Source organism: Streptomyces sp. NBC_00154, from assembly GCF_026342835.1.
Taxonomy (GTDB): domain Bacteria; phylum Actinomycetota; class Actinomycetes; order Streptomycetales; family Streptomycetaceae; genus Streptomyces.
Genome location: NZ_JAPEMI010000002.1, coordinates 967,523 through 1,082,865 on the forward strand (window position 1 = coordinate 967,523; position 115,343 = coordinate 1,082,865).

Below are 115,343 nucleotides of genomic sequence, written 5' to 3' on the forward strand. Positions count from 1 at the left end.
CGCCGGCGGGCCATTCGGCCAGCAGCCAGCACTCCGGCAGCTCCGGGCCGTCGGTGGCCTGCCGGACCTCACGTCCGGCGGGCCGGATGCGCAAGGCCACGAAGCGGGAGTAGATGCGCTTGAAGCCGGAGCGGCCGGTGCCGGGCCGGGAGCCTTCCCGCCACTGCACCCCTCGTGCGGCCTTCCGCCCCGCCGCGATGACCAACTCCTTGACCGACCGCGGCTTGTCGGGATACTTGGCCACCGGCGGGCGTCCGGTCCCGGAGTACGGCTCGGCCACCGGCACCGCGTCGCCGGGCTGGGCCGACAGCGTGCTGGAGATTCCCACCACGTAGTTCAGGTCGCGGGCCTGCACCCCGTGCCGGAACGCGGCGGCGTCGCCGTATCCGGCATCAGCGATGACCAGCGGCACCTCGATGCCCCACGAGCGGGTCTCATCGAGCATGTCCAGAGCCAGCTGCCACTTCTCCACGTGCCCGACATCCTCGGGGATCTGGCAGACGGCACGCCGGGCGGCCTTGTCCGGATCGGCCTTTGGCGAGTGGGGGTCCCATGTCTCGGGCAGGAACAGCCGCCAGTTGACCGCCGCCGAAGCATGATCCGAGGCAAGGTGCAGCGAGACGCCGACCTGGCAATTGGTGACTTTGCCCGCCGTGCCGGTGTACTGCCGCGACACACACGCCGAAGCGGTCCCGTCCTTCAGGAACCCCGTGTCGTCGAAAATAAGCGCGGACGGCCGGATCGCCGCTTCCATTCTCCAGGCCACCCTGGCCCGCACATGCGCCGGATCCCAGGGACTGGTGGTCACGAAATTGGCCAGCGCCTGCCGATTCCCGTCCTCACCCAGCCGGGCCGCCATCGGCTCGACCGACTTGCGCCGCCCGTCGGTCAGCAGCCCCCGCAGGTAGACCTGCCCCCACCGACGCTGATCCTTCCGCGCGAACGGCTCGAACACCTCCGCCGCGAACGCCTCCAACTCACCACGCACCACAGCAATCTCGTCCGGAGTCACACACTCCCAACGCCGCACCGGGCCAGAAGGACACGCACCACCGCAGCCGACCTGACCAAGCACTACTAGTACTGCAACGGTGTTTGCCGTGACTGGTGGCCAGCTTCGTCGTTGGTCTGGTTATGGGTGGGGACCTTGCTGATGTCAGGTTGTGGGCCGGGGAACTGAGTGCCGTGCACGAGCGGTTGGTGCACCGGTTCAACCGGCAGGAACCGCGGGATTCGGCGCTCGCGTATATGCGAGGACTGATTGCTCCGCTGGAGCGGAAGAACGGCTGGACGCTCGCGGAAGAAGCCGGGCACACAGGCCCTGACCGCATTCACCGGTTACTGAACCGGATCGAGTGGGAGGCGGACGAGGTTCTGGACGACGTGCGCGACTACGTCGTGGAACATCTCGGAGATCAGGACGCTGTCCTGATCGTGGATGACACCGGCTTCCTCAAGAAGGGGACCCGCTCGGCCGGCGTGCAACGGCAGTACTCCGGCACCGCCGGACGCACCGAGAACAGCCAGATCGGCGTCTTCCTCGCCTACGCCACCGCCCGCGGACGCACGCTGATCGACCGCCGCTTGTATCTGCCCACGTCCTGGACCGACGACCGTGAACGGTGCCGGCAAGCCGGCATCGACGACAGTGTCGCCTTCGAGACGAAGGTGGCCATGGCCAAGGCGATGGTCCGCCGGGCGATCAGCGACAAGATCCCGTTCGGATGGGTGACGGCGGACGCCGGGTACGGCTACAGCAAGGGCTGGCGCTCTGAGCTGGAACAGGCCGATGTCTTCCACGTCATGGCCACCACCCGGCACGACACCGTCGTCACCCGCTGGGCCATGGACCATCCCGTTCATGACCTGTTCCCCGGCCTGCCACGGCAGAAGTGGAAACGCCGTTCGTGCGGCGCGGGCGCACACGGCCCGCGGGTCTATGACTGGGCTCGCGTCGAGGTTCGGCCCTGGCATCGCGAAGACCGCCGGCACTGGGTCATCGCCCGCCGCAGTGTCAGCCGACCCGAGGAGATCTCCTACTACATCGCCTATTGTCCCGCCGGGACCACGCTGGACCAACTGATCTCAATTGCAGGCAGCCGGTGGGCTGTTGAGGAATGCTTCCAGACCGCGAAGCAGGAGTGCGGCCTGGACGACTACCAAGTCCGCCGCTATCCCGGCTGGCATCGCCACGTGACGCTATCCATGGCCGTCCATGCCTGCCTGACTGTCCTGCGGGCCCGCGAACTCGATACGGAGAAAGCAGAAACGGATCCTCCCAGCTCATCCACCTCAGCCTCGCCGAGATCAGACGCCTGATCACTCGCCTCACCCACCGGCAGCCCCCGCCTGTCGACCACATCCTGCACTGGTCGACATGGCGACGCAGACGACAACACCAAGCCCGCGCCAGCCACCACAAACGACGCGGACACAGCCCATAACACCTGCCCACCAGTCAGAACAAACACCGTTGCAGTACTAGGACGAGGAGATCGAGCAGCATCTGGGCAGTGACGATCAGGTGGCCGGCTTCGCTGGTCGCGGTGATATCGCCGAAACCGACCGTGGTGAACGTCGACACCGCGAAGTAGAGCGTGTCGGTGCGAGTGAGCCCGGATCCACCGGCTTGATTTCGGAGTGATCGTTTCGGGTGGTTCGGGGGTGGTCCGAGGTTGAGCTGCGGATTCGGGTATGGGGTGCCCGCTGGTCTGCCCAGCTCTTCCACATGCTCGGAGATCTCAGGCCCTTGCGGGCGGGTGGTCAGGGCTTCTCGACGGCGGGTGGTGGCGCGTGCGCGAGGTCGAAGAACTGGGTGAAGTCGTCCCGCCAGAGCCAGCGTTCGGGCAGATGGAGAGTGAGGCGGCGGGCCGAACGTGCCAGCCGAGCAGGCACGTTGATCAGGTGGTCGCGGATCGTGCCGGTGGTCGCCTTGGCGTGAAAGGCGGACGCCAGGGTGCCGGCGGCGCGGGTCAGGTTGTGCGCGAGGGCGGCCAGGGCGAGCCAGGCCGCGTTCGCCTGGAAGTGCCCCGAGGGGGCGTGCGCGAACGGGCCGTTCTTCACATCCGCGATCACCTGTTCCACGACAGCGTGACGCCTGTGATCACGCTCGGCATCGGCCAGGGAGAGCGGGGAGTTGGTGAACGCGCCGTGATAGCGCCAGGTGTCGAAAAGCGTGTCCTGCCCCTCGGGGATCGCCCCGGGGTTGAGGCGCTTGACGCGGCGCACGATCAGGCGTGCGGTGACCTGCTGTTTCTTCGGCTTGGAGGTGAAGGCGGTGTAGGTGGTCTCGGCTATCTCCGCGTCCGAGATCCAGCACTGCCCCTCTTCGTCCCACACCGCCTTGGGATACTTGATCGCTTTCCATGCAGCTTCGTTGATGCCCGCGATCGCGGCCTTGATCGAGGCGTTCATCCGCACCGTGACGGAGAATCGGGCATCCAGGGCCCGGCAGGCGTTGATGACGTCGGCGCCGTAGAACGCGGAGTCGGCCCGCACGATGAGCAGTCCGGTAGCGCCGCTGGCGCGGGCCGTGCGGATGGTCTCGGCGACGAACGCGGCGGCCCCGCGTGCGGAGTTGGTCGGGCCCTTGCGCAGGCGGGTGGCGGCGATCACGGGGGCGGACAGGGGTGTGGAGACGATCCCGAGCAGCGCGTTGAGGCCCTTGACCTTGCTGTATCCGTAACCCGCCCCCTGCTTGGCGTAGCCGTAGGTGCGGCGGATCGTGTCATCGATGTCCACATAGGCGACCGATTCGGCGCCGGACAGCAGCCCGGTGTGCGCGGCCAGTTCGGGCAGGAACCTCCGTGCCACCGCGTGCAGTTGCTTCACGTGCCCGTGAGTGAAGGAACGCAGGAACGAGCCCAGCGTGGACGGCGCCCGCACCCCGGCGAACAGGCGCGGCAGAGCGCCGTGCCGCAACCGGTCCATGTCATCGATGCTGTCCGCGCCCGCGACCATGCCGCCCACCAGCGACATCAGCTTCGCCGCGGGGAAGGCACCCGTGCCGTCCTTCGAGACCGGCAATCGGACGTGTTCGCTGGCCAGAGCGGGCAGTCCGCACCGCTCGGCCAGGCGCACCAACGGTTCCAGCCCGCCGTACCCGACCAGATTCGGATCATCGAACCGTGCAGAGACCTTCGCGGCGGCATGGGAAGATTCCATCTCGGAAGTGCCTTGTCGATCGTGCCTGATGTGGTCCTAGAGAAACCCCATCATCGCAGGTCACAACAATGCCGGTGAGTTAGCGCGTCGGTGCAGGTCAGACACTTGATAGTGCGGGGTTTGGTTGGGAATATCCCCTGGTGACGTTGCGTGATCCGTCACTTCTGGTGACGTGTCGGCGGAGGCCGGGACACGGCAACGGAGTTCCCGGTAGGACAGAAGATCGACCAAGATCCGACTGTCCGCGAGGGAACTCCGTTGGGTACTCAGTGTGCCATCGTCCGCATGTCGTCTGCCATCACCGAGGGCAGCCAGGCCCCGTTGAACAGGCTGGTGACCCCCACGGACCGGCGCTTTGGCGAGCACGTCCGTCTCGGCGTGTTGACCGAGGAGATCAGCCCTGAACTGGTTGACGAGGTCGTGGAGTTGACCGGCTGCGGCGAGCGTCGCCGCCGGCTGTTGCCCGCCCGGGCGGTGGTCTACTTCATCCTGGCGTTGTGCCTGTTCAGCAGCTCCGACAGTGCCGGGCCGCCGGGATACCGGTCGGTCCTGCGCACGTTGACGGAGAAGCTGCGGCATCTGCCAGGCCTGTGTGTGCAGCGCTTGCCCACCAGCTCGGCCCTGACACGGGCCCGGCAGCGGCTGGGCGACAAGCCGCTGCAGGCGCTGTTCGAGCGGCGGTGCGGCACGCTGGCCACGACCGTCACTCCGGGCGCGTTCGCCTTCGGGCTGCGGCTGGTCGCCTGGGACGGCACCGCGCTGGATGTCCCCGACACCCCGGCAAACGCTGCTGAGTTCGGTTTCACCGGCAAGGGTGGTGTCAACCAGAGCGGACACCCACAGGTCCGCCTGATGGCCCTGACCGAATGCGGCACCCACGCCCTGGTCGACGCGGCCTTCGACGCCGTGGCCAGGTTCAGCGAGCACAAGCTCGCCCGCCGGCTGCTGGCCTCCCTGCGAGGGGACATGCTGCTGCTGGCCGACCGCAACTTCGCCGGATACCAGCTGTGGGGCCTGGCCCGCGCCACCGGCGCCCACCTGGCCTGGCGGATCAAGAAGAACCTGGTCTTCGTGCCGCTGCGGGTGCTGTCCGACGGGTCCTACCTGTCCATCATGCGCACGCCCGCGGAGAACATCCGCCACGGTCAGGCCCGCGCGGCCGGACGCACCCTGACCGAGCCGCCCCGGGGACACCTGGTACGGATCATCGAGTACACCGTGACCATCCACCCACAGGCCGGCCCACCCCGCACCGAGACGTTCCGGCTGGTCACCAGCCTGCTGGACCACCGCCTCGCCCCGGCCCACCAGCTGGCGAGGGCATATCACCAGCGGTGGGAGATCGAAAACGGATTCGCGGAACTCAAGAACCGCCTGCGCGGCGCCGGATTCATCCTGCGCTCCAAGGCGCCCGAGCTGATCTACCAGGAGATCTACGCCCTTCTCACCGTCTACCAGGCACTATGCGCACTGCAGACGCGCGCGGCAGAACACGGCGGGACCGATCCTGACCGGATCTCCTTCACCGTCACGGTGCAGCTCGCCCGGCTGGCCGTCGCCGCCCAGGCCGCAGCCGACGTCACCACACTGGCCGCCGCCCGCCGCGAAGCCACCACAGAGCTCTTGGCCGCCCTCCTGCCGCCCCGGCGCAACCGGCAGTGCCAGCGCATCAAGAAGCCGTCCAAGAACACCTTCGAGGTCAGAAAACGGGACCAGACCCGCACTCCCAGTAACGTCCGCTACACACTCAAAGTCACCAAGCACCCCACCTGACCTGCACCGACGCGCTAACTCACCGGCATTGCAGGTCACAAGGCACTTTCTCGTTTCCGCGAGAGTCATCCACAGACATCCAGCCGGTGGATCCGGGGTGAGGGGGTGAGAACTGAAGTGCGCCGGATTATTTTGGGCGAGGATGAAGTAGGCCGCGGCAAACAGCAGCAGGAACAGCGGTGTGGTGACCGAGAGTGCCTCGACCGCCCGGACAGCGGGGTAGTCGGCACGGGTGATCGAACGGACCTGCCAGGCCACGACTCCGGCAAGGACCAGCAGCGCGACGGACAACGACGCTGGGACCGGCACCGACAACTCCTCGAGTAGCTGCAGCGGGGCGAGGTAGTACAACGCGACCAGGCCGAGCGAGGTGGCCAGGATGCGTACGAGCGCCAACAAGGTCAGCCGTCGCCGCTGTGCCGGGGCCAGGGAGCGGAGTGGTTTCGGGATGCGCATATAGCGGCCTCCGGTTCACACGGTCGTGTCCTCGGAGCGGTGCGAAAGCTCGACGAGGTAGGTGCCGATGAGCGGATATTACGCGGCGTCCGTGAGCGTGTCGTTGATCTCGGCGGCGATTCGCCTGATCGACGTCGGGGGTTCGGGCAGGGATCGGCGGACGTCTTGGAGGCAGCGGAGGCCGGCAGGAGAGGGGTCATGGCGAAGTCGCGCCGGCCGCGAGGCCCGGTCGAGGACGGCCCCAGACCAGGCTGGCGCAGGTGGGCTCGCTGGGGATGCGGTCGATGACATTGGCCCGGCGGCGGGTCTAGCCGAAGGTCCGCTCGATGAAGTTGCTGCGCGCAGCTGAGCCCGGTGGATGTCTGCCCCGGCGTCCATCCATGGCCTGCCGGACTCCGTGGAGGCGGGCATGCCAGATTCGTGCCAGACAGAACGAGCTGTCTGCCACGGTCGATCGGGGCGCGTCGGGGCTCAGACACGCGCCGACGAGCTCAGCGCCGTTGTGCACCGCTTGACCAGCTCAAACGAGTGCGTGACCGATGCCAGGCTTACAAAGCAGATGTCGCCGGTTCGAAACCGTCCGCACCCACCAGTACAAATGCCCCCAACCGATCACGATTGGAGGCCTTTGATATCTACTCTTGACGTCAACCGGAGCGGTCACTCATAACCGGGACGCCGCTTCAGCATGCGGTCCAGGTGTGGAGGGGGTCAACAAGATCACGGCCCGGGGCATCGTCGCCCTGGTGTTCCGTCGCCATGCCGAGGGCGGCCAGCAGCAGCCTTCCGAAGAGTCCGCCGCAGTCGAGTGGCTGTCAGAGAAGGGGTACACCGTGGCTGCGGTCGGCTCCGCGGCTTTACGCAGGAACGTTGGCGCGAGCCTCGAAGATCATGGCCCCAACGTCGTGCCTTACCGGGCAGGTCCACAGACTGCCCAACGCACCGGAGGCTTACGGGCCGTGATCACTCGCGCCAAAGCAGCTCCAGCCCAAAGCCGCTACGCTGACCTTCTCCCTGTTGCACGTCTGTGATCGGACCCTACCCCCACGCGTGGGTAAGTCTGTCAGGAAGTCAGGATGGAGATGCCGTCTCCGAGCAGTTTCAACCCGATCACGAAGAACAGAAGCGCCATCACGGCGACATTGTGGTGGGCTGCCCAGTCTTTCCAATTGCCGAGCGTGCTTTTGGCGTGCTCGCCTCCGAGCAGGAAGACTCCCAGCGGGGCCAGCAGGCCGAGGGTGGCGATCAGGACGAAGATCGCCAGCGATGCGATCTGCTGCCCGACCGGCAGCCCGGCTGAGCCGATCGCAGCGCCCGCGGCGATGGTCAGCGGGGCGTTCTTGGCGTTGAGCGCGGACAAGGCCAGTCCGAGCCCCAAGACCTTTACCGGCGTGAGGCGGTCGATCGCGCCCATCCACTTCGGTAGCTGGGCTTGCGAGGGATCCTTCGGACGCCGGTGCCATTGCCGGGCGCCGAAGAGGACGAGGAACACGCCCAGAGCGAGCTTGAGAGCTCCCACCCAGGTGGCCGGATGATTGTGGGCGGAGGCACCTGCGGGAGAAGCGATCACCAGCATCACCGCGCCGAGTGCCGAGAGTCCCAGGATCCAGCCGACGGTGAACAGAAGTCCGTTGAGACGTCCCCGAGGCGTGGCAAGCATGAGGATGATTGCGATGATGGAGATCGGGCTGATCGCGACGCCAGCCGCAAAACCCAGCACGTCACCGAGAACGTTGCCCATGGTTACCTCCGGGTGCGTGGGTCAGGGCGGCGATCGAGTTGAGTGGGGCCAGCGACACTGGTGACCCAACCGCCTGGGCGGGCAGCCTTGGGAGTGTCGTGGACATGCACGGTACCTGCCGGGGAGCCGTGGGCCGGGGCGCAACCTTCCCCGAAGTGGTCCTTGTGCACGGTGAACTCCTCGGCGGTCAGCACCCGACCGGTACCCTTCCCAGATGTTTCAGACTGCCGAGCGCTTCGTTGCTCAAACCCGCTTACGGTGCGACGGGTTGTTACGCGGTCAACTGCTGCGTTCACGGCCACGCGGAAACCGCTGCCCGAGAAACCTGACGACCACGTAGCCTTCAATTCCATCTTCCTGCACCTTTCCGGATCTGTCCTCGGGGGCCTCTCATGACGCTAGGACTCTGGCCTCGGCCCGCTCGCACGCCGGCGTTGTGTCTTCCCGGAATTGGACAGCAAGCCAGCACCCGAGGATGCCTACTCGGGAAGGACCTGTTCAACTCCGGCTCGACCCATGACCGCACGCCACCGCGTCGGCGGGGAGAGCGCAGGATTGATCTGTGCCATGTCGTTGACGACTGGAACACCCCCGGGTTGCGCTTGGCGTCCTCGTTGGCCTTCGGAACACCCTCGCGTCGACTGGGAGGACGCTTACACGGGGTGCAAAGTCCCGGCCCAGCTGGCGGCGGACCTGGCGCTGCTGACCGGCCACCGCTGCGACCTGATCGCCGACCGCGTCCGCCTGCTCAACCGGCTCCGCGACATGCTCACCGGGAGCTTCCCTGAAGCTTCCCCTTGATGTTGGACACCTGGGGACTGGGACGGGCGGTTTCCATCAGTGGTTGCGAATCACCTGGTAAATGGGCCTGTGAGCCGTCCTAGCATGTCCTAGCATAGCTTCGACGGGAGTCTTGTCGCCCAGACGAGGCGGGACCGGTGGTTGAGTTGGTGTGCGACCCTTTGCAGGTCCTGCTCGGTGTGAACGGACAGGTCTGTGCCCTTGGGAAAGCACTGACGGAGCAGTCCGTTTGTGTTTTCGTTCGTGTCGCGCTGCCATGGCGAGTGCGGGTCGCAGAAGTAGATCCGAAAGCCTGCGAGGGCCTCGATGTCCTCATGCAGTGTCAGTTTGCGTCCCTGATCACAGGTGAGGGTCTTTCGCAGCTGGGCAGGGATGCGGGCGGTCTGCGTGGCGATCGCGTTGCGGACCTGAGGCGCTTGCCACCCGTCCGGCAAGTGGATGAGCTGGACGTAGCGGGTGGACCGCTCGACGAGAGCGCCGATCGCCGAGCCTTGGCCGCGCCCAATAATGAGGTCGCCCTCCCTGACCAGGGGTTTTGCGGTCGTTGACCTTGACGGGCCGCTGATGGATCAGCTTCATGTTCTTGATTTTGTTCAGGGTAGGGACGCCGCGGCGTTGGCGTTGGCGTTGGCGTCGCGTCCGTCCGGTGCGGAGCTTGCCCGTCCGGCGGCCGAGGTAGCCGGCGAACAAGGCCCGGCAGACCGTCTCCGGACAGACTCGCATCGTCGGCTCGGCGGTGTATTCGCGGGCCAGGTGTCGGGGTATCTGGTGGGTGGCCACTTCTCGGTGAGCTTTTCACGCACGAGGGTGCGCAAGGGCTCGCTGTTGCGGATTCCTCGTCCTTGGGGCGCTGCCTGCGCAGGGCAGCTGAAGGCGAGTCCGCCATCGGTGGGTCAGCACGGTCAGGTCAGTTGGCCGCGTCGAGCAGTTGCTGGAACGCCTTGTTGACGCGTAGTGCCTTTTGGATGTCTGTGATGGTTGCGTCGGGGGCGGCGCGGAGGTAATTGCACGCTGTGGCCTGGTGGGCGATGACGAAATCCTTGAGGCTGGGATCCTTGATGCCCGGGTAGTCCTCGGTGTGTTGCAGGATGGCGTCGAAAACGTCGGGGATCAGCGCGCCGAAGTCGTCGATGTAGGCGTCCCAGTCGCCGTCGAAGTTGCTGGCGAACAGGAGGCGGGTGTCGTCGTCGAAGAGCACCCACCGTAGGTCGTGGAGGGTGCCGATTCGGTCGGCCAGGACCCTCATCTTCTGGTGGTCTATCCCTTGGAAGTAGTCGCGGATTTGCTGTGCGTGGCCGGGCTTGACGTTGAAGAAGAGGGTGAACTCGCTGGTTTTGCCTTCCTTCAGGCCGGGGCGGCTGGGGGTCTGCGCGTTCGCGGTCATGTCGGGAATCCCTTCTCGGACTCAGGAGTGTTGGGCGCTGCCACGGATGGAATCGGCGGTTCGGCCCGCAGGCGTGGCTCAGGTACCACATTCGGCAATCCAGTTCAGGCCTCGGATGCCGGGCATGAAGAGGTACTCGCCTCCTTTGGTCACGGCGAAGCGGGGCAGCTGCTGGAGCCGGCGGCGGACCGGTCGCTTGGGAATCGTGAAGGTGCCCGTACCGTCATTGCTCCCCATGATCGGGTCCTTCTCGTTGCCGAGGCCGACGAAATCTCCGTCATTGGCCCACCGTGATTTGAGGAACTCGAACTGCCGGACGAGGTCGGTTCCCATGAAGATGAACACGATGCCGCGCTCGACGCCGTCATCCTCAAGCTCTCCCTCGGGAAGCATGGGGCCGTACGTGGTGCCCCGGCGCAGCGCTCGGTGCAGTTTCACGTCCACCAGGGAGTCGGCCAGGGCGTCGCGCGGGTTCATCCGCCGGATGTGGGAGCCGAGCGGACAGCGCAGGCCGGCCGGATCCTGCTCGTGGTAGGTGAAGTCGTTGACGCGGTGCGGATCGGTGGCGATGGCCGGGTCGTCGTGGTCGGGAGCGAGTACCAGGGGTGCCCCGCTGCGCCAGCGGCCGACCATCTTGGCCGCGAGCAGTTCTTCTTCTTCGGGCGATGAGGCGTTGTCCTTCAGGTAGCGGCGGTACTCGGCGACCCGCAGGTGCAGTTTGCGGAAGGCCACGTAGGTGCCGTTGCGGCTCAGTACGTCGGGCTGGGGCATGGGCGTGAGCCGTCCCAACTCGTTGGCATAGCCCAGGAGGAACTCGCCGGCCTTGACGGTGGGGCCGAAGCCCGGCAGATAGCCGTAGTCACCGCCACCCATCCGCTGGGCGAGGCTGGCCGCGCCGGAGCCCTCAATGTCGGGCTCGCCGATGCCGTCCACGAAGCCCAGGTGTGTGCGCTTGGTCGGCAGCGCCGAGGCGTCCAGTCGGTAGATCACCGACACCCCGGGCAGGTCCCTGAGTGTCTCGCGGGCCGTTTCCAGCAGGGACTCCATCGCGGCGGCGTCCGGGGCAAACACGGAGACCGCGACATGGACGTCCGCGCTGCCCAGCGGGACGTCCCAGTGCTCGGGACTGCTGTCGCCGGAATCTCCGAGCTGTTCGGCGCGAGCTGCCATACCCTCGCGGAAGGCGTCCGGGAAACTGTCCAGCGATTCCTGCGGCACGCCGAGCGCCCGCAGCCCGGAGTAGCTCAGCGCGACGCTCAGCCACGCGCGATGGGGAGGGTCCCACCATTGGGTCGCCGAGGCGACGTGAGGTACCAGGCGGGCGAGCATCTGACGGCCGTCGGCGGGATCATCGATGCGCAGCAAGAAGTACGCGCCCGTGAAGGGCGTAGGACGCAGCCTGAGCAGAGTGCCCTGGATGTCGTCCAGCTCCAGCACCTGCTCCTCAGCCTGGCCTGCGCTTTCTGCCATGGTGTTCTGTCTCCGTGTCGTGGTGGACCGAACCGTGCCCGACGGCTACGGGGGAGAGTTCAGTGGGGAGGAACTGCCGTCTTCAGTGGCAGCACCTCGTCCGCGCTGCGCGGCTCGCGCCGTTCTTGCTGGTTGAGCCGGTGGCGCAGGAGCGAGGAGTGGCGGTAGACCTCCTTGCGGGCCCGCATGATGCTTCCCAGCGGCCGGTGCGCGTCCGTCACCCGCCAGGGCGTGAAGGACAGGGCGTCCATGCGCCGGAGGTTGTCCTCCCCTGAGATGTCCTGCTGGGGGAAGCGGAGCTTGGCCACCGTGACGTACGGGGACAGCTGCTCGGGCCACTCGACCGTGAGGTCCTCCACCGGCATCCGCTTCAGGTCGGCACACAGCTGTACCTGGATATCGAACGTGTAGGGCCTCGCGCGTAGCTCGGCCACCAGGGCCGGCCGGAAGACCTCTTCCGCCGAGGTGACGTCCATATGGCGCTCGACCACCGCGGCCGCGCAGCCGGGGTCGGGGGCGATGCGTACCTTGGCGATGTAGTCGCCGTGCCTGACAGCCCCCATCGTCGTGTAGGCCGACAGCAGCACGTTCACCAGGGGCCGCTGCGAGACGATCAGGAAGGTCAGGAATTCCTCCCACGCCCAGTCGTCCTCGCTGAGGGTTCCCTTTCCGGTCACATAGTCGCGGTAGAAGCGGTGCCTGCCGCGCATGCCGTCGGCGAAGTACTCGCCGGCCCTGAGGAACAGGTCCTGGATGAACAGGTAGTGCTGCACGGTGTTGCAGAAGAACACCGGCGCGTTGATGGTGTTGTAGTCGAACGTCCGGCTGTCGGGCTCGTCCTCCAGCAGTGTCGGACCCTCGATGTCGAACATCTTCAACGCCAGCCCTGTCGCACGTCCCAAACGCGCGTCGGCCCCTGCGTGGGGAGACCCGTTGGAGAACCGCACGAGCGCATCGTGCCTGCCCGGGGTGGCGTAGATGCCCTGGGCGTACTCCTCGGGCAGCCCGTCGAGAATCTCCACCTCCCCCCTCACCAGCCCGTACCCCTTGGCGTGCGCGTCGCGGACCGCCTGCCCGGTACCTCCGGTCGTCACCGACCCGGTGACGTACTCCTCCGTCTTGGCGATCACTTTCTGCACGTTCTCATCGAAGCCGGGCTCGTCGATCTCCACGTCCGGCGTGTAAGGGATGAACCGCACAGACATGACTCGACCGTCTCCATTCTTTTCGCCAGAGCACCTCGGGGCGCGCAGCGCTCTTGTGCAGTGCATGTGCTCGGGCTGGGGCGCCCGGCAGTCTGCTGCCGAAATGCCTCTCAGCACCGTTGGCACACGTCTAAGACTTCAGTCATGCGCCGAGTTCTGGGCGCCACGCCACGACCATCTGGCCGACCAACGTCCTTACGCGACGGAAGTCAACGCCCCCGTCCGCCAGGCAGCCGGACGTGATTCATCGTAGGCACGTCGGGAATGCAGGCGCGCGTTGAACACGGCCGTCGGCGGTCAAGAACCAAAATCACCCAGAACGCACAGCCTCAGCTGGGCATCACGAACATTCCCGCAGCTCCTCACGGCGCCGGTCATTCACTCGTTCGTCTCCAGCAACGCGCTTCGGGGGCGACGCCACCTGACGATGTACGTGAGGGCCAGGCCGGGTGCGCGGGCCGGTCACCTGGGCTCGCGATCAGACGTCCCTGACGGCGGCCCCGGGCCCCCGTCAGACCGAACTCTACGACCACGCGCGGAGGCCGCCTTGGGACACGCCGTCGGTGATGTGCTGGGCCTGGCAGCGGCTGTCGCGGTCAGCCCGCTTCCCATCGTGGCCATGATCCTCATCCTGGCCACGCCGAGCGGACGCCTCAACGGATCATTGTTCGCCCTCGGCTGGGTCCTGGGACTCGCGGCACTGGGCGCGATCATGCTGGCGATCGGCGGCCCGGCGGCGCCTCCGCACACAAGCAGCCGGCGACCTGGGTGGGCGGCCTCAAGCTCGCCCTGGGTGTGCTGCTGGTCCTCTTCGATCGCGGTGGACTGCTACGACAGGGCAGTATGCAGCCGTGGTCACTCCTTTCGTCAACATCCACGGGACGGCCGAGGGTGGCCCATACCGCTGTCCTTGCTGCGGCTTCATCACGCTCGGCGAGCGCCGCAACTACGAGGTCTGCTCCGCGTGCTTCTGGGAGGACGACGGGCAGGACGACCACGACGCGGATCGCGGGCCAAACGGCCGCCTGAGTCTCACCGAAGCTCGGCGGAACTTTCATGCCATGGGAGCCTGCGACGAGCGGTGCACCCAGTTCGTGCGCGCCCCTCGGCCGGACGAACACCCGCTGGCCTGACATCACAGATGAGCAGCCGGACGACCGCGCTCAGGCTGTCGGCAGATATTCGGCAGATATTCGGCAGATATTCGGCAGATATGGCGGGTCGAAGTGGGCCGGTGCGCTCTCGCCCGCGTCGCTGATCAGCTCCGCCCGAGCGGCCATGCCCTCGCAAAACGCCCGCGGAAAGCTGTCCAGCGACTCCTGGGACACCCCCCGGGCCCTCAGTCCCAGGTAGGTGAACGCTACAGCCGCCCAGGCATCCTGGCTCCGGTCCGCGCTGGGCAGACCACCCGCCGTCACCGAGAGCAGCCGCCGCCGCAACTGAGCACGCCCGGCATGGCGGTCATCGACGCGTCGACGAGCAGACCGTCGTCGTCCCCGGCACCGGCACCCTAGTAGACCGTCGCGGCTAATTTTTGGGATAGAGGTGGCGCAGTTTGATGCGTGCGTCGTGGGTGGTGAACTGCCAGTCGACCTGAACCGCCCCGGGTTCGGTAGGGACTCGATCATTTGAGAGGATCGAGTCATGGCACGTCCTTCCACCTACCCCCTTGAGCTGCGCAAACGGGCGGTCCGTATGGTCGCCGAGGTGCGTCCGGACTACGACACCGAATGGTCGGCAATGAAAGCGGTCGCCGCCAAGCTGGGGATCGGGACGACCGAGACGCTGCGCAAGTGGGTCCGGCAGGACCAGATCGACTCCGGTGACCGGCCGGGCGTGACGAGCGAGGAGTCGGCGGAACTGAAGCGGCTGAAGAAGGAGAACGCTGAACTCCGCCGCGCGAACGACATCCTGAAGGCGGCGGCGTCTTTCTTCGCGGCCGAGCTCGACCGGCCACACACGCACTCGTAACGTTCGTCGACGAGTTCAAGGACCGCTTCGGCGGCGTCGAGCCGATCTGCAGGACGCTCACCGAGTACGACTGCAAGATCGCCCCCTCCACGTATTACGCGGCGAAGAAGCGCCAGGCAGCACCCTCGGCCCGGCGGGTCCGCGACGCCGTCCTCAAGGAGCTGATCACCGAGGTCTACGAGACCAACTTCCGTGTCTACGGAGCCAGGAAGGTCTGGCGCGAGCTGCACCGCCAGGGTCACGAGGTGGCCCGGTGCACCGTCGAGCGCCTGATGCGTGAGCTCGGCATCACCGGCGCCGTCCGGGGCAAGAAAGTGATCACCACAATCCCGGACGGCTCCGTCGAGCGGGCGCCGGACCTGCTGGACCGCAAGTTCGTCGCGTCGGCGCCGAACCGCTGCTGGGTCGCCGACTTCACCTACGTCCAGACCTGGTCCGGGACCGTCTACGTCGCCTTCGTCGTCGACACGTTCTCACGGCGGATCACAGGCTGGTGTCGGCGTACGACCTAAGCTCCCCAGTCGCGTACGGACGAACGTCCCCAGCTATGTCGCGGGCAGGCGCACGTCTGGGGATCCTGGTTGAGATCGTTGGACCAGCCGGAGACACTCGCAGGATGAGTCACAGCGCATCGCCTGGGTCGGTTGAACGAGGTTGGGACGGGCCGTGGTTTCGGGTTCGCGCGGACGCCTTCGAGGCATCGTTCCTGCCCAGCTCAGGCGAGGACTTGGACCTGGTGTGCAACGTCGATCTCTTCGTGGACCTCAAGGACGGCTCCCGGTGGAGCGCGACCGTCTTCACGGTCGCAGAGGTCGAACGCTTGATGCAGACCTGGGCAGGAACCGACGAGGCTCTCGGCGGCCGCTACTTCTGGGTCTCGGACGGCCTGATCGTCCGGGATCCCGGCATCGACAACATGACCAAGGTGATCGCCGGACTGATCGAGAACGACGAGTTCTCCGAGATCTTCCAGCGACTCGACGGCGACTGACCAGGTCCCGGCCGAGTGTCACGACGTGGCCGGTCAGGCCACGTCTGTGTCGCGCTCGATGGCCTTGAGCCGGTTCTTGAGCCGGTAGCTTGGTCCGTTGATGGAGAGCACGTCGCAGTGATGCAGGAGCCGGTCGAGAATGGCGGTGGCGAGGACCTCGTCGCCGAACACCTGTCCCCATTCGCTGAAGGTCTTGTTCGAGGTCAGGATGATCGAGCCTTTCTCATACCGTTTTGAGATGACCTGGAAGACGAGATTTGCCTCTCCGCGTTCGAGGATCTCGTAGCCCACCTCGTCGACCACGAGGACGCCCGGCCGCAGGTAGGTGCCGAGCTTGTTGGCCAGACGGCCGGCTGCTTCGGCGGCTTTGAGGTTGCGGACCATGTCGTCGAGGCTGGTGAAGTAGACCGAGTAACCGGCCCGGCAGGCCGCGACCGCCAGAGCGACCGCGATGTGCGTCTTGCCCACCCCCGGCGGGCCCAGGAGAGCGGCGTTCGCCTTGGCCTCGACGAACGAGAGGGTGGCCAGGTCCTTGACCTTGCGCGGGTCGAGGTCGGGCTGGAACGAGAAGTCGTACTCATCAAGCGTCTTGTGGTGCGGCAGCCTGGAAAGCCGCAGGCCCTGGCGGAAGCGACGGTCGTCGCGGACGGCCAGTTCCTCGGAGAGGACGAGGTCGAGGAAGTCGAGGTAGCCCATCTTCGCCTCGTCCGCCCGGCGGGTGAACTCGTTGATGGTTTCCGCGAGGTGGGGCAGGCCGAGCTTGCCGGCCGTGGTGCGGATGCGGTTGCCGGTCAGCTCACTCAAGACGATTCCTTCGTCGCTCGATGGGTGGTGAAGGGACGGGTGCCGGTCAGCTCGTCATAGACCGACAACGGTCGGCGCCCGACCTCGATCCGGGTGGCCGCGGCCCGGTTCAGCAGGGCCTGCAACGGGCCGGTCTCCTCGCCCCGCGGCCGCTCTTGACGAGGCTTGACTGGAATGTCGCCGGTGGTGGTCCGGCGGCCCTTGCCGGTGGGCAGGCCGTCCCAGTGAGACTCGTCGACGACACGTGCACCGCGTCCGATGGCCCGCGGATGTGCCGCCAGCAGCGTGCTGCCATGGGCGTCGGCGAGGGTGGCATGCAGCATGACCTGGGATTTCGTGGCCCGGATCTCGACCAGCTGGCGAGCGCGGACTCGGTGAGCTGGCACGGAGTAGAGGTTGCCGTCGAAGGCGACCAAGCAGTCCTTGCCGACGTGCCGCAGCTGCCGCTCGGCCACCAGATACGGGGTCTGCGGCAGCGGTTTGAGAGCCGCGTGGTCTCTCGCCGCCCGCTCCGCGATGACCTCGCGGTGGGTCTTGTGGATCTGGGCCCGCCGCTGGGGCACCCAGGCGGTGAACGCGGCGTCCATCTCCTCGACGGAGGAGAACGACCGACCGGACAGAACATGGTCGCGGACGATCAGCACTTGTCGCTCGACCCGGCCTTTGCCCTGCGGCCGGTAGGCGGCCAGGACGTCGATGTCGAAGTCGTAGTGGCCGGCGAAGCCGACCGCTTCCGGATGCAGCGGGACCGCCTCGCCAGGAGCGACGTGGCGTCGGACGACCGTCTTGGTCCGGTCGTAGACGATCGTCATCGGTGCCCCGCCGAAGTGCGCGAAGGCCCGGCGGTGGCAGTCGAAGAAGGTCTGCAGGTCCTGGCTGGTGGTGAAGCAGCAGAACGGATCGCGGGAGTACGACAGCGTCATGTGGAAGGAGTAGACCTTCGGGATCCCCATATGGGCGAGGATCTTTCCCTCGTCGCCCCAGTCCACTTGGGCCTGGGCGCCCGGGATCACCTCGAACCGGCGGTGCATCCCCGCCAGTTCTTTGGGCGTGATCCCGAGTTCTTCGGCGATCCTCGGCCGGGCCGTCTGAACGTAGAGCTTGACCCGCTGATAGTTGCCGGTGAAGCCGTACTCCTGGGCCAGCCGCTCGTGGATGACTGCGGCCTTCATCAGGACCTCGGCCCGGAGCATCGAGTCGATCAGCGGCCCGAACTCGTCGATGACCCTTGCCCGCGACCGCCCGCTCGGCGACCGTCGTGGAGGCGTCGCCGGCCCCGGTGCCGAGAGGTACTTGCGGACCGTCTTGCGGTCCAGCCCGGTCTCCCTGGAGATCTCCGACAGGCTCATCGCCCCGGACTCCAACAAGCCCCGAAATCGCCGAAGCTCCAGCCAACGCTGCGGATCCAAGACCACTGCCAGCCTCCTCCGCCGTCCATATCGACCAAGCAGCAGAGTGCCGAGCGGCAGGTCTCACCGCATCAGCAACTGTCCCTTTTCATCCGTACGAGGCTGGGGACGTTCACGTGTACGCCGACAGCTGGTCAGCCTCGCGCTCCAAGGAGACCCAACTTGTCCTGGACGCACTGGAGATGGCGTTGTGGCAACGCGACCGCGAAGGCCGCCCACATCGGCCGGGCGAGCTGATCCACCACTCGGACGCCGGGTCCCAACTTGGACTCAACCGGTCGTCGCAACACCAGCTTCCTGGAGGGATAGTAGGTGCTCGTTGAGGGCCTCGGCCGGGGTCTTCCAGTCGAGGGTCTTGCGGGGTCTGTTGTTGAGGGTGGCGGCGACGGCCTGGAGCTCATCGGTGTCCCAGCGGGACAGGTCCGTGCCCTTGGGAAAGTACTGCCGCAGCAGGCCGTTCGTGTTCTCGTTAGTGCCGCGCTGCCAGGGACTGTGGGGGTCGGCGAAGTAGACCTGGAGGCCGGAGTCGATGCGGAGTTGGGCGTGCTGGGCCAGCTCCGTGCCGCGGTCCCAGGTGAGTGACCTGCGCAGGTGCTCGGGCAGGGTGGTGATGGTGGCGGTGATCGCGTCCCTGACGGCCTCGGCCCCGCGGCCGGCCAACGCCGGGCCGTTCTTGGTGCGTGGTTCGAGGCCGAAGCCCTCCATCCTGGGCAGGTGCAGCAGCATGGTGAACCGAGTGGTGCGCTCGACCAGGGTGCCGATCGCGGACCGGCCGGTGCCGATGATCAGATCGCCCTCCCAGTGGCCCGGGACAGCGCGGTCCGCTGCCTCCGCGGGCCGTTCGCTGATCAGCACGTCGGCGGTGACGTGCCCCCGGATGCTCTGCCTGGTGCGTTCCCGCGGGACGCGCAGTGACCGTCCGGTGCGCAAGCAGGCGACCAGCTCACGCTTGAGCGCTCCGCGTCCTTGCACGTAAAGGGCCTGGTAGATCGCCTCCGGGGAGATTCGCATGGACTCATCCTCGGGGAAGTCCACCCTGAGCCGCTGCGATATCTGCTCCGGGCTCCACGCCGTGACCCAGAGCCGGTCCTGGCGTCTGGGTTTGTTACGGCCTTTCCATGCAGGCACCTGCGGTCCCTTGACCGCCCCGCCGTCCACGGCGTCGACAACGCTCCCGGCAAGCCGGCCCTGAACGTACTTATGGAGGCGCTCGTTGGCCACCAGCTTTGCTGTCTTCGGCCGGCGGGCGCGCCGCTCCGCGTGCCACTGCGCCGACGAGGCCCGGTACTCCAGGTGGTAAGTGCGTGTGGACGCATTGCGCCGCAGTTCCCTCGAGATCGTCGAGGGAGAACGCCCCAGATGCCGTGCGATCTCACGGACACCGAGGTCCCGGGCACGCAGCAGAGCGATCTCCTCCCGTTCAGCGAAGGACAGATAGCGGCCCGAGGTGGCCGCCGTGAGGCAGGGATTCACTCCGCCAGCATGGCGAAACCACCGCGACCCCACAGCCGGGGACACCCCGATCACGCCGGCGGCGTCCACCGAGCTCAGACCTCGCGCGATCGCATGCCAGAACCGGACCCGGTCCTCACGCCAAGCAACGCCCGGCCGACCCGGCGAGGGCATCTGCCCGCGATACTCACGCGCCGCCCGCTGCCGATTACCCACACCCATCCGCAAACCTCCAGCTCACAGAGGTGTTGCGACGACCGATTGAATCCGCCCAATACACCAGTTTCCGGCTCGCTGAACACCTTGAAAGGGCCGAGGTCGCGGCCTCGATCGGATCGGTCGGCGACGCCTACGACTGTCATTCTCTTCGTACCGGATCCCGCAAGGATCGGGTAGTCCCGGCCGCGACGGTCTGACTCTTGCTTATGACTGACCCTACGGGTGTCCTGGCGTTGATCTGTCGACCGTCCGGCCGGGCGCGCAGCAAGCGCTGCCGCCGGGCGGACGTGACCTGATAGCGCCTCTGTGTGTCAAGCGGCTTGAGCGAGGTGGTTCCGTTGGTCGCGTTTCATGATCCGGTAGACCACGTTGGACAGGCGTCGTTTGAGGGCTCTGCGAGCCTCTGCGGGCGTCTTTCCTTCCGTGATTTTGCGCAGGTAGTAGGCCTGCCCGCGTCCGCCGTCGCGGATCTGGCAGATGGCGATGGTGTGCAGCACCGAGTTCAGCGCGCGGTTGCCGCCGGTGTTGAGCCGGTGGCGGACGTTGTTGCCGCTGGAGGCGTCCAGGGGCGCGCTGCCGGTGTAGCTGGCGAAGTGGTGCTCGGTGGGGAATCGTGTGGCGTCTCCGACATGGCCGATCACCTTGGCGGCCAGCACGGTGCCCAGGCCCGGCAGGGTGGTCAGCGTGGTGTGAGTCGCGGCGACAGCCTCACGCATCTCAGCCTCGTTGTCCTTGACCTGCCGGTCCAGGCGTCGAAGATCGGCCAGCAGATCACGGGCTATGTCCCGACGGCAGGAGTCGGTGGCTGTAATCGGCCGGATGCCCTTCATCACGGTGGCGGCTTTGTCGGCAGACAACCCGGTGGGTGCACCGCCGGGCACCAGATCTCGCAGGACAGCGTGCAGCCGGTTGAGGACCCGGGTGCGTTCGTGCACCAGGTCGTCGCGCCGCTCGGTCAGCAGCCGCAGGATAGTGGTCTGGTCTTCCTGTGCCACTGGCCGCAAGTCTGCCCTGAACAAGGCGACCTGAGCGACATGAAGGGCGTCCGCGGCGTCGGTCTTGCGGTCGCCACCAGTGGCCAGGAGCCGAGCCCGAGCCGACAACGTGGAGGGCACGTCGACCACGTTCTCGCCCGCGGCAGCCAGCTGCTGGGCAAGCGAACGCCCCAGTCCGCCGGCACCTTCGACGGCAAACCGGCGCTCAGGCCACTGCTCGCACCAGCGCATCAACTGACGAAAAGTCCCAGCGTTGACGACGAAACGGCGCTGGGCCACTTGGTGGCCCGCAGCGTCGACGGCAACAGCGGTGTGGGACGACTTGTGGGGATCGACACCGATCAGAATCACAGGATGCTGGCCTCGCACTCGATGAGATAGGGACGGGAGTGCGGCGGGCACCCTGACTTGAAGTCACTGCGTCACCTTCATGCCTCTGTCGAGCCACACCGCGCGGGTGCCGGTCAGCGGCGGCACGCTATCAGTGAGCCAGCCCGAGGGCGGCAAGGAGCACTGCGGGCCCGTGCCGACCGACACCCTGGACGCTACGGCTGCAGACCGAGCGTCTGGACTCGATTGAACAAGTCAGGAGCCTGGAGCCAACTCGTCAAAGCGTCCCCGTGACAGTCCTGTCCGTCCGACCGGCGACAGCGTGAACCCCACGTTAGCGGCGGGAGGGACCACAGTGAACGACAGTGAGCAGTCCAGGTCCGGGCATGTCGTGATCGGCGTCGACACGCACAAGCACGTGCACGTCGCGGCGGTGATGGACACGATCGGCGGGATCCTGGCCACCTTGACGATTCCCACCGACGCCGGTGGCTTCCAGCAACTGGCGGACTGGGCCGCCTCGTTCGGCACTGTGCTGGCATTCGGGATCGAGGGCACCGGCTCCTACGGCGCCACGCTGACCTCGTTTCTGCGAAGGGCGGGCCACAAGGTCGTCGAGGCTGGCCGCCCGGACCGGCGACTGCGACGCATGAATGGCAAGTCCGACACCCTGGATGCCGAGAATGCCGCCCGCGCGGTGCTGGCCGGGTTCGCAACCGCCACGCCGAAGACCGCCGACGGCGAGGCCGAGATGATCCGCCTGCTCAAGATTGCCCATGACCAGGCCGTTGAGCAGCGTGCAGCGGCAATGGTCACGATCAAGGCGATGCTCGTCCACGCCCCGGATGCCCTGCGCCGGGAGACTGCCGGCAAGACCCAGATCAGCCTGGCGCGGCAGCTGGCAGCCCTGCGTCCTCGCCATCTGGAAGGCCCCGAGGACGCGCTTCGTCACACCCTGCGGACGCTCGCCAAGCGGTGGCAGTACCTGGACGCCGAGGCCAAAGAGCTGACGAAGATGATCGGCGACCTGGTCCAGCGAGTCGCCCCGCAGTTGCTCGAGCCCTTCGGAATCGGCGTGGACACGGCCGCGGAGATCCTCGTCGTGACCGGAGACAACCCTGAGCGGATCAAGTCCGAGGCCGCTCTCGCCAAGCTCGCGGGCATCGCTCCCGTGCCCACCGGCTCCGGCATGACCAGCGGCCGGCATCGCATCAACCACGGCGGCCACCGCCAGCTGAACGCCGCGATCTACCGAACCGTCATCGTCCGAATGCGGTTCCACCAGCCGACGATCGACTACGTCGCCCGCCGCACCGCCGAGGGCAAGACGAAACGCGAGATCATCCGATGCCTCAAGCGCTACGTCATTCGCGAGGTCTACCACCTGCTCCGGCCCGCCCCACGGACGGCCTCCGCAGCGAGTTGACAACTATAGGAGCGTCAACGCGCTCATGGAGTCCACGATCGGGCTGTTCAAGACCGAACTGATCAAGCCCGGGCGCCCCTGGAAAACGCTCTCCCAGGTCGAACTGGCCACCGCCGAGTGGATCGACTGGTACTGCCACCGCCGGCTCCACGGTGAAATAGGGCACATCCCACCCGTTGAGTACGAGACCAACTACTACCTCACAACCACGAAACCCCAGGTCACAACCACAATCTGAGATCTCTACCGAACCCGGGGCGGTTCATGGGCCGTTATGACCTGGGCACCACGGTTACACCCGTCCAGTTCCACGCCCTGCCGATCACACCCCACGCCTTCCACGGCGACTGGAACTACACCCTGGCACCGCTTCCGCCGCGGCCTCCCGAGTTACCCCAAAACAAGCGACGGATCGATCCAGCCTTGACCGCGATGCTCACCGATCCGGCCCTGACCGGCATGTCACGGCCCACCTTCGACCACCTGGTCGCCATCTCGGAACCCTACTGGGATGCCCTGGCCGAGGCAGCCTTCCAGCGACGCTTCCACCGTCCACGCAGCTACCTACACCCACAAACCAGCAGCCTGGACCACTACCACCGTCTCCTGGCCGCCCTGTTGCGCCGCCGCAGAGCAGTCACCAGCACACTTCTGGCCCAACTGCTGAATGTCGGCCGCACCAACCTGTCCAACCAGTTCCAGGACGGCCACCGACTTCTGGACCTGCACCGCATCGTCGTCACTCCGCTGCCCGGAACACCGGCCCGCACACTCACGCAGCTCCGAGCCCGCCTACCCCTGCACGACGACCGCCCGACAGATCAACTCTGACAGTTATTCAGTCACAGGCCCCCAGCGCTCCGCAGTACTGGCGCGCGACCGCCACCGACATCCGGCCGTCCTTGGGGAACGACACATCATCGACCGCCCAGGCATCCGGGCCGATCTGCGGCACCATCCGCTCCGCAATCCGCCGCCGCACCGGCACCGGATCCCAGGTCGACTGGTTCACGAACTGCTGCAGGTTCTGCTCGTTGCCATCCGACAGCCGCTCCGCCATCGGCTGGATCGACTTACGCCGCCCGTCCAGCATCAGCCCCCGCAGATAGCAGTCACCCTTCGCCCGCTGATCCTTGCGCGGCACCGACGCGAACACGTCAGCCACGAATAACGCCAACTTCGCTCGAGCACGGTTCACTTCATGTGTGTCCACACCCCCAACATGCCCCCAAACAGGACCGCGAGACATACCTAACGGAGTCCTACTAGTGTCTCGTGATCCTGTTCATGTCAGTTCGAGTTGTTATTTACGAGTTTCTTCACGTTGGTCGCGACGAGTCGGACCTTCGCGAGGACCTCGCCGGCGGTCGCGGTCCAAGTGAACGGTTTCGCTGTCGTGTTCCAGGAGTTGATGTAGTCGCGGATCTGTTTGATCAGGACGTTGACGCTGGAGAACGTGCCGCGGCGGATGGACTGCCGGGTCAGGATTCCGAACCAGATCTCGATCTGGTTCAGCCACGAGGAGCCGACGGGAGTGAAATGGAAGTGGACGTGCGGGTTCTTGACCAGCCACTCCTTGACCTCCGGGGTGGTGTGCGTCGAGAGGTTGTCCAGGACGACATGGATGTCCTTCCCGGCGTGCGGTTTCACCGCCTTCTTCAAGAAGGCCAGGAAATCCTTGCCGTTCCGGGTCGGCCTGCACTCGCCGAGCACTTCACCAGTGGTGACGTTCAGGGCGGCGAACAGGTTCGTGGTGCCGTGCCGGACGTAGTCGGCGGTGCGCTTCTCGCTCGCCGCGAAGGCGACCGGCAGCACCGGCTGGGTCCGGTCCAGCGCCTGGATCTGCGTCTTCTCGTCGATCGAGAGGACTACCGCGCCGCCCGGCGGGGCCAGATACAGGCCGATCACGTCGGCCACCTTCTCCGCGAACGCGGGATCTTTGGAAATCTTGAAGGTGCCGGACCGGTGCGGCTTCAGGCCTTCCTCGCGCCAGACGCGCGCGATGTAGTGCCAGGACACGGTGATGTTCTCGGTTCGCTCCAGGTACTTCGCCAACTCCCGTGTGGACCAGTGCGAAAGCCCCGTGCCGTCCGGCGGCGTCATGCGCGTCAGCGCGATCACCCGGGACCGCACCCGCGCCGGTACCTGTTCCCGTGCGCCACCGGGACGCTCCCCTTCCAGCCCGGCCAGTCCGTGCTCGGCATAGCGGGTCTTCCAGCGGTCCACGGTCGGCAGTGACACCCCGAGCAGCTCGGCAATGTCCTTGCGCCGGCGCCCCTCGCTCGACCACAGCACGATCCGGCCCCGCGTAGCGATGTCCGCAGGAACGTCCCGGCTGTTCAACAACTCCCGCAACTCGGCGGCCCGTTCCACGGAGATCTCCACACCAAGAGACCCTGCCACACAAGATCAAGTAACGCTGGCGGAATCACGAAACACTAGGGCGAGTGGTGAGTTAAGGGATGCTCAACGAGGTGCAACCGGATCCGACGGCCTGGTCCCGTGTGCGGGCGTCATTCGTCGATTTCGCTGGTGACTGCGTGCAGGAGGAGTTCGAGGAAGTCCTGCTCGAGCTCCCCCGGTGGCAGCCGCTGCGGGTCGATGAAACTCTGCGCCAGCGCACCTTCGCGCATGGCGATGGCCATCCGGGCCAGCTGTTCGAGGTCTACCTTCGGGGTACGCCCCGCCTGATTGAGCAGGCGCGCCATCAGATCCGCAACGGTGGTTCGAACTCGTGCGTCGTGCTCCGCGAGAGCCCGCGCAGCTTCCGCATTGCGCATCGCGTAGAGAGTGAACTCGGTGGTCACCAAGTACCAATCGCGTTCGCCGGCGTCCACGTAGGCGAGTATGCGCGCGATCCGCTCGACGGACAGGTTGCCCCTCTCGATGTCGCCTGCCGCAGCGGCCACACGGTCGACGACACGCTGCGCATGAGCGTCGAAGAGCGCGAAAAAGAGCTCGTCGCGGTTCTTGAAGTTGGAGTAGAACGCGCCCCGGGAGTAACCCGCACGCCGACAGATGTCCTCAATGCTCGCACTGTGGAAGCCGAGCTCGGCAAACGCCTCCAAGGCCGCATCGCGCAATCGCGCGAGGGTCACCGGGCGGCGTTTCGTCGTCCCCTTGGGCATCCGGGTCTCCTCAGAGCTCTTGACAGCGATGCTGACGCACAGAAGCATACATCGATGTATCCGATGCAGTGATGTATCCGATTCGTTTCTGGCGCTCCTGGAGCGACCGCGACTTGGATTCCCCCGTCCATCTGGAGGACGCATGACCAGTACGCCACTCGAAACCCTGACTGCCGCGATGGGGCCGGTCCCGGCCGGAGTCGAAATGCCCTTGCCGCCGGCGTTCGACTCAGTGGAGGAAGAGCGCCGGTACCGCAAGGCTCAACTGGCCGCAGGGTTCAGGCTGTTCGGTGCCTTCGGCTTCTCGGAGGGTGTCGCCGGCCACATCACCGTGCGCGACCCGGAGAACCCTCAGTGGTTCTGGGTCAACCCCTTCGGGATGAGCTTCAACCAGATCAAGGCCTCCGACCTCATTCTGGTCGACCACGAGGGCAACGTCATCGAGGGCAAACGGCCGGTCAACCGAGCCGCGTTCGTCATCCACTCGCAGGTCCACAAAGCCCGCCCCGACGCCCTGGCCGCAGCCCACTCCCACTCGCTGCACGGCAAGGCCTTCGCGAGCCTGGGCATCCCGCTGGACCCGATCACTCAGGACGCCTGCGCCTTCTTCGAGGACCATGGCCTTTACAGCGATTTCCGCGGTGTGGTGAGCGAGGTCGAGGAGGGCAGGCGGATCGGCGAGGCTCTCGGCCCGAACAAGGCCGTCATCCTGCAGAACCACGGCTTGCTGACCGTCGGCGAGTCGGTGGCGGAGGCGGTGTGGTGGTTCATCACCATGGAGCGCTCCTGCCAGGCCCAGCTCCTCGCCATGGCCGCTGGAACGCCGAAGCTGATCGACCGAGCAACGGCACTCCAGACACGCGAACAGGTCGGCACCCACCTCGCCGGCTGGTTCCAGGCCCAACCCCTGTGGGACCAGATCACCGCAGCGCACCCCGACCTCTTCGACTAATGCCGGATCAGGCAATGTTTGCCCTGTTGTGATGTGACGCGCCGTCCGGGTGCTGTGCCGGGCGGCGTGTGACGGTCACCCTGTCCGGGTGGCGATACGAGTGCAGGTCCGTGAGATCGATGATGACGAGGGGCAGCGGCTTCTGCGGATCGTCCGCAGGGGCACCGGGTCGGTGGTGACCTGGCGGCGGGCCCAGATGGTGCTGCTGTCCGCGCAGGGCATGCCCGTGGCCAGGATCGCCGAGGTGTCGTTCACCAGCGACGACCGGGTCCGGGACGTGATCCATAACTTCAACACGGACGGCTTCGAGTCGCTGTACCCGAAGTACAAGGGCGGCCGGCCGAAGACGTTCACACTGCCTGAACGCCGCGAGATCAAGAAGATCGCCAAGTCCAGGCCCACCGAGCACGATCTGCCGTTCTCGACCTGGAGTCTGACCAAGCTGGCGGACTTCCTGGTCGCCGAGGGGGTGGTCGACGACATCAGCCACGAGGGCCTGCGCATCCTGCTCCGCGAGGAAGGCGTCTCCTTTCAACGCCTGAAGACCTGGAAGACCTCCCGCGATCCGGACTACGCGGCCAAGAAAGCGCGGGTCGAGCACCTGTACGCGATCGCCGACGGCGAGGTCATACCCGAGGACGGCGAACCCGAAGTCATCTTCTGCATGGACGAGTTCGGGCCGCTCAACCTGATGCCCCACCCGGGCCGGCAGTGGGCCGAGCGCGGCGGCAAGCACAAGAACCCAGATCGCGAACCGCGCCGACGGCGGCGAGCGACCTACAACCGCTACGGCGGGGTGCGACACCTGTTCGCCGCCCTGGATCTGGCCAAGGACAAGCTCTACGGCCACATCAAACCGGTCAAGCGGCGCACCCAGTTCCTGGAGTTTTGCCGCTACCTGCGGACGCTCTACCCGCGAGAGGTCCGGATCGCGATCATCAGTGACAACTTCTCCCCGCACCTGACCACGAAGAAGTGCCAGCGCGTCGGCACCTGGGCTGCGGCAAACAACGTCGAGATGGCCTACACCCCGACCAACAGCTCCTGGCTCAACCGCATCGAGGCCCAGTTCACGGCCCTGCGCTACTTCACCCTCGACGGCACGGACCACGCCGACCACAAGGAACAGGGCAGCATGATCCGCCGCTACATCATTTGGCGAAACCGCCACGCCGACGACCGACGCCTACGCGCCGTCGTCGACAGGGCAAACATTGCCTGATCCGGCACTAAGAAGCCGTATCTCAGCCGATCATGGAACGTGCGGGTCGAACAGGTTTCCCGCCGGGGTGATCTTCCCGTTGTGCGCGCATGAAGACAGGGCCTCTCGGTAGCTCGGGGATGCGAATCTAACCAAGCAATGCCGGGAGGCCCTGGTGTCGTTGTTGTACGCGTCCGAGCCCGTTCAGTTCAACTCGGCTGCTCCATCGTGTGATTGCCTCGCGCATGTGTACGGCAACACGGCCAACCGTCCCGACCGGGAACGCCGGTATCCGTCGGACATGACGGACGCGGAGTGGGCGGCCATCCGGCCGCTGCTGCCGGTGCCGGCCTGGCTCCAGGGCAGAGGCGGGCAGCCCGAGGGCTACTGCCACCGCCAGCTGCTGGACGCGATCCGCTACCTGGTCGCGGGCGGGATCTCCTGGCGGGCGATGCCCGCGGACTTCCCCGACTGGGGCCGCGTCTACGCCTTCTTCCGCCGCTGGCGCGAGCACGGGCTGATCGCCGAGTTCCACGACCGGCTACGCGGGAAGGTCCGTGAGCGCGAGGGCCGTGAGGCCGAGCCCACGGCGGGGATCATCGACGCGCAGTCGGTGCGCGCCGCCGCGACGGTGCCGGCCGCCTCACGCGGCTACGACGGCGGGAAGAAGGTGCCCGGGCGTAAGCGGCACATCGTGACCGACACGCTCGGTCTGCTCCTGGTCGTCGCGGTCACCGCCGCCAACATCGGCGACCGGGACGCCGCCGTGGGCCTGCTGAGGCGGCTGCGCCGCCTGCACCGCGACATCACCCTCGTGTGGGCCGACGGCGGTTACACCGGCTCCCTCGTCGGCTGGTGCCGTCAGAAACTCGCGCTGACCTTCGAGATCGTCAAGCGCACCGACGACATGGAGGGGTTCGTGGTGCTGCCCAGGCGCTGGGTGGCAGAGCGCACGTTCGCGTGGCTGATGCATTCGCGCCGGCTGGCCCGGGACTACGAGACGTTGCCGGCCAGCAGCGAGGCGATGATCCGGTGGTCGATGGTCACGCGGATGAGCCGGCGTCTGGCACGGCCACGGGCCGCCGACCGACGCTGAACGCCCCCGACGCCTCCAGCACCAGCCACCCGCGCTCCGCCAGACGCCGGGCCTTCGAGCGCACCCCCTCGACCTTCGCCGGCGTTGTCTCCAGGCCCAGCTCAACCGTGATCTCCCTGGCCTTCAGTGGCCCCTGGCCCGCGGGCTGCCGCTCGTCGAGCACGCCCAGAATCCGCTGGTAGTCCGGCGCCAGCACCGTCACCGGCAGTCCTTCGCGCCAAGGCGGCACGATCGAGCCCGGCACCGGCGCGGGCGAGGACACGGTTTCCGCCTTCGCCTCGGTCACGGCGGTGGTCTCGGCAGCCGAGGCCGCCAGGGCCTCTACCAGCTCCTCCCGCGCGATCACCCGCCGGTCCAGCTCGACCTCCGCGGCCTCCAACACCCCAGCCAGCCGCGCGACTTCCTCCCGCAGTCCTTCCACCCGCATTCGGGCTGCTGTCTCCCGCTCCTCCAGCATTCCCAGCACCGACGCCATCGTGCACCCCTCGATCACGGAGCCGAAACAAGACGCCGCATGCCTCCCTCATTCCGAGCTAGACCATGCCTGACCAGCGGAAATCAAGCAATCATGTTCGGTTGAGATACGGCTTCTGAGGCCAACTACCGGAGATCGCAAGCCGGAATCCGGAGAACACCAGGCCATTCGTCACACGCCTCGATTGCCATCGCCTCTGGGCGGGGTTTGCCAGGTGCATAAGCGGGCGGCGCGGAGGGGGAATCTCCAGGATTTCGCGGCGTTCTTTGGTTCGTGTGGATCACGAGTTCGCCGCAAAGTGAGGGGGCCCAGGGGAAGCGGGCTGGAACCATCCATGACGTACGACATCGCGGCCCCCGAACCCGCGGGCATGGTGGCTTCGCTCAGCTCCCTGGGGTACTCACTGCCAGCTGCTGTCGCGGACCTCGTGGACAACAGCATTCTTCGGTTGATGGGAGGATCTCGGCCAGGTGGACGGTGCGTACAGGGGAGTCCTGCCGGGACAGGCCACCGCCGATGTGCATCAGGCAGGAGTTGTCCCCGGCATACAGCGCTTCGGCACGGGTTCGCGCGACACACGCCGTTTTGTCCGCGAGCATCGCCGAGGACGTGTCCGCGTTCTTCAGCGCGAACGTCCCGCCGAAGCCGCAGCACGAGTCGGCCTCCGGCAGTTCGACCAGGTCGATGCCGCGCACGGCCCGCAGCAGTGTCAACGGACGGTCGCCGACTAGCAGCAACCGCAGCGAATGGCATGTCGGGTGATAGGTAACCTGGTGCGGGTAGTACGCGCCGACATCGGTGACGCCGAGTACATCCACGAGTAGCTCGGACAGCTCGTACACCTTGGGCGCGACCTGCTCGACCGCGGCGGCCAGAGCGGCGTCGCCGTTCGCGGCGGCCAGGGTCTGGTGGTGGTGCCGGACCATCGCGGCGCAGGATCCCGAGGGGCCACGGCGTCGTAGCCGGCGAAGACGTCGGCCAACCGCCGCACCATCGGCAGCGCCTCGCGGCGGTAGCCGGTGTTGAAGTGCATCTGCCCGCAGCACGTCTGGTCCCTCGGGAACTCGACGGTATGTCCGAGCCGCTCCAGGAGCGTGACCACGGCCCTGCCGGTCTGCGGGTACAGCGTGTCGTTGAGGCACGTCATGAACAAGGCGATGCACATGGTCATCCGCCTTCCAGGCGCTTGTGGGACTTGGTCATGCGCCGACCGTGTGGCCGGCCAGCGAGTCTGCGCCGGCGTAGCGAGCGGACGTGCCCAGCTCGTCGTTAATGCGCAGCAGTCGGTTCCATTTGGCGGTGCGTTCCGAGCGGGTCATCGAGCCGACCTTGAGTTGCCCGGTGCCCCAGCCGACGGCCAGATCGGCCAGCCAGCTGTCCTCGGTCTCGCCGGAGCGTGCCGACAGCACGGTGGCATAGCCGCTGGACTTGGCGAGGGTGACGACATTGCGGGCCGCGCTAAGGGTGCCGATCTGGTTCGGCTTGACCAGCACGCTGTTGCCGACGCCAGTGTCGATGCCGCGTCGTAGGCGGCTCGGGTTGGTGACGAAGAGGTCGTCGCCGACGAGCTGGATCTGCCCCAGGGCCTTGGTGGCCTCAGCCCAGCCGGCCCAGTCGTCTTCGGCGAGAAGGTCCTCGATCGACACGATCGGGAAGTCCCGGCACCAGGTCACGGCCTCGGCCACCAGTTCGCTGGATGTCAGCGAGCGGCCCTCGTTTTCGAGGCGGTAGGTCCCTGCCTCGGTCAGCAGTTCGCTGGCGGCGACGTCCATGGCGATCGCCATCTGTTCACCGGGGCGCAGCCCGACGCGCTCGATACCGGCGACAAGCAGTTCCAGGCCGACGGTCGTTGATGGCAGTGGCGGCCCGAAGCCGCCTTCGTCGGCGACCAGGGCATGCGGGATACGGCGTTCAGCCAGGACGCCGCCGACCTGATGGCGCACGTCCCACACCCAGGTCAGGGCCTGCTCGATGTCGACTGCGCCGACGGGAACGACCAGGAGGTCCTGCACGTCCAGTGCGCCGGCGGCGTGCGCCCCGCCGGAGAAGATGTTGACCATCGGCAGCGGCAGCAATGGTTCCCGGTCTCCGGTGCACCAGCGGTACAGCGGCAGTCCGGCCTGCGCCGCGCCGGCCGTCGCCGCCGCGATCGAGACCGCGAGCACGGCGTTGGCGCCCAGCCGGGCGAGACCTTCGCTGCCGTCACAGGCGCGCAGCGCGTCGTCGATCGCCTGCTGGTCGTGGGCGTCCAGACCCCGGACGGATTCCGCCAGCTCCTCGCGGACCGAACGGATCGCCGCTGACACCCCCCGGCCGCCGAACGCCGCTCCGCCGTCCCGGAGTTCGATCGCCTCGTGGGTTCCGGTCGATGCCCCGGACGGCACGATCGCCGCGCCGACGGCGCCGCCGCGCAGGCGGACCGAGCAGGAAACGGTTGGCGTGCCGCGCGAGTCGAAGGCGAGACCTGCGGTGACGTGATCGATCGTGAAGCGGTTCATGCCGCTACCACCTTCCTCAAGGCGGCCGAGCGTTCGGCCAGCAGTCGTTCGCCCAGCCACAGGACCTGATCCCGCCCGTCCTGGTCGAGGTACTCCGCCGGCGACTTGCCGACGACCCGCGCCAGCAGCAGGCACCCGAGCTGCCCGGCCAGGTGGTCTGCTGAGAAGGGCGCGGCGTGGTTGCCGTACGCGGCATGGAACTCTGACGCCGCTGAGCGCAGCGCGTCCGCGTGCGCGGGCAGGTGTATCGACTTCATCAGCAGATGGGTGAGCATGAACGCGACGTCGAAACTGGGATCGCCCAGATGGGCGACCTCGAAGTCCACCACCCAGAGCCCGGACGGTCCGACCAGAACGTTCTTCGGCGAGTAGTCGCCGTGGACCAGACAGAGCTTGTTCGCGGCCATCCCGGCAACGACGTCGTTCACGGCATCGGCCAGCGCGGGTAGTTGTTCGGCCACCGCCCGGTAGTACGGGCCCACTCGTAGCTGGTCGAACGCCTCCGGATCGTCCAGGGCGGTCAGCCGTTCGTCGGGAACCGTCAGCTCGACCTGCCACTTCGCGAGCAGCTCGCCCAGCGTCGCCGCCACCCGCGGATCGACCGACCCGGCGAGCAGGGCGGCCTTCCAATCGGTCCAGCCGTCGGGCGCGCGGTCGATGACGATGCAGAACTCGGATTCGTCGATGTCGACGACCGACGGCACGAACTCCCGCGTGATCGTTCGGACGAGTCGGAGCCCGCGGCCCTCGTTGAGGGTGCGCTGTTGCTTGGCCTTCCACTCCTCCGCGACCCGCAGTTGCGGCAGGGACTGCTTGACCACCCAGCGCCGGCCTGCGCAGTCCACGGCCAGAACGATGTTGGAGACGCCACCCGCCAACGTCCATGCCCGGACCGGGCCGTCGACGAGCCGGCGCGCGCGCAGGTAGTCCCCGACGGTCTCGACGCTCAGCATGCCTGCGCCGCAGGCAGGCCGAGGGCGTTGAACACACCCTGGAGGTATCCGATCGCGTGGGCGCGGCCCCGGGAGCAATAGGCCTCCGAGGACGTGTCACCCCACGTGTTCGGATCACCGATCATCGCCGGCACGTGGTCGTCGATCAGAAAGCCGTCGAAGCCGCGCTCGTGCAGTCGCCGGATCACCCGAGCCGGATCGAGGTTGCCCTCGCCGAGGAAGCACTCGGTGAATCGCGGCACCGTCCCGCGGACGTCGCGAAAGTGCACATAAGCGATGGCGTCGAGCGGAGCTAGCGCGTCGATAACCTCGTTGACGCTGTCCTCGCCGGCCATCTCCGACACCGTGCCGATGCAGAAGTTCAGCCCCCAGGCCGCGCTGCCCCCGGCGCGCCGGTGCGCCTCGATCAGCGCGGCGGGAGAGGTGAAGATGCGGGCCGAGCCACCCAGCGGCTCCTCGGTCGGCGGATCGTCCGGATGCAGGGCCAGCCGCATGCCGAGCGACTCCGCGGTCGGGAGTACGGCGTCCAGGAAGTACTGGTAGTTGTCCCACATCTGCGCGGCGGTGAGCTGCTCGAGCGGTTCGTCCGGTGTGAGTCGATAGGTGGCCAGCGCGTTGCCCGCCTCGATGCGGTCGAGGTCGAACGCGGTGACCGCGGCGTTGCCGCGGCCCTTCGCGGCCATGTCCGTGCGCCAGACGAAGGTGGTGAGGAAGTTGAAGCCGAGTAGGCGGATACCGACCCGGGCCATGTTGGTCATGGTCTTGAGATAGTTCTCGATCTGCTCGTCCCGGCCGGGCACTCCGCGCTGGATCTTGGTGAAGTGCGCTGCCGGGACGTTCTCCAGGCCCTCGATGATCAAGCCGTCCGCGTCGCAGCGCTCACGCAGGGCCTGCAGTTCGGCCAGGCTCCAGTACCCGTCGGTGCCCGCGAGGTTGGTCGGACAGTGCAGTTGGATCGTCGGCAGTCCGAGCTGATGGGCGAACGTCGCCACCTTCTCGTCGTACTCGTCGACGTGGCCAAGGCTGATGCGCATCGCCATGTCGCTCACGCCTCCTGTTCGGCGGACTGCAGGCGCTGACGTTGCGTGCTCAGACCTTCGATCTGCAGTTCCATGACGTCGCCGGGCCGAAGGTAGGGGAAGCGCCCGGACACTGCGACGCCCTCCGGCGTGCCGGTGTTGACCACGTCGCCGGGCTCGAGCACCGTGACCTGGCTCAGCTGCCAGATCAGGTGGGCCACGCTGAAGACCATGTCCGCGGTGGACGAGTCCTGACGGGCTTCGCCGTTGACGCTGCTGCGCAGCCCAAGTGCCTGCGGGTCCGGGATCTCATCGGCCGTCACCAGCCAGGGCCCGAGCGGGTTGAACGTCTCGCAGCTCTTGCCCTTGGACCACTGCCCGCCGCTGGTCTCCAGCTGGAAGGCGCGCTCGGACACGTCGTTGGAGATGCAGTACCCGCCGATGTACGACAACGCGTCGGCCGGAGATTCCAGGTAGCGGGCCCGGCGGCCGATGACGACGGCGAGTTCGACCTCCCAGTCGGCCTTGGCCGAACCCCGCGGCAGCAGGACGTCGTCGTTCGGTCCCACCACCGTGTTCGGTGCCTTGTAGAACATCACCGGGTGCTCCGGCGGCTCGGCGCCGGTCTCAGCCGCGTGCGTCGCGTAGTTCATGCCGATACAGAGCACGACTCCCGGTCGGGCGATCGGCGGGCCGATCCGCAGGCCGGTCACATCCACTTCCGGCAAGGTGCCCGCGGCAAGAGCGGCCTGGACGCGTTCGACACCGTCCGTGCGCCAGAACTCCTCGCCGATGTCGGAGACGACACCGGATATATCCAGGTACCGGGTTCCGTCCAGGACGACCGGGCGTTCCGCGCCGGGCGGCCCGACTCTGAGCAACTTCACTGACATGCCTTTCTGTTCGGGTCCAGGGGGACATGGGCGGCTCGACGCGGACTCAGCCGGCGACCAGTCCACCGTCGATGACCAATTCGGTGCCGGTGATGAAAGCCGCGGCATCGGAGGCGAGATAGAGCGCGGCCTGGGCGATCTCCTCCGATGTGCCCAAACGCCCCATCGGCTGACGGGCCACCAGGTGGGCGCGGGCCGCGACCGGATCCTCCGCCTGATCCAGCAACCGGCCGACCCACGGCGAGTCGACCGTTCCGGGACATATGCAGTTGCACCGCACCCCGGTTCCCGCGTACTGCATGGCGACCTGCTTCGTGAAGGCGACAACCGCACCCTTGCTCGCGCAGTACGAGGTCCGGTCCTTCAGCCCGACCAGGCCCGCGACCGACGCGGTGTTCACGATCGCGCCGTGACCCTGAGCGAGCATGTGCGGAAGGACGTACTTGGCGCAGAGAAAGACACCGCGGGCGTTGACGGCGAACACCCGGTCCCACTCCTCAGCGGTGCACGACACCGGGTCGGTCGTCGAACCGGTGCCGGCATTGCTGCACAGGATGTCGATCCGGCCGGACTCCTCGATCACCTGCCGGACGCCGGCGGCGATGGACTGCTCGTCGGTGACGTCCATGCTCAGCGCGACTGCGCCGGGCGGACAGCCGTCAGGGACCAGGTCCCCGGCGTAGACGCGGCCTCCCTCAGCGAGAAGCTGGCGCGCCATCTCGAAGCCGATTCCCGAGCCTGCGCCGGTGACCAGCGCGGTGCGTCCGTCGAATCTGTTCATCCGGGTTCCTCTTCGAGCGTGGGTGGGCGGTTGGGTCCGACTGCGTCATTCGGTGAAGTAGTCGGGGTGCTGCGCGAGCAGCTTCGGCGCCTGTTCCAGGACCCGGCGCGCGTGGGCGCGGACGGCGGCGCATCCGTCCGGGGTCCGGCCGTCGGCGAGCGCGTCGACGATCAGACGGTGCTCGTCGATCAGGTCCCGGGTCGTCGACGGATCGGGCAGGCTGAGCCGGCGGACCCGGTCGAGCTGCAGCTTCACCCGCTGCACGGCCTGCCAGGCGCCCGGGTGGCCGCCGATCCGGAAGATCTCGATGTGCAGCGCCTCGTCCAGGCGGAACCATTCGGCCAGGTCCCCGTCGGCGTGCGCTGCTTCCTGCTTCCCGAGAATCTCGCGCAGGACGGAGACGTCGCGGACGGGCAGAGCGCAGGCCTCCTCGAAGACGGCGACCTCCAACGTTTCCCGGACGAAGCGCGCCTCCTGGGCGTCCGACATCGCGATGCGGGCCACCCGGGTGCCGACCTGCGGAACGACCTGCACCAGGCCGGCGTCGACCAGCCGGGCGACGGCCTCGCGCACGGGAGTACGACTCACCTGCAACTGCTCGGCCAGATCGGTCTCCGACAGCGCCTCGCCGGGCAGCAGGCGCAAGTCGCGGATGGCCTCGGAAAGCTCGGTGAAGACGCGGTCCGATGTCCGTCCGGTACCGCGGAGCCGGTCCACCGGGGACAAACGAGGGGCGGGCATCGGTTCCTCCTGATCGCTGGAACCGATCACGGCTCCGGTTCGAAGCGCCGTTCAGGCCGTGGTACGAGGCGTCGGCGTGAAGCATCGTTGCATGCTTGTGGACTTGTATGCAAGCATGCAACGCATTGGAGCGAAGCAGAGGGGTTGGACACCATATGGCCGAGTTGGACGGCAAGGTGGCACTGGTCACCGGTGGGGCGAGCGGCATCGGCAAGGCCGCGGCGCGGCTGTTGGCCGAGCGCGGCGCCCGCGTCACGATCTGCGGTCTGGACCGGGCCGACACCGAGGAGGCCGCAGCGGACATCGGTCAGGGTGTGCGTGGGCAGGTTGCCGACGTGAGCGACGAAACGCAGGTCGAGGCGTTGCTCGCCGAGATCGTCGAGGGTGACGGGGGCCTCGACATCCTCGTGACCGCGGCCGGAATCCAGCGTTACGGCAGCGCAGTCGACACCACCGGCGCCGACTGGGACGAGGTGCTGCGGGTGAACCTGAAGGGGACCTTCCTGCCGGTCAAGTACGCGCTGCCGCACCTGCGGACGTGCCGCGGCTCGGTGGTGATCGTGTCCTCGGTGCAGGCGTTCGTCACCCAGACGTCGGTGGCCGCCTACACGGCGAGCAAAGGCGCGCTCAACGCCTTCGCCCGCTCCGTCGCCATCGACGAGGCCCAGTACGGTGTCCGGGCCAACACCGTCTGCCCAGGATCGGTCGACACCCCCATGTTGCGCATGGCGGCCCGCAGGTTCTCCGACGGAAGCGGTGCCGGCGAGCAGGGCCTGGTCGACGCCTGGGGCCGCACGCATCCGCTCGGGCGGGTAGCCCGCGCCGAGGAGGTCGCCGAGGCGATCGCCTTCCTGGCCGGCGACCGCGCCGGCTTCATCACCGGCGTCAGTCTCCCCGTGGACGGCGGGCTGCTCGCCGCGGTCGCCGTGGCGCTGCCCGAATGAGCGCCCTGAGCGGCGGGCGACCCGCCCGCATCCGGGTGACAGAATGCTGCCGAACCGGTGGCGATCTACTCGTCGGCGCTTCCATGGATTGGGGGTCGTCATGACGGTGGCCCCGCAGATCTCGGTCGCCGTAGCAGCGACCGCCCGGGTCGGAGAAGGACCGGTGTGGGACGCCGCAGCGAACCGCCTGCACTGGGTCGACATCCTGCGCGGTGCGATTCACACCAGCGACCTGACGACCGGGGCTACGACGTCACTTGCGACGCCGACGCTGCTGGGTGCGGCTGTGCCCCGGCTTGGCGGCGGCCTCGTCGCCGCTACCGCCGAAGGGTTCGCGGAGGTCGGCTCGGACGGGACGTTCGACACGCGGTGCCCGATCCTGTCACCAGGCCTGCGCATGAACGACGGGAAGTGCGATCCCCAGGGGCGGTTCTGGGCCGGGAGCACCGACATGGACTTCCGCCCCGGTGCGGGCGCCCTGCACGTCCTCGGTCCTGACTGGTCGACGCGCACCGCGCTGGACGGGCTGACCCTGCCCAACGGTCTGGGCTGGAGTCCGGACGGCACGACCTTCTATCTCATCGACACCATTCCCGCCCAGGTCTGGGCGTTCGCCTTCGACGGCGCCACCGGAGCGCTGAGCGAGCGGCGGCTTCTACGCCAGTTCGAGGCCGGTGTCGGCCTGCCGGACGGCATGTGTGTGGACGCGGATGGACGGCTGTGGATCGCCATGTGGGGTGGCGCGCGCGTGGTGTGTCTGTCACCTGACGGAAAGGCAGTTCGCAGCGTCGAGATGCCGGTCGCGCAACCGTCCTCCTGTGCCTTCGCCGGACCTCGGCTCGACCGGCTGGCGGTGACCTCCGCCCGGGAAGGTCTCGACCTGACAGCGCAAGCCCCCGACGGTTCGGTCTTCGTCGTGGACGGTCTGAGTGTCTGCGGCCTGCCAACCCGTCTGTTCGGAAGCTGAGAGATGACGATTCACGGCAAACCGGGTGCGGACACCGCGATCACGCTGCGCAGCGCAGAAATCGACGTCGTCCTGCTCCCGGCCAAGGGCGCCGACATCTACTCGTTCATCGACCGGGCAAGCGGTATCGATGTGCTCTTCAAGGCCCCATGGGGCTGGCGCGATCCGCGCTCACTGCCGGCCCTGGCCGACAGTCAGGCCGACTGGCTTGCACGGTATGCGGGCGGCTGGCAGACCCTGTTCCCCAACGCTGGGCCTGAGCGCACCGTCGACGGAGTCCGCCGCGGATTCCACGGCGAGGCGGCGGTCGTGCCGTGGACGGTGCTGGAGCAGGACGCCGCCCGCGTCCGGCTGGCGGTGAACCTGACGACCGTTCCGGTCCGACTGGAGCGTACGGTGACCGTAACCGGCCCCGATCTGAACGTCGTGGACAGCGCGCAGAACCTGTCGGCCGACCCGGTCGAGTACATGTGGGTGCAGCACCCGGCGTTCGGCGCGCCGTTCATCGACGGGCGCTGCCGGATCGACACGTCGGCGCGCACCCTGATCACCGATGCCGAGGCACCGGGAACCGTCCTGCCCGCCGACGCCGTCCTCGGCTTCCCCGACGCCGGAGGCGGGACCGACCTTCGGGCGGTACCGGCACCGACTGCTCCCCGCGAAATCTTCGCCGCACTCACCGATTTCACCGACGGCTGGTTCTCGATCACGAGTCCGTCCGCCGGCTTCGGTGTTCGGCTGGAATGGGACGTCGCCGTGTACCCGCATGCGTGGTTCTGGCAAGAATGCCATGCCAGCAAGGGATTTCCGTGGTTTCGCCGGGCATACGCGTTGGCCGTCGAGCCGGCCAACGCGCTGCCCGGAGCCGGGCCGGTCGGACGGTGGCGCCGCGGATCCGAGGCGACGCTGGCCGGTGGCGCGAGCGTCACCACTGGGCTGCGGCTGAGCCGCGTCCCGTTGGTGGCCTTCTGATAAGCCCGGGCGGCTACCGAAGCGCGGTCTTCATGCGGTCCAGCCCGCAGACGAGATGCTCGCGCATCGCGGTCGAGGCCGCCTCCGGGTCGCCTGCGGCGATCGCGGCCATGATCGCCCGATGCTCCAGCCAGGCCTGCTCGCCCGCGCCGTGCAGGCCGTACACGGTGTAGCGGCGCATGTGCAGCAGGGTCTGGGCCAGGTTGTTGACGACGACGCCGTTGCCGGCCTGCCGCGCGATGCTGCAGTGGAAGTCGACGTCGCGCTGGGCAAGGTCATCATCGTCGGGGGCCGTGGTGATGAGTCGCGTGATCTCGTTGCCGTCGCAGAGTGATTCCAACTCGGCGACGGCAGCGGCGTGCTGGTGCCGAGCCGCGCGCGCGGCGGTAGGCGGCTCGATGAGCAGCCGGTAGTCGTAGAGCTCTGCGATCGTACGGGAGTCGAGCAGCTGGGAGGCGGTGAAGCCCCGGTAGGGCTCCTTGGCCACCAGGCCGTCGGCCTCCAGACGGGCCAGGGCCTGCCGGACCGGGGTGTTCGAAACGTGCAGCTCCCGGGCGAGTTTGTCGAGGTTGAGACGGGACCCCGGAGCGATGCGCTGCGACATGAGCCCCTCCCGGAGGATCTCGTAGACCTCGTCGGCCAGCACACTGCGCTGGGGGCGTGGCAGCGACGGCCGGCTCACGGGTTCCGGAACATCCGATCCCGACAAATCTGGCATATCGGCTCCTCGGTAAGCATGATGGCCACCATTCCGGGCCGGATCATGTGCAGCGGATGGTGACCCTTGACTCTGGCGACGACGGATCGGACCGTAGCGGAATCATGCACGAAGTTTCCAGCAGCTTTCGAACAGGTGAACATCACCGCCCGCCTTGGAGGAGACCTTGAGAATCCGACGTGCATCCGCCCGCCCCTGGAGAGCCGCAATACCCGCCCTCCTCGCCTGTGTCGCCCTGACCGCCACCGCGTGTGGCTCGTCGTCGGGCAAGGAGGCCGCGGTGAAGGACGATCCGAACGCCACCGTGCTGGTGTGGACCGACTCGACGCGCCAGCCCGCGTTCCAGGCATTCCAGAAGGCCAACCCGAAGACGAAGGTGAAGATCAAGGTCGTTGACCCCGCGTCACTGCTGAGTAAGATCCAGCTCGCGAACCGGGTGGGCTCCGGTTGGCCGGACGTCATCTTCGACTCACTGCCCAGCGACGTCGCATCGCTGTCGAGCCCGCTGTTCAAGTACGCGCAGCCCCTGAACAGTCTGGTTCCGCGGGACGTGCAGAACAACTTCGCCACCCACAACGCCGCGTGCACCATCGACGGGAAGTTGTACTGCCTGCAGAACGACCTGGCGCAGGACGTGCTCTGGTACAACAAGCCGCTGATGGCCAAGTTCGGGTACCAGGTCCCAAAGACCTGGGATGAGTACCAGGCCCTCGGCGTGCGGGTCGCCAAGGAGCACCCCGGCTACATCATCGGTGCGGCCGGCGCGAGCACGGTGTACTACGACTACCTCTGGAGCAGCGGTTGCCCGCTCCAGTCGGTCGTCAGCAGCACCCAGGTGACGATCAACACGAAGGATCCGAAGTGCACACGGGTGGCGTCCCTGCTGGACCCGCTGCTGGCCAACGGATCTGTCTCCCGGCTCAGCCCGGTCGACCCGGCGACCTACAAGCTGGCGCAGTCCGGCAAGCTGCTGATGCAGCCCGCGGCGTCCTGGTTCGGCCAGTACGTCTTCAAGGCCAAGGCCAGCTACGGATTCCCGAACGGTGAGCTCGCCGCGGCGCCGATGCCGACCTGGGCCGGCGAGACCACGAACTTCTCCGGTGCCCAGGGCGGCGGGATCTACGTGGTGTCTTCCCACGCGAAAAACAAGACCGGCGCTGTCGCAGTCGCCCAGTGGGTGGCGACCAACAACACGTACCAGTCGACCGCGCCGACCTACCCGGCCTACATCCCCGCGGCTCAGGCTTGGCTGGCACAGTTGAAGGCCGATCCGTTCTACGCCAAGGACCCGTCCGCGGTGCTGCAGGCGGCCGCGGGCAAGATCAACCCGGCCGAAGGCCCGACGCGGTACCCGATCGAGGGGCCGGTCAACTCGACGGTGGTGGCCGCGATCACGGGTGGCCAGTCGATCGCCTCCGCGTTCCCCGCACTCCAGACCCAGCTGTCCGGTCTGGCGCAGACCGCGGGCTACCAGGTCGCGCCCTAGGCCCTAGACCCACGATTCGCCGGGACGGGTGACAACCCCGACGACAGTTGACAACGCGCGGCGGTGGGAGCGGCACGGCCCGTCTCCCACCGTTCGCCCAAGCGGATTCAGACGGAGGGCAGTCAGATGGTGCAAGTCAGGCGAGGCGCGGTACGGCGCACCGTGACCGGATGGTTCTTCGCCGCCCCGTACGCGGTTCTGCTCGCGGCCTTCGGACTCATTCCGACCGGATATGCGATCTACGAGTCGCTGCACACCGCGGCCCAGCCGTCGCAGCTGAGCTTCGGCAACTACTCGACGGTCTTCGAGGACTTCCGGTTCTGGCCGGCCGTCATCGACGTCGCGGTATTCATGGCCGTGTGGATTCCTGTGATGGTCGTCGGGACCCTGCTGCTGGCGCTGCTCCTGCACGAGAAGACCGGTCGCCTGAGCAGCGGCCTACGACTCGTCTACTTCCTGCCCGGCGCGGTCACCGGATCGGCGGCGGTCATGCTGTGGTACTTCATGCTCAGCCCGGAGGTGAGCCCGTTCGCGCCCGCGCTGCACGCCTTGGGCTGGCATACCAACAACGAGATGTTCACCCAGGGCCATCTGGCACTGATCTTCGCGCTCGTCGCGTTCGTCACCGGCGTCGGACAGTGGATCGTGATCATGTTCGGGGCCCTTCAGACGATCCCGCAGGAGATCCTGGAGGCCGCCCGCATGGACGGCGCGGGCGCGATTCGCTCCGCCGTGCAGATCAAGCTGCCGCTGGTAGGCAAGTACGTCGTCTACATGGTCATCCTGTCGTTCGCCTTCGCCCTGCAGATCTTCGTAGAGCCGCAGCTGATCTACTCGATCACGCATGCGGGGTCGTCGTGGTGGTCGCTGAACCAGCTCGGCTACACCTTCGCCTTCGAACAGGGTGACTTCGGTCAGGCGGCCACCGTGTCGGTCGTGCTGCTGGTCCTGTCCTCCCTGGCCGCGTTGCTGCTCGTGTTCCGTACCAGCTTCTTCCAGACCGAGGTCGACGCATGACGATGACATCTTTCAAGGGGACAGCCCCCGTCCGGGATGCCCGTGGACCAGCACCCGCCCGACGCCGACGGCAGACGGTCTCACCGTTGGCGGCACTGCGGCTCCTGATCCTGTTCGGCTTCGCGGCATTCTGTCTGATCCCGCTCGTATGGCTGGTTCTGGCGCCGACCAAGACCGACGATCAGCTGCTCAAGTCACCGATGTCGATCGGCTCCTTCAGTCGGATGGTGCTGGCCTGGAAGCACCTGGCTCGATACAACAACGGTGTCATGTACCACTGGATGCTCAATTCCGTGTACTACACGGTCATCCCGCTCGTCATCACCGTCACCGTGGCTCTGCTCGCCGCCTACGCACTGGCGACCATGCGCTTCCCCGGGCGGAAGCTGATCCTCACCATCACGCTGCTGGCGATGGTGCTTCCCGCCACAGCGGTCGTGCTGCCGCTGTTTCTGGAGATCAACGCCCTGCATCTGACCAACACCGCCGCGTCGGTGATCCTGCCATCGTCGTTCTTCCCGTTCGGCGTGTACCTCGCCTTCATCTTCTTCGCGACGTCGCTGCCGAAGGAACTGCTCGAGGCCGCGCGGATCGACGGCTGCTCCGAGCTGCGCATGTTCTTCCACGTGGCGCTGCCGCTCGCCAGACCGCTGATCGCGCTCCTGTCCTTCTTCAGCTTCGTTGCGAACTGGAGCAACTTCTTCCTGCCCTACGTGATGCTGTCCGACGACACCAAGTACAACCTGCCGGTCGGCCTCGGCTCGCTCATCGCCAGCACGCCCGCGCTGCAGCCCGGCGCCGGCGGCGCTGTCACCTTCCTGCCGATCACCTACCCCGAGGCGGCCATGGCAGGGCTCATCGTGGTGTTGCCGATCGCTGTGCTCTTCCTCTTCTTCCAGCGATTCCTGGTCCGCGGCATCCTCAGCGGCTCGACCAAGGGCTGACCCGGCCGACCCCTTCGACGCAGCACACAACCAGCATTCGCCCACGCCTTGGAGCAGCCTTCATGAAGATCACTTCCGTCGACGTGCGGCTTGTCGACGAACCCGCGGTGACGCCGAGCTTCCGCTGGCGTCGCGGGCTACCGGGCTCGGACGGGCCCCGGACCGGGGCCTGGCTGGTCATCGGTACCGACGAAGGGCTGCGAGGTTACGCCTACTGCCGGCGCGGGCTGATCCTCGCCGACCTGGTCGAGCGCCGCATCCGCGCCGAACTGGTGGGCACCGACCCGCTGCGGCGGGAGTGGCTCTGGCAGCGTATGTGGGAACTCGACCGCATCGAGGAGTTCCCGGTCTACATCCAGGGGCCCGTCGACGACGCACTGTGGGACCTGGCAGGCAAGGCCGCCGGACTTCCGGTGCACGAACTGATCGGCTCCTACCGCGACTCGATCCCGGCCTACGCCTCCACGGTCACCTTCGACAGCGTCGAAGAGTACCTCGACGTCGCCGACCAGTGCCTCGAGCTCGGATTCCCGGCCATCAAGCTACACGCCTGGGGTGACGCCCGCCGTGACGCCGAGCTGGCCGTCGCGCTGCGCGAGCACGTCGGCGAGGCGGTCCCGCTCATGTACGACGGTTCAGCGGGCTTCGACCTGACGGACGCGGTCTATCTCGGCCGGGCGCTCGGGGACGCGGGCTACCTCTGGTACGAGGAGCCGATGCGCGAGTTCAGCGTCACCGCCTACCGCGCGCTCGGCGAGCGGGTCGATGTGCCGCTGCTGGTGGCCGAGACCAGCGACGGAGCGCACATGAACACGGGAGACTTCATCGCCTCCGGATGCGCCTCCGCCGTGCGCACCGGCAGCGGACTGAAGGGTGGCATCACCGGGTCGCTGCGGATAGCCCACCTCGCCGAGTCCTACCTGCTGCGCGCCGAAGTACACGGCGGCGGCCTGCCCAACACCCACCTGTGCATGGCGATTCCCAACACGACCTACTACGAGTGCCTCGTCGATTCGAACCCCGTTCGCCGTGCCGCCGAGGTGGACTCCTCCGGACTCGTGCACGCGCCGGAGGGTCCCGGCATGGGCTATGAGCAGGTCTGGAACGGCGACGAGCCCTCCGCTGCTTCCGCGGAGCTGCCCCGTGACCGCTGAGCCGACGAAGCCGAAGGTGGGGACGACATGTCAGTAATCACCCACGCCCAGGCGTATCTCGTGGACCTTCCGGTCGAGACGCACAGGACCGATGCTTCGCAGTCGTTCCTCAAGCAGGAGACGATCTTCGTCGAGATCACCACCGCCGACGGCGGAACCGGGCGGGGATACTCCTACACGATCGGCACCGGCGGAACCGCCGTGCTCGCCATGCTCACCGACTACCTGCTTCCCCGCCTCATCGGACAGGATGCGGGCCGACCCGAGTCGATCTGGCGGAACCTGTACTTCGCGACGCGGGCCACCGCGATCGGCGCCGTTACCTCGCTCGCGCTCGCGGCGGTCGACGCGGCGGTGTGGGATGTCCGCTGCCGGAACGCGGGACTTCCGCTGTGGCAGCTGGCCGGCGGCGCCAAGGACCGCATCCCGCTGTACGACACCGAGGTCGGCTGGCTCCACCTGAGTGCCGATGAACTGGTCGAAGGCGCGAAAGCCGCGGTGCAGGCCGGACTGAGCGGCGTCAAGGTCAAGGTCGGCAAGCCGTCCCACGTGGAGGACGCCGAGCGACTGACCGCGATCCGCACCGCCCTCGGACCCGATGTGGACATCATGGTCGACGCGAACCAGTCCCTGACCGCCGCTGATGCGGTCCGGCTGGCCCGGGCTCTGGAACACCTCGACCTGCGTTGGCTCGAAGAACCGCTGCCGGCCGACGACGTCGCCGGGCACGAGGCGCTGTCCCGATCGACCTCGATCCCGATCGCGGTGGGGGAGTCCCTGTACTCGGCCGGCCAGTTCGCCGAGTACCTCAAGCGCGACGCCGCCTCGATCGTGCAGGTCGACGTGGCCCGCATCGGCGGCATCACACCCTGGCTGAAGGTCGCGCACCTGGCCGAGGCCCACAACGTGGCGGTGTGCCCGCACTTCCTGATGGAGCTGCACGTCAGCCTGTGCGCGGCTGTCCCCAACAGCCGCTACCTGGAGCACATTCCGCAGCTCCGCGCGATCACCAAGGCCGGCATCGAGATCGTGGACGGTCAGGCGCTCGCCCCGTCGAGCGTCGGCCTGGGGATCGACTGGGACCTCGACGCGATCGACGACCTGCGGACCGCCTGAGATGACGGCGGCGACCACCACACCCAGCACTACGGCGAGTTCACGGCTCGCGAGGAGGAGTTGAGCGGCATGCAGAGGTTCGCGGCGGTGATCCGCCTGCGTCCGGAGAAAGAGGCGGAGTACCGAGCCCTGCACGCGGAGGCGTGGCCGGGCGTGCTCGACGCCTTGCGCCGTGCCCACGTGGGCAACTACTCGATCTTTCTTCGCGACGGCCTGTTGTTCAGCTACCTCGAGTACCACGGCAACGACTACGAGTCCGACATGGCGGCCATCGTCGAGGACGAGACCAGCCGCCGCTGGTGGAAGCTCACCGACCCCTGCCAGCAGCCGGTCGACTCGGCGGCCGAGGGCGAGTGGTGGGCACCGGCCGAAGAAGTCTTCCATCTCGACTAAAGGGACGAGTACCGTGCGCATCGACGCCCATCATCACGTGTGGGATCTGGTCGTCCGCGACCAGCCCTGGACCGCGGGACTGCCGGTCCTGCGGAAGTCCTTCGACATGGAGGAGCTCCACCCGTTGCTCGACGCTCACGGCATCGACGCGACCTGCCTGGTGCAGACGGTGTGCGTTGCCGAGGAGACGCCCGAACTGCTTCTGCTCGCTGCGGCAGACCCCGCGATCTCTGGGGTCGTCGGCTGGACGGACCTCACCGCGGTCGATGCCGCCGACCGGCTCGCTGCTCTGCAAGCCGGTCCTGGTAGGGGCGCCCTGGTCGGCATCCGGCACCAGGTGCAGCAGGAGCCCGACCCGCGCTGGCTGTGCCGACCGGACGTGCGCCGGGGCCTGGAGGCTGTCGGCGCCGCAGGCCTGGCGTTCGACCTGCTGGTGACACCGCCCCAGCTCGCCGCGGCGGTCGAGACGGTCCGGGACCTGCCGGGCGTCAGATTCGTCCTCGATCACGGCGGCAAACCCGAAATCGCCGACGGCAGGGTCGAGCCCTGGCGCACCGCGATCGCGGAACTCGGCGCAGCGCCCAACGTCGCCGTCAAGCTCTCCGGCCTGACCACGGAGGCCGACCACGGATCGTGGACCGTCGACCAGTTGCGTCCGTACACTGAGACGCTGCTTGACTCCTTCGGCCCGGACCGGGTGATGTTCGGCTCGGACTGGCCGGTGTGCCTGCTGGCCGGGTCCTACGACACGACGATCGCCGCGGCCGAGGCCCTGACCGGCAAGCTCGACGAGGCCGAGCGCGCCCAGGTCTTCGGCGGCACCGCCGCCCACTGGTATGGGCTCGCGACATGAGGACCGCCCACCTGGGACGCACCCAGGTCACCGTCACCGCCCTCGGATTCGGTGCCGCGCCGATCGGCAATCTCTACCGCGCCACCGACGAGGCCACCGCCCGCGCGGCGGTCGACGCTGCCTGGGACCATGGTGTGCGGTACTTCGACACCGCCCCGCACTACGGTCTGGGCCTGTCCGAACTGCGGCTGGGGCGCGCCTTGGCCGAGCGCCCGCGCGACCAGTTCACCGTGTCGACGAAGATCGGCCGGGTCCTGGTGCCGAACCCGGCGCCCACCGGCTCGGACCTGGCCGCCGGCGGCTTCGCGGTGCCGGACGAGCTGACGCGGGTACACGACTACTCCCGGGACGGTGTGCGACGCAGCCTGGACGCCAGCCTGGAAAGGCTCGGGCTGGACCGTATCGACATAGTCTATGTTCACGATCCCGACGACCACATGGACGCCGCGATCCATCAGGCGATCCCCGCACTCGTTGAGCTTCGCGAGCAGGGCGTCATCGGCGCGATCGGCGCCGGGATGAACACCGTCGATCCGCTGCGCCGGTTCGTGGCGGAGTCCGACGTCGACGTCGTGATGGTGGCCGGCCGGTGGACGCTCCTCGACCGCTCCGCGGTACCGCTGCTCACCGAATGCAACCAGTGGGGAGTCAGCGTGGTCGCGGCCGCGCCGTTCAACTCAGGGCTGCTGGCACGCCCCTACCCACCCGACGACGCCTACTTCGACTACGGACCTGCTCCCGCCCCGGTCCTCGATCAGGCCAGAACACTAGCCCGCGTGTGCACCGAGCACGGCACCACGCTGCCGCACGCGGCGATGCGGTTTCCGCTGATCAGCCGTACTGTCGCGGCTGTCGTCGCGGGACCGCGCAGCGCTGAGCAGGCCGCGCAGAACGCCGCCTGGGTCGCCAAGGCGGTGCCGGCCACCCTCTGGCCGGCGTTGGAGGCCGCGCGGAGCGGGTGAACTGCCGTGCCCGACACGCGCCTCGACGATCAGTCAGGCGGAGGCGGGCAGGCAGGCCTCACGACCGGCACGTTTCACCACGATGGGAACACCATGAACTCGACCCCTTCGAGCGGCGTCAAAGAAGTCCTCATGCTGCACCACAGCCACCTCGATGTCGGCTACAGCCACCCGCAGCCGATCGTGTGGGAGATCCAGGGCGAGCACATCGACCAGGCGATCGACTGGCTGGAGCGGACGGCTGATCTCCCGGAAGGCGTGCGGCCGAAGTGGACGTGTGAGGCCACCGAGCCGGTGCGGCGCTGGCTGGCGAGGGCATCCGCCTCGAAGCGCAACCGCTTCGTGAAGCTCTGCAAGGAAGGCCGCATCGGCCTGGCCGCGTTGCGCTGGCACACCGCCGCGCTCATCGACCGGCCGGCGCTGCAGCGGCTGGTCGACGGGAAGAACGAGCTGGAGCAACTGATCGGCGCCCCGATCCGGGTGGCGTGCCAACACGACGTCAACGGCGTGCCGTGGCCGATGGCGGACGTGCTTCTCGACGCGGGTGTGGACCTGTTCGTCATGGCCATCAACATCCACTTCGGCCGACCTGTCGCGCTGAGGCCGGGCATGTTCCTGTGGGAGGCGCCGTCCGGCCGCTCGCTCCGAGTCTTCAACGGGCACCACTACACGATGTTCGACCAGAACATGCAGACCTGGCACGACTCCGTCGATCGGATGGCCGAGGGCTGGAGCGCGCTCTCCCGACGCCTGGACGCCATCGACTACAAACTGGACTTCGTCTATCTGACCAGTACCTGCGCGCCGGTCCTGTGGGACAACACTCCGCCCAACCCGTTCACCCCGGAGCTCCTGCAGCGCTGGAACGCCGCCGAGGCCGGCCCGCCCGTCCGGTACGTGACGTTCGACGACCTGCGCGAGCGGGCCCTGGCCCTCCCCGAGGCCGACCTGCCGACGCTGCGGGGCGACTGGACCGACTACTGGAGCTTCGGCTACGGCAGCACCCCGATCGCCACGGCACTCAACCAGCAGTCCAAGCCGCTGATTTCAGCCGCCGAGGCACTCGCCGTGGGCCGCGAGCACAGCACGCTGCAGCGCGCCCGGGACAACGTCGACATGTTCGACGAGCACACCTGGGGCTACTACATCACTCAGCCGGACCACCCCCAGGCGCGCACGACCGAGCTGCTGAAGCAGGCACACGCGCACGAGGGTCACGAACTGGCCGCGTTCGCGGTGATGGACGGACTGGAACGGCTTGCCCAGAACCCGGTCGCGGACACGGGCATCAAGGGCGTTCTGATCTGCAACCCGTCCCCCTATCCGGTGACGGTCCAGCCGCGACTGCCCGCCTCCTGGTTCAGCCAGACCGGCGTGCCGGTGGAACGCACCTACCGCACCGGCAGGCTGTTCTACGACTACCAGTCCTGGGGCCGCGACTACCCAGGAGCAGATCCGGTCGCCTTCGGCCCGCTCGAACTGGAACCCTTCGCGTGGCGCAGCATCCCACTGGCCGAGCTGCCCGCCCCGTCACCGACCCCGCTCGTCTCGCACACCATCGAGACGAGCCACGTCGAGCGTCGCGAACTGAACGTCCTGTCCGCCATGAGCCACCTGCGCGAGATCGGGCGCCTGGAGTCGCCGTTCCACATCCTTCGCTACGAGGTGGCGAACGGGCGCATCATCTCCCTCGTCGACCGCCGCCAGGATCGTGAACTGCTGGCGCCCGGAAAGGGCCTGGACTTCTTCGCCTTCGTCCGGGAGCGCCCCGACGCGTTGGTCGACGGCAGCCGCTACGCCCTCTACACGGCCGACCTGGAAGAGGAGAAGTTCGACAACGCCGGCTGGCAGGACTGGGAACCGATTCGCGAGCGGGCGACCCGCGTGACCGACTGTTCCGTCCGGGTCTCCGCCGGGCGGGTGACCTTGGAGCGCTCGGTGCAGGCTCCGGGAATGACCCACCTGGTCCAGCGGATCACGCTGCTCGAACACGACCCGGTCATCCATCTGGAGGCGGAGTTCGAGGTGGCGCAGGAGACGTCGCCGCAGGGGTTCTACCTCGCCTTCCCGCTCGCGATGAGCGCCGGCTGGGAGGCGATGTTCGACACCGCCGGCCAGCACGTGCACCTGGACGAGGACCAGCTGCCCGGCGCCTGCCGGAACTGGGTGACTGCGGAGTCCGTGGGCGCGATCTGGAACCAGGAAGGAGCCGTCGCCCTGCTCACGCCGGACGCGCCGATGATCCAGTTCGGCGACTTCCACTTCGGCCCGCCGCTCGACGCCGTTCCGCGAGACGACAACCCGCTGCTGCTCGCGTGGCCGGTCAACAACTACTGGGGCACCAACTTCCCGCAGGTCCAGCCCGGACGCACCACGCTGCGGTACGGATTCCTCTCGATGCCCGAGATGGACGAGGACGTGATCCGGCGCCACTCGGCGGGCATGCGCCTGTCCCCCTTGCTCTGGCCGATCACCCATGGTGGTCGCGACGCCGGCGAAGGAGTTCTTGCGAGCTGATCGGGCAGGACCGAGATCCGGTCGGGCTTGGGGGGCGAGCCGCGAGCCCGTGGTCTCGGGTTTTCGAACGTGAGTGCCGAGGAGAGTGCGCGGGTCTGCCCCATGCGCCGCGTGCTCTCCTCACCGGCCAAGGGCACAGCGACCCACCGGGCCAAAGTGAACTGCCCCACGGCGAGCGCGGCCGGGAGCTGGTCGGCACACGCGGTCCTGCTCCTGCGCCAGCCGCTGTGCTCGCGCAGGTCGATCCCGCAGCAGGTCTGCCGTGGCAGGTCTGCTTCTCCGACGCCTCGAGGTCCAGGGCCCACTCGTTCGGGTCGATGGGCACGACCCCCACGAGTTGCCGGCCTGGCTGACCACCACGTCCTTGAAGCGGTGCAAGCGCATCCGCTTCGCTGCCATCGACATGGCCACCGGCTACCACGCCGCACTCCCCAGTGCCGCGAACCACCGCAGTCGTCGACTACGCACAGCTCGCGACGACGATGCCCACCATCGCCCGACGCCACGCCACTGCCACGCTGCGCGGCCCACGCGGACGGGTCACCGACCCTGTGTGAAAGGCCAGACGCGGGCCCACGCGCAACCGCGATGACCTGACCGACCGGCAGTTCGTGAACAGATGGAACGGGCTGATGGACGCCGGGCGGGATCACCTCCCTGACCGCCTGGGTCGCGCGAGCGCCGGCCCGGACCGGCATCGCGGGGGCGTGTGAGGATTTCGGACAGTCCCCATCGCGACGGCCACCTGCGCTACATGCTCACGGAGAGCTGAGTTCGAGGTCCGCGCCACCGCGACGGCGGTGGCGCGGACCTCTACTGAACACGGCGGGCTTGGGGATATCCCTGGGATCAAGACGGTCCAGCAGTATGCGAGTCCGCTATCGAGGGAAGACCTGCACTTCGGCCAGGGACAGGTAGTTCGTACCGTTGAGTTGGATCATCAGGTACCGGCCTGACGCGTTGCCGAGGCTCAGCGTCGTGGGGGTACCGACCTGGCTGGTCTGGTGTGTGCTCCACACGCCGGGAACTGCCGCTTGCTGCGCCGGTGTGAGACTGGTGTCGAAGGGCGTGGGTGACACGAAGATCCAGTAGTCGCTGAGCCGGTCGGCGCAGCAGTCGGTTCGGCTGTAGATGTTGACAGCCGACAGTGTGTAGGACGCGCCAAGGTCAACCTGCCACCAGGCGTTGGGGTCGCTGTTGGTGTGGGTCACCGACCCGCCACCGTAGAAGTCACCGTTGGTGTTTCCGTCCACCGCGTGCGACGCCACGCCACCGTAGGCCGTTGAAGACTGGCTGGCGGGTTGCCCCTGCGCGATGTTGTGGTCGTAGTACACCTCGACCTCCTGAACGGACGGGCCGGGCGCACTGTCGGCGATGCTGAGCCGGATTTCGGTCGTGGTCACGGCTGAGAAGCGCTCCTGCGCGACGAGTCCGCCGTAGGAGTCGGCGACGGCGGTAACCCATGCCGAGCCGTTCCAGTAGTCGATCGTGAAGGTGTTGATGTGGGCAGTGCCCCACTGGGCCTCACGCAGGACGACTCGGTTCAGCGTCGTCGCTTGCGGAAACGTGATCGTGAGCCAGGCAGACGTGGTACCGGCGGGTGTGGCCCATCGCGTCGCGCCCGATCCGTCGACCGCTTTGCCTGCGGCGTAGCCACTGCTGTAGATGCTGCTCGCGGCCGCCGTCGCGCCGAGGGCGAGATTCGTGGTCGACGAGGTGCCGTGGAGGTAGGCGTACGCGGGTTCGAGTCCGGCCGCATTGATCACCGTCTGCGCGGCGGCCGGCCAAGCGCTGCCGACGACGGTGTCGTTGTTGGAGGCGTCGTAGGTGTTGATGCTCGAGCAGCAGGACTTGTTCGTCGTGTTGGCCCAGTTCCCGGTGATGACGTTGTTCTCGGCGGGCGGGTTGGTGAGGCTGCCGTGACCGCCGCCCTCGTTGACGAGCAGCCAACTGGCAACGCGGTCGACGACGTTGTTGCTCACGGTGTAGTGCTGAGTCCCGTTGTCGAGGTAGATCCCGCGCTGGCTTCCGTCGTCGGGTGAGTTGGCGTAGTAGTTGGACTGCTCGATCGAGTTCGGCTGGTCGCCGAGGGTGTAGACCGCTCCGCCGTCCTGTCCCGCGATCATGTAGTGGTGAACGTAGTTGCCCACGATCTGGTTGTTGGCGGCGATGGTGGGAGTGGTCTCCGGGTTGGTCTGGTAGTCACCGAGGCCCCCGTTGTCCAGATATCCCCAGCCCCAGCCAAGTGAGATGCCGTCGTAGGGCACGTTCGCGATCTCGTTGTGCAGGAGCTTCAGGGTGTCGGTGAAGCCGCCGAAGATACCGACACCGCTGATGAACTCGGTGGCGATGTCGTGTACGTAGTTGTCCTGAACGGTGATGTCGTGGATGCGGTCCGCGAAGTTCGTCGGCCTCTGGTCCTGGTGGGTGATGTCGCCGATCTGGATGCCGTTTGCCGACACGTCGTAAATCTGATTTCCTATCAGGGAGACATTGTTCGAACTCTTCTCGACGTTGATTCCCGCGCTTCCGAGTCTGGTGAAGGTGTCTTGTTGAAACACCACATTCGTGGCGTATGCGACGTCCACGGCCGCAGGAGTCTTCGTGAGGCCCGAATAGTTGTACGGTGACGCACCGGCACCGGTCTCGGTGAAGTCGGCCTGCTGCTCGACGAACCCGTCCGCCGTGTTCGGGAAGAGCCACGTCGCGTCGGCGAATGTGAGCCCGGAGAACTGCAGGTTCTGCACCGGTGCGCTTGTACCGGTGCCGGCCACCGTCAGAACCTGCTGGATCGCCGGCACCGTGACCTGCACCGCACCAGGGCCGGTGAGTGACTCTCCGCTGCGGGGCGTGTAGTACAGCGCCGGAGTCCCATCACCGGCGACGGCACCCGTCTTGTCGAGATACCACTCGCCGGGCTGGTTGAGAAGCTCGAAGGCGTTCTCGATGTAGTTGATCGTGTTGTTCGCGATCCCGGGGTTGTTGTGGGCGTTGTTCCAGCAGGGCTGCGCCATCGTGATCGTGTTTCCGCTGACGGACGCGACCGGACACCTGGTCTCGATGTATGACTGGTGATACACGAACTCGATGCTGCTCGGGTTCTTCCAGGTGCCGAGAGATGCCGCATCCGTGGTGGTGTAGCCGGTGCTCGTCATGGTGAATCCGGCAGGAAAATAGGCTCCACGGGCCCGGGTCGCGCGCCTGTTGTTGACGTAGATCTGGCGGGTGTCGGTGATACCCGCAGGCAATGCGGTTTTCCAGACGCCACTGGTGCCGACCTGAGCCCAGCCGGTCATGGGCTGGGCTCCGCTGAAGACCGGGCTGGCCCCGGGCGCCGCGCGCCAGATCACGTTGTGGCCGTTCAGTCCGGAGTCGGCCGGCCCGAAGCTCAGCGGCGCGGTCAACGGGTAGGCCCCGTCCTCCAGATCAACAGCGATGTCGCCGGTTGCTGTCGAGGTCAGGCTCCTGACCTGGGCTTGGGCCGTCGCCACGGAGCACGGCGCGGTGGATGAGCAGGAGCTTCCGCTGCCGGTCGGTGAGGCGTACAGGTCGGTTACGACGGCCGCGCGGGCCGGGCCGGCAAAGGCGAGGCAGATCGCGACAAGCACACCTGTCGTGATCGATCTCATGGCGAGGGTTGGCGAATGCAAGGGAACCTCCGAGGTTCGGACGTGTTAAGTCGGAACTCTTGACGCCGCTGGCCTCGGGGGCAACGAAGGCAAATGAAAGAACACGATTTCGGAGAAATCGGCTTTGATCGGGCGGTCCAGAACGGCCCGGACCGGGCTGATGCAGGAGGTCTCGCCGGGGAACCGTCCGATGCCCCTCACATTGCGTCGGGTCTCGCCGACGGTCCGCTCGATGACATGCCAGATCCTCTTATGGTGCTCGGCGGGGAATCGCAGGTAGGCGGTCAAGCCGACCCGGTCGGCCGCCGGCATAGCGGCGGCGCAGGTACCGGCCCAGGTGTCGATGAACGCGTCGATGCACCGGCGGACGGCTTGTGACCGGGTCGATATTCTTCAGGTCCTCGTCACCAGTGTCGAAGCAACGGCGAGGATCCTATGCTAATTGATGGAGCGTCGGACATCGAGGTCCGCAGTGCCGCCACGAGACCGGAAGGGGGCCCGGAGGGGGTCGGCTTCGGTTGTGGCTGCGGCCGCAGTTTACGGTAGCGGATCACTGCGGGCGGCTCAGCTCGGAGGCAGGGTCTGTTCCGCCCAGATGGTCTTACCGCGGGCGGTGAAGCCTCGATCCACCGAGTGACTCGCGTGCTGTGGATGAGCAATCAAGAAGAGGTGCCTGCTGACCTGCGATGATGGGAGTTCTGACGCTTCCAGCACGCACAATCAGCAAAGCACCTCGTAGATGCAAGTTTCCCATACTCCGGCAGCGGTCTCCGCTGCGTTCGATGACCCGAACCTGATCGCGTATGCCGGGCTGCTGCCGGTGCTGCGGCTGGCCGAGCGGTGCGGGCTGTCGCGGCTGGTGGCCGAGAAGGTGAAGCTGACCGGCGCGAGGAACGTGGCGGGGGCTGCGGCGGACGCCAAGGTCACCAGCATTGTGGGCGGCATGGCCGCGGGTGTGGACAGCATCGACGACCTTCACGTCCTGCGGCACGGGGCGATGCCGGCCGTGTTCGCAGGTGCCCGTGCCCCGTCCACACTGGGCACCTTCCTCCGCGCGTTCACCCACGGTCGTGCCCTTCAACTCCACGCTGTCCACCGCCGGTTCCTGGCCGCACTGGCCGCGCACACCCCCTTGCTGCCGGGCTCGGACGAGCTGGCGTTCATCGATGTCGACTCCACCCACAAGCGGGTCTACGGCCGGGCGAAACAGGGCGCCGAGTACGGCCGGTTCAAGGGCATCCGCACCCTGCACCCGCTACTCGCCACGATCTGCACCCCACAATCGAGGCCGGTGATCGCCGGCGTACGGATGCGACGCGGCAAGGCAGCAGACTCCCGAGGCGCCCCGAAATTCGTGAGCGAGGCCCTGGCCGCCGCCCGCGAGGCCGGCTGCACCGGGACCCGTATCCTGCGGGCCGACTCGCAGTTCTACAACGCCGGGGTGATCGCCGCATGCCGCCGGGCCGGCGCCCACTTTTCGATCACCACCGGGATGAACCCCTCCATCAAGCGGGCCGTTCTCGGCATCCCCAACGATGCCTGGCAGCACATCAGTTACCCGACCGCGGTGCCCGACCCCGAGACCGGTGAGCTCATCTCGGACGCCGAACTCGCCGAGATACCCCAATACACCGCGTTCGCGAGCCGCAAAAAGAGTGACCAGGTCACCGCCCGACTGATCGTGCGCCGGGTCCGTGACCTGGCCAAACCCGCCGTTGTGGGTGAGCAGGGCGAGCTATTTCCCGTCTGGCGCTACCACCCCTTCTTCACCGACCAGCCTGCCGCAACGCTGCAGGCCGAGCGGGAACACCGCCACCACGCCTTGGTCGAGCAGGTCATCGCGGACAGCAAAGCCGGAGCTCTGGCGCACCTGCCCTCCGGGAACTTCCACGCCAACGCGGCCTGGCTCACCCTGTGGGCGATGACCTACAACCTGCTGCGGGCCACCGGCTCCCTGACCTCCGCCTTCCACGCCAAAGCCACCACCGCCACTCTCCGCACCCACCTGGTCCAGGTTCCGGCCCGGATCGCCCGCTCCGCACGACGCATCACCCTGCACCTGCCACACAACTGGCCCTGGCAGCACGCCTGGACACACCTCTTCGACACCGTCCACGGCCCACCCGGCTGACACGAACAGCCCCTACCCGACCCGCCCGCCGCCAGGGCCCAATCGGAACCGAACCCGTGGAAAAGCTGGGCAGACCAGCGGCTACAACCTGCCCGTGCCCAACCGCCGACCTGAAACCGGCTCGCAACCGGTCACAAGATCACTCCCCAAACCACGTCGGTGGATCAAGGCTAAGCGCAATAACGTTCAGTTAAGCGCTTCTGAGTTATTGTTGGGGGATGCCGCGTTCTGGTTGGGTGAAGCCGTCTTCTGATGTCCGGTTGTCGGATTTGGTGTCTGTGGGGTTGCTGACGCGGGTGTTTCCCGCAGATGTGGTTGACGCGGTGATCGAGGAGGCGGGGCGTACTGAGCGGCGTCACCGGTCCTTGCCCGCGCGGGTGATGGCGTACTTCTCGATGGGGATGGCGCTGTATTCGGATGGCTCCTACGAGGATGTGTTCGCGCAGCTCACGGATGGGCTGTCGTGGGCGTCGGGGTGGTCGGAGTCGTTCACGCCGCCCTCGAAGTCGGCGATCTTCCAGGCCAGGGCTCGCCTGGGGTTCGAGCCGGTGCGGGATCTCTTCGTGCGGGTCGCGCGTCCGCTGGCGGGGCCGGACACGCCGGGGTCGTGGCTGGCCGGGCGTCGTCTGGTGGCGATTGACGGGACGTGCCTGGACGTGGCAGACACGGCAGCCAACGCAGAATTCTTCGGGCGGCCTGCTTCCAGTCGGGGGGAGCAGTCCGCGTTTCCGCAGGCCCGCCTGGTGGCATTGGCGGAATGCGGCACCCATGCCGTCTTCGACGCTGTCACCGGCCCGTGCAGCGTGTCGGAGATCGAGTTGTCCCGGCAGCTCGTCGGTCGGCTGGAGCTGGGCCAACTGGTCCTGGCTGACCGGGGCTTCTACGGGTTCCGTCTCTGGCAGCAGGCCGCCGCCACGGGCGCGGATCTGCTCTGGCGAGTGAAAGCGAACCTGCGGCCCCGGCATCTGGAAACACTGGCCGATGGGTCCTGGCTGGCCCGGATCGTCCCGACGTCGGGCACGAACCGGGCCACGACGGAGCCGCTCACAGTCAGAGTGATCGACTACACGGTCGATGACGGCCGGGACAACCCCGAGGAATACCGGCTGCTGACCACGATCCTCGACCCGGCCGAGGTTGGCGCCGAGGACCTCGCAGCCGTCTATGCCCAACGATGGGAGATCGAGACAACCTTCGACGAACTGAAGACCCATCAACGCGGGCCCCGCGCGGTACTGCGCTCGAAAGCCCCCGACCTTGTGCAGCAAGAAATCTGGGGACACCTGTGCTGCCACTACGCCATCCGCACCCTGATGGCCGACACCGCCGCGCACACCGGCCAGGACCCCGACAGAGTCTCCTTCGTCAAGGCCCTCCGCATCGCCCGCCGTTCAGTCGCGCAGGGCGCATTTTCCCCCTCCGGGCGCTGACACGGCCGACGCGACATGGTGTCACGCCATCCGATGGCTCACCCAACAGCTCAACCCGCCCCGCCGAAAACGCTCACACCCGCGAGTCGTCAAACGCAAGGTCCTGAAATGGGCTGCGAAACGCTCCCACCACGCACACTGGCCCCAGCCCAAACACGGCCCCCACATCACCATCCGAGTCCACTAACTGAACGGTATGACTCTGTTGGTGATCTTGTGGGGGTCAGGTGACGGCGGTGCAGAGGGCGTGGAAGTGGCTGGGTGCTCGCCGGGGGCGCGTAGGGTCGGCGATCCAGTCGGTGATGCGGGTGACGTTGCAGGCCAGGCCGGTCAGTACGTGCTGGACGTGCGTCTTGGGCAGGCCTCGGTAGCGTGTCCGGCGCAGGCCGCAGGTGCGGACGTTCTGGGAGAGGGTGGCTTCGATGCCGGCGCGGATCGCGTAGCGGCGCTGCCAGTCTTCGGTGCGCTGGTCGAGGCGGTTGCGCTGCTGGATCTCGTGCAGTTCGCGGGTGGGCAGCAGTGCGAGCGAGCGCGGACCACTGACCGCCTTGGTGCACTGGGGTCGGACGGGGCAGGCCAGGCAGGTGGCCTTGTCGAACTTGACCTGGATGTAGTTGTGGCCGCTGATGTGCAGGGGACGCCACTCGCGGCTGACGGTGCCCTGGGGGCAGGTGGCCTGGCAGCGGTCCCAGTCGATGGCGAAGGCGGCCTTGTCGAAGCCGGCCCCGCTTTTGGCCTGGTGGCTGTGGTCGGGCACGACCGGGCCGAGCAGGGTGATGCTGTGTACCCGGTGAGCGCGTTCAATCTGCGCGGGGCTGATGTAGGCGGCGTCGACGGCGTGCTCGGCCGGGATGAGGCCGACCTGGGCCAGATCGTCGTGGATCTGGGCGGTGAGTTCGCCGTCCTGGACCGGGGCGATCGTGGTGGCCACATGCACGACCACCTCCGGCAGGTCTGACGTGCACGTCTCGGTGAAGTGAGTGCGGTAGCCGGACCAGGCGGTGTCACGTTTGACGCAGTAGTGCGCGTCGGTGTCGTACGGGGAGTCGAACCGCAGCGATGCCGGAGGCAGCGCGTGTCCGTCGCGCCAGCGCAGCCGCCCGCGGGTATCCCAGACGTAGTGGTGCACCCAGACCTGGCGCAGGATTTCCACCTGCGCCAACGCCCGGAGCTGGGGAGGGGCGTCGGCCGCCCACGCGGCGGCCAGGACCTTGTGTCCGTCCCGGCCGAAGGTCTCGGCCAGCGCGGTGACCCCGGCCTTCCCGCCGGGCACCTTGCCGATCTCGATCTTGCGCCCGTAGCGCTTGTCCCACTCCGGCTCGACCAGCGGCAGCAGCCAGTCCGGGTCCGCCTGGGCGAGCTGCTCGAGGGCGGCCCGCAGGCTCTCGCCGACCAGCTCCAGCCGGCTGAGCGTGCGCACCGCCGCAAGCACATGGGTCGCATCCGTGCGTTGCCGACCGCCGGATTTAAGCAGCCCGGCCTCGGTCAGCCGATGCAGCATCACTCGCAGCAGCCGGTCGGCCGCGTCGTCCTGGGTCAGCCTGGCCCGGAACTCGCACAGCACCGAGTGGTCGAAGCCGGGATCGTTCAACTCCAGGCCCAGGGCGTACTTCCAGTCGATCCTGGTGCGGACCGCGTTCGCGGCCGCGCGGTCCGAGAGGTTCTCCGCGAACTGCAGCACCGACACCAGCGCCAACTGCCCAGGTGACAGTCCCGGACGACCGTCCTTCGGATACAGGTCAGCGAACTCGCCGTCCTCGAACACCACATCCAGCCGGTCCCGTATCAGCATCGCCGGCGTGCCCTTCGGACACGCCGCCCACGCCGTCACCATTGTCCGCGTCGGTATGCGCTGGAAACTCCTGGCCCGCAAGGACATCTCCGCCCCTCTCCCCGAAACCACCCCGCTCCACTCCAGCGAACCGCCGAACGGACGACCTGTCAGCACCCCACACAAGATCGCCAACAGAGTCACGGTATTGAGCTAAGCCTTGATCCACCGATCTGATGGCTGTGGATGACTCTTCGGGAAACAAGGAAGTGCCTTGTGACCTGCGATGATGGGAGTTCTTGAGGCTTCCAGCACGCACGATCGGCAAGGCACTTCCGAGATGCAAGTTTCCCATACTCCAGCGGCGGTCTCCGCTGCGTTCGATGACCCGAATCTGGTCGCGCTTGCCGGGCTGGTTCCGGTGATGCGGCTGGCCGAACGGTGTGGGCTGTCGGGCCTGGTGACGCAGAAGGTGGAGCTGAGCGGGACGACGAACGGCGCGGGTGCGTCGGCGGGCGCCAAGGTCAGCAGCATCGTGGCCGGCATGGCGGCGGGCGCGGACAGCATCGACGACCTCCACGTGCTGCGGCACGGCGCGATGCCCGCCCTGTTCCGAGGGGTTCGTGCGCCGTCCACGCTGGGCACGTTCCTTCGCGCGTTCACCCACGGTCACGCACTCCAACTCCACGCTGTCCACCGCAGGTTCCTCGGTCAACTGGCCGCGCACACCCCGCTGCTTCCCGGCGCCGATCAGATGGTGTTCATTGATGTCGACTCCACCCACAAGCGGGTCTACGGCCGGGCCAAGCAGGGCGCCGAGTACGGCCGGTTCAAGGGCATCCGCACCCTGCACCCCCTGCTTGCCACGATCTGCACCCCCACCTCCCGGCCGGTGATCGCAACAGTACGGATGCGCCGCGGCAAGGCAGCCGATTCCCGTGGGGCCCCGAAATTCGTCAGTGAGGCGCTGGCCACCGCCGTCGAGGCGGGCTGCACCGGCACCCGGATCCTGCGAGCGGACTCGCAGTTCTACAACGCCGGGGTGATCGCCGCCTGCCGCCGGGCCGGAGCCCACTTCTCGATCACCTGCGGGATGAACCCCTCCATCAAACGGGCCATCCACACCCTCCCCGACCAGGCCTGGCAGCAGATCACGTACCCGACCGCGGTGCCCGATCCCGCAACCGGTGAACTCATCTCGGACGCCGAAGTCGCCGAGATCCCCGCCTACACCGCGTTCGCCAGCCGCACAAAAGCAGAGCGGGTCACCGCGCGGCTGATCGTGCGCCGGGTCCGCGACCTGGCCAAACCCGCCGTTGTGGGTGAGCAGGGCGAGTTGTTTCCCGTCTGGCGCTACCACCCGTTCTTCACCGACCAGCCCGCACAGACCCTCCAGGCCGAACGCGAACACCGTCACCACGCGGTCATCGAGCAGGTCATCGCCGACAGCAAAGCCTCTGCCCTGGCCCACCTGCCCTCCGCACACTTCCACGCCAACGCCGCATGGCTCACCCTGTGGGCGATGACCTACAACCTGCTGCGGGCCACCGGCGCACAGGCCTCCGCCTTCCACGCCAGGGCCACCACCGCCACGATCCGCACCCACCTGGTCCACGTTCCGGCCCGGATCGCCCGCTCCGGCCGCCGCATCACCCTGCACCTACCGCACAACTGGCCCTGGCAGCACGCCTGGACACACCTGTTCTCCACCGCCCACGGACCGGCCGGCTGATACGAACAGCCCCTGCCCGCCCCGCCCGCAAGGGCCCGACCGGAACCGAACCGTGGAAATGCTGGGCAGACCAGCGGACACAAGCTGCCCTCACCCGGCCACCCGACCCGAAGCCGATCAAAAGACCACTCTCAAACCACCTCGGTGGATCAAGGCTAAGCGGTTGTGGTGATGTCGGGTGCGGTTCGGGTGTGAGGTGCAGCAGGGAGGCGCTGCCATGCCGAAGATCCTGCGTGTGGAACTGACGCCTGATCAGGATTGTGAAGTGTGTGAGCGTCTGCGGGCACGTGATCTCGGGCCGCACACCAGGCTGCGTCCGGACTGCATTCGGTTGATCGCGCGGGGTATGACCCTGCCCCAGGTCGCTGGCCTGCTCGAAATGCAACGACGTCTGTGCGTGGTGCGGCCCACCGCTTCGAAGACGGCGGTTTCGACGCCTTGGTCGATGCCTCACACCCGGGCCGCCCGCCCTCTATCACTCGCGAGGACCGCTAGTAGGGCTTGGTCAGGTTCGTATCGGTGTGGGTATGTTGCGGTGGCAGGTGGGGCAGGCACCGGTCCAGAGGGCGAGGAGTATCTGCAGCTCGCGGACGACCTGGTAGAGGCTCAGGCCGGCGCCGCGTCTTTTGGGGCCCGGGCCAGTCGTTGCAGGGTGCAGAAGGCGTGCGCGACGGAGACGAGGGTGACGTGGTGGTGCCAGCCGTTCCAGGTGCGGCCCTCGAAGTGGGCAAGTCCCAGGGCCTGTTTCATCTCCCGGTAGTCGTGTTCGATGCGCCAGCGGAGTTTGGCGAGCCGGACCAGCGTGGTCAGAGGCATGCCGGAGGGCAGGTCGGACAGCCAGAACTGCACCGGCTCGCTCTCACCGGCGGGCCATTCGGCCAGCAGCCAGCACTCCGGCAGTTCCGGGCCGTCGGTGGCCTGGCGGACCTCGCGTCCGGCAGGCCGGATGCGCAAGGCCACGAAGCGGGAGTACATCCGCTTGCGGCCCGAGCGGCCGGTGCCGGGCCGGGAGCCCTCCCGCCACTGCACCGGCCTGGCCGCCTTCCGGCCCGCCGCGATGACCAGCTCCTTCACCGGCCGCGGCTTGTCGGGATACTTCGCCACCGGCGGCCGTCCGGACCCCGAGTACGGCTCGGCCACCGGCACCGCGCCGGCGGGCTGGGCCGACAGCGTGGGGGAGATCCCCACCACGTAGTTCAGGCCGCGGGCCTGCAGTCCGTGCCGGAACGCGGCGGCATCGCCGTATCCGGCGTCCGCGACGGCCAGCGGCACCTCGATCCCCCAGGAGCGGGTCTCGTCGAGCATGTCCAGGGCCAGCTGCCACTTCTCCACATGCCCGACATCGTCCGGGATGCCGCAGGCGGCACGGCGGGCGACCTTGCCCGCATCGGCCTTCGGTGAGGCGGGATCCCATGTCCCGGGCAGGAACAGCCGCCAGTTGACCGCCGCCGAGGCGTGGTCGGACGCGAGGTGGAGTGAGACGCCGACCTGGCAGTTGGTGACCTTGCCCGCGGTGCCGGTGTACTGCCGCGACACACACGCCGAGGCGGTCCCGTCCTTCAAAAACCCGGTGTCGTCGAAGACCAGGGCCTCCGGCCCGATCGCCTCCTCCATCCGCCAGGCGAGCTGGGCCCGGATGTGCGCGGGGTCCCAGGGGCTGGTGGTGATGAAGTTGGCCAGTGCCTGACGATTGCCGTCCTCCCCGAGCCGGGCGGCCATCGGCTCGACCGACTTACGCTGCCCGTCGGTCAGCAGCCCCCGCAGATATACCTGCCCCCACCGGCGCTGATCCTTTCGCGCAAACGGCTCGAACACCTCCGCCGCGAACGTCTCCAACTCGCCACGCACCACAGCAATCTCGTCCGGAGTCACACACTCTCAACGCCACACCGGACCTGCAGGACACGCACCACCACAACCGACCTGACCAAGCCCTACTAGGCCCTGGCCGTGTTGCTGCACGAGTCCGCGCGCCAGGGCCGTACCTGGATCGCCGCGGCGCTGTGCGACTGGCTGGAGGCCGAGCGTGGGGTGAAGGGCGGTGCGGCGTGGCTGACCGAGGGTGTCAGTTCTCACCGACATCGGTCCCTGTGATCGACAAGTGCTGCCCAAGCTCGGCGACAAACGGTGTCGACTGTCAGTTACGAAGCCAACGGATGCCCGCGGCCGGACGATACGCCGGCCTTCGGCTGTGCCGTCAGGGCCGGGGTGTCCGTGGTCACAATGCTGGCCGCACCTTTTGGATCCGTGTACATGGTCGTCCTGCGTCCGCACTGAAACGGTGGTGCCCGCACCGGTGGCCGGAACGGAATCGCCGCCGACGCGCAGTAGAGAGAGGCGAGCGAGATGACCCGGTCATTCGGCGACTACCAGAACGAGATCTACGGTGACGGACTGCGCGGAGTGGTGCCGACACTGCCGATGACCTTCGCCGGCCTCGAGTCGAAGGCGCAAGCCGCGCTCTCCCCGTCCCTGTGGTCGTACGTGGCCGGCGGTGCCGGTGATGAGTACACCCAGCGTGCCAATGTCAGCGCCTTCGAGCAGTGGGGGCTGATCCCTCGGATGATGGTCGGAGCCGCGCGGCGCGACCTGTCGGTCGATCTGTTCGGGATGACACTGGCGAGCCCGCTGTTCATGGTGCCGGTGGGCGTCATCGGCCTGTGCTCACAGGACGCGCACGGCGACCTCGCCACCGCCCGGGCTGCCGCCCGCACCGGAGTGCCCATGGTCGCCTCCACCCTGACCGTCGACCCGATGGAGGCCGTGGCGAAGGAACTCGGCGACACCCCCGGCTTCTTCCAGCTGTACACGCCCACCGACCGGGACCTGGCGGAAAGCCTGGTCCACCGCGCCGAGGCCGCCGGGTTCAAGGGCATCGTGGTGACCCTCGACACCTGGGTCACCGGCTGGCGCCCCCGCGACCTCAGCACCAGCAACTTCCCCCAGCTGCGCGGCCACTGCCTGGCCAACTACACCTCCGACCCGGTCTTCCGCGCGCGCCTGGAGCGCTCTCCGGAGGAGGACATGGGCGCAGCGGTCGCCCACCTCATGGGGATCTACGGCAACCCGCTGACCTGGGACGACCTTCCCTGGCTGCGCTCCCTGACCGACCTGCCGCTGATCCTCAAGGGGATCTGCCACCCCGACGACGTGCGCCGGGCCAAGGACGGCGGCGTGAACGGCATCTACTGCTCCAACCACGGGGGCCGACAGGCCAACGGAGGCCTCGCCGCCCTCGACGCGCTGCCCGAGGTGGTGGACGCCGCCGACGGCCTGCCCGTGCTCTTCGACTCCGGTGTCCGCACCGGCGCCGACATCGTCAAGGCCCTCGCCCTCGGCGCCACCGCCGTGGGCGTCGGACGGCCCTACGCCTACGGCCTGGCCGCCGGCGGCACGGACGGCATCGTCCACGTACTGCGCGCGCTCCTCGCCGAGGCCGACCTGATCATGGCGGTCGACGGCTACCCCACCCTGGCCGACCTCACTCGCGAGGCCCTACGCCGACGGCCCTGAGCACGTCGCGCCTGTGGGTCGACGGCCGGCACGTCAAGGGCGAACGAACCGACGCGCACGGGCGGTTCTGGCGGTTCGACATCTCCTCCCTCCGGCCCGACACCCGCGACCGCATGCGCATCACGGACGCGCACGACAAGCCGCTGTGCGGATCGTGGCCGCTCAAGACGTTCCCGGCGCCGGACGCCACGCCAACGCAACCTACGGAACGCTGCGCTTCGGCTCCCTGCTCGAGGCCGTGCTCTACGACTGCCGGCGCTACCTGGACTCCAAGGGCACCCACGCCCGGGTCCTTCCGCAGTGGGTCGAGGACTGGATCGTCGCGCGGACACGAGCCGAGGACACCGCGCACTTCATGCACGTCCCCTCGCTGCCCTCGGCTACTCGGCGGGCAAGCTGGGCGACTGGTACCCGGACCTGCTGGACAACGCGACCGGCAAGCTGGTGCTCGGACGCGACAAGCCCGGCTGGCAGCCCGGGTGGTTCACCCAGCACCAGCGGCTGATCGAGGCCCTCGGTTCCCAGACCAGGCGTGCCCCGGTAGCCATCCAGGGAGACTTTCACGCAACGGCCGTGGGCAAGATCCTCCGCTCCGACGGCCTGACCCTGACCAACCCGTTGCACCTGGTGTCGACCGGCGCCCTGGGCACCGGTGACCTTGCCTTCCCGTCGGCCTTCCGGCACATCGAGTCCACACCGTCGGGGCTCGTGTAGACGGAGGAGTCGCTCAAGCCGGTCGAGAAGAATGGCTTCACCGTCATCGACGTGACGCCCGACGAGCTGACGTTCTCAGTGTTCACCTGGCGCCCGCCGCAGCCCGTCGAGGCCATCGACACGCACGATGGAGCCAGCGCTCGTGTACCGGGTACCCCGCCCGGCGTGACCCGCCGGGCGTCTCCACGCCCCTGGTCGGGCCGGTCCGCTTCACGGCGGGCGCTCTTGCCGCCGCCTGCTGTTCGTCCGCACCGCTTCGGTCGCGGAGGACCTGCACTATGTTGCGGAGAACCCGGCAGCACGCGCCCGTGAGGGCGAGTGGTCACGGCCGGCCAGTGCGCTGGTCAATGCCTTCGGCGTGGTCAAGGCGGTGGCGCGGAAGCGGGATACTGAGATCCGCGGCCTGCTGGACCGCGGGTTCGCCCGGATCAGCGAGGATGACCGGGCTACGGGCGCATGGGCGAACGACCGGAGACGCCGTTGGCACGGCGTACGCGATGGGGCCGTCGAGATCCGTCGAACGGCCTGGGCGCGTCCAGGCCGTTCGACGGAAGATTGGGTAGGGGTGATCGTCTCAGCTGCCGACCGGAGGAGCCATGGCCGCTGCGCGGCCAGGACGGGCGCGGTGCGATTTCATTCCCCGCACTTTGCCGCGCCCATCAGTTGCCGGGCTGGCCCCCGTCCGGTCCGGTCTGGTCTCGCGACCGCAGGGAGACGCAAAAGAAAGGGGCGTGCGGGCCGTTGTGGACGCACGCACCCTCTGCTTATGGCAGCGGCTATCAAGTGGACTGGTGCTCCTTCTCCAGCGTCTCCTTGAGGCGCTGGAGGGTGACCTTCATGGTCTGGCGGTTGTGGGTGGCCCGGTCGCGGATGCCGCTGACCCTGGGGCTGATGAAGTGCATGAACCAGCCGCGCTGGTCGATCCAGGTCTCGGTGACCTTGGTCGCCTGGCCGAAGTCGAGCGGCTCGAACCGGTAGGTCCAGATCGCGACGCGCAGCCCTACGCCACGGGCGAGGAAAGCGAACCGCTCGCCTGGCTCCGCTGCCATCACGGTGCACTGGGTCGACCAGGGGCGCTTGGCGGAGCGGTTGTGTCCGGTGAACTTCATCCCGGGCCAGACCTCCTGCAGGCCGTCGCCCTTGACGTCGGCGCCGGTGCATTCGGGGCTCCAGCGGCCCATGTCGGCCACGTTCGTCACCGCCGCGTACACGACGCTCGGTGGTACAGCGATCTCTATGGATTCGGAGACGCGCGTTTCCATCGGCAGCCCTTCTCGAAGACAATTTCGAGCCAACGACAAGGTTCCTCGCGCATCGCGCTCAGGGCAGTCATCGGCGGATTCAGTTACACCCCAGGGCCAGTGCGCCGACTGCCGTCAGAACGGCGGGAGCTTCGGCCACGGCGCATGCCGCACAGAGGACCGCGGAGGCGGTCAGGGGGAACGGCAGCATCGGTCATTGGTCGGCAGGTGCCGGCGCCGGGCGCGGGGCTGTTGTCGTACGCCATCCGGGCCGGCGCTGACGCCCTGGCATGGTGGCCGCACCTGACCGCGTGCGGTACAGTCGGCGGCCTGCATCTCGATCAGCGCGTGGAACCGCTCGGCAAAGGGAGTGAAGGTGCGCTTCGGCAGGGCCACGCACACCGTTGGTCTCCGCTGGCGTTTCGGTTCCGCTCGGTGCAACGTCTCAGCGGGAAGTGTCGGCCGCCGGGGCGGACTTGACGGCCGACGGCCTCGAGCTGCCGCGGGTGATCAACCAGCCGACAGCGGCGGTGCAAGGGAACATCGCCAATCCGTAGACCGCTGCGGGAACAGCGAGCGGGACGCTGTTCAGGACGCCGACGGCGATGGTGATGGCGAGGGCCGCGTTGTGCGCTCCGATCTCGAAGGCGGCCGCGACGGCTTGGCGGTGCTCCACCCCCATCGCTCGGGGCACGACGAAGCCGACTGTCAGACTGGCCAGGCAGAAGATCAGCGCCACCACGCCGACCGAGGTGAGGTAGCCGAGGACGTGGGCTCGCTCGTTGTACGTGGTGCCGAGGACGGCCAGGGCCAGCACCAGGGCCGAGGCGATCCGCACCGGACGGTCCATACGGTCGGCGAAGGCGGGGCGGGACCGACGCAGGATCATGCCGATCCCGACGGGAACCAGCACGATCACGAACACTTGGAGCATCTTGCCGAACTGCAGCGTGATCTGCCCCGCGCCGAGGTCGGGTGCGAAGTACGCCAGGGCGAAGTTGGTCACCAGCGGGACGGTCACCACGGCGATCACCGAGTTGATGGCGGTGAGCGTGATGTTGAGGGCGACGTCGCCGTGGAACAGGTGGCTGAACAGGTTGGCGACGGTGCCTCCCGGAGAAGCCGCGAGCAGCATCATTCCGACCGCCAGCACTGGGGGGAGGTCAAACGCCACGACCAGCCCGAAGCACAGTGCGGGCAGGACGAGCAGCTGCAGCGTGAGCGCCACCGCCACCGCGCGCGGCTGGCGGGCGGTGCGGGCGAAGTCGTCGACGGTCAAAGACAGTCCGAGGCCGAGCATGACGACCGCAAGGGCTGCCGGCAGGAAGACAGAGGCGATCACTGAGTCCATGGGTCACGGTTCCAGGTGGCGAGTCGGGAGGTGGTACACGAGGAAGACCCGGCCGGCCAGTCCGGGTCTTGTCGTACCCGCAACGGTGCCAGCGTCGACGTCACGTGCGCTCGTGCCTCAGTCCGAAACAGACACTGTCCATTGGCCGCTGGAACAACTCGCGGTGCGGATCAGATCGCGTCGGAAGGAGCACCGAAGAGCGAGACCCATCGCAGTGCGAGTTCGACTTGAGTCGAGCGCTGCGACAGCGGGTGCCCGAGCAACTCCTCGGCCCGGGCGATGCGGTAGCGCACCGTGTTCTTGTGCACGAACAGCTGCTCGGCCGTCGCCTCAATGCTCAAGGTTGTCAGGTATGCCAGGACGGTCTCGCGGAGCAGTGCGAGGTTCTTGTCGGCACCGCAGAGTGGACCGACCTCCCGGGCCACCATCCGTCGCATCAACGTTTCCTGTGCTGAAACGAGGATGAGCAACTCCTCCTCGTCAAAGCGCACCAGGGCTCGACCGTGTGCAGCCTTGAGGGCCAGGCTCTCGGCGGCACGGGCTTCCGCGTGGCTCGTTCGGAAACCCTGGATCCCCGGATCAGGCCGGCCGATCGCCGCCTGCATGCCGGCGTGCTGGAGTGCCGACGCGAGGCCGGCGAGCTGAGCGAGGTCGGGCTCGTGGGGCGTGGCTACCCAGCACCACAGGTCGCGGCTGCCGGCGACCATCGTCAGTGATCGTGAGGCGCCAAGCGCCTGGGCGACGGCATTCGCGATGTCCAGCATGGCCTCGGTCGTCGACGAGCCGGCCTCGGGCGCCCAGACGACGTAGGCCGTCTGCCAATGCGACAGGGGGTGGTCCAGTAGGCGCGTTGCGTCGTCCGCACTGGGCGGCGCGTCACCGAGCAGCGCTTCGATGGTCTCGGCGCGGCGTACGGCGGCGTCGTCGCGCAGTCGCCGACGTTCCTCGTAGTACGTCTCGATCAGGCTTTCCACGGCGTCGGCCATCCACTGCCCGCCGAGACCCCAAAGGAAGACGAGGATCTCGTCACGCGCGGGAGCGTCTTCGCTCGCCCCGTCGATGATCTCGGTGAGGAACTGGAAGACGCTCTGCTGGGAGACCCGGTACACCTTCAACAGGATCCCGAGGTCCAAGCCGCGCCGGGCCAGGGAACGGGCCAGGTCGGCGCCCTGGCCGGGCCGCACGAGGCGGTGGTCCTCTCTGAGGCTCTCGACGAACTCGCGCCACTCCGCGCGGGTGCTGCGGTGCAAGTCCTGGACGAGGATGGGATCGTTGGCGATCTCGGGGATCTGCTTGGTGATGACGGCGTCGACCCGCTCTGTGAAGGAGTCCACCAGGGCGTCCTGTGAGGCCATCTTGCCGAAGTCCTGCGCCCAGGCAGTCAACGCTTCCGACCGGTTCTCCGACAATTCGACGCCCCTGACTCTCGCTGTGACGGTGGGTGGCCACGCTTCTTGGGCGTCCGAACAATGCTGCACTCCACCGCTGCGATCTCGGCCGGCCTGCGCCTTGAAATGATCGATGAGCGCGTTGAACTCGCCGGTCGGCAAGAATTCCGCGTACTCAGCGTCCTCGAGCGCATGCGGCGTGTGTCCCGGTGCCCAATAGAAGGCCGGTCCCGCCTCGTAGACCTCGTCGACGGCCCTGGTACTCGACGCGACCCGCCCCTTTTGAATGTACCCCCGGTGAGGACACTGACAAAGATCGCCGGGCTGTCCGACCAGCGCTGAACCAAGGTCCGCCCCGGCCGGCAGTCGAACAAATGCCGACGTCATGGCGCCGCCGATCTCCTGTCATGCGGAATTCGATGCCGTCACTCTCGATCTCGATGGAAACAACTGCGCGGCGCGAATCAGCGTCTCGGCCTGAGGGCGGGCGGTCATCTGGCAGGACGCCGTCAGGTCTTCTCGATCATGTAAGCGTCAAAGATCACGCTCATTCATGACACTCCCTTGTCGAGCGGGAAGGTCTGCAGGGCGGACGATGCAGCGGAAGCCCAAGTGGCAGGTGGAGGTGTCGATCGGCTGGGGGAGTCGTGCGGAGGGTCGGTAGCGGCGGCAGTAGTTCGGCGCGCACAGGTGCGAGCCGCCCTTCATCACCTTGCGGGGAATGCGCAGCTGGTGCTGACCTGGTTCAATGCTGTTAGCCTCCTCGCCGCCGGCCGGGTTGACGCGCGGCCGTGGCGCGCCGCAGCAGGTCGGCGTGTTGGTCGCGAGGTGCCGGTGGTCGGCGTACCAGTCGGACGTCCACTCCCACACGTTGCCGATCATGTCGCGCAGTCCGTAGCCGTTGGCCGGGAACGCCCCGACCGGCGAGGTGCCGGTGTAGCCGTCCAGTTCCAGGTTCTCGTGCGGGAACTCGCCCTGCCAGGTGTTGGCCATGTACCGGCCACCCGGGTTGAGCTCGTCGCCCCAGGCGAACTCGCTGTCGGGCAGGCCGCCGCGCGCGGCGTACTCCCATTCGGCTTCGGTGGGGATCTGCTTGCCGGCCCACTGCGCGTAGGCGAGCGCATCCGGCCACGCCACATGGGTCACCGGATGATCAAGGCGGTCGCGCAGCGACGTCCCCGGACCCCCTGGGTGCCGCCAGTTCGCGCCGGGCACGTACGACCACCACTGGTACGGGTATCTCAGGTCCACCGGATGTGAAGGCGGCGTGAACGCCGCCGAAGCCGGTGCCAGCATGGCCGGGTCGGCGTTCGGATACATCGACAGGTCCGCGGGGCGTTCGGCGATCGTTTGGTATCCGGTGGCTTCGACGAAGGCTTGGAACCGGGCGTTGGTGACCGGATGCGGATCGATCCAGAAACCGTCGACGCTCACGGGGTGGGTCGGGGCCTCCTCGGGGTAGTGGTGGTCCGATCCCATGGTGAACCGGCCACCGGGAATCCACACCATGTCGTCGGTCTGCTGCTGCGGGGTGCGGCCTGGGGGAGTCGTGGTCGCGGTGGGCACTTCACTCATCGGTGTTACCTAGCTGTGCGGGGCCTGCGGAGTACGAGGATCGGGCCGCGCCTGACTTTTCTGCCAACGGCGGGCGGCGGTGTCGAGCTGCCGGGCTCAGCTGGCGATGGCGACGTGACCGTTCCTGCGGTCACATGCGGACCCTCTAGATGCATTACTTCGAGTTCCGTTAAAGTCCCATCCACGCCAGGAGTCGTCAAGACCCCGCAGGTCGCGGCAGCTATGATCCGCCACGGCTGCGTTGCACTCACCACCGAACTGGCAGCCGCCTTGCGGCCGTGACCTCCCCGCCGCCCGGCTCCCCATCGGACGGCGCACACCACACCACCCGTACCCGGGACATGAGCCCCTCGCTCGGCCCGCCTCGTCTGGCGGCACGCCGGGAGCCGCCGTGTCCCTGCTCACCCACCACCACGGTGCCGGAGCCCGGGACCACACGCCCGGACAGCCGGCGCCGTCGCCTCATCCACCCCCGGACAGGAGGGGCCCCGTGCCCTCGCAAGACGATCTCCCCCGTACCGCCCTGCCGATACCCGACCGGCCCCGGCCCGGGCTGACCACGTACGACGCCCGGGACCCGGAGACGTCGTTCGCGCCGATCACGCCGCTGCGGCCGCCGGCGGGCGCGCCGAACGTCCTGGTGATCCTGCTCGACGACGTGGGCTTCGGCGCCTCCAGCGTGTTCGGCGGCCCGATCGACACCCCCGCGGCGCAACGGCTGGCCGACGGTGGGCTGCGCTACAACCGGTTCCACACCACCGCGCTGTGCTCACCGACCCGTCAGGCGCTGCTGACCGGCCGCAATCACCACTCGGTCGGCATGGGCGCCATCACCGAGCTGGCCACCTCCGCGCCGGGATACAACACGATGCGGCCAAACTCCAAGGCGCCGCTGGCCGAGACGCTGCGGCTTAACGGCTACGCCACCGCGCAGTTCGGCAAGTGTCACGAGGTGCCGGTGTGGGAGACCAGCCCGGCCGGCCCGTTCGACCGCTGGCCGACCGGCAGCGGCTTCGAGTACTTCTACGGCTTCCTCGGCGGGGAGACCAACCAGTACTACCCGGCGCTGTACGAGGGCACCACCCCGGTGGAGCCGGAGCGCACCCCGGAAGAGGGCTACCACCTGACCGAGGATCTGGCCGACCGCAGCGTGGACTGGATCCGCCGCCAGCACGCGCTGCAGCCCGACCGGCCGCTCTTCCTGTACTTCGCGCCCGGCGCGACCCACGCCCCGCACCATGCCCCCAAGGAGTGGTGCGACCGGTACGCGGGCCGCTTCGACGCGGGCTGGGACGCGCTGCGTGAGGAGATCTTCGAGCGGCAGAAGCAGCTCGGTGTGGTTCCGGCCGATGCCGAGCTGACCGCGTTCAATGCGGAGATCCCGCACTGGGACGAGATGCCCGAGGACCTCAAGCCGGTGCTGACCCGTCAGATGGAGGTGTACGCCGGGTTCCTGGCCCACACCGACGCCCAGATCGGGCGCATGGTGCAGACCCTGGACGACCTGGAACTGCTCGATGACACGCTGATCTACTACATCATCGGCGACAACGGCGCCTCGGCCGAGGGCACCCACCACGGCAGCTTCAACGAGACGATCAACTTCAACGGCCTCAGTGCCCTGGAGTCGACGGAGTTCCTACGCGCCAAGGTGGACGAGTTCGGTACGCCCAGCGCCTACAACCACTACGCGGTGGGCTGGGCACATGCGATGTGCACGCCGTACCAGTGGACCAAGCAGGCGGCGTCGCACTGGGGCGGCACCCGCAACGGCACCATCGTGCACTGGCCCGCCGGCATCACCGCCCGCGGCGAGGTCCGCGACCAGTTCTCCCACGTCATCGACGTGGCGCCGACCGTTCTGGAGGCCGCCGGGCTGCCCGAGCCCACCACGGTGCACGGGGTCACCCAGGCCCCCATCGAAGGCGTGAGCATGGGCTACTCCTTCGGCGACGCAACTGCGCCCGAGCGGCGCCAGACGCAGTACTTCGAGATCACTGGAAACCGAGGCATCTACCACCGCGGCTGGACCGCGGTCACCAAGCACCGTACGCCGTGGGAGATGGTGGGAGCGAAGCTGGTGGCCTTCGACGACGACGTGTGGGAGCTGTATGGCCCCGACGACTGGACCCAGTCCCGCGACCTGGCAGCCGAGCAGCCCGAGATGCTCCACAAGCTGCAGCGGCTGTGGCTGATCGAGGCGACCAAGCACGGGGTGCTGCCGCTGGACGACCGGGCCGTCGAGCGTTTGGACCCCGACCTGGCGGGCCGGCCGCAGCTCGTCCGCGGCAACACCCAGGTGCTCTTCCCGGGCATGGGGCACCTCAACGAGAGCTCGGTCATCAACATCAAGAACAAGAGCCACGCCGTCACCGCGCAGATCGTGGTCCCGGAGGACCGCGCCGAGGGCGTCATCCTCTCTCAGGGCGGCATGGCCGGCGGCTGGAGCCTGTACGTCCTCGACGGCCGACTGCGCTACTGCTACAACCTGGTGGGTCTGAAGTACTTCTACGTCGGCTCGGACCACAAGCTCCCGGCCGGCGAGCACCAGGTGCGGATGGAGTTCGACTACGACGGCCCGGGCCTGGCCAAGGGCGGCACCGTCACGCTCCACGTCGACGGCGCCGAGGTGGGCCGCGGGCAGCTGCCGGTGACCCAGGCGATGGTGTTCTCCCTCGACGAGACGACTAACGTGGGCCGCGAGTCGGGCTCGCCGGTCACGCCGGAGTACCCGGCGCGCGGCAACGACTTCACCGGCGAGATCCGGTGGGTGCAGATCGATGTGGACGCCGCCGCGGACAACCCCGAGCACCTGATCCCGATCGAGGAGCGCTGGCGGATCGCCATGTCCCGGCAGTGACGGGCCGGCCGTGCGGTGCCGGTGGGCAGGCCAACCACGGCCGGCTCACAGGCACCGCACGGCCGCAGTCACGCCTCGCCTCGGGTTGCTCGGCGACCCCTGACGTCGGCAGGCGGCACGTAACGTCACGGCTTTGCTACTGCTGCGATGGTGTCCAGGATGACGGAAGTGATGAGTGCCGGGTCGTCACTCATGGGCATGTGCCCGCGGCCGGGCAGTGTCACGTGTTCGGCCTGGCGAATCCGCTCGCGGGCCAGGTCAGCCATGTCCAGGGGCAGGATGCGGTCGCGCTCGCTCCAGCCGATGGTGACCGGAACCGTGGGATTGGCGCGGCACTGGCAGTCGCGCCCGAACCTGGCGACCGCCCTGAAACCGGAGCCGTTGCGCAGGGCCAGGACGTCGGCCCATGTCCGCTCCGGGGACAGCTGTTCCGGCTTGTGCACGAGCATGCCCCGGCACCGCGTTGATCCAACGGCCAACGGTCCGGGCGGAATTTGGACTGACGTACGAGCGCAGGTCACGTCGGCGCTGGCACCGTTGCCGGCATGACGAAATCGGGAGCGCGTGAGCGCGAAGAGACCCCGATCGAGATTGAGAGTGAGAAGGAGCAGGCGATGGAGTCGAGCAGCATCACCCAGCCCACCACACCCGCGGAGGCGGCACGCTCCTTGTTCGAGCGGATCGGCCGCCACGAACTCGATAACGCCGAGCAGATGTGGAGCCCCGACGCCGTAGACACCTTCGTCGCGGTCGGAGAGTTTCGCGGCCTGGACGCGATCGTAGGCTTCTTCACCGAGCTCCTGGCCGCGTTCCCCGACATGGAGGTCGAGACCGAACGCATCCTGTCCGACGGCTCGTGGACCACGGTCCAGTGGCATGCCAGCGGGACCTTCACCGGGGCGCCTTTCCTCGGCATCGAAGCGACGGGCCGACGGTTTGAGGGGCTGCGGGCTGTCTCGGTCGCCGAGTGGGACGACCAGCTGCGCATCCGCCAGAACACGATCTACTGGGACGGCGCAGACTTCGCCCGGCAGCTCGGCATTCTCCCGCCTACGGAGTAGATAACCGCCTACGATCATGCCCAGACGCTGATCCGCACCGCACGGTAGTTCCAACGGCCAACGGGCCGGGCGGATTTTGGACTGACGAACGAGCGCGGGTTGCTTCGGCACTGGCACCGTTGGCCCGGCCCTGGGCGCTGAGCGCACTCGTGCTGCTCGTCCAGGCCGGGCTCACCGGCTGGCTGATACGCCGCGGAGTCAGCAGCCGCTGGGCGCGTGGCCGGGTCGGCGGCAGCCTGCTGCTGCTCGGTGCGGCCGCCTGCCTGGCCCTGCCCCTGGTGGACGGTGCCGGGGCGAAGACCGCGCTGCTGGTGGTCGGCTTCGGCCTGGGCGGATCGGTCGCGACCGTCGCGGTCACCACCGTCGCCGAGTTGGCCCCGCCGGCACGGCGCGGCGGCGCCCTGGGCACGATGAACGCCACGGTCACCACCGCGGGCCTGATCGCCCCGGCCGTCGTCGGACAGTTGGTCGACAGCCAGGGCGTGGCCGGCTACCAGACCGCCGTCCTGCTCTCCGGTGTCCTGCTGCTGGTGGGAGCGCTCGCGGCCTTCACCCTGATCGACCCGGCTCGCGACGCCGCTCGTCTGAACGCCTGATCCGCCGGTACTCGCCCGACCACCCCTGCTGCCCTAGTAGGGCTTGGTCAGGTTCGTATGGGGGTGGGTATGTTGTGGTGGCAGGTGGGGCAGGCGCCGGTCCATAGGGCGAGGCGTGTCTGGAGTTTGCGGAGGACCTGGTAGAGGCTCAGACCTGCGCTGTGTCTTTTGGGTGGTGTGCCAGTCGTTGCAGGATCGGCTCCACCGACTTGCGCCGCCCCTCCAGCAGCAGCCCACGCACATACACCTGCCCCCACCGCCGCTGATCCGCACGGAAGAACCCGTCGAACATCTCCGTCGTGAATGCCTCCAGGTCCTCCCGGACCCCGGCCATCTCCTCAGGTGTCACACCACCTCAACGACACTCACCAACAAGCAGACACGCCACCCACGAGTGAAGCTGACCAAACCCTACTAGGAGCGCACCTGTGACCGCCCCTGCCATAGACACCGAACTGCTGGACCAGGCCCTCGCCGAGCTGCGCGAAGGCGCCGCGTCGTGGACCACCACCCCGATCGCCGAACGGATCGCGCTGCTGGAGCGGTTGATGCCGCGGATCGTCGACAGCGCTGCAGACATGGCCGCAGCCGGCGCCCGCGCCAAGGGATACGGACCCGACTCCCCGTGGGCGGCCGAGGACTGGGCCGGCGCCCCGTGGGCGCTCGTCCAGAACGTCAGTGCCTGCCTGCATGTGCTGCGCCGGATCGCGGCGGGCAAGGATCCGGTCGAGGCCGGGGCAGTGCACGTGCGAGACGGCCGCACCCGGGTCGACGTCTTCCCCGCCACCGGCTGGGACACCCTGCTGCTCAACGGGTTCACCGCCCAGGTGTGGATGCGCTCAGGCATCACCGCGCAGCGGGTACGGGACCGGGCCGCCGGCGAGTACCGCGGCCGGCCCGGACGCCCGGCCGTCGCCCTGGTCCTGGGTGCGGGCAACGTCGCGGCCATCACCGCGCTCGACATCCTCCACAAGCTCTACGCCGAGGGCCAGGTCGTCGTCGCGAAGATGAACCCGGTCAACGCCTATCTCCGCCCGCACTTCGAGCACGTCTTCGCCGAGTTCGTCGCGCGCGGCTGGGTGCGCTTCATCGACGGCGGTGCGGCCGAGGGCGGCTACCTCGCCGCACACGAGGGCGTCGACGCCATCCACGTCACCGGCAGCGACCGCACCCACGACGCCATCGTGTGGGGGACCGACGAGCAGGCGGGCGAGCGCCGCCGCGACGACAAGCCGCTGATCGGCAAGCCGTTCAGCAGCGAGCTGGGCGGGGTCAGCCCCTGCATCGTTACCCCCGGCCCCTGGAGCGCGGCGGACTTCCGCTTCCAGGCCGAACACATCGTCACCAGCAAGATGAACAACTCCGGCCACAACTGCATCGCCAGCCAGATCCTGGTGGTGCCCCGGGCCTGGGACGGCACCGAGCGGCTGCTCGAGGAGATCCGGAAGGTGCTGCGCGAACTGCCGCCCCGCACCGACTACTACCCCGGCGCCGGCCGGCGTCTCGCCTCGGTGCTCGAGGCTCACCCGCAGGCCGAGACCCACGGCGACGGTGACTGCCGCATCCTGGTCCCCGACATCACCGACCACGACGACATGCTGATCACCGGCGAGGTCTTCGGCAGCGCCCTCGGAGTAGTACGACTCCCGGGCGACACCCCGGCCGAATTCCTGCGCCACGCCGTCGACTTCGCCAACGACGAACTCCCCGGCACCCTCGGCGCGACCCTCATCGTCCACCCCAGGACCGAGAAGACCCACCGCACCGCGGTCGAGGCAGCCGTCGCCGGGCTGCGCTACGGAACCCTCGGCGTCAACTGCTGGTCCGCGATCGGCTTCCTGCTCGGCTACACCCCCTGGGGCGCCCACCCAGGCCACACCCGCCAGGACATCGGCAGCGGCATCGGTTTCGTCCACAACGCCTTCATGCTCGAGGACATCGAGAAGACCGTGCTGCGCGCGCCCTTCGCCCCCACCCCGCGCGGTCTGTTCACCGGCTCCCCGTCGCTCTCCCCGCGCCCGCCGTACTTCGTCACCAACCGCACCGCCCGGACCACCATCGAACGCGTCACCCGCTTCACCGCCGCACCGGCGATCGCCAAACTCCCCGCCATCTTCGCCTCCGCACTGCGCGGCTGACCCCGCCCGCACCCCACCACCCCCAAACCGCCACCATCAGACGAGAGGCCGAAAGTGAACCTCGCCGACCTCCTCAGCCGCACCGCCACAGCGCACGGCCACCGCATCGCCGTCGAACTCGGCGACCACTCGCTCACCTACACCGAACTCGACACGCTCGCCGGCCGGGTGGCCGCACTGCTCGCCGAGCGCGGCGTCACCCCAGGCGACCGGGTCGGTCTGATGCTGCCCAACCTGCTGGAGTTCCCCGCCCTCTACTACGGCACGCTGCGAGCCGGCGCCGTCGTCGTCCCGATGAACCCGCTCCTCAAGGCACGCGAAGTCGCCCACTACCTGAACGACTCGGGCGCGGTGCTGCTGTTCGCCTTCGCTCCGGTCATGGAGGAGGCCAATGCCGGGGCCCAGGGAACTGCCGCCGACGTAGTGCCTGTCGGACCCGGCTCGCTCACCCAGCTGCTCGCCGCCCACCCGGTGCCCGCTCCCGAGCGGACCCGCGAGGAGCAGGACACCGCGGTCATCCTGTACACCTCCGGTACTACCGGAGTGCCGAAGGGCGCCGAGCTCACCCACGCCAACCTGGTCCGCAACGCCGAGATCATCACGCAGTCGCTGTTGCGGCTCAGCCCGGAGGACATCCTGCTGGGCTGCCTGCCGCTCTTCCACGCCTTCGGCCAGACCTGCGCCATGAACGCCGCCGTGACCGCCGGCGCCCGCCTCATCCTGATGCCCCGCTTCGACCCCGCCCTGGCCCTGCAGACCATCCAGCAGCGACAGGTCACCATCTTCCAGGGCGTGCCGACGATGTACGCGGCCATGCTCGCCGCAGACGCACAGCAGCCCGGCGCCTACGACGCCTCCTCTCTGCGGCTGTGCGCGTCCGGCGGCGCCTCGCTGCCCGTCGAGGTCCTGCACGCGTTCGAGGCCGCCTTCGGCTGTCCCGTACTGGAGGGTTTCGGCATGTCCGAGACCTCACCGGTCGCCTCCTTCAACCACCCTGACCGCCCGCGCAAGGCAGGCTCCATCGGCACCCCGATCGAGGGCGTCGAGCTGTGCCTGATCGACGAGAAGGACGGCGTCGGCGAACTCTGCGTCCGCGGCCACAACGTCATGAAGGGTTACTGGGGCCGCCCCGAGGCCACCGCGGACACCATCCTCGACGGCTGGCTGCGCACCGGCGACCTCGCCACCGTCGACGAGGACGGCTACTACTTCATCGTCGACCGCAAGAAGGACCTGGTCATCCGCGGCGGCTACAACGTCTACCCCCGCGAGATCGAGGAAGTCCTCTACGAGCATCCTGCAGTCGCCGAAGCCGCCGTGATCGGCATCCCCCACCCCACCCTCGGCGAGGAGATCGCCGCCGCCATCGCCCTGCGTCCCGGAGCCGAGGCCTCCACCGAAGACCTGCGGGAGTTCGTCAAGGAGCGGGTGGCCGCCTATAAGTACCCCCGTGAAGTCTGGATCCTCGATGCCCTCCCCAAGGGCGCCACCGGCAAGATCCTCAAACGCGAGATTCCCCGTGCAGTCCCTGAAGACGCCGGCCCCTGACGACGTCCGAAGCACGCACCGTGACGTGATACCGGCGCTTGGCGGGGTCCGTGCCGACGTTCGGGGTGGTGAAAGGGTTGCCACTGCCCGGGCTCGGGGCGATCCGTTGGTCGGCGAGCGAGTCGACGGGGGCCTGTTGGGGTGTAGGTCGTCGGCGAGGTGAACCGAGCGAAGGGGTAGGCACCTCGGATCGTGCTACGTCCTCCGGGGGACCGCCGGGAACGATCGGCATGCTGCACGACTACGTGCTGCCTGGCCAGCGCATCGTCGCCTGCCCCAACCAGGACGTCGTCCACGGATTCGGCCTACTCTCGGCAGCTGACGGCCCGTCGGTCATCCAGGTGCCCGACTTCGGCGACCGGTTGGGTCATCCAGCTCGTGAACCAGCGCACCGATTCGTTCGGACAGCTCGGCGCCATGAATAACACCGAACCCGGCCACTACCTGATCGCCCCCACGTCCTGGGACGGCGCCGTACCGGACGGGATCCGAGCGGTCCTGCGCTACGACACTGGCGTGGTCTGACAAGGGGGCGCCCGCCGTGCTGGTTCACGGCGGGCGCCCTACGTTTATCGAGCAGGCACTTCGTGAACGACCGCCCAGCTCCAGCGTGACCGGCGACTCGACGGCCAGGCCGTGTTGTGGAAATCGCGGGCGGTCAGCCACTTGGTGAGGTCGCTCCGGCGTCGGAGCACTGCCGGCCCATCGGCCCGGGTCAGCGGGGCTCGGGGGCGGCGATCTGGCGCTTGAGGATCTTGCCGGTGGGGCCCTTGGGAAGGGCGTCGACGAGCCGGACCTCGCGCGGGTACTTGTAGGGTGCAACCCGCTCACGGACGAACTCGCGCAGCTCGTCCGCGCCCGCCTCGGTGCCGGGGCGCAGGGCGACCACGGCGGCGACCTCCTCGCCGAGGGTGGCGTGCGGGACGCCGATCACCGCGGCCTCGGCGACGGCGGGGTGCTCGTACAGGACCTCCTCGATTTCCCGCGGGTAGACGTTGAAGCCGCCGCGGATGACGAGGTCCTTCTTGCGGTCGACGATGTAGTAGTAGCCGTTGGGCCGCACCTTGGGGGAAGGGTCGTCCGCGAGCCGGGCCCGCTGCGCGGGCTCGGCCCTGGTGCTCATCGCGAGCCGAACTCAGCGAGAACGTGCTGGCGGGCCTGCTGACCGGCGAAGGCCGCGACGCGGCGCTGCTGGACACCCTCCACGCGTGGTTCGCCGCCGATGGCTCGACCGCGGAGGCGGCACGACAACTCCACTGCCACCGCAACACAGTGCTGTACCGCATTGCCCGCATCGCCGAACTGACCGGCCGTGTTCCGACCCGGCCGGTGGATGCCGCGGAACTCCACGTGGCTTTGCGGGCGTTGCGGCTCGCCGGGAACGGCGGGTAGGCGTCGACGCTCGCCGGCCTTCTTCACGGCTTGGGCCGACTGCCGACCGCTGGTGAGGGGTCGCCCACGCTCTACGCCCGAGCCCTCAGCCGAGTCGTCACGGCTGCATCGCCGACCTCTTGTGCACGGGCACAATGACGGGCCGTTTTTTTGGCCGGCCGCCTATGGTTCCGGAGGCGTCGAGCCAGTGAGTATCTCGGGCAGCGAGCGCAACCGCCGGTTCGGACCGGTCCTGTTCGGTTCCGTCCCGTACGGTCCGGTCCGCCATGTGTTCCGCTCCGCGCGCACCGGAGCGTGCGAGTTCGTCGTTGAGAGGGAGGGTGATGGGAGTGCAGAGCAGCCCACAGAACCAGGAGTCCGACGCCGACTCTGGCAGGCTCAGCAGGCGGCGGTTCCTGGGATTCGTCGTGGCGGCCTCCACGCTGACCGTGGCCGCGCACCTCGGCGAGGCGGCCGCGGCCCCCGCGGAGGCGGCTGCGGCCACCACCGGGTTGGTCCCGTCTGCCCCAGGGCAGGCCGAGATCTACGACCTCAACGACATGCTGACCCATGCCGCTCTGCCCACCGCGAATCTGATCAGCATCACGATCGACTCCAACGGCACGGCGTCCCTGGCGCTGCCCCGGGCCGAGGTCGGCCAGGGCATCACCACATCCAGCGCGATACTGATCGCCGAGGAGCTCGACCTGCCGCTCGACAAGGTGAAGGTCACCCTCGCCGACGCGCGGCCCGAGCTCCTGTTCAACCAGCTCACCGGTGGCTCCAACACCACCATCTCGACCTTCACCCCGATCCGGGTGGCGGCCGCCGTCGCCCGTGGCCGGCTGCTGGAGGCCGCGGCCCTCGAACTGGGAGAGGCGATCGGCACCCTCACCGCGAAGGCGGGGGTCATCACCTCGGCGACCGGACGGAGTCTCACCTACGGTGAACTCGCCGAGAAGGCCGCCGCCGTGGCCACCAGCCAGGTCTCCGTCACGCTCAAGGACACCTCCGAGTTCACGGTCATCGGTACCGGCCGGCCCAGGATTGACGCGCTGGACGCGGTGACGGGCCGCAAGGCGTTCGCGATGGACGTGGAGGTGGCGGACGCGCTACCGACCATGGTGTGCCGCCCGCCGACGATCAACGGCACGGTCCGCTCCGTACGGAACATGGACACCGCTCGGGCCATGCCCGGAATCACCGATGTCGTACAGATCTCCACCGGCGTCGCCGTCCGGGGCCGCACCTTCGGGCAGTGCATCAACGCGGTCCGCGCCCTGGATGTCGACTGGGGTCCGGGCACCGCCGAAGGCGCTTCCGACGCCACGGTCATCGACGAGCTGCGACGTGCCGAACTGCCGTTGATCGTACCTCCGTTGCCGTTGCTCACCAAGGCCGTCGACGCGCGCTTCACCTTCCACTTCGCCAGCAACGGAGCCCTGGAGACCAACTGCGCCGTCGCCGACGTCCGCCCGGACTCGGCCGAGATCTGGGCCAGCCTGAAGTCGCCGATCGTCGCCCAGGAACAGATCGCCCTCAAGCTCGGCCTCCCGGCCGGCGCCGTGAAGGTCCATGTCACCGAGGGCGGCGGCTCGTTCGGGCGGAAGCTCTTCCACGACGCCGCCGACGAGGCCGCCGAGATCTCCCGGGCCGTGGGCAAGCCGGTGAAGCTGATGTGGCACCGGACCGACGACTTCCGTCAGGGCCGCATCCATCCGATGTCCACGTCGCGGGTCCGGGCCACGTACTCGCTCGGCGAGGTGCTTACGTACGAGCAGCGCCACACCTCCGTCGCCACCGACTTCGGCCATGGCGTCGGCGAGATCATCACCGCGGAGGCGGCCCAGCTGCCCGTCGGCGACCTGACGTTCTCCGAGACGGTCTTCCAGCTCACCCAGCAGACCCCGTACCACTTCGGTGCGACCACCCAGCTGCTCAGCGAGATCGACAAGGGCTTCAACACCGGCCCCATGCGGGGCATCTACTCCCCCAACGTCCGCTGCGCGCAGGAGCTGATCGTCGACGAACTGGCGAAGCGGATGGGCAAGGACGCCTACGCGTTCCGCCGTGAGTACCTGAAGGAGGAGAGGGCCAGGGCGGTGCTCGACAAGGTCGCCGAGGTCGGCAGTTGGGGGCGCACGATGCCCGCCGGTACGGCGCAGGGCATCGCGATCCACCCCGAGTACCACGCTTTCGTCGCCGTCCTCGCCGAGATCGACTGCCGGCCGCAGACGACCGGGCGGAAGATCGGCAACGCGTACACCGGACCACGAGTCACCAAGGTCGTGTGCGCCGTCGACGCCGGTCTCGCCGTCAATCCGCGCGGCCTTCAGGCGCAGATGATGGGCGGCATCATGGACGGCATCGCCCTCACCCTGAGCTCGGGCCTCCACCTGCGGGACGGGCACTTCCTCGAGAGCAGCTGGGACAACTACTTCTACACCCGGCAGTGGAACACTCCGCCCGAGCTGGAGATCGTCGTGATGCCGCCGACCACCGGAACGCCGGGCGGTGCGGGCGAGCTGCCGGTCGCCGGCGCGATGGCCGCCGTGGCCTGTGCGTACGGGCGCGCCACCGGCATCATGCCGACGACCTTCCCCCTGAACCACGGCGAACCGCTGAGCTTCACGCCGCTACCCACCACCCCGCCGATCCCGGCTTCGCCCACCGACGGCCTCGCCCACGCCTACTAGGAGCCACCTGTGCCGCACCACACCTTCATCCTCAACGGCAAGCCGGTGACCGTGGACATCGAGGACGACGTCCGGCTGCTGTGGGTGCTCCGGGACGTCCTGGGCGTCACCGGCCCGAAGCACGGCTGCGCTGTCGGCGTCTGCCAGGCCTGCACGAGCCACATCAACGGCGAGGCGTTCACTCCGTGCGCCGTCTCGGTCAAGGACCTCGAGCCGGCCGACGAGGTCACGACCATCGAGGGACTGCCCGCCACGGTCGGCAAGGAACTGCACCCGATGCAGGAGGCCTGGCTGGAGTACGACGTCGCCCAGTGCGGCTACTGCCAGCCCGGCCAGATCATGGCAGCCGTCGCCAAGGTCCGCCAGGCGCGCGCGGAAGGCCGGGAGATCGGCGCGGCCGACCTCGACGAGATCCGCAACATCTGCCGCTGCGGCACCTACAACCGTATCCGGGAGGCCGTCGTCGCAGGGGCGAAGAAGTTCTAGCCCGCTGCAGGACGAGAAACAGGTCGCGGCTCGCTGCCGGGTGAGGAGAAGGTCTGGGCCCTCTGCTGGGCGAGGAGTGGAGCGAACATGCTGGACAGTGCCGAGGAGTTTGGCGCGCTGGTGCCGGCTGGGACGGGCGTTCGCCGTGGCGACCGTGGTCACGGCGCACGGCAGCGCGCCCCGGCAGCCGGGTGCGGCCATGGCCGTCGACGCCGACGGAACCGTCGTCGGGAGTGTCTCGGGCGGATGCGTGGAGGCCGCCGTGTACGACCTGTGCCAGGAGGCCCTCGCCTCCGGCGGCAGCGTGCTCCAGCGGTTCGGGTACTCGGACGACGACGCCTTCGCGACCGGTCTGTCCTGCGGCGGAGTGATCGAGATCTTCGTGCAGCCGGCTCTCCCGGCGCGACGAACCAAGGCTGCACGAACGCCTGGACCGTTTGGGAGGAGATCGTGCCGCTCGGCTATCAGGGCAGTTAGCAGCGGGTTCGCGCCTACTTCCGGGAGAAGCGCCTCTCACCGGGCCCCGTCACAGCTCGACCACCGTCACCCCGCGTCGTCGCCGGGGGATCCTCCGCTGGCCCGAGACCCTCACCGAGACCGAGCACCTTCGACTCAAAGCCGTGCTGGTCCACTGCCCCGAACTCGATGCTCTCACCGGCCACGTCCGCTCCTTTGAGCAGATGCTCACCGAGCGCCAGGGCGAACGGCTGCCGCAGTGGCTCGACGCCGTCCGGCGAGACGACCTCCCCAGCCTCCACACCCTGGCCGCAGGCATCGACCGTGACCGCGACGCGGTCATTGTCGGCCTCACACTGCCCTGGAGATCCGGCGTCGTCGAAGGACACGTCAACCGGATCAAGATGCTCAAACGCCAGATGTTCGACCGGGCCGGCTTCGCTCTACTGCGGAAGAGGGTGCTTCTGGCCAGCTGACTACAGCCACCCATAGGGTGATGGGGACGAGAGAAGATGCACCATGGATCCCCGCATACCTCGCCTGCGTCGCAAGCTGGCCGCGATCCCGTTCCAGCCACTGCGCAGCCACTCCTTCGGGGAAGAACAACACAAGTTCTTCCGCGGTCCGAAGCTGGCGGAAGCACGCGTCGCCGCGTTTGAGGCCGAGCACGACATCGTTCTTCCCCACGCCTATCGGCAGTTCCTCACGCACATCGGCGGCTCAGGAGCGGCACCGTTCTACGGCCTCATGCCCCTGGAGCGGTGCTCCCTGCTGGTTATGGACTCGCCCGGAGAACCAGGGACACCCCGAGGCTTCGGCTGCGTGGGCCCCGGGCCACATGAACGCGACCTCTTCCTCCACATCATCGAAATGGGCTGCAGCGATGTATGCGTCATCGGGGTGACCGGTCCACTCACCGGCCGCGTCCTTGTTGGTAACAGCGACGGGTACTGGGGCCCCAATGTCTCCTCCGCCACCGACTTCCTCGACTGGTACGAACGCTGGCTCAACCACATGAGCGCCGGGCGCGACAACCGGGCCCTTGAACTCACCTCGCCTCGACTTCGAGCCCATCCGAACCGCCATCGCATGGCTCCGAAGATCTGACTCTCCGTCTCCGCTCCACGGAATGGATGCTGTTGGTGATCTTCGCTCGGTGGGGTGAAGCCTTCCCTCGAGGGGTTGTTCGCGTTGGCGGTGGTGTGCTGCCGTTGTTGAGCGGGGCAGTCTCTGCCGGTCGGAGGGGGCCGGAATGTCGATGGGGGTGTGGTTCTGGTCGAGTGGTTCCGCCACTGAACGTGAAGATGGCCCGGGCGAGTAATCCGCGTGGCACGGCAGCGAGGATGCGTGACCGGCTCGACGAGCTGTTCGTGGACGAGGTTTTCGCCGACTGGTATCCGGCGGACGGGCGCCCGGGTCTGTCGCCGGCCCGGCTCGCGCTGGTGTCGGTGTTGCAATACACGGAGAATCTGACCGACCGGCAGGCGGCGGAGGCCGTCCGGTGCCGTCTGGACTGGAAGTACTGCCTGGGCCTGGAGCTGGATGACGCTGGCTTCGACTTCTCGGTGCTGAGCGAGTTCCGTGACCGGCTGGCCGAAGGGGACCGTGCAGACCGGCTGCTGGCTGTGATGGTCGAACGTCTTGCGGCTGCGGGCCTGGTCAAACGCCGTGGCCGGGTCCGCACCGACTCGACCCACGTGCTGGCGGCAGTACGCCGGCTCAATCGGGGTGAACTCGTCGCCGAGACCCTGCGGGCGGCTCTGGAAGAGCTCGTTGCGCACGGCGAGGAATGGCTGGCCGGACTCGTCACCGCGGACTGGGGTGACCGCTATGGCCGCCCGGTCCGCTATGACCGGCTTCCCCGGGGAGGTGACGCCCTGATCGCCTACGTGCTACGGGTTGGCGAGGACGGCATGCACATTCTGCGAGCCGTTCACGACTCCGATGCCCCACCCGGACTGCGGGTACTACCCGCCGTTGAGATCCTGCGGTAGGTCTGGGTCCAGCAGTACTGGCTCGACTGGGACGGCCAACTGCGCTGGCGGGGACCGAAATCCAGTCGGGACCGGGCAAGCCGCAGGACGACCGAACGCCGCAACACGGGCAAGGCATCAGCGGACGGCCGACCCGATCCCGCTTCGGCGCGAGTGCCGTGGTCGGGCATGGAGATCGTCACCCCGCACGATCCCGAGGCCCGATACAGCCAGAAAGTCACCGCCGCCGGACAGCAGGACTGGATCGGCTACCGCGACCACCAGACCGAGACCTGCGACGAGACCGGCCCGAACGTGATCGTCCAGGTCACCACCCGGCCGGCGCCCGAGCAGGACATCGACGCCCTCGACCGGATCCACCTGGGACTGACCGCGCAGGGGTTCCAGCCCACCGAACACGTCGTTGACAGCGGCTACATCTCGCCGGACAGCATCCACCACGCCGCCCAACATTGGGACATCACACTCTTCGGACCAGTCCGTGACGACCCACAGGCCGGTAAACGGCCCGGCTTCGCCAAGCAGGACTTCCACATCGACTGGCAAGCCCGCACCCTGACCTGCCCCAACGGCGTGACGAGTCCACCATGGAAGCCCACACTCGGCGACGGCCACCCCCGGCTCTCCGTGCTCTTCCCACGCAAGGCCTGCCGCGAATGCGTCGACCGACTCAAATGCACCGGCAACGTCGAAGGCAAGGGCCGTCACGTCTTCCTGATGCCACAACCGCTCCAAGAGATCCAGACGCAGAACAGGGCCGAACAGACGACGACCGAGTGGCGCTGGAGATACGCGATCCGCGCAGGCTGCGAGGCCACCGTCTCCGAGACCGTTCATGCCCACGGCCTGCGGAACTGCCGCTACCGAGGCCTGGCCAGAACCCACGTCCAACACGTGCTGACGGCAGCCGGAACGAACATCATCCGACTCAGCGGCTACCTCTCACCGGGCATCGCACCGCCCCGCAAAGCGCGGCCCAGGAGCCGCTTCCAGCAGCTCTGCCGCGACCTGCCCACCTAAGAGGGCGGTTTGTGAGTCATTGATGCGTTCTGCCGTCACCTGATGGTGTGGGTGGGGGCGGAATCTGCTGGTCCGTGGCCGTTGGTCTGCTGGGGTGGCGGGGTGAGTGAACGCAAGCCGTACCCGAGCGACTTGTCGGACGGGCAGTGGTCGTTGATCGAGCCGGTGATCACGGCGTGGAAGGACCGGCACCGTTCGGTCAGCGGTCACCAGGGAGCGACCAGCCCTGGTCCGGGTGCGCCGAGACCACGGTCGCGGCCTCGCGGTCCGTGGCCTCGGCGGAGGGGCAGGCGGGCTTGTGCTGGCACATGGCGAATCCTTGGGGGAAGCGGTGCTGCGGGGAGGGATCGGCTACGCGGACGAGGTGCCGTACGACCGCGACATGGACGGAGTGCTGTGGATCCGGCAGGCCATCGCTCCGGGGTCCGGGAGGGCGTTGGATGGCACGAGCGGGTTGAGGAGGGAAGGGACCGGCTGCCGCAGGGGAAGCCCTCGCCGCGGCAGACAACGGACGGGCAGGGGTGCTGTCCAGCCGAATTACGTGTGCCTGGCGTTGCGTGAACCTGTGAATAGCGTTGCCCCTTGGGGGCGTTGTCGGTAGCGAAAACGGACCCCCACTTCTCCCCACTTCGACATCGGCGAGCACAGTCGGGATTTCGCCTACCCGTCACTGGCTCCGCAGGCAAAAGGGGTGAAGTCGGTCATTAATCAGTGTGTCGAGGCTTGTGTGAGGGCCCACCACTGGAGGTCGGCCGCGCCGACCCCACTTCACCCCACTTCACTGGAAATGCTTGACTGAAATGCATGAACGGTGATAGGTGCCCTCGCGGGTGGAATAGTTGGGCTGAAGGGTGCCCTCATTTGACGTTCTGCCAGCTAAAAGCCGCTCTCGGCACTCCTGTCGGCCTCAGCGCGCGGTCAGAATCGCGGTGCACAGGGCGCCTTGTTCGCGGTCGCAGTGTTGGGGGAGCTGCGTAAATCCCGACCCTTGGTGCGGATCCTTTCCTCTGTGACTGTTGTCCCGCCTCGGTAAGTTCGCGAGCCCGGTGACGAAGTGGGGAGAAGTGGGGTTCGTTTTCGCTGTCGCCAGCGCTGCGTGATGGGCCACGGTATTCACCAGGACTTGCCAGTCCGTTCCCCCGGGCATCCCGAACGCAGCGAGGAGTGATCCCCGTGCTTGGTTCCACCAGTACGGCCTTGGCACGCGGCGAAGGCCGCGCCGCCGGCGGCCCTGTGAAGCATGCTGCGCTCGACCTCCGCGGCATCGACGCGCCGCAGAGCGCCGCCCGCCGCATAGTCCGCAGCGCGCTCACGGAGACCCTCGACGAGGAGTACAAGGACGACGTGGTGCTGGTGGCCGACGAGCTGGTGGGCAACGCCCTCGAGCACGCCGGAGAGGCCCTCGGTATCTCCCTCGATCTGTACTCGTGGGGGACGGTGGTCCAGGTCCGCGACGGCGGCCGGGACACGGCAGCGGTGCCACGGAACCCGGTTCGGGCCGATGATGACGATGTGAACGGGAGAGGCTTGTTTTTGGTGAACGCGCTGGCGAGTGCCTGGCGGGTTCAGTGCGACGACGCGGGGAAACGAGTCGTCGCGGTCTTCCTGCATCGAGCGGGTGGCACATACTGATGCTGCCGAACGATCTCGCCCACCGACTCGTGGCCCGGGACCTGCTCCTGGGTCCTCTGGGTATCGGCACAGGCACCTCCCGGTGGGCCCCGACCGTTGTTCAGCCAGACGACGCGCAACTGCTCGACGGGCTGCGCCGCGCCGTGGAGTCCGGTGTGGAACTCATCGACACGGCAGACAGCCATCGGTACGGCCACGCCGAGCGGCTGATCGGCAAGATCCTCAAGGAGAACCCGGGCCACAATGTGCAGGTGTCCAGCACGATTGGCCGGGTCCGGGGCTCTGCTCCCCACCCGTACGCCGGTCCTCGCGTGCGACACCAGCTCGAACAGACTCTGGAGAACCTCTACCTCGACGAACTCGCTGTCTACACCCTTGAGTCGTACGACTTCGGCAACGGCGACCGCTACCTCGGCCCCGTCATCGAGCAGATGCGCGTGCTACGGGACCTCGGCCAGATACGAGCGATCGGTCTGCGCGGCCCGGATGGCCGCTCATCGGACCGCTTTATCCGCCGCTTCCTGGACCTCTTCGACCAGATCCGCCCCGATATGGTCTGGACGCAGGCGAGCGTCCTGCTCCCGCTGGCCGACCTCGGAGACGGCGAGGACCTGGGCGCCTTCACCGCCCGCCGCGGCGTCGGTCTGCTGATCGCCTCTCCGCTAGCCAATGGCGTCCTCGCTGACTGCCGCCCGCGGACCGAGGGCCTGGCACCCGACCGAACGAAGGTGCAGACATCGGCTATCACGCACGGCCTCGCCGTACTGTCCAACCAGTTTGGCTCGTCCGCTGATGCCCTGTTGCGGATGGCTTTACGGTTCATCCTTCACCGGGTGCAGAACGCAGTGGTGGTCGTCGGCGTGGGCGATCGGCAACAGGTCGGCCGGTACTTCGACTCTCTCGGTCAGCCCCTGTGCACCAAGGACCTGACGCTGATCGAGGAGGTCTTCCACCGCATCCGAAGTGCGATGAGCCCTACCGAGGACCGCAGCCTTTCCGTGGAGGTGACCAGCCGAGACGGGCGCGCAGCCGTCCCCGTTCAGCAGGGCACCCCGTTGCGGAGGTAGCGCGGAATTCCGTCGTCCAGCACCTGCAGGGCTTGTTGCGCTCGGACCCGCTGCCGGTCCGGCAACAGACGCAGCGCCTCCGTGACGTCGAAGAAGCCGTGTTCGGAGATTTCCTCGTCGCAGGGCTTCAGATTGGCGACCTGTTCGGACGACAGCACGCCGGCGTCGAAGACAAAGCCGAGGTAGTCGTCCCACGGGCCATGCGGTTCGACCCAGTCGATACACAGGAACCGCAGGCTGGTGATGTCGAGGCCGAGCTCCTCGTGGAGCTCTCGGCGAAGAGCGGCGTCGGGGGGCTCGTTGGCCTCGGCCATGCCCCCGGGAAGGTCCCACCCGTCCTTGTACGTCGGGTTCACCAGAAGCAGCCGGCCGTCCCCGTCTCGAATAAGGGCATCGGCAGCCGCCCGCTTCCGGGCCTGTTTGGCGTTGCCTTCGGCCAGGTAGGCGTTGCGGCCGGGGTCTCCCGGCCTGGGGGCATCATTCACTGCGGACCTTCCGGTAGCGCGAGACTGCCGAGCAGCAATCTACGGTGCTGAGCAGTCGCGGACATACGCGAGAGCAGGTCGCGGACCTCGGGCACCTGGCGGTACCGGTCGAATTCGGCTTGCAACGAGTCGAGTTGACTGCTCAGTCGCAGTGAGGTCACCGATTGGCCGGCGGTCAGCAGCTCCACGCCGACCTGACAGGCCGCGTCGACCTGTTCTTGCGCCAGCAAGACCCGCGCCAGCGTGACCTGTCCGAACGCCCTGCTCCGAACCCGGCTTGCGTCGCGCAGCGTCAGGGCGCGTTCCGCTTCCTGGACCGCAGCGTCGAGCGCGCCGAGATCCAGTAGCGCGGAGGCAGCCTCGCTGGCCAGCGCCGCTTCGTCGAACGGCGCCACCCAGTGCGAAGGTGGAACGGAACGCGCAAGTGCCAAGGCATCGCGTGCCGAGTCGAGGGCCCGCTGGGCGTCGCGTCCCTCGTTGAGCTGGGCGAGCGCGCGGGCCTCCATGGCGTGGAGGCGGGCCGAGAGGGCTGGGACCCGGGGGCCGGCCGCGAGTCGTGCCAGCCCGCTGCGGGTGAGTTCAGCGGCGGCGTTCACCTGCTCTGTCTGCAAGGCCAGGTGGCTCATGCCCGCCAGCACGTTCGCGCCCGCGGTCACGTCTACAAGGCTCTGCGCCAGACGCAGCGCGCGATCGAAGTGCCCGGAGGCCAGGTCGTCCCGTCCGACGTCGTGAGCCATCCACGCCGCCATTTCCGTGAGTACGACCGCAGTCCCGAACGCGGCCTCGCCATTTTCACCTTGGTCCGTCGCGCTGAAGAGGCCCGGGGCGACGACGGTGTTGAGGTAGTGCGCCACAGACCGGTAGACGTGGCCTCCACCGAGCTGACGGTCCGCGAGCCGGAACGACTCCATAGCGGCGACGTGCGGTGACAACCCGAGATTTCCCAGCGAGCGTTCGCCGCTTGCCGCTGCCCCGGTCTCGGCCCGCTGATGGGCGTCCGGCTCGGCCGGCCCGAACAGCCGCTCAGCGGTCTCGTCGAGAAGGTGTTCCAAGACCCGGCATGTTGGGCGCCGCGGCAGCCCCTTGATGTCCCCGACCATCCACCGGTCCCAGGTGGACCGGGAGACGTACGCGGAGGCGAGAGTGGGGTCACCGTCCAGCCGGGCTACCTCCTTGGCAGCCCGCTCGAACTGCACCGTGAACGTCTCGTAGACGCGCATGCGCCGAGCCTCGACCACCTTCGGGAAGAGGATCGCCCTGCGCATCGCGGTCTCCCTCCTCAGCTGCCCGTGCCGAAGCCAAGGAGAGGGACGTCGTACAGGTTCGGATCGCGGCGCCGCGTCAGCGCCGGGCCCGCCGCATCGCCGACGACTTCGACGATGGGGATCTCGCAGATGAACTGCACCTTCGCGCCGAGCAGGTGAGATACCCGCCCGTCGGCCGACGCGCCCTTGATGCCAGCCGCGACGTGAATATGAGGTGCCAGGCAGTCATTCTCCAGGTCCCACGCGAGCGTCCCGCCACCGAGCGCCTCGAGCGTCTCGACGGTGATCTCCTCCCACAGGGGGACCTCGGGGTCAGCGAGGGACTCGCAGGAGCCCACCAGGCGCGCAGAGCGGAACCCGCCGACGAACGTCGGGATGTATCCGGCCCGAATGCCCTGGTCTTCACAGAACCGCGTGAGTCCTTCGAGGAGGTCCTCCCCGTGGTCGAGGGCGAGAACGAACTGCCGGCCGGAACGGACCTGGGCGAAGCGCATGGGCGGGGGCGTCCTTCGTGCTGGTTGGGGCGGGATCAGGAGTAGTCGAGGAAGACCTTTGCGATCTCCGAGCGCGGTGTGCCCGCGGCCAGGTGGGCGATCAGGAGCAGGCGGGCCTTGTACGGGTCGAGCGTGCCTGCGGAGACCAGGCCCCGGGCCAATAGGTCGCTCTCGGAGCCTGGGAAGGCGTAGGTCGAGGTAAGGACGGGCCCGGTGCCGATGCGCGACGCGAGGACGACGGGCATTGCAGTCGCCAGCGCTTCCAGCCGGGGAACCCACGTCTGGGGGACGTGGCCAGCACCGAAGGCGGCCACGACCAGCCCGGCGACCTTGCCTTCCAACCCTTCCAGCAGGATTCCGCTGCTGCCCAGGGACGCGGTGACGACCTCCACCTCGGACGGGGCGCCCGGGGTGCCGAGCGGCAGCGGGACGACTCCGGTCCTCTTCAAGGCGCGCTGGAGCCGTGCTGTTCCCTCCACCAGACGGCCGAGAGGGCCGGTCGCCGGGGAACCGAAGGCGGCCGGACTGGTCGTGTGCATCTTCCGGACGTGCCGGGCGGCATGGATCTCGTCACCCAAGACGACGAGAACCCCCTGTTCCCGTGCCCTTGCGCACGTGGCGACCTGCACGGCGGCCAAGAGGTTCGCCGGACCGTCGGCACCCGCTGACGCGGCGCTGCGCATGGCCCCGGTGAAGACCACCGGCACGCTGCCCCGGTAGTAGAGGTCGGTCAGGAACGCGGTCTCCTCCAGGGTGTCGGTGCCCTGGGTGACCACGATCCCGTCGACGCCTTCACGATCGGCCTGTTCCATCCGGCCCACCAGGTCGACGATGTCGCTGGTCGTCAGGGACGCACCGGGTAGTTTCCGGAAGTCCTCCGCGGTGACCGCGGTGTCCTGAAGGCCAGGCACGGCGGCAACGAGATCGGAGCCGGTCAGAGTGGGCGCGACCCCGGACGCCGAGGCGGTGGGCGTCATGGCGATGGTGCCGCCGAGGGCCAGGACGAGAGCGGAGCGGTGCGGATCATGGTCAGCGGAGGACACGAAGGGCCTTTCATGCCTGGGGACGGCGCGGACAGGTCTCATTGGTCGGACGTGAGCTTGCCGAGGAAGAGCAGAGTCTCATCCAGCGCGTTCACCGTCAGCAGGCGGCTACGCGGTCGAACGAGTCCGGCGACACCGTACTCACCCAGGGAGCGGCACCGGGAGGTTAACCAGTCCCAGTCCAGGCCCAAGTAGCCGGAGAGGGCCCGCAGCCGGCTTGCCGAGTCCGCGGCGCCCGACAGGACATCGTTGCCCTGCGCGTCGGCGAACGCCGCCGCGTACGTGCGCAGATCGCCCCGGGCCGACGTGCTGCCGGCGGCCCAGAGCGCCCCGCCGGGAACCCGCACCCAGTTGGCGACAACGGCTTGTTGACCGGGGACCAGGGCTACGCCGTCCACCTCCGAGTATTCCGGCTTCGGTATCACCCGCACCCGGATACCGACGCGCTCCATGAGGGCGATCGCCAACAGCAGCAGGACTCTCTCGTACCGCTCGGATTGCGCGACTTCGGCTTCAGGCAGGCAGAAGACCCGGACGGTCTGCGTCGAGGCGCTGTGGAAGCGGGTGAGCGCCTGGAGGTAGTCGAGCTTGTGCTTGAAGAACAGCCACGGGGCCGCTTCCTCCCCGCTCTGTTCGCGTGTCCAGAAGGTAGGCACCTCGGTGGCGTTGGCCAGCTCCTGCTGGATGTGCTGGGCGCAGAACGCCGACCCCATCCAGCTGCTGCCTGCGGCGGTGAGGTCGACGAGCAACTGGCTGGGGGCTGATCTCGGCAAGGAGAGGTAGGTGCTGATGAGGTGCCGCTCGCTGTCGAGGACTTGGTCGTCGGCCAGGAGGCCGTCGTCGAGTTGAGTGAGCGCCCAGACGATGCCGTACGTGAGGTCGTCCAGGAGGTAGGCCGAGGGAATCGACAGGGTTCCGGCGGACTGCGGTCCCGGTCGGCCCGATCTGCGGGCGGACGCGGCTTCGTGCAAGTACAGGTCCAGGTCGCCGCGTCGCTCCTCGACACCGACGATGAATCCGCGGCGCGCCGGCCGTAAGAACCCCTCCAGGTCGCGCTGGCCGTCTTGGCTCAGGTCGTTGGGGTTCACTTCCTCGCCCCGCCTGGTGACCGGGAGAAGGTGCACTGCGGCGCTCGTCCCGTCCAGGCGGTGGCGCCCGGTGATCTCCCAGGTCCCAGCGCGGCCGCCTGCGGGGATCAGCATGCTGGAACTGGGCCAGCGGGATCCGATCTGCATTGCTACCGACCCCACGGCCACCGGGGACTCGCTCGCATCGGGTGCCGGACTGAACAGAATGTCAACGGGGTGCCCGAACATGCGCTCCAAGATCTGCGCCGCTTCACCGCGGGGCCGACCGTACCAACTGCCGGAGGACCATCGGTCGAACGTGGTACGCCCCAGGCCGACCGTGGCGAGACGGCGGTTGCCGGTCTCACGGGCGAGTTCCCGGCCGGTGGCCGTGTAGGGCACGCAGAACACTTCCCAGGTGGCGAGGTTCTGCTTCTTCAACAGGAGGCTGAACAGCGTCCGACGCATCGCGGCGGCCTCTCCCTGGGCGTGTGCGGACAGCGGAGCAGCGGAGCGACCTCTACGCGTGGCGACGGGCGCTGCACACTTCGTGACCCTGGCTAGGATGCTCCCAAAGGTAAGCCGTTAGCAATATGGTCGAGCAAATTGCGCGACCATATTGCTTGTAGGCAGCGCGGCGAGCCGTCAAACTGGCCACCATGCCAGAAGCGAAGACGCCGTGGTCGCTGACCCTCAGTGAAGTCGGCCTGCGCCTGGAGGACTTGCGAGAACGCAGGGACCTCACGCAGGGCGACGTCGCAGGCCACGAAGTGCTCCGCCGGCGCGGAGTCAAGATTGATAAGAGCGGGCTGAGCCGACTCGAACGAGGTCAGCGCCGACGTGTGGCCCGGGATCTCGTCGAAGCGCTGCTCGAGGTCTACCAGGCCAGCGACTCCGAGAGTTCGGAAGTCCTGGCGCTACTCGGGGCGGACACCACTCCGGCCGGTCGACCACGTCCTGCCCTGTGGCGACGCAACGCTCACTTGCTGGGGCCCATGCAGTTCGAGGGCTTCCTGAAGATGGAGCGCCGGGCCGCTGCGCTGTCCAACTATGAACGGGATATCTGGCCGGGGCTCTGCCAGATCGAGGACTACGCCTACACGGTTATCGCCCAGATGCGGCCTGATCTGCGTCCCTCCGAGGTCAAGGCACTCGTCGACGTCCGCATGGACCGGCAGCAGCAGGTGCGACAGGGTGCACTCGCTGAGTTCCGCGCCTTGGTTGACGAGCATGCGCTTCATATCGCCGGCGACGACCTCAGCGTGGCGAGGCGGCAACTGGAACGAGTCCTGGAGGAGTCCGAAGACCCTCGCAACACCATCCGTATCCTGCCAGGCGCCGTCGGATTGCACCCGGGATCTGCGGGCCCGTTCGTCCTGATGGCCTTCCCGGAGGCCGCCCGCCAAGTTGTGTGGGTCGAGACGATGGTCAGCTCGTTGTACTTCGACGGGGAGGATGATGTGCAGCGCTACACCGCGACTTTCACCAACCTGTGGGAGCGGGCGCTGGACCCCGACGAGACGCGCATGCGCCTCAAGAAGAGGATCAAGGAGCTAGAACAGTGACAGCGAAGCCGGACCCATCCTCGTTCGACCTGACGTCGGTCGAATGGGCCGTGTCCAAGTACAGCGGCGGCGGCGGGAACTGCGTGCGAATCGCTGTCAAGGACGGGTATGTCCTGATCGGCGACTCGCAGAACCCCGATCGCCTGCCCCAGGTCTTCACCCCGGCTGAGGCCAAGGCGTGGCTGCTTGGCGCGAAGGACACGGACTTCGACTTCCTGCTCGATCTGTGACCCCGTCCTAAAGCACCGCACGCACGACAACGGGCCGGCCCCACGGCAGATGGGGGCGGCCCGAACGTTTCTGCCCGCTGTCGGGGCCAGCCATACGGGAGTCTTGTCCGCAGTCGGCGGCCACCCGTCTCTGTCGCATTGCCGCCATATGCCGTTTAACGGCGCACCGTTCGGCTGGCGGGTGCTCTTTTCGCCGCGAAGGCTGCGGCCCGTCGATGCTGGCGGTCGCTGACTTCGCCATTTGGCTGGAAAGCGGTCGAATCATTTCCGTCGGTTTCTTAGGACGGTCCTGATGTTGCGGCTACTGAACTTGAATGCGTGATGTCGGCCTGATCGTGGTCAGCTCTCCATGGTCAGGCCGGTGCCTATGAGGCAGCCGTCGATGAGGTGCGGTCGGTATTGGGTCTTCTTGAGGCTGTGTTTCACGGCGGTGGCGAGTTGGTCGAGGTTCGCGGCGGCGAGGTTGCCGATGGTCCGTTTCACCAGTGACCAGATGCCTTCCTGCGGGTTGAGGTCGGGTGCGTAGGAAGGGAAGTGGAAGACGGTCAGCCAGTCCTCGTTCGCGGCGATGAAGTCCTTCATCTGCGGCATGAGGTGGGTGCGCAGGTTGTCCCAGACCAGGACGATGGGGCCTTTGAGCTGGTTGTGGGCCCGCACGATGAGGTCGCGGTAGTCCTGCCAGGTGAAGCCCTTGGGTTCGCCTTTGCGGCCCCGGTGGACGCGGAAGCTGTAGATCAGCCGCGACCGCTCTCCGGGACGGAAGCAGGTCATTCCCGCCATCGAGACCCGCCCGGAGCCCCGGCCCCGGACGCGGACGACGGGTGTCCGGCCGATACGGCCCCAGGACCTTGCGCGTGGCGGCTTCAGCGACTGACTGGCCTCGTCCTCGAAGACAATCCAGGCTCCGCGGGCCGCCGCCGTGCTTTTACCTGTGGCCACACCTCCTTCTTCCACAACTCCACTGCCCCGTCGTCACGTTCGATCGCCCGCCGGGCCGGCTGCTGCCAGGACCAGCCATGGCGTTTGAGCAGCCGCCACGTCCCCTCCACCGTGTAGCTGATGTGGAACAACCGTCCGATCAGAGTCTTGACCCGGGCCAACGTCCACCTCTGGTCCGCCCAGCCATGAGCGAGCGGGCCACGCTCCAATTCCCGCTCCAGCCTGGCCATCTGCACACTCGATAGTCTCGGACGCCCAGGTGAGCCCTTCGACCGGACACCCTCCTGGCCACGCTCCCGCCACTGCCGACGCCAGCGCTCCACAGACCGCTCACTCACCCGAAGCGCGGCCGCGATCTCTCTGTTCTTCGCACTGCCCTCGAAGAGGCCGACCGCCTCCAGCCGAACCCGCTCCCTCGCAGCCCTCTTGGCATCGGTCAAGCCGCCGCCCTGCGCGTATCTCACGAACCACAACTACCGACCCGACTCAGGTACTGGCAGGCGAACGGCCCGACATCACCCAATCAAGTTCAGTAGCCTTCCCCGCGGCGAGTCCGTACCGGATCGACCCATCATGGGGCGGTGAGTAGGGGATTCGCCCACGGCAGACAAGAAAGAGCACAGAAAGACTGGAAATCTACGACAGGGCCATGTCAACGTACAACGTCTCGCAAAATACCGCGTCAGACGGCGCTACTCCTCGGCTGCGATCAGGTTTTCGAAACTGCTCGGAATGACGCGTCAGGTGAGTTGTCCCACTGGCATCGCTCCTACTTGGGAGGCCCGTCTGTCTGAATCCGCTGTCCGATCTGCCCGCTTCACTTCACCCGCGCTCTTTGCCCTTGGCGGACTGAGCGCTTGGGTCGGCCAAACGGCGGGCGACTACCTTGCGGTATCCACGGGGCTCTGCGTCTGCGCGGCTGGCCTGTTCGGCAAGGATCTCTTGCAACACGGTTATCGCAGCGACCGTACCGTCCTCGAGTACATTGCGGCGCATCCCGGCGCATCCCGGCGCATCCCGGCGCCACAACGCGACAAGTCGCACAGGCAATCAGGGCTTCCGAGGGCCTCGCTGCGCGAAATCTCAACCGGATCACGGATGATGGCCTACTAGCGGTCGCCTCTGTTGGCGCATCCCGGGCCCTGCGGTCCTACCAGCTTGCCCTCGCCGGCCGCGATCCCAAGCAGACGTCGGGTTCGTGATGCGGCGCGCAACATAGCCGACGATCGCCGGTTAGCCAAACCGGCGATCGTCGCGACCATTGAGGTGTTCGCAGGGGCTGTGCTTGGCGGTGGAGCCCTTCGGACACTACAGCCCTTCATGTCGGTGCCCTGCACCCGCAAGTGGCAGCGCCTGCCCATCAGTCGTTACGGAGTGGGTGCAAGTTGCGTGCGCTGCCGCTTGGGCGGCCGACAAACCCGGAATTCCCGAGGAAACATCAATGGCTCGTCCACCTGCGCTCAAGCTCGCCGAGGTTCTAGCGGAAATCCGGATGAGTCAATCGGCCTTCTACCGCCTACGCGCTCGCGGCCAGGCACCCCGAATGATCAAGCTACCCAATGGTGAACTGCGCTGTCGCCGCGCTGACTTGGATGCGTGGTGGGAGGCATGCGAAAGGGATACGCCTGAATGGCGATGAGTTACAAGGTCCGGTTCTGGGACATTCGCGAGCGGCCCGACCGCCGGAAGGGATTTGAGGTCCGTTGGACGGTCAACGGGCGTGAAAAGTCCGAGTCCTTCCTCACCAAGGGGCTGGCGGAGAGCCGTCGCGCCAAGCTCATGACCGCCGCTCGCGACGGCGAACCCTTCGATGCCCGGACGGGTCTGCCAGCCTCCGAACTTCGGGCCCTGAAGCAGCGGACCACTTGGTACGTCCTGGCCCGGGAGTACATCGAGCAACGGTGGGACCGAACACCAGGGAACACGCGACGCACGCTGGCAGATGCCTTGGCGACCATCACGCCAGCCTTCGTTGAACCAGGAGCCAGCTACCGGGCGCCCCGCGTGCTGCGGCGAGCGCTCTACTCCTGGGCCTTCAACAAGAACGCCTGGAAGGTCGATGCGTCAGAAGAGTGGCAGGCGGCATTGGACTGGCTGCAGCGCCACTCTCTGCCTGTAGGTGAGTTGGATGATCCCCAAGTGCTGCGGCGTGGCCTCGACGCACTCTGTCGGAAGGTCGATGGAACGGCCGCTGCCGCGAAGACCGTGAAGCGAAAGAAGGCTGCGGTCAACGAGGTGTTTGGTGTAGCCGTTGAACGCGGATACTTCGCGCAGAACCCGCTGATCGGTCTTCGCTGGACGGCGCCGGAAGTCGCCGATGAAGTCGATCCCGACTGCGTGCCGAACCCGGCTCAGGTTGCCCGACTGCTAGCCGCAGTCAGAGCCCTACCCGGCCGTGGCCCTCATCTGTACGCCTTCTTCGGCTGCATGTACTACGCCGCCATGCGCCCAGCCGAGGTGATCCATCTACAGAAATCCCAGTGCCGTCTGCCGGCGAGTGGCTGGGGCCTTCTGAACCTGAAGGGCGGCGTCGTGACTGCCGGTAAGGAGTGGACGGATGACGGCGCCGTCCACGAGATCCACTCCCTGAAGCGGCGGGCAGTCAAGGCGACACGCCCGGTGCCGATTCCTCCAGTGCTCGTCCGCATGTTGCGCGAACACATAGGAAGCTTCGGCGTTGCACCCGACGGACGCCTGTTCCACAACGCAGAGGGGAACTACATCGACGCCTCGGCGTACGGCATCACCTGGGGGCGAGCGCGTGAGGCTGTTCTTACGCTTGACGAGCACGCCCTTGACCTGGCGAAGCGTCCCTACGACCTGCGCCACGCCGGCATCTCCTTCTGGTTGGCCTCCGGCGTCGACCCCGCAGAGTGTGCGCGTCGGGCTGGGCAGAGCATCCAGGTCCTCTTCCGCTACTACGCCAAGTTCCTGGCTGATGCGCGGAACCACGCCAACACCCTGATCGAAGACTCCATGCGGCGATGGGAGGAGGCGACGGACGATGACGATGCGGAGAGCGCCTTAGCGGGACCTTGGCCCGGAAATGCCCCGGAACTGCTGGTCAGAGCTGGGATACGGGTGGGAGATATCGGGAGTAAGGGCGTGTTTCGACTCGCTGCTTAGATGTGCGCCGAGAAGGGCGCCTGCCGGGCATCTGCCCTGGTCAGGCGCCCTTTTTCTGTGCCTAGAAGAAGCCCAGCTTCTTCGGCGAGTACGACACCAGGAGGTTCTTCGTCTGCTGGTAGTGCTCCAGCATCATCTTGTGGTTCTCCCTGCCGATCCCGGACTGCTTGTAGCCGCCGAAGGCCGCATGCGCGGGGTAGGCGTGGTAGCAGTTCGTCCAGACCCGGCCTGCCTGGATCGCGCGGCCCGCCCGGTACGCGGTGTTGATGTCCCGGGTCCAGACGCCTGCCCCGAGGCCGTACAGCGTGTCGTTCGCCGTGCTGATCGCGTCGTCGAAGTCCGAGAAGGACGTCACCGCGACGACCGGGCCGAAGATCTCCTCCTGGAAGACCCGCATCCGGTTGTCGCCCTCGAAAATGGTCGGCTGGACGTAGTAGCCGCCCGCCAGCTCGCCGTCGTACTCGACCTTCTGACCGCCCGACAGCACCTTTGCACCCTCCTGCTGGCCGATGTCCAGATAGGAAAGGATCTTCTGCAGCTGGTCGTTGGAGGCCTGCGCGCCGATCATGGTGTCCGTGTCCAGCGGGTGGCCCGGCACGATCTTCTCGGTGCGGGCGATGCCTGCTTCCAGGAACTCGCTGTAGTGCCCGCGCTGGATCAGCGCACGCGACGGACAGGTGCACACCTCGCCCTGGTTGAGGGCGAACATCGTGAACCCTTCGAGGGCCTTGTCGCGGAAGTCGTCGTTCTCCGACCAGACGTCGTCGAAGAAGATGTTCGGCGACTTGCCACCCAGCTCCAACGTCACCGGCTTGATGTTCTCGGAGGCGTACTGCATGATCAGCCGCCCGGTCGTGGTCTCGCCGGTGAAGGCGATCTTCGCGACCCGCGGGCTGGAGGCGAGCGGCTTGCCTGCCTCCGCGCCGAACCCGTTGACGATGTTGACGACACCCGGCGGCAGCAGATCGGCGACCAGGCTCAGCCACATATGAATGGAGGCCGGGGTCTGCTCGGCCGGCTTGAGGACCACCGCGTTGCCCGCGGCGAGCGCCGGGGCCAGCTTCCAGGTCGCCATCAGGATCGGGAAGTTCCACGGAATGATCTGAGCGACCACACCGAGCGGTTCGTGGAAGTGGTACGCCACGGTGTCGTCGTCGATCTCGCTGAGCGAGCCCTCCTGGGCCCGCAGCGCACCAGCGAAGTACCGGAAGTGGTCGATGGCGAGCGGGATGTCGGCGGCCAGCGTCTCCCGCACCGGCTTGCCGTTGTCCCAGCTCTCGGCGACCGCCAGCTCCTCCAGATGCGCCTCCATCCGGTCGGCGATCCGGTTGAGAACCGACGCACGCTCGCCGGCAGCCGTGGCTCCCCAGGCGGGGGCAGCGGCGTGTGCCGCGTCCAGCGCGAGTTCGATGTCCTCGGCGGTGCCGCGGGCGATCTCGGTGAACGAGCGGCCGTTGACGGGGCTCGGGTTCTCGAAGTACTGGCCGCGGGTCGGCGGGACGTAAGCACCGCCGATCCAGTGGTCGTAGCGGGACTCGTACGAGACGATGGCGCCCTCGGTGCCCGGCGCAGCGTAACGGGTCATCTCTGTGGCCTCCCGGATCCGGTGCCGCCCGCCGTTGGACGGCCCTCGGCGTGAGGCTAGGCAGCGCAACGTTGCAAGCCCGTTGCGCGCGGCGCGGTCGTGCTGGGCGTCGCCGTCCCGGCCCCGGTTCGCCGGGCAGCTCTAGCGCTGTTCGGTGTCGAGCTCACGCGCCCGGGCCAGCAGCGCCGGCCGCTGCCCGGGCGGGGCCGCCGCGGCCAGCGCCTGCCACACCGGGAGGTCTTCCTCGCCCCACGGGCTGTACGCCCAGTCCGCCAGCAGCCCCGGGTCACCGCGCGCGATCAGTGAGGCCCGCAGCTGATCGTCGAGCCGGCGCCTCAGCCGGGCGACGGAGGGGGCCTGTGAACCGGGCAGCAGCGGCCCTGCGTACGCGCTGAGCGCCGCCGCCACCGCACCGGAGGCGAGCCTGCGCGCCACGGTGTCGAAGTCGGCGTCGACCGGGGCGGCGAACCGGTACGGGCGGGAGAGCAGGAGTTCGGGGCCGAGGAGCCTTCGCAGCCGGGAGAGTTCGGCCCGCAGCGTCACCGGGGTCACCGACTCGTCCTCGTACAGCTCGATGAGAAGTTCGTCGCCGCCCAGGCCCTCCGGGTGGCGGGCCAGCGTCACCAGTATCTCGCTGTGCCGCCTGCTGAGCCGGATCTTGCGGCCGCCTGCGACGAGCAGTGCCTCGTCCCGGCCGAGCGCGCTGAGCTGTACGGACTCGGGGGCGGGCGAGGGTGCGAGCAGAGCGAGCTGGGACTCGGCCGCGCGCGCCACCGCCTGGACGAACGCCAGACTGTGCGGGTGCGCGAGCCGGTTTCCGCCCGTGATGTCGACGGCGCCCAGCACCCGCCCTGTGCGCGGATCGTGGAGTGGCGCCGCGGCGCAGGTCCACTGCTGCACCGGACGCAGGAAGTGCTCGGCGGCGAACACCTGCACCGGCCGGTCCACGGCGATCGCTGTCCCCGGTGCGTTCGTCCCCGCCACGGACTCGGACCAGCGGGCGCCTTCCACGAAGTTCATCCGCCCTGCGCGTCGCCGTGTCGTCTCGTGTCCTTCGACCCAGAGCAGCCTGCCGTGCGCGTCGCACACCGCGAGGAGATGCTCTCCGTCCGTGGCGTACGCACTCATCAGTTCACGGATCACCGGCATGGCGCGGGCCAGCGGATGTCCCTCCCGGTACGGTCCGAGCTCGTCCGCGCCCAGCTCGACCTGGGCCGCACCGTCCGGACTGACCCGGGCCCGGGCGGAGCGCCGCCACGACTCGCCGACCACGGATCGTACCGGCAGCTCCAGCCGACCCGCGGTGGTGAACACCTCATGTGCGTGACGCAGTTCGCCGAGCCGTTCGACGAGGTCCGTATCGGCGGTCAGGGCCACCCAGGGGTCCGTCAAATCACCCTCCCGTCCAAGAGGTGTCCTGCACCCCCATCGTCGTCGCAGCCGGGCTCTGCGACAACCTCGGTGCGGAGAGTAGTCACACGGGACTACGGTTCAGCCGGCGCTGAAGAGGTTGACGAGGCGGATGTAGCGCACCCAGTCCCAGTTGGGTCCGGGATCGGTGTGATCGGTGCCCGGTACCTCGGCGTGTCCGAGGATGTGCGCACGGTCCTTGGGGATGCCGTAGCGGTCGCAGACCGACGCGGTCAGCAGCGCCGACTGCTCATACAGGGCGTTGGTGAAGTACGCCGGCTGGTCCACCCAGCCCTCGTGCTCGATGCCGACACTGCAGGTGTTGTAGTCCCAATTGCCCGCGTGCCAGGCGATGTCCTGTTCCCGGACGCACTGTGCGATGTACCCGTCGGCCGAACGCACCACATAGTGGGCGGATACCTGCTTCGCCGGATTCTGGAAGATCCCGATCGCGTCCGAGAAAATCTCCTGCGTGACATGGATGATCACGTACTGCACCGGATACGCCGAAGGTCGCGTCGAGGCCGTGTAGTTGGCGATGGAGGCAGGCGTCCAGTGTGCGAGCGGATAGTCGGTGGAACCTGCGGTGGACGAGGCCATGGCGCGGGTGGACGCCGGGAGCAGAGCGGCGGCGGCCGTCGCCGCGGCGCCCTGAAGGATCCTTCTGCGGTGCATGAACGCTCCTGTGGGGGGAGGGGGGTTCCGGGATCAGACGGTGGGCAGTAGTGCGGCGGTCTCCCGCAGATGACGGTGCAGCCCACCATGAGCATCGCCCGCAGGCAGCCATTTCTTGCGGATCTTCGCCACACAGGTGTAGTTGGTGTCGCAGACATTCGCCAACGGAGCCTCACCGGCCTGGCTGATCAGCTGATAGGCGTCAAGCTCGGAGAGCCCGTAGTCGCGTGCCAGCCACTGCACCAGGTCCAACTGTGAAATACGGAAGGCGTCTTCGAGAGGGCGTGCGGAGCCGGTGGAGATCAGATGGGTGTCCGACTCGATCCGCGGCCACGGCGTCGCGACCCCCTTCAGCAGCTCGACCAGCACCACCGTGTTCATCGCGCACTCCACCGCGACCCCACAGGTCTCGCCCTCGCCCTGCCGGGCATGGCCATCGCCCAGACTCAACAGCGCACCTTCGACATTGACCCCCAGATAGCAGGTGACGCCGGCCCGCATCTCGGGCGTGTCCATGTTTCCGCCGTGTGCGTCCGGTACCAGCGCGGACCGCACCTCCAGATTGGCCGGAGCCACCCCGACCGTGCCGTGCATCGGATCCATCGGCAGCTCCACCTGGATGTCGCTGTCGCGGGCGCTGAAGAGACAGGTGCGGCGGGCCCGGTCGAGCTGCCACATCCACACCACCTCGGGCAGCGGGGCCTGCAGCGAAGCCGTCGTATGGGTGGAGGTGAGGGCGCCGAACAGCGGCACGGTCGTGGACGCCGCCCAGTCCCTGGCCGGTTCGATCGACACGAAGTGCACCGCGACGGTATCGCCCGGCTCCGCCCCCACGACATGGAACGGACCGGTCTGCGGGTTGAGGAACGGGAACTCGCAGACGGCGGAGACCAGGTCCTTCTCGGAGCGCACCCGGCCCGCGAAGCAGTCCTCCGTGTACACATCGAGGAAGGTACCGGGCTCGATCCGGGCCACCGGCGCCGCACCGCCGAAGGTCCATGCGTACTCGCCCTCCTTGGGGCGAACCGTCAGGATGCGTGGGTCGCTCATCGCTGTTCTGCTCCTGCTTCGATGTCGACGACGGCCTCCGGGGCCTCGTCCAGATGGATCCGTCCGGTCTGTGCCACCCGCTCCGGATGTCTGCGCACCAGCACCAGCAGCACAACGATGCCGATGAGCATCCAGATACCGACGATCGGTCCGGCGTACGAGACGGGGGCGCTGAGCTCCGAGACGAAGTCGAAGGCCGGGATGCCGGCGGCCGTCAGCAGTGCCGGTACGAACGCCGCGATGCCCAGTACCGGGAAGAGAAGATGGAGTACGGGGTTGAACGCCTCGCGGCGCCGGCGCAGGAAGTACCCGGCGCACGCCAGGTTGACGACGATGTACACACCGATGATCACGGTCACGATGACGGTGGCCAGCAGCACGAACGCGGTCACCGGGTCATAGCCGAAGCCGAGCCCGAGCGTCGCTCCGACCGCGATCACGAACTGCGCGGCCACTCCGGTGACGGGGGAGCGACGGCGGGGATGGAGCCGGGCGAACGCCTGCGGGAACACTCCGATGCGCCCCAGTGCGAAGGCCGTACGCGTCGACACGTTCGCGCACGCGTTGGCGTTGGCCACGGTCGAGTTGACGACGGCGAGGAAGAGCAGCACCCAGAACAATCCGAACGAGGCGCGGGCGATGCCTTCCCATGACGCGGCCCCCGAAGCGCCGAATCCGGAGAATTTGTCCGGCCCGAAGTAGACGGACATGGCGTATGTGGTGAGGACGTACACGAGGCCGATCGACAGGGCGGCGCCGAGCACCGCCCGGCGCATCGTGCGCCGCGGGTTCTTCGTCTCCTCGGCGAGCGGCGCCGCGGCCTCGAAGCCCGCGAACGCCAGCACGGTGTAGACGGAGCCCGCGAAGATCCCGCTGATGCCGTTGAAGCCGTCCGCGGTGTGCGACGTCCCGAACACCGACAGGGTGTTGTCCGAGCCGGCCTGCCCGATCAGCAGCACCGCGAAGGCGACGAATACCAGCACCTCGAAGATGCCGAGTACGGTCCCGAAGCGGGCGGATGCCCGAACCCCGAAGTAGCCGGCGAGCGCGATGACGACCGCACCCAGCAGCGACCACGGCCACCACAGGTCCGCCGGGTACGACGACCACTCCTGGTGCAGGGTGCCAGCCGTCGTGAACCCGAGCTGGAGCAGCAGCAGTGCGGGCACCAGCGCCTCGACGAAGACATAGCCCCAGCCCACCAGGAAGCCGACGGTCGGATGCAGGCCCTGTGCGGAGTATGTGGCGACCGAACCGGCCGCCGGCAGGTGGCGGGCCAGCTCCGCGACGCACGAAGCGGTGAACAGACAGGCCACCAGCGCCACCAGCACGGAGAGCGGCAGACTGCCGCCGGCGAACGCGGCCCCGGACGGGATGGACGCGGCGATTGCGGCGGCGGGCGCCATCGCCGTGATGCTCTGGAAGAGAACTTCGCGCAGCCCGACGGCATCGCGCAGCAGTGTGGTTTCCGATTCCCCCGACACTCTGTGACTCCCTCTTGTCCGTTGACCGGAATGCGTTGTCCGATGTACGGCCGAGCGTCTCGCGCGCCCCACCGTACGACCGCGGCGCGGATGGCGGAAGATGGCAGGCGGCCGAAAATCGGTGGGGCGCAAGGGAGTTGGGGGAGTCGGGTGCGGTGCCCGGTGGGGCGGGGCCCACCGACGGGGGGGCTAGGTGTACTGACCCGTGAGGTTGGGGACGCGGCTGGCGGGTGGTTGGCCCTTGAGCGCGGTGTGTCCGCGGTGGTGATTGTAGGTGTGCAGCCAGGCGGGGTAGGCCTCGCGTCGTTCGCTCTCGGTGCGGTAGAGCTTTGCGTAGGCCCATTCGTCGAGGAGAGTGCGGTTGAACCGCTCCACCTTCCCGTTGGTCTGGGGCCTGTAGGGCCGAGTGCGCTTGTGTGAAATGCCTTGTTCGGCAAGGGAGTTGCGCCAAAGGTGTGACCTGTAGCAGGACCCGTTGTCAGTGAGAACCCGCTGGACGGTGATGCCGGCAGCGGTGAAGAAGGTCTGGGCTCGCTGCCAGAATCCGACGGCGGTTTCCTTCTTCTCGTCGGTGAGGATCTCGCTGTAGGCGAGTCGGGAGTGGTCGTCGACGGCGTTGTGCAGGAAGCTCATGCCGGCGTTCGCCCGGTTCTTTCGGCCCTCGGCCCGGCCGAGGACCTTGTGGCCGCCGCCGTCGGGGATGTTGCCGAGTTTCTTGATGTCGACGTGCACGAGGTCGCCGGGAGCGACGTGTTCGTAGCGGCGGATCACCCGGCCGGTGGCGCGGTCCAGGTGGGCCAGGCGGGCGAGGCCGTACCGGGTGAGAACACGGTGCACGGTCGCGGGATTCAGCCGTAGCAGGTAGGCGATACGGGCCGGTCCCCAGCGGCGCAGAAGCCGGACTTTGATGATCCGCCGCTCGGTGCGGGTCGGGGTCCGACGCGGGCTGTGGTGCGGCCGTGAGGAGAGGTCGGCCATACCGGCCTCGCCGAGCTCGCGGTAACGGGCGGCCCACCGCTGGGCCGTCGTGGGCGAGACCTGGAAGCGTTCGGCGGCCCGCCGCAGCGGCCAGCCGTCCTCGACGACGCAGCGGGCCAGACGCAGACGTCCGGTCTCGGTCAAGGGTGCATTACGGTGGGGCATGAGGGCCTTCTGATCGTTCGGTGGAGATGTCGCAATCCACACCGAACCCGGAAGGCCCTCACTCGTTCAAGATCCCCAAGCCGTGGGATCCGTCACCAACCTCCGTGGTCAGAACAGCTAGCCCATGCCAAGCGCTTCCGACAGTGCCGCCGCCGGGTCGTCGTCCGACGGCCCCGCCGGAATCCATCGCCCGCGCTCCTTGCGGTACGGCCACCAGCGCCCGTCCCGCCCGTACCGCAGTTGTACGTCGCCGCCCGCCACGGTCCACCGGTTGCGCACCGCCCGCAGTTGCGGACGCTCGCCGTCGTCCCACGCCGCGGCGAGCCGGGCAAGGGCCCGGGCGTGGGCCTCCGGATCCGGTGCCCACTCCTCGTCGAACACGGTGAGTGCGGCGGTCCCGCCGTAACCCCAGGCCCGCACCGCCGCGTCGAGCTCGGCCCGCTGCCGCCCCGACCCGGCGGCCAGCCGTGTCATGACCCAGGGCTCGGGACGGGCGTCGGCGACCAGCCGAACGGCATCCTGCTCCGGCGTCAACCCCGTATGCACGGGCTGCTGTCCATGGTCGGGCGACAGGGCTTCCGCCAGCATCCGGTAGGCCCGGACGGCGCTGTCGGCCGCCAGCACTTCCAGGGCGGCCGGGTCGAGGCCGGGCTCCGGTTCGGTCTCCGTGTCCAGCGAGGGCGGGGGACCGGGCTCGGCGGGCAGCGGCGGCGGAGCGGGCAGCGGGGGCAGGATGTCCTGAGCGGCGAATGCCTCGTCCGCGCGTACGCCGCGCGCCCGCCGGTCCTCCGCGCGGGAGGGCTCGGCCGGTTGCCGTTCCGCGGCCCGGGCCGTGATCCGCGCCTGGAGATCGTCGAGTACTTGCCGCTCGCCGCGGCCCCGCATCAGCAGCAGGACGAAGGGGTCCTGGTCCAGCAGCCGCGCCACCTGGTAGCAGAGGGCGGCGGAGTGCGGACAGTGGTCCCAGGCCTCGCAGGTGCACTCCGGATCCAGATCGCCGATGCCGGGCAGCAGATCCACCCCGGCCGCCGCCGCGTCCTCCACCAGATGCGGCGGCATCTCCCGGTCGAGGAGTGCGGCGATGTGCCCGGCCCGGTCGACCGCCATGTCCAGGAAGCGGTCCCACTCCTCCTCGCTCAGCTGCTGGAGCAGGACATCACTGCGGTACGGGGTCGAGTCCGGGGCCTGGACGACTGCGGTGATCCGCCCTGGGCGTACGGAGACCGCGCCGACCCTTCCCTCGCGGGCGAACCGGCGGCCCTTCTTGACCTGTTCGCCGTCGAGCGCGGTGTCTTCGAGGGCCTTCAGCCAGGCCCGGCCCCACCAGGTTTCGGCGAAGCCGCGGCCCAGCGCGGGCGGCAGTGCGGCGAAGGTACGTTCCTGCCCCGGCGCCGCCACCTCGGCTCCGCCGCCGAAGGGGTCGCATCCCTCCCTCTCGTATCCGTCGCCGTCGTACTCCTCGCGCTCGTATCCAGGGTTCGTGTATCCGTCGGTCCCGTACGTGTCGCTCATCGCGCGCCCCCTCGTAGCTGCACCAGATCGGCAAGTTCCGCATCGGTCAGCTCGGTCAGTGCCGTCTCACCGGAACCCAGCACCGCATCCGCGAGGCCCTGCTTGCGGGCCAGCATGTCGGCGATCCGGTCCTCGATCGTCCCCTCGGCGATCAGCCGGTGCACCTGCACCGGCTGGGTCTGCCCGATGCGGTACGCACGGTCGGTGGCCTGGGCCTCCACTGCTGGGTTCCACCAGCGGTCGAAGTGCACCACGTGGCCCGCCCGGGTGAGGTTGAGCCCCGTACCGGCCGCCTTCAGCGACAGCAGGAAGACCGGGGTCTCGCCCGCCTGGAACCGGTCGACCATGGCCTCGCGCTCGGCGATCGGTGTGCCGCCGTGCAGAAACTGGGTGCGTACCCCGCGCGCCGCCAGATGCTGTTCGAGCAGCCGCGCCATCTGTACGTACTGGGTGAACACGAGCACGCTCGCGTCCTCCGCGAGAATGGTGTCGAGCAATTCGTCGAGGAGCTCCAGCTTCCCCGAACGGTCCGCGATCCGCGGCCGTTCCTCCTTGAGGTACTGCGCAGGGTGGTTGCAGATCTGCTTCAGCGCCGTCAGCAGCTTCATCACGAGGCCGCGCCGGGCGAACCCGTCGGCGCCGGAGATCTCGGCCAGGGTCTCCCGTACCACCGCCTCGTAAAGACCGGTCTGCTCCGCCGTCAGCGAGACCGCGCGGTCGGTCTCCGTCTTCGGCGGCAGCTCCGGGGCGATGCCGGGATCGGACTTGCGCCGCCGCAGCAGGAACGGCCGTACCAGGGCTGCGAGCCGTTCGGCCGCCGCCGGGTCGTTGCCGCCCTCCACCGCCCGCGCGTACCGGGTACGGAACGTGCCGAGGCGGCCGAGCAGCCCGGGCGTTGTCCAGTCGAGGATCGCCCACAGCTCGGACAGGTTGTTCTCCACGGGGGTGCCGGTGAGCGCCACCCGTGCCCGCGCACCGATCGTCCGCAGCTGCTGCGCGGTCGCCGAGTACGGGTTCTTCACGTGCTGCGCCTCGTCGGCGACCACCATGGACCAACCGGCCGCGGCGAGCTTCGCCGCGTCGAGCCGCATCGTGCCGTACGTGGTGAGGACGAACTCGCCGTCCGCCAGTCCCTCCAGGTTCCGGGACGTGCCGTGGAAGCGACGTACCGGTGTGCCGGGGGCGAACCTCTCGATCTCCCGCTGCCAGTTGCCCATCAGTGAGGTCGGGCAGACCACCAGGGTCGGTCCGGCGGCCTCCTCGACGCTCTGACGGTGCAGATGCAGCGCGATGAGGGTGATGGTCTTACCGAGGCCCATGTCGTCGGCGAGACAGCCGCCGAGGCCGAGCGAGGTCATGGTGTGGAGCCAGTTCAGTCCGCGCAGCTGATAGTCGCGGAGCGTCGCGACGAGGGCGGAGGGCTGACCGACCGTCTGCTGCGTACCGGACTCAGGATCGGCGACCCGCGACCGCAGTTGTTCCAGCCAGCCGGTCGCCTGCACGTCGACCGGGCGGCCGTCGATCTCGGTGGAACCGGTCAGAACGGCCCCGAGCGCATCGATCGGCGTGACCTTGCGGTCCTGCGTCTCACGGGCGCGGCGCGCCGCCTCCGGGTCGATGAGCACCCACTGGTCGCGCAGCCGGACAATCGGCCTGCCGGCCTCGGCCAGCCGGTCCAGTTCGGCGCGGCTGAGCTTCTGGTCGGCGAGCGCGAACCACCAGTTGAACGCCAGCAGAGCGTCGGCCGACAGGAACGACGGGACGTCGGACGTGGACTGTCTGTTCGAGGACTTGTCGTCGCGGCCGCCTTTGCTGTCGCCGGCGTGCCCGGCCTCTCCCTCGTCCGGCGGGCCGATCACCGCGCGTGCGGTGAGCGTGCGGGCGAGCTCCTTGGGCCAGTGCACCTGGACCCCGGTCGCGGCGAGCGACCGTGCGGCGGAGCCGAGCAGTTCGGCGATCTCCTCGTCGGCCGGCTCGACGGAGTCCGGTACGGCGGCCGACAGCAGCGGAGCCAGCGGCGGCCAGGCCCGGGCGGCGCGGCGCAGGGCGAGGAGGGCGTCCATCCGCGCGCGCGGACCGAACCCCGCAGCGGTGGGCGCCGTGCCTGCCCAGACGTCGGCGGCGTCGGCGACCACTGCCGGATCGCTGACGCTGTGGATCTGCAGGACGGCACGGAAGGATGGCCCGGCACCTCGCTCGGCGTCCTCGTGAGCAGGAGTCAGACCGGTGACCTCGACACGCAGCGAGAGCCGCACACCCGCGTCGTGCCCGGCCGCGACATCGGCGGCCCAGGCCCGACGCTCGGGCAGGCGCTGCGGAGCGTCGACGGCGAAGGCCGGACTTCCGGTGGCGAACACCGCGGCGGGCGTGCGCGGCAGGCCGTCGGCCACCGCGTCCAGGAACGCGCGCAGCAGCCGCTCCGGCTCCGGCAGCAGCACGGGCTCCACAGCGTCGTCGAGCGGTACGGCATGGGCGGTGGGCGGCATGGAAGCCGCGAGGTCACGGATCCTGTCGAGGTCGGCGGCGGTCAGCGGACCGGCCCGCCACGCGTCGTGGTCGGAGGCACTCAGCCCCGGCAGCAGCAGTCCACGGGCAGCGAGTTGCAGGGCGAGGAGGGCGGCCGCGCCCCAGAACGCGGCCGAGGGCGAGGCCTGCGCCGCGGCCCGCGCGCGGGTCAGTACGGGCAGCGCGTCCCGCACCGGCAGCAGCAGCGCCGGCACACCGTACGGACGGGTGTCGGCTCCGACGACGGTCAGATCCCCGACGGTCCCCGGTGCATCGGGCGGGCTGCTGCCGTCCGGATGCCAGAAGGCGACCCGGCCGGTACGGGAGGGATCTGAGGGAAGGAAGACGACGGAGCAGCGGGAGAGTGCGGAGATCTCGGCGAGGGTTGCCGCAGGGAGCCTGTGCACAGCGATGTCGGATTCCTCAAATTTGACTAGTGGGGGCCCAAGGTCGCCGAGAGTACTCCACCGGCGACGCGGTCCGGGAGCGGAATCGCCGTGATCCAGCTCACTTCGATGACGCCTGCGGGCTGCCCGGTGTAGCCAGCACCCCCCTCCTGGGAGGGGGCTACCCCCCGAAACCCCGGGTGGTGGCGCCATGGTTGCCGCAGGACGCCTGCCCGTACGTTTCAACAGGTCGGAGCAGCTTCACCTGCCGCCCAGAGACCGGAGACACCATGCCCCAGGCCGCAGTCACCGTCGCGGACCGCCCCCGCGACCGTGCCGGAAGTACGGACAGCGCCGACGGAAGCACGGGCGTCGGGGGACGCGCGGCAGGTGTCGGCGGGAGTGACTTCGCGCCGCTCCTGCGGGCCGTGAAGGCGCAAGGACTGCTGGAGCGGCGCACCGGATGGTACGCGGCCGTGATCGCCGGCAACCTCCTCGCCCTGGGCGGCGTGCTCACCGGCCTGGTACTCCTCGGCAACACCTGGTGGGCCCTGCTGCTCGCCCTGCCGTTGGCGATCCTCTGGTCCCGGACCGCCTTCGTCGGCCACGACGCCGGACACGCCCAGATAACCGGCGACCGCCGAGCGAGCCGGATCATCGGTCTCGTCCACGCCAACCTGCTCCTCGGCATGAACGAGGCCTGGTGGAACGACAAACACGTACGCCACCACGCCAACCCCAACCACATCGACAAGGACCCGGACGTCGGCGTCGGCGCCCTCGTCTGGACGCAGAAGCAGGCAGCCCAGCGCGAAGGCTTCGCCCGCCGGCTCACCCGTAACCAGGCCCGGCTGTTCTTCCCGATGCTGCTCCTCGAAGGCATCGCCCTCAAGATCTCCGGCTTCCAGTACCTGCGGCAGCAGCCCGCCCGTGAGCGTGTCCTGTCGGCGCTGCTCCTCGTCACCCACCTCGGGCTCTACGCGACGCTGCTGCTCACCGTGATGTCCCCGGGCAAGGCCGTCGTCTTCGCGCTCGTGCATCACGCGCTGTTCGGACTCCACCTGGGCATGGCCTTCGCACCCAACCACAAAGGCATGGAGATGCCCGACCCCGACGGCGACCGCTGGGGGCATCTCCAGCGACAGGTCCTCACCTCGCGCAACGTACGCGGCGCCGTCCTCACCGACTGGTTCCTCGGCGGGCTCAACTACCAGATCGAACACCATCTGTTCCCGAGCATGCCCCGCCCCCACCTTCGCCGGGCGCAGCCCTTGGTGCGAGCGCACTGCGCGTCGCTGGGCATGCCGTACGCGGAGACCGGCCTGGTCGAGTCCTACCGTCAGGCGCTGCAGCACATGCACGAAGTCGGCGAACCGCTGAGGCAGCCCGCTGAGACGCCTCGTTGAGACAGCTCAGCAAGTAGCCCACTCGGGGCAGCCGACCCGGGCAACCTGCTCGGGCAACGCATCGGGACGACCGCAGGTGCAAGCTGGAACCGACAGGCACGCACAGGCGTTGTCACAGCAGAAGCGGCTTGCGCCGCGAAGGAGGAGTGGACGATGTCGAACAGCGCAAAGATCGCCATCGGGGGAGTGGTCGCGGCAGTCGTCCTGATGCCGTTCATCGGATTCTGGCTTTCGCTGTTGGTGCTGATCGGAGTGCCTGCGGTGGCCTATCTGATGCTGGATCCCTCGCAGCGGCGCAGGCTCCGCAGGATCACCCGCAAGGAAATAGGTCGCTGAGAGGACAGATGGGTCGAGATGGGGGGTCTCCGTACATGAGCGGGACAGTCACCGTGGTGAGCAGCAACGGCACCTACACCTTCACCAAGCCGAACAGGGACAGCGTGACCCTGCTGGCCGGACTCGGTGTCGAGGGGGATGTACATGCGGGGGTCACGGTCAAGCACCGTTCCCGCGTTGCGCAGGACCCCACCCAGCCGAATCTGCGCCAGGTCCATCTGATCCACGAGGAGCTGTTCGAGGAGCTGCGTCAAGCAGGCTACGAGGTAGCTCCCGGGGATCTGGGGGAGAACGTCACCACGCGTGGCATCGATCTCCTCGGCCTCCCCGTCGGCACGCTGTTGCACCTCGGTGACGAAGCCGTCGTCGAGGTCACCGGCCTGCGCAACCCGTGCCTGCAGATCGACAATTTCCAGGACGGCCTGCTGAAGCAGGTCGTCGGTCGGGATGCGGCGGGCAACATCGTGCGCAAGGCCGGGATCATGGGCATCGTCACGTCCGGTGGAACGGTCCGGCCGGGCGATCCGGTCAAGGTGGAGCTGCCCGCCGAGCCGCACCGGCCGCTGGACCGCGTGTAGCGGGGGAGCCGCACCGGTCGTCCCGTGCGGGCCCTCGTCACACCGGCCGGCCTGAGCCTCTCGGCTCAGGCCGGCCGCACCGCGAGCGCGTCGAGCGCCTTCAACAGGCCGGGCAGTGCCGCCCCGCGTCCCACCGGCAGGACCTCGCCGGGTTCCTCGTCCAGCAGGACGAACGCAATGTCGTCGGTCCTCGCGACCAGGGACCAGCCGGGTCCGTCGGCGCGCAGGGTCCGGGCGTCGCCCGGGGCGAAGGAGGACCGGATGCGTCCGGGCGGTGGCGGGTTGTCCACGTACGCATGGGCATCCGCGAGAGCGCGTCGCACACCGGGATGAGTTCCGGAGAGCGCGGCGGGGCGGGCCGAGCTCTCCTCCGCCGCGTCGGCGGCCGGGTCCGCTGCATCGCCGGCATCCGACTCCTGGGCACTGTCCGGATCATCCGTGCCGCCCGGCTCGCCGGCGCCGGCCCCGGCGTCCCCGCCATCCGTATCGTCCGCGACATCCGTGCCGTTCGACCCGCTGAACGTCGTCTCGTCGTCGATCTGGTCGCGCCACGCCGCCCACTGCAACGCAATCTCGTCCGCGCCCAGCCGCCGCTGCGCAGGCCCCCACGTCTCTGTGTCGGGCGGGGTCAGCGGCGGCGGATCGGTGCCCTCGGCCTCGGGGTCCGGCGGCGGGTCGTGCGGGGCGGGCACCCCTGGTGCGGCGACCGCGAGTGCGAGGGGCCAGCCGGGGAGCGCACAGACCACTGAGCGGTCGTCGGGGGAGAGGTCGTACTCCATGCCGCAGTCCCATGAGGCGATGGCGACGGCGACCAGTGACACGTCGTCGACGACGACGGTCCACCGGGCGCCGTCGCCGTCCTGGCCGAGGACGAGTCCATAGCCCTCGGCGTACGGCTCGAGGCCGAGTGCCCCGCAGGCCGCCGGGTAGTCGTCACCGAGCACGCTCGGGAACTGCGCGGGTGTGAGCAGCACCGCGGTCAGCACATACAGTGCGTCGTCCTCGGCGACCGCGTCGTCCGTCCCGGCCACAGCACTCTCCTCGTCCCTCATGGTTTCCGTCGGCGCACCTTAACCAGTGGGTAACGCGGTCGTCGAGGCCCTGACAAGGGAAGACCCATCGTGCGTGGTCAACCGGACGGTGCTGTTCAGTCGGCAGGCAGCCCGAGCAGGTCACGGGCCACGGACTGCGGGGACTTGCCGCGCTCGCGCGCCAGCGCGACGACGGCTCTGCAGGCCAGCTCATTGACCCCGAAGGAGAGCGCTCCGGGCGATACCCATCCGCTCAC

At 68.0% G+C, this 115,343-nt stretch carries 102 protein-coding genes and 10 pseudogenes (2 of these 112 running past the window's edge); 59 read left to right on the forward strand and 53 right to left on the reverse strand.

All coding sequences use genetic code 11. The features are described from left to right. Positions 1–1,012 carry the 5' portion of an IS701 family transposase gene (locus OHA03_RS40905; protein ID WP_267008511.1) on the reverse strand. 254 nt of this gene lie to the left of the window's left edge, so only the first 1,012 of its 1,266 coding nucleotides appear in the window; its start codon is at positions 1,010–1,012; the stop codon falls past the left edge of the window. 122 nt (positions 1,013–1,134) lie between these two features. On the opposite strand from OHA03_RS40905, the gene OHA03_RS40910 reads away from it, so the two are divergent. Further along, positions 1,135–2,319, forward strand: coding sequence for an IS701 family transposase (locus tag OHA03_RS40910; RefSeq protein WP_267009030.1), 1,185 nt, complete (start codon positions 1,135–1,137; stop codon positions 2,317–2,319). Between the two features lie 139 nt (positions 2,320–2,458). Here the strand turns inward: OHA03_RS40910 and OHA03_RS40915 are convergent, their stop codons facing one another. Together OHA03_RS40915 and OHA03_RS40920 are read right to left on the reverse strand one after the other, a co-directional pair. Beyond that, positions 2,459–2,728, reverse strand: coding sequence for a potassium channel family protein (locus OHA03_RS40915; RefSeq protein WP_267009031.1), 270 nt, complete (start codon positions 2,726–2,728; stop codon positions 2,459–2,461). A gap of 35 nt (positions 2,729–2,763) precedes the next feature. Beyond that, positions 2,764–4,164: an IS1380 family transposase gene (locus OHA03_RS40920; RefSeq protein WP_267009032.1), complete on the reverse strand. Its 1,401-nt coding sequence runs from the start codon at positions 4,162–4,164 to the stop codon at positions 2,764–2,766. Between the two features lie 285 nt (positions 4,165–4,449). Between OHA03_RS40920 and OHA03_RS40925 the strand changes: the two genes are divergently transcribed. Continuing rightward, positions 4,450–5,937 carry an IS4 family transposase gene (locus tag OHA03_RS40925; RefSeq protein WP_267000869.1) on the forward strand — a complete coding sequence of 496 codons (1,488 nt, stop codon included), beginning with the start codon at positions 4,450–4,452 and terminating at the stop codon, positions 5,935–5,937. A gap of 1,519 nt (positions 5,938–7,456) precedes the next feature. Here the strand turns inward: OHA03_RS40925 and OHA03_RS40930 are convergent. After that, entirely contained in the window at positions 7,457–8,134 is a 678-nt protein-coding gene (locus tag OHA03_RS40930; RefSeq protein ID WP_267009033.1) for a GAP family protein, read from the reverse strand. Between the two features lie 669 nt (positions 8,135–8,803). Between OHA03_RS40930 and OHA03_RS40935 the strand changes: the two are divergent. After that, positions 8,804–8,920: pseudogene (locus OHA03_RS40935) on the forward strand (transposase); the annotation flags it as partial. A 104-nt stretch (positions 8,921–9,024) separates the two neighbouring features. Here OHA03_RS40935 and OHA03_RS48175 read toward each other — a convergent pair. The 4 genes from OHA03_RS48175 to OHA03_RS40950 form a co-directional block, all read right to left on the reverse strand. Continuing rightward, positions 9,025–9,501 carry an IS30 family transposase gene (locus OHA03_RS48175; RefSeq protein WP_354006176.1) on the reverse strand — a complete coding sequence of 159 codons (477 nt, stop codon included), beginning with the start codon at positions 9,499–9,501 and terminating at the stop codon, positions 9,025–9,027. A gap of 341 nt (positions 9,502–9,842) precedes the next feature. Next, on the reverse strand, positions 9,843–10,319 hold the full coding sequence (locus tag OHA03_RS40940) for a hypothetical protein (protein WP_267009034.1): 477 nt from the start codon (positions 10,317–10,319) through the stop codon (positions 9,843–9,845). A gap of 78 nt (positions 10,320–10,397) precedes the next feature. Beyond that, entirely contained in the window at positions 10,398–11,789 is a 1,392-nt protein-coding gene (locus tag OHA03_RS40945; RefSeq protein ID WP_267009035.1) for a Dyp-type peroxidase, read from the reverse strand. Positions 11,790–11,848: 59 nt separating this feature from the next. Further along, entirely contained in the window at positions 11,849–12,994 is a 1,146-nt protein-coding gene (locus OHA03_RS40950; protein WP_267009036.1) for a catalase family protein, read from the reverse strand. A gap of 619 nt (positions 12,995–13,613) precedes the next feature. On the opposite strand from OHA03_RS40950, the pseudogene OHA03_RS40955 reads away from it, so the two are divergent. The 5 genes and pseudogenes from OHA03_RS40955 to OHA03_RS40975 form a co-directional block, all read left to right on the forward strand. Next, a pseudogene (locus OHA03_RS40955) lies at positions 13,614–13,691 on the forward strand (GAP family protein); the annotation flags it as partial. 154 nt (positions 13,692–13,845) lie between these two features. Further along, a complete protein-coding gene (locus tag OHA03_RS40960; protein ID WP_267009037.1) occupies positions 13,846–14,127 on the forward strand; it encodes a CPCC family cysteine-rich protein in 282 nt (93 codons plus the stop codon). Positions 14,128–14,638: 511 nt separating this feature from the next. Further along, positions 14,639–14,965 carry a transposase gene (locus tag OHA03_RS40965; RefSeq protein ID WP_267009038.1) on the forward strand — a complete coding sequence of 109 codons (327 nt, stop codon included), beginning with the start codon at positions 14,639–14,641 and terminating at the stop codon, positions 14,963–14,965. A 77-nt stretch (positions 14,966–15,042) separates the two neighbouring features. Beyond that, the gene (locus tag OHA03_RS40970) at positions 15,043–15,477 is read left to right on the forward strand and encodes an IS3 family transposase (protein WP_267009649.1); all 435 of its coding nucleotides are present in this window, start codon (positions 15,043–15,045) and stop codon (positions 15,475–15,477) included. Positions 15,478–15,581: 104 nt separating this feature from the next. After that, positions 15,582–15,956 carry a hypothetical protein gene (locus tag OHA03_RS40975; protein ID WP_267007702.1) on the forward strand — a complete coding sequence of 125 codons (375 nt, stop codon included), beginning with the start codon at positions 15,582–15,584 and terminating at the stop codon, positions 15,954–15,956. Between the two features lie 33 nt (positions 15,957–15,989). Here the strand turns inward: OHA03_RS40975 and istB are convergent, their stop codons facing one another. The 4 genes from istB to OHA03_RS40995 form a co-directional block, all read right to left on the reverse strand. Beyond that, the gene (istB, locus tag OHA03_RS40980) at positions 15,990–16,760 is read right to left on the reverse strand and encodes an IS21-like element helper ATPase IstB (protein WP_267007701.1); all 771 of its coding nucleotides are present in this window, start codon (positions 16,758–16,760) and stop codon (positions 15,990–15,992) included. Then, positions 16,757–18,175: an IS21 family transposase gene (gene istA / locus OHA03_RS40985; protein ID WP_267007700.1), complete on the reverse strand. Its 1,419-nt coding sequence runs from the start codon at positions 18,173–18,175 to the stop codon at positions 16,757–16,759. Before istA ends, istB begins: the two co-directional genes overlap by 4 nt. A 264-nt stretch (positions 18,176–18,439) precedes the next feature. Further along, a complete protein-coding gene (locus OHA03_RS40990; protein ID WP_267009039.1) occupies positions 18,440–19,843 on the reverse strand; it encodes an IS30 family transposase in 1,404 nt (467 codons plus the stop codon). 308 nt (positions 19,844–20,151) lie between these two features. Then, positions 20,152–21,237: an IS110 family transposase gene (locus OHA03_RS40995; protein WP_323181192.1), complete on the reverse strand. Its 1,086-nt coding sequence runs from the start codon at positions 21,235–21,237 to the stop codon at positions 20,152–20,154. A 283-nt stretch (positions 21,238–21,520) separates the two neighbouring features. On the opposite strand from OHA03_RS40995, the gene OHA03_RS41000 reads away from it, so the two are divergent. The 3 genes and pseudogenes from OHA03_RS41000 to OHA03_RS41010 form a co-directional block, all read left to right on the forward strand. Then, positions 21,521–22,591 carry an IS110 family transposase gene (locus OHA03_RS41000; protein ID WP_267007698.1) on the forward strand — a complete coding sequence of 357 codons (1,071 nt, stop codon included), beginning with the start codon at positions 21,521–21,523 and terminating at the stop codon, positions 22,589–22,591. A 16-nt stretch (positions 22,592–22,607) separates the two neighbouring features. Further along, positions 22,608–22,829, forward strand: a pseudogene (locus OHA03_RS41005) (integrase core domain-containing protein); the annotation flags it as partial. Positions 22,830–22,858: 29 nt separating this feature from the next. After that, positions 22,859–23,322 (forward strand): annotated as a pseudogene (locus OHA03_RS41010) (ISAzo13 family transposase); the annotation flags it as partial. 119 nt (positions 23,323–23,441) lie between these two features. On the opposite strand, the pseudogene OHA03_RS41015 reads toward OHA03_RS41010, so the two are convergent. The 3 genes and pseudogenes from OHA03_RS41015 to OHA03_RS41025 all read right to left on the reverse strand — a co-directional run. Next, positions 23,442–23,804, reverse strand: a pseudogene (locus OHA03_RS41015) (transposase); the annotation flags it as partial. A gap of 77 nt (positions 23,805–23,881) precedes the next feature. Continuing rightward, positions 23,882–24,994, reverse strand: coding sequence for an IS630 family transposase (locus OHA03_RS41020; RefSeq protein WP_267009040.1), 1,113 nt, complete (start codon positions 24,992–24,994; stop codon positions 23,882–23,884). 110 nt (positions 24,995–25,104) lie between these two features. Continuing rightward, a complete protein-coding gene (locus OHA03_RS41025; protein ID WP_267009041.1) occupies positions 25,105–25,719 on the reverse strand; it encodes a TetR/AcrR family transcriptional regulator in 615 nt (204 codons plus the stop codon). Between the two features lie 142 nt (positions 25,720–25,861). Between OHA03_RS41025 and OHA03_RS41030 the strand changes: the two genes are divergently transcribed. From OHA03_RS41030 to OHA03_RS41040, 3 genes are all read left to right on the forward strand, one after another. After that, entirely contained in the window at positions 25,862–26,671 is an 810-nt protein-coding gene (locus tag OHA03_RS41030; protein ID WP_267009042.1) for a class II aldolase/adducin family protein, read from the forward strand. A gap of 88 nt (positions 26,672–26,759) precedes the next feature. After that, a complete protein-coding gene (locus OHA03_RS41035; RefSeq protein ID WP_267004921.1) occupies positions 26,760–27,893 on the forward strand; it encodes an IS630 family transposase in 1,134 nt (377 codons plus the stop codon). Positions 27,894–28,173: 280 nt separating this feature from the next. Continuing rightward, complete coding sequence (locus OHA03_RS41040) at positions 28,174–28,968, forward strand: IS5 family transposase (protein WP_267009650.1); 795 nt, start codon at positions 28,174–28,176, stop codon at positions 28,966–28,968. Here OHA03_RS41040 and OHA03_RS41045 read toward each other — a convergent pair. The 8 genes and pseudogenes from OHA03_RS41045 to OHA03_RS41080 form a co-directional block, all read right to left on the reverse strand. Beyond that, positions 28,916–29,443: a hypothetical protein gene (locus OHA03_RS41045; protein WP_267009043.1), complete on the reverse strand. Its 528-nt coding sequence runs from the start codon at positions 29,441–29,443 to the stop codon at positions 28,916–28,918. The two genes, OHA03_RS41040 and OHA03_RS41045, sit on opposite strands and share 53 nt — an antisense overlap. Before the next feature lie 383 nt (positions 29,444–29,826). Continuing rightward, a pseudogene (locus OHA03_RS41050) lies at positions 29,827–30,608 on the reverse strand ((Fe-S)-binding protein). Positions 30,609–30,642: 34 nt separating this feature from the next. Beyond that, positions 30,643–31,941 carry a phosphopyruvate hydratase gene (gene eno / locus OHA03_RS41055; RefSeq protein WP_267009044.1) on the reverse strand — a complete coding sequence of 433 codons (1,299 nt, stop codon included), beginning with the start codon at positions 31,939–31,941 and terminating at the stop codon, positions 30,643–30,645. Next, positions 31,938–32,894, reverse strand: coding sequence for a phosphotransferase family protein (locus OHA03_RS41060; protein WP_267009045.1), 957 nt, complete (start codon positions 32,892–32,894; stop codon positions 31,938–31,940). The genes eno and OHA03_RS41060 overlap by 4 nt, the downstream gene beginning before the upstream one ends. Continuing rightward, entirely contained in the window at positions 32,888–33,934 is a 1,047-nt protein-coding gene (locus tag OHA03_RS41065) for a mannonate dehydratase (protein ID WP_267009046.1), read from the reverse strand. The genes OHA03_RS41060 and OHA03_RS41065 overlap by 7 nt, the downstream gene beginning before the upstream one ends. Before the next feature lie 5 nt (positions 33,935–33,939). Beyond that, the gene (locus tag OHA03_RS41070) at positions 33,940–34,800 is read right to left on the reverse strand and encodes a fumarylacetoacetate hydrolase family protein (RefSeq protein WP_267009047.1); all 861 of its coding nucleotides are present in this window, start codon (positions 34,798–34,800) and stop codon (positions 33,940–33,942) included. 52 nt (positions 34,801–34,852) lie between these two features. Then, positions 34,853–35,587 carry an SDR family NAD(P)-dependent oxidoreductase gene (locus OHA03_RS41075; RefSeq protein ID WP_267009048.1) on the reverse strand — a complete coding sequence of 245 codons (735 nt, stop codon included), beginning with the start codon at positions 35,585–35,587 and terminating at the stop codon, positions 34,853–34,855. Positions 35,588–35,632: 45 nt separating this feature from the next. Continuing rightward, positions 35,633–36,328, reverse strand: coding sequence for a GntR family transcriptional regulator (locus tag OHA03_RS41080; protein WP_267009049.1), 696 nt, complete (start codon positions 36,326–36,328; stop codon positions 35,633–35,635). A gap of 155 nt (positions 36,329–36,483) precedes the next feature. On the opposite strand from OHA03_RS41080, the gene OHA03_RS41085 reads away from it, so the two are divergent. The 3 genes from OHA03_RS41085 to OHA03_RS41095 all read left to right on the forward strand — a co-directional run bounded on the left by OHA03_RS41085 (position 36,484) and on the right by OHA03_RS41095 (position 39,211). After that, positions 36,484–37,272: an SDR family NAD(P)-dependent oxidoreductase gene (locus OHA03_RS41085; RefSeq protein WP_267009050.1), complete on the forward strand. Its 789-nt coding sequence runs from the start codon at positions 36,484–36,486 to the stop codon at positions 37,270–37,272. Positions 37,273–37,372: 100 nt separating this feature from the next. Then, the gene (locus OHA03_RS41090) at positions 37,373–38,239 is read left to right on the forward strand and encodes an SMP-30/gluconolactonase/LRE family protein (protein WP_267009051.1); all 867 of its coding nucleotides are present in this window, start codon (positions 37,373–37,375) and stop codon (positions 38,237–38,239) included. A gap of 3 nt (positions 38,240–38,242) precedes the next feature. Next, positions 38,243–39,211, forward strand: a complete 969-nt coding sequence (locus tag OHA03_RS41095; RefSeq protein WP_267009052.1) for an aldose 1-epimerase — start codon at positions 38,243–38,245, stop codon at positions 39,209–39,211. A gap of 13 nt (positions 39,212–39,224) precedes the next feature. Here the strand turns inward: OHA03_RS41095 and OHA03_RS41100 are convergent, their stop codons facing one another. Next, a complete protein-coding gene (locus OHA03_RS41100) occupies positions 39,225–39,893 on the reverse strand; it encodes a GntR family transcriptional regulator (protein ID WP_267009053.1) in 669 nt (222 codons plus the stop codon). Positions 39,894–40,095: 202 nt separating this feature from the next. Between OHA03_RS41100 and OHA03_RS41105 the strand changes: the two genes are divergently transcribed. The 10 genes from OHA03_RS41105 (at position 40,096) to OHA03_RS41150 (ending at position 50,928) form a co-directional block, all read left to right on the forward strand. Beyond that, positions 40,096–41,415: an ABC transporter substrate-binding protein gene (locus tag OHA03_RS41105; protein ID WP_267009054.1), complete on the forward strand. Its 1,320-nt coding sequence runs from the start codon at positions 40,096–40,098 to the stop codon at positions 41,413–41,415. 126 nt (positions 41,416–41,541) lie between these two features. Next, complete coding sequence (locus tag OHA03_RS41110; protein ID WP_267009055.1) at positions 41,542–42,432, forward strand: carbohydrate ABC transporter permease; 891 nt, start codon at positions 41,542–41,544, stop codon at positions 42,430–42,432. 86 nt (positions 42,433–42,518) lie between these two features. Further along, on the forward strand, positions 42,519–43,376 hold the full coding sequence (locus tag OHA03_RS41115) for a carbohydrate ABC transporter permease (RefSeq protein ID WP_267009056.1): 858 nt from the start codon (positions 42,519–42,521) through the stop codon (positions 43,374–43,376). A gap of 62 nt (positions 43,377–43,438) precedes the next feature. Next, a complete protein-coding gene (locus OHA03_RS41120) occupies positions 43,439–44,530 on the forward strand; it encodes an enolase C-terminal domain-like protein (protein WP_267009057.1) in 1,092 nt (363 codons plus the stop codon). Positions 44,531–44,557: 27 nt separating this feature from the next. Further along, positions 44,558–45,646: a mandelate racemase/muconate lactonizing enzyme family protein gene (locus OHA03_RS41125; protein ID WP_267009058.1), complete on the forward strand. Its 1,089-nt coding sequence runs from the start codon at positions 44,558–44,560 to the stop codon at positions 45,644–45,646. Positions 45,647–45,715: 69 nt separating this feature from the next. Next, complete coding sequence (locus OHA03_RS41130; protein ID WP_267009059.1) at positions 45,716–46,039, forward strand: L-rhamnose mutarotase; 324 nt, start codon at positions 45,716–45,718, stop codon at positions 46,037–46,039. Positions 46,040–46,052: 13 nt separating this feature from the next. Next, positions 46,053–46,892: an amidohydrolase gene (locus OHA03_RS41135; protein ID WP_267009060.1), complete on the forward strand. Its 840-nt coding sequence runs from the start codon at positions 46,053–46,055 to the stop codon at positions 46,890–46,892. Beyond that, entirely contained in the window at positions 46,889–47,854 is a 966-nt protein-coding gene (locus OHA03_RS41140; protein WP_267009061.1) for an aldo/keto reductase, read from the forward strand. Before OHA03_RS41135 ends, OHA03_RS41140 begins: the two co-directional genes overlap by 4 nt. A 93-nt stretch (positions 47,855–47,947) precedes the next feature. Then, positions 47,948–50,371, forward strand: a complete 2,424-nt coding sequence (locus tag OHA03_RS41145; RefSeq protein WP_267009062.1) for a hypothetical protein — start codon at positions 47,948–47,950, stop codon at positions 50,369–50,371. A 434-nt stretch (positions 50,372–50,805) separates the two neighbouring features. Further along, positions 50,806–50,928, forward strand: coding sequence for a hypothetical protein (locus OHA03_RS41150; protein WP_267009063.1), 123 nt, complete (start codon positions 50,806–50,808; stop codon positions 50,926–50,928). A gap of 321 nt (positions 50,929–51,249) precedes the next feature. Here OHA03_RS41150 and OHA03_RS41155 read toward each other — a convergent pair whose 3' ends face one another. After that, the gene (locus tag OHA03_RS41155; RefSeq protein WP_267009064.1) at positions 51,250–54,000 is read right to left on the reverse strand and encodes a discoidin domain-containing protein; all 2,751 of its coding nucleotides are present in this window, start codon (positions 53,998–54,000) and stop codon (positions 51,250–51,252) included. Between the two features lie 45 nt (positions 54,001–54,045). Next, positions 54,046–54,390 carry a transposase gene (locus OHA03_RS48180; protein WP_354006177.1) on the reverse strand — a complete coding sequence of 115 codons (345 nt, stop codon included), beginning with the start codon at positions 54,388–54,390 and terminating at the stop codon, positions 54,046–54,048. 349 nt (positions 54,391–54,739) lie between these two features. Here OHA03_RS48180 and OHA03_RS41165 point away from each other — a divergent pair, with 349 nt between their 5' ends. Next, entirely contained in the window at positions 54,740–56,131 is a 1,392-nt protein-coding gene (locus OHA03_RS41165) for an IS1380 family transposase (protein WP_267009066.1), read from the forward strand. Positions 56,132–56,349: 218 nt separating this feature from the next. After that, complete coding sequence (locus OHA03_RS41170) at positions 56,350–57,561, forward strand: IS4 family transposase (RefSeq protein WP_267009067.1); 1,212 nt, start codon at positions 56,350–56,352, stop codon at positions 57,559–57,561. A gap of 223 nt (positions 57,562–57,784) precedes the next feature. On the opposite strand, the gene OHA03_RS41175 is transcribed toward OHA03_RS41170, so the two are convergent. Beyond that, complete coding sequence (locus OHA03_RS41175; RefSeq protein WP_267004628.1) at positions 57,785–59,353, reverse strand: IS1182 family transposase; 1,569 nt, start codon at positions 59,351–59,353, stop codon at positions 57,785–57,787. Between the two features lie 7 nt (positions 59,354–59,360). Here OHA03_RS41175 and OHA03_RS41180 point away from each other — a divergent pair, with 7 nt between their 5' ends. Together OHA03_RS41180 and OHA03_RS41185 are read left to right on the forward strand one after the other, a co-directional pair. Beyond that, complete coding sequence (locus OHA03_RS41180) at positions 59,361–59,549, forward strand: hypothetical protein (RefSeq protein ID WP_267009068.1); 189 nt, start codon at positions 59,361–59,363, stop codon at positions 59,547–59,549. Between the two features lie 123 nt (positions 59,550–59,672). Further along, positions 59,673–61,064, forward strand: a complete 1,392-nt coding sequence (locus OHA03_RS41185) for an IS1380 family transposase (RefSeq protein WP_266999817.1) — start codon at positions 59,673–59,675, stop codon at positions 61,062–61,064. A 606-nt stretch (positions 61,065–61,670) separates the two neighbouring features. Here the strand turns inward: OHA03_RS41185 and OHA03_RS41190 are convergent. Then, positions 61,671–62,936, reverse strand: a complete 1,266-nt coding sequence (locus tag OHA03_RS41190) for an IS701 family transposase (RefSeq protein WP_267009069.1) — start codon at positions 62,934–62,936, stop codon at positions 61,671–61,673. Between the two features lie 78 nt (positions 62,937–63,014). Between OHA03_RS41190 and OHA03_RS41195 the strand changes: the two genes are divergently transcribed. The 3 genes from OHA03_RS41195 (at position 63,015) to OHA03_RS41205 (ending at position 65,291) form a co-directional block, all read left to right on the forward strand. Continuing rightward, positions 63,015–63,158, forward strand: a complete 144-nt coding sequence (locus OHA03_RS41195; RefSeq protein ID WP_267009070.1) for a hypothetical protein — start codon at positions 63,015–63,017, stop codon at positions 63,156–63,158. 252 nt (positions 63,159–63,410) lie between these two features. Further along, entirely contained in the window at positions 63,411–64,577 is a 1,167-nt protein-coding gene (locus OHA03_RS41200; protein WP_267009071.1) for an alpha-hydroxy-acid oxidizing protein, read from the forward strand. A 300-nt stretch (positions 64,578–64,877) separates the two neighbouring features. Continuing rightward, a complete protein-coding gene (locus tag OHA03_RS41205) occupies positions 64,878–65,291 on the forward strand; it encodes a hypothetical protein (RefSeq protein WP_267009072.1) in 414 nt (137 codons plus the stop codon). 779 nt (positions 65,292–66,070) lie between these two features. Here OHA03_RS41205 and OHA03_RS41210 read toward each other — a convergent pair. From OHA03_RS41210 to OHA03_RS41230, 4 genes are all read right to left on the reverse strand, one after another. Beyond that, positions 66,071–66,553: an SRPBCC family protein gene (locus OHA03_RS41210; protein WP_267009073.1), complete on the reverse strand. Its 483-nt coding sequence runs from the start codon at positions 66,551–66,553 to the stop codon at positions 66,071–66,073. A 424-nt stretch (positions 66,554–66,977) separates the two neighbouring features. After that, the gene (locus OHA03_RS41215; protein ID WP_267009074.1) at positions 66,978–67,883 is read right to left on the reverse strand and encodes a bile acid:sodium symporter family protein; all 906 of its coding nucleotides are present in this window, start codon (positions 67,881–67,883) and stop codon (positions 66,978–66,980) included. 170 nt (positions 67,884–68,053) lie between these two features. After that, a complete protein-coding gene (locus OHA03_RS47920; protein ID WP_323181378.1) occupies positions 68,054–69,658 on the reverse strand; it encodes a helix-turn-helix domain-containing protein in 1,605 nt (534 codons plus the stop codon). Positions 69,659–69,805: 147 nt separating this feature from the next. Next, on the reverse strand, positions 69,806–70,846 hold the full coding sequence (locus OHA03_RS41230; protein ID WP_267009075.1) for a formylglycine-generating enzyme family protein: 1,041 nt from the start codon (positions 70,844–70,846) through the stop codon (positions 69,806–69,808). A gap of 490 nt (positions 70,847–71,336) precedes the next feature. On the opposite strand from OHA03_RS41230, the gene OHA03_RS41235 reads away from it, so the two are divergent. Then, on the forward strand, positions 71,337–73,706 hold the full coding sequence (locus OHA03_RS41235) for an arylsulfatase (RefSeq protein WP_267009076.1): 2,370 nt from the start codon (positions 71,337–71,339) through the stop codon (positions 73,704–73,706). Positions 73,707–73,831: 125 nt separating this feature from the next. Here the strand turns inward: OHA03_RS41235 and OHA03_RS41240 are convergent, their stop codons facing one another. After that, entirely contained in the window at positions 73,832–74,155 is a 324-nt protein-coding gene (locus OHA03_RS41240; protein WP_267009077.1) for an alpha/beta fold hydrolase, read from the reverse strand. A gap of 96 nt (positions 74,156–74,251) precedes the next feature. Here OHA03_RS41240 and OHA03_RS41245 point away from each other — a divergent pair, with 96 nt between their 5' ends. Further along, complete coding sequence (locus tag OHA03_RS41245) at positions 74,252–74,767, forward strand: ester cyclase (RefSeq protein WP_267009078.1); 516 nt, start codon at positions 74,252–74,254, stop codon at positions 74,765–74,767. Positions 74,768–74,886: 119 nt separating this feature from the next. Beyond that, positions 74,887–75,363 (forward strand): MFS transporter, encoded by a 477-nt coding sequence (locus OHA03_RS41250; RefSeq protein ID WP_267009079.1) that lies wholly within the window; start codon positions 74,887–74,889, stop codon positions 75,361–75,363. 148 nt (positions 75,364–75,511) lie between these two features. Here the strand turns inward: OHA03_RS41250 and OHA03_RS41255 are convergent, their stop codons facing one another. After that, complete coding sequence (locus tag OHA03_RS41255) at positions 75,512–75,712, reverse strand: transposase (protein ID WP_267009080.1); 201 nt, start codon at positions 75,710–75,712, stop codon at positions 75,512–75,514. Positions 75,713–75,791: 79 nt separating this feature from the next. On the opposite strand from OHA03_RS41255, the gene OHA03_RS41260 reads away from it, so the two are divergent. The 4 genes from OHA03_RS41260 (at position 75,792) to OHA03_RS41275 (ending at position 79,574) form a co-directional block, all read left to right on the forward strand. Next, positions 75,792–77,501: an aldehyde dehydrogenase family protein gene (locus OHA03_RS41260; RefSeq protein WP_267009081.1), complete on the forward strand. Its 1,710-nt coding sequence runs from the start codon at positions 75,792–75,794 to the stop codon at positions 77,499–77,501. A gap of 54 nt (positions 77,502–77,555) precedes the next feature. After that, positions 77,556–79,049 carry a long-chain fatty acid--CoA ligase gene (locus OHA03_RS41265; RefSeq protein WP_267009082.1) on the forward strand — a complete coding sequence of 498 codons (1,494 nt, stop codon included), beginning with the start codon at positions 77,556–77,558 and terminating at the stop codon, positions 79,047–79,049. A 230-nt stretch (positions 79,050–79,279) separates the two neighbouring features. Continuing rightward, the gene (locus OHA03_RS41270; RefSeq protein WP_267009083.1) at positions 79,280–79,474 is read left to right on the forward strand and encodes a DUF1254 domain-containing protein; all 195 of its coding nucleotides are present in this window, start codon (positions 79,280–79,282) and stop codon (positions 79,472–79,474) included. Then, complete coding sequence (locus OHA03_RS41275; RefSeq protein WP_267009084.1) at positions 79,428–79,574, forward strand: DUF1254 domain-containing protein; 147 nt, start codon at positions 79,428–79,430, stop codon at positions 79,572–79,574. The genes OHA03_RS41270 and OHA03_RS41275 overlap by 47 nt, the downstream gene beginning before the upstream one ends. A 190-nt stretch (positions 79,575–79,764) precedes the next feature. On the opposite strand, the pseudogene OHA03_RS41280 reads toward OHA03_RS41275, so the two are convergent. Further along, positions 79,765–80,103, reverse strand: a pseudogene (locus OHA03_RS41280) (class I adenylate-forming enzyme family protein); the annotation flags it as partial. Positions 80,104–80,195: 92 nt separating this feature from the next. On the opposite strand from OHA03_RS41280, the gene OHA03_RS41285 reads away from it, so the two are divergent. The 9 genes and pseudogenes from OHA03_RS41285 to OHA03_RS41325 all read left to right on the forward strand — a co-directional run. Then, the gene (locus tag OHA03_RS41285; RefSeq protein WP_267009085.1) at positions 80,196–80,441 is read left to right on the forward strand and encodes a CdaR family transcriptional regulator; all 246 of its coding nucleotides are present in this window, start codon (positions 80,196–80,198) and stop codon (positions 80,439–80,441) included. Between the two features lie 323 nt (positions 80,442–80,764). Continuing rightward, positions 80,765–83,116 carry a molybdopterin cofactor-binding domain-containing protein gene (locus tag OHA03_RS41290; protein WP_267009086.1) on the forward strand — a complete coding sequence of 784 codons (2,352 nt, stop codon included), beginning with the start codon at positions 80,765–80,767 and terminating at the stop codon, positions 83,114–83,116. 9 nt (positions 83,117–83,125) lie between these two features. Further along, entirely contained in the window at positions 83,126–83,602 is a 477-nt protein-coding gene (locus OHA03_RS41295; protein WP_267009087.1) for a (2Fe-2S)-binding protein, read from the forward strand. 97 nt (positions 83,603–83,699) lie between these two features. After that, positions 83,700–83,981: pseudogene (locus OHA03_RS41300) on the forward strand (XdhC family protein); the annotation flags it as partial. Positions 83,982–84,039: 58 nt separating this feature from the next. After that, positions 84,040–84,534: a transposase gene (locus OHA03_RS41305; protein WP_267009088.1), complete on the forward strand. Its 495-nt coding sequence runs from the start codon at positions 84,040–84,042 to the stop codon at positions 84,532–84,534. 43 nt (positions 84,535–84,577) lie between these two features. Then, complete coding sequence (locus OHA03_RS41310; protein ID WP_267009089.1) at positions 84,578–85,165, forward strand: SMI1/KNR4 family protein; 588 nt, start codon at positions 84,578–84,580, stop codon at positions 85,163–85,165. A 236-nt stretch (positions 85,166–85,401) separates the two neighbouring features. Continuing rightward, positions 85,402–86,052: a transposase gene (locus OHA03_RS41315; RefSeq protein ID WP_267009090.1), complete on the forward strand. Its 651-nt coding sequence runs from the start codon at positions 85,402–85,404 to the stop codon at positions 86,050–86,052. Between the two features lie 168 nt (positions 86,053–86,220). Next, a complete protein-coding gene (locus OHA03_RS41320) occupies positions 86,221–87,072 on the forward strand; it encodes a transposase (RefSeq protein WP_267009091.1) in 852 nt (283 codons plus the stop codon). Between the two features lie 102 nt (positions 87,073–87,174). Then, a pseudogene (locus OHA03_RS41325) lies at positions 87,175–87,258 on the forward strand (transposase); the annotation flags it as partial. Positions 87,259–87,286: 28 nt separating this feature from the next. Here the strand turns inward: OHA03_RS41325 and OHA03_RS41330 are convergent. Further along, positions 87,287–87,382: pseudogene (locus OHA03_RS41330) on the reverse strand (DUF5999 family protein); the annotation flags it as partial. Between the two features lie 863 nt (positions 87,383–88,245). Between OHA03_RS41330 and OHA03_RS41335 the strand changes: the two are divergent. Continuing rightward, entirely contained in the window at positions 88,246–88,704 is a 459-nt protein-coding gene (locus OHA03_RS41335) for an ATP-binding protein (RefSeq protein WP_267009092.1), read from the forward strand. After that, positions 88,704–89,771 carry an aldo/keto reductase gene (locus OHA03_RS41340; RefSeq protein ID WP_267009093.1) on the forward strand — a complete coding sequence of 356 codons (1,068 nt, stop codon included), beginning with the start codon at positions 88,704–88,706 and terminating at the stop codon, positions 89,769–89,771. The genes OHA03_RS41335 and OHA03_RS41340 overlap by 1 nt, the downstream gene beginning before the upstream one ends. On the opposite strand, the gene OHA03_RS41345 is transcribed toward OHA03_RS41340, so the two are convergent. Genes OHA03_RS41345 through OHA03_RS41365 form a run of 5 tightly spaced genes read right to left on the reverse strand, consistent with a single transcriptional unit; the run spans position 89,744 to position 94,593 of the window. Next, positions 89,744–90,256, reverse strand: a complete 513-nt coding sequence (locus tag OHA03_RS41345; protein WP_267009094.1) for an NUDIX hydrolase — start codon at positions 90,254–90,256, stop codon at positions 89,744–89,746. The two genes, OHA03_RS41340 and OHA03_RS41345, sit on opposite strands and share 28 nt — an antisense overlap. Further along, on the reverse strand, positions 90,253–91,521 hold the full coding sequence (locus tag OHA03_RS41350) for a hypothetical protein (RefSeq protein WP_267009095.1): 1,269 nt from the start codon (positions 91,519–91,521) through the stop codon (positions 90,253–90,255). The genes OHA03_RS41345 and OHA03_RS41350 overlap by 4 nt, the downstream gene beginning before the upstream one ends. 14 nt (positions 91,522–91,535) lie before the next feature. After that, positions 91,536–92,015: a PPC domain-containing DNA-binding protein gene (locus OHA03_RS41355; RefSeq protein WP_267009096.1), complete on the reverse strand. Its 480-nt coding sequence runs from the start codon at positions 92,013–92,015 to the stop codon at positions 91,536–91,538. A gap of 35 nt (positions 92,016–92,050) precedes the next feature. Next, positions 92,051–93,058, reverse strand: a complete 1,008-nt coding sequence (locus OHA03_RS41360) for an asparaginase (protein WP_267009097.1) — start codon at positions 93,056–93,058, stop codon at positions 92,051–92,053. Between the two features lie 38 nt (positions 93,059–93,096). Further along, positions 93,097–94,593, reverse strand: a complete 1,497-nt coding sequence (locus tag OHA03_RS41365) for a hypothetical protein (protein WP_267009098.1) — start codon at positions 94,591–94,593, stop codon at positions 93,097–93,099. 191 nt (positions 94,594–94,784) lie between these two features. Here OHA03_RS41365 and OHA03_RS41370 point away from each other — a divergent pair, with 191 nt between their 5' ends. Continuing rightward, on the forward strand, positions 94,785–95,690 hold the full coding sequence (locus OHA03_RS41370) for a helix-turn-helix transcriptional regulator (protein WP_267009099.1): 906 nt from the start codon (positions 94,785–94,787) through the stop codon (positions 95,688–95,690). After that, positions 95,687–95,920, forward strand: a complete 234-nt coding sequence (locus OHA03_RS41375) for a DUF397 domain-containing protein (protein WP_267009100.1) — start codon at positions 95,687–95,689, stop codon at positions 95,918–95,920. The genes OHA03_RS41370 and OHA03_RS41375 overlap by 4 nt, the downstream gene beginning before the upstream one ends. Before the next feature lie 339 nt (positions 95,921–96,259). Here OHA03_RS41375 and OHA03_RS41380 read toward each other — a convergent pair whose 3' ends face one another. Together OHA03_RS41380 and OHA03_RS41385 are read right to left on the reverse strand one after the other, a co-directional pair. Continuing rightward, entirely contained in the window at positions 96,260–96,859 is a 600-nt protein-coding gene (locus OHA03_RS41380) for a transposase (RefSeq protein ID WP_267009101.1), read from the reverse strand. Next, positions 96,784–97,323, reverse strand: a complete 540-nt coding sequence (locus OHA03_RS41385) for a winged helix-turn-helix domain-containing protein (RefSeq protein ID WP_267009102.1) — start codon at positions 97,321–97,323, stop codon at positions 96,784–96,786. The genes OHA03_RS41380 and OHA03_RS41385 overlap by 76 nt, the downstream gene beginning before the upstream one ends. A 977-nt stretch (positions 97,324–98,300) precedes the next feature. Here OHA03_RS41385 and OHA03_RS41390 point away from each other — a divergent pair. Both OHA03_RS41390 and xerC read left to right on the forward strand, forming a co-directional pair. Next, complete coding sequence (locus OHA03_RS41390; RefSeq protein ID WP_239072398.1) at positions 98,301–98,498, forward strand: AlpA family transcriptional regulator; 198 nt, start codon at positions 98,301–98,303, stop codon at positions 98,496–98,498. Next, positions 98,489–99,985 (forward strand): tyrosine recombinase XerC, encoded by a 1,497-nt coding sequence (gene xerC / locus OHA03_RS41395; protein ID WP_267009103.1) that lies wholly within the window; start codon positions 98,489–98,491, stop codon positions 99,983–99,985. The genes OHA03_RS41390 and xerC overlap by 10 nt, the downstream gene beginning before the upstream one ends. Positions 99,986–100,046: 61 nt before the next feature. Here xerC and OHA03_RS41400 read toward each other — a convergent pair whose 3' ends face one another. From OHA03_RS41400 to OHA03_RS41435, 8 genes are all read right to left on the reverse strand, one after another. Beyond that, entirely contained in the window at positions 100,047–101,570 is a 1,524-nt protein-coding gene (locus OHA03_RS41400; protein WP_267009104.1) for an aldehyde dehydrogenase family protein, read from the reverse strand. Positions 101,571–101,711: 141 nt separating this feature from the next. Beyond that, a complete protein-coding gene (locus OHA03_RS41405; RefSeq protein WP_267009105.1) occupies positions 101,712–102,962 on the reverse strand; it encodes a GAF domain-containing protein in 1,251 nt (416 codons plus the stop codon). 99 nt (positions 102,963–103,061) lie between these two features. Next, positions 103,062–103,655: an N-acetylmuramoyl-L-alanine amidase gene (locus OHA03_RS41410; RefSeq protein WP_267009106.1), complete on the reverse strand. Its 594-nt coding sequence runs from the start codon at positions 103,653–103,655 to the stop codon at positions 103,062–103,064. 33 nt (positions 103,656–103,688) lie between these two features. Beyond that, on the reverse strand, positions 103,689–104,705 hold the full coding sequence (locus OHA03_RS41415; RefSeq protein WP_267009107.1) for an acetamidase/formamidase family protein: 1,017 nt from the start codon (positions 104,703–104,705) through the stop codon (positions 103,689–103,691). Then, positions 104,702–106,189 carry an APC family permease gene (locus OHA03_RS41420; protein ID WP_267009108.1) on the reverse strand — a complete coding sequence of 496 codons (1,488 nt, stop codon included), beginning with the start codon at positions 106,187–106,189 and terminating at the stop codon, positions 104,702–104,704. Before OHA03_RS41420 ends, OHA03_RS41415 begins: the two co-directional genes overlap by 4 nt. Positions 106,190–106,378: 189 nt before the next feature. Then, the gene (locus OHA03_RS41425; RefSeq protein WP_267004077.1) at positions 106,379–107,332 is read right to left on the reverse strand and encodes an IS481 family transposase; all 954 of its coding nucleotides are present in this window, start codon (positions 107,330–107,332) and stop codon (positions 106,379–106,381) included. 117 nt (positions 107,333–107,449) lie between these two features. Continuing rightward, a complete protein-coding gene (locus OHA03_RS41430) occupies positions 107,450–108,844 on the reverse strand; it encodes an SWF or SNF family helicase (RefSeq protein ID WP_267009109.1) in 1,395 nt (464 codons plus the stop codon). Continuing rightward, positions 108,841–111,756, reverse strand: coding sequence for a DEAD/DEAH box helicase (locus tag OHA03_RS41435; RefSeq protein WP_267009110.1), 2,916 nt, complete (start codon positions 111,754–111,756; stop codon positions 108,841–108,843). The genes OHA03_RS41430 and OHA03_RS41435 overlap by 4 nt, the downstream gene beginning before the upstream one ends. Positions 111,757–112,025: 269 nt before the next feature. On the opposite strand from OHA03_RS41435, the gene OHA03_RS41440 reads away from it, so the two are divergent. From OHA03_RS41440 to OHA03_RS41450, 3 genes are all read left to right on the forward strand, one after another. After that, positions 112,026–113,141, forward strand: coding sequence for an acyl-CoA desaturase (locus OHA03_RS41440; protein WP_267009111.1), 1,116 nt, complete (start codon positions 112,026–112,028; stop codon positions 113,139–113,141). A 153-nt stretch (positions 113,142–113,294) separates the two neighbouring features. Continuing rightward, positions 113,295–113,477: a hypothetical protein gene (locus OHA03_RS41445; RefSeq protein WP_267009112.1), complete on the forward strand. Its 183-nt coding sequence runs from the start codon at positions 113,295–113,297 to the stop codon at positions 113,475–113,477. Between the two features lie 35 nt (positions 113,478–113,512). Next, positions 113,513–114,055 (forward strand): MOSC domain-containing protein, encoded by a 543-nt coding sequence (locus OHA03_RS41450; protein ID WP_267009113.1) that lies wholly within the window; start codon positions 113,513–113,515, stop codon positions 114,053–114,055. Positions 114,056–114,120: 65 nt separating this feature from the next. Here the strand turns inward: OHA03_RS41450 and OHA03_RS41455 are convergent, their stop codons facing one another. Both OHA03_RS41455 and OHA03_RS41460 read right to left on the reverse strand, forming a co-directional pair. Then, positions 114,121–115,086, reverse strand: coding sequence for a hypothetical protein (locus OHA03_RS41455; protein ID WP_267009652.1), 966 nt, complete (start codon positions 115,084–115,086; stop codon positions 114,121–114,123). 116 nt (positions 115,087–115,202) lie between these two features. Next, a protein-coding gene (locus tag OHA03_RS41460; RefSeq protein ID WP_267009114.1) for a hypothetical protein crosses the window boundary here: on the reverse strand, positions 115,203–115,343 show its 3' end. Its footprint extends 168 nt past the window's final position; 141 of the gene's 309 nt are visible here — the last part of the coding sequence; its start codon lies off the right edge, out of view; it ends in the stop codon at positions 115,203–115,205.

Coding starts and splice junctions, on each gene's coding strand:
- OHA03_RS40940 (WP_267009034.1), bottom strand. CDS start 10,319: ATGACCGCGAACGCGCAGACCCCCAGCCGCCCCGGCCTGAAGGAAGGC.
- OHA03_RS41390 (WP_239072398.1), top strand. CDS start 98,301: ATGGCTCGTCCACCTGCGCTCAAGCTCGCCGAGGTTCTAGCGGAAATC.
- OHA03_RS40930 (WP_267009033.1), bottom strand. CDS start 8,134: ATGGGCAACGTTCTCGGTGACGTGCTGGGTTTTGCGGCTGGCGTCGCG.
- OHA03_RS41040 (WP_267009650.1), top strand. CDS start 28,174: ATGACGGACGCGGAGTGGGCGGCCATCCGGCCGCTGCTGCCGGTGCCG.
- OHA03_RS40965 (WP_267009038.1), top strand. CDS start 14,639: ATGGCACGTCCTTCCACCTACCCCCTTGAGCTGCGCAAACGGGCGGTC.
- OHA03_RS41200 (WP_267009071.1), top strand. CDS start 63,411: ATGACCCGGTCATTCGGCGACTACCAGAACGAGATCTACGGTGACGGA.
- OHA03_RS41120 (WP_267009057.1), top strand. CDS start 43,439: ATGAAGATCACTTCCGTCGACGTGCGGCTTGTCGACGAACCCGCGGTG.
- OHA03_RS41165 (WP_267009066.1), top strand. CDS start 54,740: ATGCAAGTTTCCCATACTCCGGCAGCGGTCTCCGCTGCGTTCGATGAC.
- OHA03_RS41060 (WP_267009045.1), bottom strand. CDS start 32,894: ATGCTGAGCGTCGAGACCGTCGGGGACTACCTGCGCGCGCGCCGGCTC.
- OHA03_RS41440 (WP_267009111.1), top strand. CDS start 112,026: ATGCCCCAGGCCGCAGTCACCGTCGCGGACCGCCCCCGCGACCGTGCC.
- OHA03_RS41425 (WP_267004077.1), bottom strand. CDS start 107,332: ATGCCCCACCGTAATGCACCCTTGACCGAGACCGGACGTCTGCGTCTG.
- OHA03_RS41075 (WP_267009048.1), bottom strand. CDS start 35,587: ATGAACAGATTCGACGGACGCACCGCGCTGGTCACCGGCGCAGGCTCG.
- xerC (WP_267009103.1), top strand. CDS start 98,489: ATGGCGATGAGTTACAAGGTCCGGTTCTGGGACATTCGCGAGCGGCCC.
- OHA03_RS41230 (WP_267009075.1), bottom strand. CDS start 70,846: ATGAGTGAAGTGCCCACCGCGACCACGACTCCCCCAGGCCGCACCCCG.
- OHA03_RS41185 (WP_266999817.1), top strand. CDS start 59,673: ATGCAAGTTTCCCATACTCCAGCGGCGGTCTCCGCTGCGTTCGATGAC.
- OHA03_RS41370 (WP_267009099.1), top strand. CDS start 94,785: ATGCCAGAAGCGAAGACGCCGTGGTCGCTGACCCTCAGTGAAGTCGGC.
- OHA03_RS41210 (WP_267009073.1), bottom strand. CDS start 66,553: ATGGAAACGCGCGTCTCCGAATCCATAGAGATCGCTGTACCACCGAGC.
- OHA03_RS41365 (WP_267009098.1), bottom strand. CDS start 94,593: ATGCGTCGGACGCTGTTCAGCCTCCTGTTGAAGAAGCAGAACCTCGCC.
- OHA03_RS40975 (WP_267007702.1), top strand. CDS start 15,582: ATGAGTCACAGCGCATCGCCTGGGTCGGTTGAACGAGGTTGGGACGGG.
- OHA03_RS41245 (WP_267009078.1), top strand. CDS start 74,252: ATGACGAAATCGGGAGCGCGTGAGCGCGAAGAGACCCCGATCGAGATT.
- OHA03_RS41095 (WP_267009052.1), top strand. CDS start 38,243: ATGACGATTCACGGCAAACCGGGTGCGGACACCGCGATCACGCTGCGC.
- OHA03_RS41080 (WP_267009049.1), bottom strand. CDS start 36,328: ATGCCCGCCCCTCGTTTGTCCCCGGTGGACCGGCTCCGCGGTACCGGA.
- OHA03_RS41310 (WP_267009089.1), top strand. CDS start 84,578: ATGGATCCCCGCATACCTCGCCTGCGTCGCAAGCTGGCCGCGATCCCG.
- OHA03_RS41350 (WP_267009095.1), bottom strand. CDS start 91,521: ATGCGCAGGGCGATCCTCTTCCCGAAGGTGGTCGAGGCTCGGCGCATG.
- OHA03_RS41155 (WP_267009064.1), bottom strand. CDS start 54,000: ATGAGATCGATCACGACAGGTGTGCTTGTCGCGATCTGCCTCGCCTTT.
- OHA03_RS47920 (WP_323181378.1), bottom strand. CDS start 69,658: ATGACGTCGGCATTTGTTCGACTGCCGGCCGGGGCGGACCTTGGTTCA.
- OHA03_RS41025 (WP_267009041.1), bottom strand. CDS start 25,719: ATGCCCAAGGGGACGACGAAACGCCGCCCGGTGACCCTCGCGCGATTG.
- OHA03_RS41030 (WP_267009042.1), top strand. CDS start 25,862: ATGACCAGTACGCCACTCGAAACCCTGACTGCCGCGATGGGGCCGGTC.
- OHA03_RS41320 (WP_267009091.1), top strand. CDS start 86,221: ATGGAGATCGTCACCCCGCACGATCCCGAGGCCCGATACAGCCAGAAA.
- OHA03_RS41175 (WP_267004628.1), bottom strand. CDS start 59,353: ATGCTGATACGGGACCGGCTGGATGTGGTGTTCGAGGACGGCGAGTTC.
- OHA03_RS41085 (WP_267009050.1), top strand. CDS start 36,484: ATGGCCGAGTTGGACGGCAAGGTGGCACTGGTCACCGGTGGGGCGAGC.
- OHA03_RS41450 (WP_267009113.1), top strand. CDS start 113,513: ATGAGCGGGACAGTCACCGTGGTGAGCAGCAACGGCACCTACACCTTC.
- OHA03_RS41145 (WP_267009062.1), top strand. CDS start 47,948: ATGAACTCGACCCCTTCGAGCGGCGTCAAAGAAGTCCTCATGCTGCAC.
- OHA03_RS41240 (WP_267009077.1), bottom strand. CDS start 74,155: ATGCTCGTGCACAAGCCGGAACAGCTGTCCCCGGAGCGGACATGGGCC.
- OHA03_RS41355 (WP_267009096.1), bottom strand. CDS start 92,015: ATGCGCTTCGCCCAGGTCCGTTCCGGCCGGCAGTTCGTTCTCGCCCTC.
- OHA03_RS41415 (WP_267009107.1), bottom strand. CDS start 104,705: ATGAGCGACCCACGCATCCTGACGGTTCGCCCCAAGGAGGGCGAGTAC.
- OHA03_RS41315 (WP_267009090.1), top strand. CDS start 85,402: ATGCGTGACCGGCTCGACGAGCTGTTCGTGGACGAGGTTTTCGCCGAC.
- OHA03_RS41215 (WP_267009074.1), bottom strand. CDS start 67,883: ATGGACTCAGTGATCGCCTCTGTCTTCCTGCCGGCAGCCCTTGCGGTC.
- OHA03_RS40925 (WP_267000869.1), top strand. CDS start 4,450: ATGTCGTCTGCCATCACCGAGGGCAGCCAGGCCCCGTTGAACAGGCTG.
- OHA03_RS41110 (WP_267009055.1), top strand. CDS start 41,542: ATGGTGCAAGTCAGGCGAGGCGCGGTACGGCGCACCGTGACCGGATGG.
- OHA03_RS41430 (WP_267009109.1), bottom strand. CDS start 108,844: ATGAGCGACACGTACGGGACCGACGGATACACGAACCCTGGATACGAG.
- OHA03_RS41340 (WP_267009093.1), top strand. CDS start 88,704: ATGCTGCCGAACGATCTCGCCCACCGACTCGTGGCCCGGGACCTGCTC.
- OHA03_RS41090 (WP_267009051.1), top strand. CDS start 37,373: ATGACGGTGGCCCCGCAGATCTCGGTCGCCGTAGCAGCGACCGCCCGG.
- OHA03_RS41125 (WP_267009058.1), top strand. CDS start 44,558: ATGTCAGTAATCACCCACGCCCAGGCGTATCTCGTGGACCTTCCGGTC.
- OHA03_RS41130 (WP_267009059.1), top strand. CDS start 45,716: ATGCAGAGGTTCGCGGCGGTGATCCGCCTGCGTCCGGAGAAAGAGGCG.
- OHA03_RS40990 (WP_267009039.1), bottom strand. CDS start 19,843: ATGGGTGTGGGTAATCGGCAGCGGGCGGCGCGTGAGTATCGCGGGCAG.
- OHA03_RS41045 (WP_267009043.1), bottom strand. CDS start 29,443: ATGGCGTCGGTGCTGGGAATGCTGGAGGAGCGGGAGACAGCAGCCCGA.
- OHA03_RS41290 (WP_267009086.1), top strand. CDS start 80,765: ATGGGAGTGCAGAGCAGCCCACAGAACCAGGAGTCCGACGCCGACTCT.
- OHA03_RS41270 (WP_267009083.1), top strand. CDS start 79,280: ATGCTGCACGACTACGTGCTGCCTGGCCAGCGCATCGTCGCCTGCCCC.
- OHA03_RS40910 (WP_267009030.1), top strand. CDS start 1,135: ATGGGTGGGGACCTTGCTGATGTCAGGTTGTGGGCCGGGGAACTGAGT.
- OHA03_RS41410 (WP_267009106.1), bottom strand. CDS start 103,655: ATGCACCGCAGAAGGATCCTTCAGGGCGCCGCGGCGACGGCCGCCGCC.
- OHA03_RS41065 (WP_267009046.1), bottom strand. CDS start 33,934: ATGGCGATGCGCATCAGCCTTGGCCACGTCGACGAGTACGACGAGAAG.
- OHA03_RS40950 (WP_267009036.1), bottom strand. CDS start 12,994: ATGTCTGTGCGGTTCATCCCTTACACGCCGGACGTGGAGATCGACGAG.
- eno (WP_267009044.1), bottom strand. CDS start 31,941: ATGAACCGCTTCACGATCGATCACGTCACCGCAGGTCTCGCCTTCGAC.
- OHA03_RS41140 (WP_267009061.1), top strand. CDS start 46,889: ATGAGGACCGCCCACCTGGGACGCACCCAGGTCACCGTCACCGCCCTC.
- OHA03_RS40920 (WP_267009032.1), bottom strand. CDS start 4,164: ATGGAATCTTCCCATGCCGCCGCGAAGGTCTCTGCACGGTTCGATGAT.
- OHA03_RS40945 (WP_267009035.1), bottom strand. CDS start 11,789: ATGGCAGAAAGCGCAGGCCAGGCTGAGGAGCAGGTGCTGGAGCTGGAC.
- OHA03_RS41400 (WP_267009104.1), bottom strand. CDS start 101,570: ATGACCCGTTACGCTGCGCCGGGCACCGAGGGCGCCATCGTCTCGTAC.
- OHA03_RS41445 (WP_267009112.1), top strand. CDS start 113,295: ATGTCGAACAGCGCAAAGATCGCCATCGGGGGAGTGGTCGCGGCAGTC.
- OHA03_RS41170 (WP_267009067.1), top strand. CDS start 56,350: ATGCCGCGTTCTGGTTGGGTGAAGCCGTCTTCTGATGTCCGGTTGTCG.